Here is a 115,343-nt window from a genome sequence, read left to right as displayed (position 1 = left end):
GTTTTGCTACAGCCTATCGCTTTCCAAAAATCCAGGATGTTTTTGGCGTGGGCCAAAACGGCAGCAGCAGCGGTACAGTACGCACACTGTTTGGCCCCGCTTATGCTCCGGGCACAAAAACCTACAATAACCTGCAGGATATTATGCAAACCGGTCATACCACCATCAACAACCTTGCTTTTGAAGGCGGTAACGAGATCACTACTTACCGGCTTTCGGCCTCTATCCGCAACACTACGGGTGTGTTGCCAGTAGCGTATAATGATAAAATTTCTTTACGTTTTTCCGGCACTTCAAAAATTTCCTCTAAATTAACCAGCAGCGCTTCGTTCAACTATTTTAATATTGATAACCGTAAACTAAACAAAGGCAACTCAGGTACTTATATTAACGCGCTGGCCTGGCCTACTAACGATGATGTACGCAATTACCTGAACCCGGATGGCACCCGCAGACTGATATTACCGGCAAGTGCAGCCAATATAACCTCAGATGCCACGATCGACTTTGACAACCCGCTTTGGGATGCTCATAACAATATAAGCCGTGATAAAACCAACCGCATGATTGGTAACGTCGACCTGTCATTTGATGCTGCTTCCTGGCTTAATTTCAGGGCTTTGGCCGGTGTTGATTATGCCTCAACGGCGGGTAATAACTTTGTAAGTCAGTATAGTTCATCATACCAAAATTCGCCACTGAATAGTTTCGCGGCCACCAACGGTATTGCCACCGGCGGTATCATTGATAATTATAACGATGGCAACCTCCAAATTAATGGGTCATTTTTTGCTACCGCTAAAAAGCAGTTTGGCGATTTTAAAACCACGCTGGCTGTTGGTGCCGAAGCCATCTCTAATACGGATGAAGTCAACGGTTATTATGGCGAAAAATTTATCCAGCCCGATTTTAATAATATCAACAATACCACACCTACCACTCAGCGCTCATCTGACTATATAAAAAAGGTGCGTTACCTTTCAGGTATCGCCAGACTGGGCTTAGTTTATAAGGAAATACTGACTTTGAATGCTACCGCGCGTGAAGAGTATTCATCCAAACTATCAGGCACACAGCAGGATCATTATTTTTATCCATCGGTAGGTCTTGGCTTTATATTTACCGAGCTGCCCGGCTTAAAGGATAACTCCATATTATCATACGGTAAAATACGAGCATCCTATGCCGAGGTTGGTAAAGACCCGGCTGCCCCATACAAAATACGATCTACCCTGTTACAACAAACCACCACCGGTGGCGGTTTTGCCTATGATGTTACCGGCAACAATCCCAACCTAAAACCCGAACGCGACAAAGAGCTTGACCTGGGTGCTGAATTTCAATTTTTCAACGGTCGTTTAGGTGCCGACATCAGCTATTATGAGGTAAAGGCTACCAACCAGATCTTTAACCCCCGTATCAGCTATGCATCTGGTTATATACTGGAATATCTTAATGGTGGCGAAGTAAAGAACCATGGTTTTGAAGTATCACTAACCGGTGTACCTGTTAAATCGAAAAATTTTAGCTGGGATGTGTTATTAAACTTTACCGCAGCACGTGGCAAGGTAGTTAGCCTGGGCGGCTTACCAGAGTATTATAACTCCGATACCTGGATCTACTCCAATGTGCGCTCAAGTCTGTTTCCGGGCAGCAGCACCCTTAATATTGCTGCTTTCGGCTATGCCCGCAATAATGCCGGCAAAGTACTGATAGACCCTACCAGCGGTTTACCCATCAGCAATGTAACTTTTGGCGTAGCGGGCAACAGGCAGCCAAAATTCAGTATAGGTCTGGGTAACCATTTTACATTTAAAGATTTCGACCTGAACTTCCTGTTCGACATACGTAAAGGCGGGGATGTATTTAATGGCAACGAACTTTTCATGACCAAATATGGCTTAAGCACTCGTACTCTGAACCGTATGAACCCTATTGTTGTACCAGGTGTTTTAAAGGATGGTAACGAAAACTCAGCCAATCCTACTGTTAACAACATTCAGGTTACACCCAACACGCAGAATAACTATTATGTGAACGCCATTGATGCTGATTTTATTGAGCACAATATTAACTGGGTTAGGTTAAAGGACATTACGTTAAGCTATAAATTACCGCAATCATTATTAAAACGTCAGAGCGTATTTAAATCGGCCAGTGTGTTTGTAACTGCTACCGATGTATTTATGATCACTAATTATTCAGGCGCAGATCCTGACGTAAGCGGCACCAACTCGTCCACCTTAGGAACAGGTGCTGCCGGCTTTGATTATGGTGCTGTACCTACGCCAAGGGTAATTTCTTTAGGTTTAAGAGTGAAGTTATAAAAAGAAGACGACATGAAAAGTTTTAAATATTCCATATTGACAATGCTTGTGCTGTTTTCGGCAAGCAGTTGTAAAAAATACATTGATGTAAATACCAACCCCAACGCGCCTGTCACGGCTGATGCATCGGCCCTGTTGCCGCCCATACAGGCGGGTATGGCACGTGGTGTTTGGTACGATAGCCGTTATATAGGTCAGTATGCCCAGGTATGGGGATCGGCCACGGCCAACAACGTTTGGGACGAGGAAGGATATTTGCCCGCGTCTGACGCCGCCGGCGAGATGTGGCGCACGGTTTATTTTAGCCTTGGTCAAAACATCACCCTGTTATGGCAGGATGCTATTCCTAAAAAGAAATGGGATTATGTAGCAGTTGGCTATGCGCTGCGGGCCTGGGGATGGCAAACCGGCGGCGACCTGTATGATCATATGATTGTGAAAGAAGCCTTTGACCCTACACGCCTGACCTTTGATTATGATGATGGATCTGTTGTTTATGCCGAAGTAGTGAAGGATTGCCAACTGGCCTTAAATTACATGAACCTGGCTATTAAAACCGATAATCAGGCCATATCACCTACGCTGGCCAAAGGTGATTATATGTATTATGGCGACCGCAGTAAATGGATCAAATTTATTTATGCTATACTGGCCCAAAACGCGCTGCACCAAAGCAATAAAGCCACATTTAATGCCGACAATGTGAAAAAATATGCCGACAGCTCGTTTGTAAGCAACGCAGATAATGCCAGTGTGGAGTGTAGAGGCTCGCAATCCGGTGATTCCAATTTTTGGGGACCAACAAGGAGCAATTTAGGATCCTTCAGACAATCAGACTTTATAGTACGCCTGCTGGATGGCCGTATTTTTACCGGTTCTGCTACCCCTGATTATACCTTAGATCCGCGTATTAAGCAAATCATATCAGCCAGTAAAGATGGCGTTTATCGCGGTGTAATTGGCACTAACGGCGATCCGAACGCGACCGATGGCCCTACATTGGTGCCTTATTTGTTTGGCGATGGCGTAACTGCTTATCCAACATCAGCTCCTAAGTCACAACGATATATTTATAATGATGATTCGCGCGGCGTGTTGATGACCTATGGTGAGGTACAGTTTTTTAAAGCGGAAGCTTTATTTAAAAAAGGTGATCTGAGTGGTGCTTATGCGGCCTACATCAATGGGATTAATGCAAGTTTGGATTTTGTAAGTAATCCGCCGCAGGCAACTTCTCTTACGGGGGCTAAACAAGCTATATCTCCAGCTGCCATAGCTGCTTATATGAGTGGGCCATGCGTTAAGCAAAGCGCTGCCGCCTTAACCATCGCCGATATCATGCAGCAAAAATTTATCTCGTTATATGTATGGGGATCGTTAGAAGCCTGGGCTGATGAGCGCCGGTATAATTACGATACCAACATTTTCCAGGGTTTTAGCAAACCAGGAACACTGTACCCCGATAACGCGGGTAAGCAGGTTTATGTGGTAAGACCGCGTTATAACTCGGAGTATATCTGGAACGTACCAGCCCTGAAGAGCTTTGGTGCCCTTGATCCGGATTATCACACTAAAAAGCCATGGTTTATTTTACCTTAATTATTTCAAAAAAAGACATTATGAAAAGGAACTTTTATATCATTACATGCCTGTTTTTGATCATGATCACGGGTTGTAAAAAAAATATCATTACCCAGCTATCCCAACCGGCAACAGGTGCTCAACTCAAGTTTGCGCAAGCCATTCCCGGCCTGCCCGCTGTTGACGAATATGTGAACGGGACAAAGATAAGCCCACAGCAAAACGTAGGGCTAACTGATAATTTAAAACCAACTTCGGTAATCACGGGTATCGCTTATCCATCGGCTTTTAATACCGCTGTTCAATATGGCGGTCTTTATCCTGGCGGCACATCGGTTAATTACGTATTGGTGGCTTCGGGCAATGCAACTATTAAAATTGCAACTTCAACCCCAGTACCGGCATTAGTTAGCCCGCAAACTGTAGCAACCAACAGTACAGTGGTGAGCTTAACACAATCCCTTGCAGAAAGGGGGACTTATTCACTGTTTACTATCGGTTACCCGGATAAGCCAACCGCTTTGTTTGTGGAAGATAAATTCCCTACAGCCGATATGACCAAGATCTACGTGAGGTTTGGCAATTTTATACCCAACAGTCCACCGCTTGATGTAACGGGTGTTTATACCGCTACAGGCGCACCTGCCGCCACTACATTAACACCGTTTACCGGTATTGCGGCAAATACATTAACCGAATTTTTACCTATTGATGCTAACCCCATAGGTACTACCGGATATACCTTTCAGTTATATTTAGCCGGTACAACCACCAAAGTAGGTGCCATTACTAAAGCCATCAACATGGCGCCGGGAAGGTATTATACCATTATGGCCAATGGTTTGTATACCGATTATGTGGTGGGCTCTACCGGCATCACCTTAAAAGCCACAGCCAGGCCAACCGACCCGAAAGATTCTAACCGCCTGTTACCCGAAATATATTTTAATCCACCTGGTATAAGCTATTTCACTACTAAATAAAGTTATAGACCAATCAAAAGCCCCGGAAATATTTCGGGGCTTTTTTTGTTATTGGGATGACATCGTTCAATTTAGACGATTGCTTAGATAAGGCTTTAACGAACCTTTCAATTCTTTAAATGGTTTATAATGAGGGTTATGCTATAGTTAAGCGGAGAATTATTGGTTCGATGTATCCCGAAAAGTTGTGTTTGATGGAGAAGCTTATTGAACCGCTCGAAGAACGAAGTCGCCAATATAATCTACTTAATTAACAGTAAGTTAGATGAAAAGAATCGGGCAAAACTTGATTTTTTAAGCTTGTTCGATTCGAGAGCAGGACCGAACTGCTGACCTTAGGGTTATGAGCCTGAAATAAGTACAATTTTAACTATCCAATCAAGGAACTCTTATTTATATACTATCATATGGGATGATAGTCATCGTTAATTAAATGTATTAACATTGTATGATCAAAAACAACGGAGGCAGTCACATTTTCATGTAACTGCCTCGTTATCAGTAGCGGGGAGCAGGATCGAACTGCCGACCTTAGGGTTATGAATCCTACGCTCTAACCATCTGAGCTACCCCGCCTTTTTGTGTATCTCGCTCTTTTATAATGGTTTGATAAAAGAGTGGCCCTTAATAAATCAGTGGGCTTCCTTAAAAAGGTTTGCAAATATAGCAGAAATTCGTTTTCTTTAGAAAAAATGTTAACATTTACAGCTTTTAGAGCTCACAAGTATAAACCCAAATGTCCGAAAAAAAGAAATTTACCATTGAATATGAGATAAAATCGTCTCCACGTATACTGTTTTCCTTTCTGAGTGAGCCCAATGGATTAGCGCAATGGTTTGCCGATGATGTGAACATCAAGGACCAGGTTTATACCTTTACCTGGGATGGTGACGCCCAAAAAGCAAAGTTGCTTACCGTAAAAGAAAATAAGCTGGTTAGATTTAAATGGGTAGATGACGATGCGCAATTTTATTTTGAAATGGAAATTCTGCAGGATGAGCTAACCAATGATGTTGCCCTCAGTATTACCGATTTCGCAACAGAAGATGCTATTGCCGAACGTAAATTGATCTGGGATAACCAGATCGAATACCTCATCAGTGTATTGGGTGCTTAAAGAAACTTAATTTTAGCTAATTTTGTATCGTGAAACGCTATTTGTGCGTTAATGAAAATTAACGCACAAGCTGCTGCGTTATATCCTGTTGTACAAATTGCGTTAATGAAAAAGATACATCTTTTACTCCTAAAATCGTTTATAAGACCGTTTGTAAGTACGCTTTTCATCGTAATGTTTGTACTGTTGATGTTGTTTTTGTTTAAATACATTGACGACCTGATAGGTAAAGGTTTTGCCTGGTACACCATTCTTGAACTGATGTTGTATAACTCAGCTACAAACGTGGCTATGGCGCTGCCTTTATCGGTGTTGCTATCAACCATCATGACTTATGGCTCCCTTGGCGAAAATTACGAACTGGTAGCCATTAAGGCTGCCGGTATATCACTGCGCAGGGCCATGTATCCTATGATAGTGGTGGTAACTATCCTGAGTATCTCTGCCTTCTTCTTTTCAGATTATATGCTGCCGGTGGCTAACCTTAAATATTTTTCATTATTATATGATGCCCGTAAGCAAAAATCGGCCGATTTGTTACCTCAAATGGTTTTCAGCAATAGTTTTACCGGTTACACCATCCGTGTAAAAAGTAAAGATCCTGATGGGCAAAGGCTATATGGTATCATGATATACCAAAAAAGCCCCGATAATAATGGCAATAATACGGTTACTATAGCCCGTGAAGGGACCATGTTCCGTACCATGGGTGATAAATACCTGGTACTGAAATTAAAAGACGGCGTGCGATATGAGGAATCGGCACCTGATAATGCTACTTATAATTTCAGACAGCGCCTTTCTCGATTCCGCTTTAAGGAAACCGAACAGAAGTTTAGCCTGGATGGTCTTAAAATGAACCGTACCAATGAAAATGAATTTAGGACGGCATCACAGATGATGAACCTGAAGCAGTTAAGATCTTATGTCGATTCTGTACAACACCAGGTTGATGGCAGTATTGTACAGAATTATAAGCTTATTACGCCCTACCTGAAGTTTTTTAACATGCCGGCAAAACCCGCGGTTAAATATATACAGGCCGATAAAGCCGGGGTGCTGAAAAGTATGAAACTGAGCGACCAGGTAGTGGCCCTTTCAAGCGCTGCCTCAGAGATCCGTTCGGTAAAAGATATATTAAAAAACCGGACCGACCGCTATAACGACGATACACTTAATATACGGCGATATGCATCAGAGGTTCAAAAGAAGTTCACGCTTTCAGCGGCTTGCCTGGCATTATTCCTCATTGGTGCACCGCTGGGGGCCATTATCCGTAAGGGAGGATTGGGTTTGCCGGTGGTGATCTCTGTTATTTTTTTCCTGATATACTATATTATTTCTACCATAGGCGAAAAATCTGCAAGGGCGGGTAGTATATCCGTTGTTTTTGGTATGTGGGTGGCTATTATCATCCTTACTCCAATAGGACTATTCCTGTCATACAAAGCCGCTACAGACTCGGCGATATTTGATGTGGAGCTGTACAAAAGGTTTTTTAACAAATTAATTAAACGCAAGGCAACTAATTAGCCCTCATTCTTCGTAATCATTTATAGTAAGCCTGCTCCCTTGTTACCGAAAGGGATTTTACACAGTACCGACCAGAAACACTTTTATATATCATAAATTTGTTTAACTTTTAAAATGTTTTGTGGCTTATCTTTATTTAAGCCCAGTCAAATACTCATATAATGCTAAATACGATACAAGAAGCAATTGAAGATATAAAAGCCGGAAAAATGATCATTGTTGTTGATGACGAAGATCGGGAAAATGAAGGTGATTTTTTAACCGCGGCACGTAATGCCACACCAGAGGCCATCAATTTTATGGTGCGCCATGGCCGGGGCCTGGTATGCGCGCCTATTACGCAGCAACGTGCCCGCGAGTTGGAGCTGGAACCTATGGTGAGCCATAACACTACCTCGCATGAAACTAACTTTACAGTTTCTGTTGATCTGTTGGGTCACGGTTGTACCACAGGCATATCGGCATCAGACAGGTCAAAAACTTCTATGGCATTAATTGATCCGGCTACCAAACCAGAAGATCTGGGCAGACCCGGGCATATATTTCCGCTGATTGCCAAAGATGGTGGTGTATTGCGCAGAACCGGACATACCGAAGCTGCTATTGACCTGGCCGTTTTGGCTGGGTTTGAACCCGCAGGTGTTATATGCGAAATCATGAAAGAAGATGGCGACATGGCTCGTTTGCCCGATCTGTTGATAATGGCAAAAGAGTTCGATCTGAAGATCGTATCTATAAAAGACCTAATAGCTTACCGCCTAAATGCCGAAACCCTGGTACGAAAAGAAGTATCGGTAAAAATGCCAACCGAATGGGGCGATTTTGAAATGATAGGCTATACCCAATTAGATACAGGCGAAAATCATCTGGCCCTTATTAAAGGCACCTGGGAGCCCGATGAGCCAGTTTTAGTACGTGTGCACAGCTCATGTGTTACCGGCGATATTTTTGGCTCCTGCCGTTGTGATTGCGGTCCGCAGTTGCATAAGGCTATGGAGATGATCAGTAACGAGGGTAAGGGAGTTGTGGTATACATGAACCAGGAGGGACGGGGTATTGGTTTGATCAACAAACTAAAAGCTTATCACCTGCAGGAAAATGGTCTGGATACTGTGGAAGCTAATATTAAGTTAGGCTTTAAAATGGATCAGCGCGATTATGGTATCGGTGCGCAGATATTGCGTAGCCTGGGTATTTCCAAAATGCGTTTGATGACCAATAACCCTAAGAAGCGTGCTGGCCTGATAGGTTACGGTTTGGAGGTTGTTGAAAATGTACCTATCGAGATAGCATCAAACCCACATAACGAATCCTATTTGCGAACTAAAAGAGACAAGATGGATCATGCTATTATGCGTGATCACTGATCGTCGTCGTCGGGTTTGGTTGTTGGTGTGCCACCACCTGTTGTGGCAGGTGGTGCAGGTGTTGGCGTTACCGGAGCCCGGTCGCGCCTGCTGCGCCTGAATATGTTTCTGATGAACTCACCGAAGGTATCAAAATCGCGGGAGTATACTAAACCAAATCCGTTTACATATTGAAAATCAAGGTTGTTTAATGGATTAAGGGTGGTATTGTTTAATAACCTGTAAGAATACCTTGCTGTAAGGTTTCCATCTTTCCTGATCTGGTACAGCGCTTCAAAGTCTTTGGTTAAATTACCGTTAAACAAACTGCTGGTGGTATTGTTGAACAAATCATTTGAGCCGCTATTGTTATACAAGCTCCCGTTAAATGATAGTCTGCTGTTAAAAAATCTTACCGATGCATTGGCCTCACTGAGCGAACGGATGTTCAAATCAAAATCAAAGTTTTTGATGTGCGATTGTGATATCAGGCTGTTGAGCTTGTTAAAGGCAAATTCACTTATCATTTGGCCGGCAGTGCCTGCAATTAAATTGTTGTTATTATTATTTGATGTGAAACTGCGACGTACAATAATGTTAATAGCCTGTTGGCTACGGTTATTATTATCAGCCAGGTACGTAGCCAAATCGTCTTTTACCGAAGGATCGGTAGGGAAACTAAAGTCGAAATCAATGTTGGGCTGTAATAATGACTTGGTTAGTATCAACTCTGCCTGTACCAGTGTTTGCTGCGATGATGTTGGCGTTTGTAAGCCAGCCGCTGCATAAAGCGGAGCTTTGCTGGTACGTACTTCATAAAGCGCTTTCAGGTTTATTTCGGCGTTTGAAGGATTACCCGTCCACCTGATGGTACCACCCTGGTTTACCGTAAAGTTTTTGCTGATGAAGTTTTTAGCGGTAAACTCAAACTTACCTGTGGATATCAGGAAGTCGCCATACATTTCAAAATCGCCCAAACTGTTAATATTCAATTTTAAGTTATGGGCAACACCGCTGCCCTCGAGCAAACCATAATCGGTGGTTATTTTAACTACAGTTTTTTCATCAGCGCTTAAATCAAAATTTAATGTAACACCATTAAACGCACGGGTTTTATCCACCGCTTTAACAATATCCTTATGACCCACAAACCTGATAAAATCATAATCGCTGGCCGTTGATGAAGTGTTAAGCGGGATATTGAAAACCGTACCGGCCTCGGTATTAGCTTTGATATCGATCTTCATGTTATCAACAGGGCCTTTAAAACTAAATGTACCACTGCCATAAGCGATACCATAATAAAGGTGATTATCCTTAAATGTAGTATTTAAGGCCATCAGGTTACGGGCTAAAACAGATACTTCGATATCGGGATTCGACAGATTGTTCAGGTCCACCGTACCGTTAGCTGTGCCTGTACCTCCGCGTATATCCTTCAATACCATATTATTCAAATTGATGACGCTGTTATTCACGCTTAATTTGTTATTAACGGTATAGGCAGTTTTAAGGTAATTAACTGTAACGCCGGTGTTTTCAAGTGTTAGCGTGCCATTCAGCTGCGGATTTGATGGTTTTCCCGAAAGTTTCAGATCGGTTGAAATGTGCCCTTTTACGTTCGAAACCAGGTCTTTAATAAAAGGGGTAAAGATGATGGCCTCGGTTTGGTTCATCTTTATATCAAAGTCCAGGTTATCATCAGTTTCATGGCCAAAATAATAAGTGCCGCCAATGTTCATGGTCTCGAGCCCGCGGTTCAGGATATTCAGCTTCATGTCGGCCTGTTTACGGTCGTTACCCAGGTTCGATACCAGCTTCAGATCACCGATCAAGGTTCTGTTCATGGTTAGCGAATCAATATTCAGATGCGCGTCAATTCCTGGTGATTTGATAATAGATGTAAAATTAACATCACCGTTCAGATAGCCCCTCAGATATATTCCCGATGTTCTGGTCAGCTGATTAAGCGTTCGCATATTAAATTTTTCGAACGAGAGTTTCAGCTCATCAGCGGGGTTATCGGATATAAAGCCATTAATACGCACCTTTTGAGGACCGTTAGATAGCTCAAAGCCTGATACCTGGGTTTTGCCATCCAACAACCTGATACGTACTTGCTCCTGGATGTGCCATTTTTGTTTCTCCAGGATAACATCAGAAGGCAGCAGCTTTAATTTGGCGGTTGTATCGCGCCCAAATTCAACCAAACCGTAAAGGTCGAGCTGATTTACCGCGTTTTTATCCGACAGTTTAACGTTAAAGTTAAGGCTGTCGTTTTTCAGGAAGTTGGTAATGTTAATGTCTTTAATAAACAGGCTGTCAGTCAAGTCAACTTTTCGTAAGGATAAATTGAGGCCCAGCATATCTTCCGATGTGTTTTCATCAATAATGAAATCGTGAAATACAATTTTGCCATATTTAAATGTTTTAATATAGCCGGATAGGATAGCCGTTTTCTTTTCCGAGTCAAACTGACCTATTAAAGTGCCATGATCAGGTATTTTCAGGTCGGGCACAAATATAGCTGTAAGGGGATCCGTATTTTTAAGTGTAAGATTAAACGCAAACTGCTCCGGCTTGGGCGTAACAATAGTTGTTTTTAATGAGGGGATATATTTTTTGGCAATGGTTTTAAAATACGAAGGCAAAGTTGCCAGGTCAAAAGTACCCTTGATACTACCATCGGCAAAGTCAGATCGCAGATCTATTTCCCTGTTGTTTCCTGTCCCGGTTGAGGATAGGTACAAAGAATCAACCACATAATTATTACGCGGGTCAACAATTCTGGCGGGTGAAAGTAAAATATTACCCGAGATGTTAGCCAGGCTATTACCCGAAAATTTGGTCTTTAACTGGGTACTTATACTGATGGTATCTGTACTGAGTTTAAGCTTGTTCAGGTTGGCGTCTTTAATGTTTGCCACCAGATCGTATGAGGGGAGAGCCGGATTTAAATTGACACTACCCTTCAGGTCGAGCTTAACATTTTTATCATTGATGGTGATATGCCCATTGGCCAGCTTTTTAATGAACGAGCCATTTACGGTGAGATTGTTATATGTATAGTTGTTGTAGCTAATGTTAACAATACGGGCGTCAACCTTTTCGCGTAGACTTTTAAGCTCATCACCGCTGCCTTGTATGTCGGCATTAAAGGTGGTACGACCGAGGGATTTTTCATCAAGGAGGGTTCCAAGATCAAAATTGAAAGCATCCAGTTTGCCGCTGTAGCTGGGTATGTTTTTTTTGTCTATTTTAAGATTAATGTCGGTATCAAACCTGCCCAGCCCGGTTTTAAAAATACCATAAGCAACAAAATCATTCTGCAAACCATTAAATCTGCCTGTAAAATTGATATTACCAAATTTACCAATGATGGCCGGCGCCTGCATGGTAGCATTTCCCGAAAAATGGCTAAGCAGGTAGTCCAGGTCTTTTTTATTAGAAGCAACCTGCTCAAACTTCAGATCAAGGAAAGTATTATCCCAATCGGGCAAGCCACGTAAATTAAAATCACCTTTTATAAAGGTAGCCTGCCCTCCGCTAATGGTTACGTTCTTGGCTTTCAGGTTATTTACCAGTCCTTTAACTCTGCCTTCAATACCCAGATCAAATGTGGTTTTACCCATGCCGCTGGTAAAGTAGGCAATGTCTGTTGAGGAGATGCGTGATGATTTAAAGTCGGCATCCATGTTTACCCGGTTCTCGAAATCGTCAAAATCGTCAAATGATTTAAACCTCATCCGGAAATAATCTTTCAGATCCGAGTGCCGGGTTTGTAGGGTAAGGCGCTGCAGTAAAACCTGGTTGGTATCAATGGTAGTATGGGCTGTAAAATTCTTTACATAGAAGCCACTTTTTTCCTGTAATGTAAGATGCTGGATATTGCCCTTAAACAGATGGTTTTTGATATCCATGCCGGTTACCACCGTACTAAAATGACTTACGTCGATATCGTCAAAATTAACTTTGTTCTCTACGGTGTCAATCAGTTGGTTCTTGTACCGGAAATGAAAGTTATTGATGGCTATTTTATCAAAATTAAGCGTCCATGGTTTGCTGGCAGTTTTTTTGGCGGTGTCACCAGAATTAAAATAGTCAAGTATAAATTTCAGGTTGGTAGTGCTGTCTTTTTGCTTTTTGAGATAGAATGAGCCATTATCCAGCTCAATTGACTCAAAATTAATGGTGCGTTGTTTGATACTAAATAAAAGCGAAAAACCTTTAATATCAACAGCCAGCTTTGGAGTATTCAGCAAGGTATCGCGTTTTTTATCGAGAACATACAATCCCTCCAATACTACCGAAGTAAAAGGCCTGATGTACAGACTTTTGATGCTGACCGTGGTATGCAGCTCGTCAGAAAGATAGCCCGCGGCTTTTTTAGCGGCCCAGGTTTGTACAGGTTTATATTGAAGCGCCAGTAAAAGTATGCTTAGTGTCAATAAAATGAACAACACTATCCCTAACGCTATATTGAGTACTTTTTTAATAACTTTGCCTCTTTAATTAATGAATTAATGAATTAGTGAGTTAGTGAATAATTATCATCATTTACAATTCAGTTAAACGATGGTTTGCAATCAGCTAAATTAAATCACTAATTCACAAATTCACTAAATCAATAATTGAATAATAACGTGTCTGTAATTTTAGGAATTGAATCTTCATGTGATGAAACCTCTGCATCTGTTTGTGTTGATGGGGAGATATTGAGCAATGTAATTGCCAATCAAACCATTCACGAAGCATACGGAGGCGTTGTCCCTGAGCTTGCCTCAAGGGTTCATCAGCAAAATATTGTTCCCGCTGTACAACAAGCATTATTGAACGCAAAAGTAAGCAAAAATGATATTGATGCAGTAGCTTTTACGCGCGGACCGGGACTTTTAGGTTCACTTTTAGTAGGTGTATCATTTGCCAAGGCATTTGCACTGGCCAAAAACCTGCCGCTTATTGATATAAATCATATGCAGGCGCATATTCTGGCCCATTTTATTGGTGATCATAAGCCTTCATTTCCGTTCTTGTGTCTTACCGTATCAGGCGGGCATACGCAGATAGTTTTGGTTAGAGATTATTTTGATATGCAGGTAATTGGCCAAACGCTTGATGATGCCGCGGGCGAGGCGATGGATAAAACCAGCAAGATATTAGGTTTGCCTTATCCAGGAGGCCCGCTAATTGATAAATACGCACGCCAGGGTAACCCAGATGCTTACAAATTTCCGGAACCGCAGATCCCCGGTCTGGATTTTAGCTTTAGCGGATTGAAAACATCTATCTTGTATTTCATACGGGATAATGTAGCTAAGAACCCGGATTTCATCAACCAGAACCTGCCTGATATCTGCGCCTCGGTTGAAAAACGTATAGCTACTATACTGCTTAATAAACTGCAGAAAGCAGCACGGGAATATGGTATAAAACAGATCGCTTTAGCTGGTGGCGTATCGGCCAATACTGGCTTGCGTTTAGGCTTACAGGAACTTTGTACTAAAAATGGCTGGGAGAGTTTTATACCCAAAATGGAGTATTGTACCGATAACGCGGCTATGATAGCTATTGCCGGTTACTATAAATATTTAAAAGGTGAATTTGCCGGACAGGAAATTGCTCCACTGGCAAGGATGCCTTTTTAATTAGTGATTTACTGAATTAATGATTTAGTGAATTGAAAAAAATTTATGTTGTATTAATAATTCAATAACTCATTAATTGGCCATAATCACTAATTCATTAAATCACTAATTCAATAATTAAAAAAACATGAATACTCCTTCATTGATTTTCTGGGCGGTTTTTGTGTTGCCGCTGGTTGCTTTTTTAGTATGGCTGATGCGTCAGGACAAGAAGAAAGGTGTTACCGGACTTATTGTATTGACCATTATTGTGGTTGGTGGCATAGTTTATATGTACCTGAAAACGGGTGGGCAGTAAGTAGTTGATTTTTGGATCCCCGGACCTTTAGGATTAAGAGATTGGATTGTGATGAAGCCCGAAAATAACTGGAAGTATATATCGCTTTTCAATCTGGAGAAAACCCGTGTGGATAATCCGGGTGAAGCGCCAACAAGACTGGTTACCCGTTGTACGGAATTGGTAAAAATACCGCTCAATGAATATTCAATTGAAGATTTGAGACTTATGATAGGGCAGGAGCTGGGTTTGTCTTATCTGGTACCTCTTGCCATTGAAAAGCTTACTGATGATTTATTCGCTGAGGGCGATCTGTATGAAGGTGATTTGTTGGCCAACGTGTTAAAGATTAATCGCACTTTTTGGAAACAAAATCCTGATCTGTGGACGCAAGTAGATAACCTCATCGTGAATAGAAAATATGAGATCGATAAGCTAAAGATCTCTGTAGAAAAATTCTATAACTAAATTGAGATTCTAATCAGGATAGAACAAAAAAGCCTTAAGCCCGTCTCATAAGTAATTATGAGACGGGCTCTTTTATATGATTAAGAGCAATTACTTCCCAAGCCGTTCTTTCAAATAATGGCCGGTGTGTGATTTCTTCTCTTTGATCAGATCTTCGGGTATGCCTTCAAACACAACCTTTCCGCCGCGGTCGCCACCTTCGGGTCCAATGTCAATGATCCAGTCGGCGCACTTAATCACATCCATATTGTGCTCTATTACAATAATGGTATTACCATGATCAAGCAGCGCGTCAAATGATTTGAGCAGCTTTTTAATATCGGCAAAATGCAAGCCTGTAGTAGGCTCATCAAAAATAAATAGTGTTTTATTAGTATTGTTACCCTTTACCAGGAACGATGCCAGCTTAATGCGCTGGGCCTCACCTCCGGATAGCGTATTTGACGATTGGCCCAACTGTACATACCCCAAACCTACATCAACCAAAGGTTTTATTTTGGCAATGATCTTTGGCTCTTTGGCAAAAAATACCAGGGCCTCATCAATGGTCATGTGCAGCACTTCGGCTACATTTTTTTCATTGTAGGTTATATCCAGTATATGTTGTTTAAAACGGTTACCTCCGCAGGTTTCGCAGGTCAGAAAAATGTCGGCCATAAACTGCATCTCTATCTTCACTTCACCTTCGCCCTGGCAAACATCGCAGCGGCCACCTTCAACGTTAAAGGAGAATGCCGAGGGTTTTAATCCCGCGGCTTTAGCTGCCGGTTGTGAAGCATAAAGGTTACGGATCTCATCCCATGCTTTTACATAAGTAACCGGATTTGAGCGTGATGAACGACCTATAGGGTTTTGGTCAACCAGTTCTACCTGTTCTATTTTGGCATAGTCGCCATCAATACCATCATATGAGCCGGTTTGCTCACCCGAGTAATTGCCCAATGCTTTTTGCAGTGCTGGTGCCAGGATGCGTTTTACCAGACTGGTTTTACCCGAGCCTGATACACCCGTAACTACAGTAAGAACCCCTAATGGGAATTTAGCTGTAACATGCTGCAGGTTATTCTCACGCGCGCCTTTGATCTCGATGTAATCATTCCACTTACGGCGATGTATTGGTATGGTGATAGATTCACGGCCACTCAGGTATTTACCTGTTAAGCTGTGTTCATCCTTTAATATCTCTTTATAAGTTCCCGTGAAGATCAGTTCACCCCCATGAGTCCCGGCTTCGGGGCCAATGTCAATGATATGGTCTGCGGCTTCCATGATCTCCTCCTCATGCTCTACCACCAATACGGTATTGCCCACATCGCGCAATGATTTTAATACGCTGATGAGACGTTGGGTATCACGAGGGTGCAGCCCGATACTCGGCTCATCCAATACATATACCGAACCTACCAGACTACTGCCTAACGAGGTGGCCAGGTTAATACGCTGTGACTCACCGCCGGATAGGGTATTGGACAAGCGGTTGAGTGTTAAATAGCTCAATCCCACATCATTTAAAAACGACAAGCGATTGGTGATCTCCATCAGCAGGCGTTTACCCACTTTGGCATCGGTTTCGTTTAACTGTAAACTTTTGAAAAATTCAAGGGCTTTATCCAATGGCATTAATACCACATCGGTAATGGAGCGCTCGCTGATCTTTACATATGAGGCATCTTTACGCAGGCGACTGCCCTTACATTCCGGGCAGGTAGTTTTGCCGCGATAGCGCGACAGCATCACCCGGTATTGGATTTTATAGGTCTGCGCCTCCATTTCCTGGAAAAACTCATCAAGGCCACGAAAATATTTATTACCTGTCCATAATAGGCGTTGTTGTTTTTCGGTTAGCTGATTGTACTGACGGTGTATAGGGAAATCAAACTGCAAAGCGTGTTTGATCAGCATATCGTTCCACTCGCGCATCTTTTCGCCGCGCCACGGGGCAATAGCACCCTCATAAATACTTTTACTTTTATCAGGGATCACCAGGTCTTCGTCAATACCAATTACTTTGCCATAGCCCTCACATTTTTTGCAGGCGCCATAAGGATTGTTAAAGCTGAAAAAATTAGGTGTAGGCTCTTCGAATTTAATGCCATCAAGTTCAAAGCGGTCGCAAAAAAAGCGTTCCTGTTCGCCGTCGGCATCAGGTTCCTGGTAGCGTACATAGCAATCACCCTTACCCTCAAAAAAAGCGGTCTGCACCGAATCGCCCAGGCGGCTTATGGTTTCGTCTTCTTCATTTTTTGATATACGGTCAATCACAATTCTAACGCCGGGGTAATGAGTTGGAGTTTCCTCTTCAGTAGTTACTGGTTCATCGCTTTCGGCTTTAGCCTTTTTGCCTTTAGCTTTTTTCTCGCCATGAACTTCAGCCACTAAAGAAGTATTATCAATGGATTCATCCTCCAGTAGAGCTTCAATTTTTGATAGCTTGTTCAGATACTCCACCCGTACAAAGCCTTTTTGCATTAAAACGGCCAGCTCTTCTTTTAGGCTGCGGTTATTATGCGGATATAATGGCGCTAAAACGGTTACCTGGCTCTCGTTGGGTAGGGATAATATAAAGTTTACCACATCAGTAACAGAATCCTTCTTTACGATTTGGCCAGATACCGGGGAAATAGTTTTGCCAATGCGCGAGAACAACAGTTTTAAATAATCGTATATCTCGGTCGATGTACCCACCGTTGAACGCGGATTGGAGGTGATCACCTTTTGTTCAATAGCTATAGCAGGGGCTATACCTTTAATATAGTCAACATCTGGCTTGTTCATGCGTCCCAGGAACTGGCGCGCGTAGGAAGAAAGACTTTCTACATACCTGCGCTGACCTTCGGCATATAAAGTGTCAAAAGCAAGTGATGACTTACCCGAACCTGACATGCCCGTAACTACAACCAGTTTGTTTTTGGGAATAGCGACATCCATATTTTTAAGGTTGTGTACACGCGCTCCTTTAATAATGATATGTTTCTGCGGATCTTTTTCTGCTTCTTTAGTCATTCTTTGAATTAGTTCATTAGCTGGTTCGTGGTTCGGGTAACCTGGTTCGTGATATGCTTTTTATCAAAGAACTCTTTATAAAAACAGGCATGATCCCGGAACCTCGAGCCTCATACCCCGAACCTCTTTCACCGAAATGCAAAAATCCTAAAATATTTAGCAGAATCCAAATGGGTTTTACTTTGTTTCGGGATTTACTCTAAATAAATTTCTGAGTTTACAGTTCGCTGACTTTTAAATATTTAATAGCCTGGAATGGCGACAGTTGACAAACTTTTTAAGATGGGGGATTAAACCATCGCCAGCCATTCCTGTCAAACCCCTGGACAGGTGTCAGAATTATGAATAATGAAGCTGTTCATAAGCCAAATGAACCTGATTAACAGAAGTAAGTAAAAAATATAATTTGTTTTTTAGCTGGGAATTTGTTTTATTTGAAGTAACAATTTCTTAACCCCTAAGGAGCACGCTATAGAATATACTTTACTTTGTAAGTTTTTAACTAAAAATTAAGTTTAAAGTAGTACTTTCTATGGATTTTCAATTGAAAAGTGATCAGGATCTAATCCATCTATACATTGCCGGTGATGAAGCTGGGTTAGTGGAGTTGATCAGACGATATCAGACCAAAATATATACCTCTATTTACCTGCTTGTAAAAGACGAGTATCTGGCCGAGGATATTTTTCAGGATACCTTTATAAAAGTTATCAATACGCTGAAAGCTGGAAAGTATAACGAAGAGGGTAAGTTTTTACCCTGGGTGACCCGAATTGCGCACAATTTGGTTATTGACCACTTCCGTCGCGAAAAGCGCGCGCCTATGATAAGCAATGGCGACGATTTTGATATTTTTGAAGTATTGGGTAATTATGATGAAAGCACCGAGGATCGGATGGTACGCGAGCAAACGCATAAAGACCTTAAAACGCTGATACAGCTTTTACCATCAGAGCAAAAAGAGGTATTGATCATGCGCCACTTTGGCGATATGAGCTTTAAAGAAATTGCCGATATTACCGAAGTAAGTATCAATACCGCTTTAGGCCGGATGCGTTATGCCCTCAATAATCTCCGCAAAATGATGCAAAGCAAAGAGTTAAGTTTAAAAAATTAATCAGAAACCATTGGGTTATTGGGCCGGTGATTTGTTAGTTAAATGACAAAGCTGATCAATAACCCAATGTTTTATGACAAATAGCTTAACTTATTCACTTTGGATGATAAAAATTAACCTTTAAAAAAAATTTCATTTAATTTTCATTTAGTAAAATATTATCTTTAAGTCGCCGTTATAAATCATATAAAATTTACAGCAAAATAAGCTTATGGATGAAACTTTTACAACAACGTTAAATGGAATTGCCAACAGGGCTCTGATGGATGAGAATGCACAAGAAAATCTGGGTGCCGACGAGTTGATATTTTACAACTCAATTCGCGCTGATTTGGACCTTTTAAACAAAAAACCAAAGGTACAAACTATACACCAGATACTTGACTACTCAAAAAGCCTGCGTTAAGTATTCCGAACTTGCTGGTTCATAGATCATAATTGTTGATGGAGGCGGATGTTTGAAAAAACTGAAACCGAAATCCAACATGATTTATGAACCTTTCTATTTTATATGGATTTTGTAACTAATAATATAGTTTAATATATATTATAATATATATTATCTGCGGAAGCATAATCTTTACCCTGAAAACTTTCTTAATTTTAAAAATGCTTAAGGCCGAACGTTACCGCCATTTTGTTGAATATTTTTCAAAGAACCAACCCAATCCCGTTACCGAGCTGCATTACAATAATCCTTTTCAATTATTGGTAGCGGTGATCCTGTCGGCACAATGTACCGATAAGCGCATTAACCAGGTTACACCAAAGCTGTTTGAGCGCTTCCCGACACCAGAGGCTCTGGCAGCATCAACCCCCGAGGAGGTTTTTACTTATATCCGTAGCGTTAGCTATCCTAATAATAAGGCCAAACATTTAGTGGGCATGGCAAAAATGCTGGTAGATGTTTTTAACAGTGAGATACCGGCAGGCATCGAGAACCTGCAAAAAATGCCTGGGGTAGGGCGTAAAACCGCCAATGTTATCGCATCCGTAATTTTTGAAGAACCGGCAATGGCTGTTGATACGCATGTGTTTAGGGTGGCTAACCGTATCGGTCTTACCCATAATGCAACCACGCCACTGGCGGTCGAAAAACAATTGATTAAACATATCCCCAAAGAATATATAGGTGTTGCCCATCACTGGCTCATATTGCATGGCCGGTATATTTGCCTGGCGCGAAGCCCAAAATGCGAAATATGCCCATTAACCTGGTTCTGCAAATACTATGAACAGCATAATACCGAAACAGCCTTGCTAAAAGCGGAAGCAGCCAAAATTAAAAAAGCCAAAGAAGCTAAAAAGAAAAAAGCATTGAATACGATTACTAAAGAGCTTAAGAAGCGAAGTGTGGATAAAGATATTTGATTGTTATTAGCAGGTTGATTAAGTTTATCAATAAGTAACCCAAGCGTCATTGCGAGACACGAAACAATTCCCGATAAGCAGAGCCGCTCTGCAAGTAGAGGGTTGCCACGCTACGCTCGTATTATAGGTCTACGATATATCCAAATTTTATTTAAAAGAGTTGCTTTTAGGCAACTCTTTTATAGTTCTCCACATACATTTCACCTCTTTTCACCAGAGAGAACATCCTAAGAATCAATTTGAATTTCACATTGTTAAGCACCAACGAGTAATCTTTTCTTTTGAGCAAGCGTTCTGCGTATGTATGAATTTCAGGGTCATGAATGATAGCCGTTTTTGCAGCCTGATTAAGCTCCTGCTTAAGCTCTTTATTAGCCATATGGCTCACCCTGTTTTTTCCTTTAATACTGGTTCCTGACCTGTGCTCAAATGGGATCACGCCTACAAACACGGCGTACTGCCTGGCGTTTTCAAAGCTTGTAAAGTTCTCTGTATAAGCCAACGTCATCCAGGCATTTATCGGACCTATACCTTTGATACTCGTTAATATCCGGTAGTTTTGATACATGGATGCATCCGCCTTGATCAGGGCAATGATCTCAGCTTCTATCTCCTGGATATATTGTTCGTTCTGTTTTACCTTCTTAGTGCCTATGCGGATGACTGTATCCTTTTGGCTTACCTGATACATGTACCGCCGCTCTTTAATAGTAGCGATAAATCCGGCTTTCTCCCTGACTAATCTTTTTCTAAACGAAAGTAGTTGCCTGATTTTTAATATATTATTATTCAATGGTTTGGATAATTCCAGACGTTTAATCTTTTCTTCTCCATATTGTCCGATCCTGAATGAATCAACCTTGTCGTTTTTGCCACGGATCATACCCATTGATCTTTTGATCTCCAGACCCGAAATACGACAAAAAGCGATTTGGTGGGCCGTACAAAACTGTAAAAAACGATATTCATAACCTCCGGTATATTCCAGGATAACCAGGCTTTCCCTAACATTGATCTCATGGCTTTTACACCACTTTTTTAATACGCTAAATCCTTTGCTGCTGTTTTCAATTTGAATGTGCTCAAGGCGTTCTGCACAACTGATGTCCAGTGTCCGTTTTGAAACATCTACTCCCAGGATAACATTGTAAGCTTCCATACGTTTATCTTTTAATATTCATTAAAAGATTGCCTTTTGCCAATAACCTTTGATAGCACAAAGTAAGTATTATAGCTGGGCCTTGGGCAATCATAAAAGGTAGGGAACTAATACGAGCGATAGTTCAACATACTAAGCAATGACTATAGTTCACCCTGCCTTTTATAATAACGTTTTCCACAAAGTTTTTAGTTCTTAACACCCCCCTGCACCCCCCATTCCAACAATAGCAATCTTTATTCTTTTTCTTTGATAGACCAAAGGCAATGACGGCGGCATAAAAAATAAATTACTAAAAAAATTAGTATTTTTAAATAAAACATTTATATATTTGTTTTAGAAAATTTTAAGATGAGCAATACAGATAAATTGAAGGCACTACAGCTTACTTTAGATAAGCTGGAAAAATCATACGGAAAAGGTACCATCATGAAATTGGGTGATTCCGTTATTGAACCTACAGAAGTAATATCAACCGGCTCTTTAGGCCTGGATATCGCTTTAGGTGTTGGCGGTTTACCTAAAGGAAGGGTTATAGAAATATACGGACCTGAATCCTCTGGTAAAACCACCCTGGCTATACATGCCATTGCCGAATCGCAGAAAAAAGGTGGTATTGCCGCGTTTATTGACGCGGAGCACGCCTTCGATCGCTTCTATGCTAAAAAATTAGGTGTTGATGTAGAGAACCTGCTGATCTCACAGCCAGACAACGGTGAACAGGCATTGGAAATTGCCGATAACCTGATCCGCTCTGGCGCTATAGATATTTTGGTTATTGACTCTGTTGCCGCGTTGGTACCTAAAGCGGAGATTGAAGGTGAAATGGGCGACTCGAAAATGGGTTTGCACGCGCGTTTAATGTCGCAGGCTTTGCGTAAATTAACAGGTACTATCAGCAAAACCGGGTGCTGCTGTATATTTATTAACCAGTTACGCGATAAGATAGGTGTAATGTTTGGTAACCCTGAAACCACTACCGGTGGTAATGCCCTGAAATTTTACGCTTCGGTGCGTTTGGATGTACGCCGTATATCACAAATTAAAGATACCGAGGAGGTATCAGGTAACCGTGTTAAAGTGAAGATCGTTAAAAATAAAGTTGCTCCTCCCTTCCGCATAGCAGAGTTTGATATTATGTTTGGCGAAGGTATTTCAAAAGTTGGTGAGATCATTGACCTGGGCGTTGAGTACAACATCATTAAAAAAGCGGGTTCATGGTTCAGCTATGGCGAAACCCGTTTAGGTCAAGGTCGTGATGCCGTTAAACAACTGATCCTGGATAACCCGGAACTACAGGAAGAACTGGAAACCAAAATTAAAGAAACCGTTACCGGCGAAAGTTTGGTTGAAGAATAAGTTGATTTCGGATTTCGGAATTTCGATTTCGGATTTGTGATATTGAAAAGCCTTCTCACTTGGGAAGGCTTTTTTATTTGTACTAAAATTCTCTTGTCATGCTGAACGGAGTGAAGCATCTATTATATAACATACAAATTGATGAATAGATCCTTCGCTGCGCTACCCATGACATGTTTAGTAAACCGTGTAAAGACTTACGAAGTTTCAAAAACTTCGTAAGTCTGGCATCAACACCTAATATGTCATTTTCACCTTCAGAATCCAGCGGATTTTATAACTCAGGATGACAAACTTATTAAGTGCCTATTGACAAGAAGGCTAATCATCTTCATCCACAAGTAATAAATCACTAATTCAATAAATCACTAATTCAATAATTAATATATTTAGCTCTGCATGAATAAATGGGGCTTACTATTATTTTCTGTACTGTTCATTCAGTTTGGCGCCTGCAATAATACGGCCCCTGATTCTGGTAAAACTGTTTTCAATATTAACCTGGAAGAGGGCCTTACTTCGCTTGATCCGGCTTTCTGCCGTAATCACTATACTATTTGGATGGATAACCAGGTTTTTAATGGCCTGGTGCAAATTAATGATAGTTTGAAAGTGATTCCCTGTATTGCTAAAAACTGGGATATATCTGCCGATGGTCTTTTATATACCTTTCATCTACGTAATGATGTGTATTTCCATGATGATCCGCATTTTGCAGGCGGTGTAGGTCGCAAGGCTGTAGCATCAGACTTTGTTTATAGTTTCGGGCGATTGATTGATCCAAAAGTAGCCTCGTCCGGTTCCTGGATCTTTAGTGATAAAGTAGAAGACAAAAACTCATTTACCGCACTAAACGACAGTACTTTCAACATCAGGCTTAAACAACCATTCGCGCCTTTTTTAAGTATGCTTACGGCACAGTATTGTTCTGTTGTACCAAAAGAAGTAGTAGAGTTTTATGGGAAAGATTTCAGAAGCCACCCCGTTGGTACCGGCCCGTTTAAGTTTAAATATTGGAAAGAGGGAGAGGTGCTGGTTCTACTCAAAAATGAAAAATACTGGGAGAAGGACAGTAAAGGTAATCGTTTACCTTATCTGGATGCGGTTAAAGCCAGCTTTATTGCCGATAAACAAACCTCGTTCCTGGAGTTCATCAAAAGGAAACTTGATTTTTTAAACGATATCGACGGCAGCTACCGTGATGATATCCTGACCAAATCGGGTAAAGTAACACAAAAGTATAAAGGCAAGTTTGTTTTAAATACCGCGCCATACCTTAATACCATGTACCTGGGTATCCTGGTTGATTCCAACCTGGCTATCGTTAAAAAGTCGCCGCTCAAGATATTGAAAGTACGGCAGGCTATTAATTATGCCATCGATAGGCAGAAGATGATGAAATACCTGCGCAACAGTATGGGTACGCCTGGCTATGCTGGTTTTATTCCCGAAGGTATGCCAGGTTTTAGTAAAAATGTAAAAGGATATACTTATGACCCTGAAAAAGCGCGGCAGCTATTGGCTGAAGCCGGTTTTCCAGACGGTAAAAATTTGCCTGAAATTTCATTGGCTACCACGGTGGGCTATCGTAGCTTGATTGAATACGTACAAGGTCAGTTAGATAGGATAGGTATTAAAACCAACGTAGAGATCACTCAGGGGGCCAGTTTGCGGGAATTGGTATCGAAAAACGGCATCAACTTTTTTTACGGTCAATGGATAGCCGATTACCCGGATGCTGAAAATTATCTGTCGGTATTTTATTCAAAAAACAAGATCCCCTTTGGACCCAATTATACCGGGTTTAATAATAAAAAATTTGACGCGTTGTTTGAGCAAACCTATCATGAAAAAAATGATGCCGCACGTTATACCCTGTATCAGCAAATGGATGGTTTGGTCATGGAGCAATCGCCGGTGGTGGTATTATACTATGATAAGCTGGTGAACTTGTATCAGAATAATATTAGCGGTTATAGCCTGAATGGGCAAAATTTGTTAGTGTTGAAAAGAGTGAAAAAGGCTCCCTGATTTTGAATAATACATCTTTCTACCTATATGAATACACAAAATGCAGCTTACTGGGTTCAACGATTAACGTTGCAACCACATCCCGAAGGTGGGTATTATAAAGAAATGTTCCGGTCGGAACAACAAGTAAACCGGGTCGGCGAAACAGCTATTAAACAGGCTTGTACATCTATCTATTATTTGCTGGAAGGTGAAGATTTTTCGGGTTTTCACAGATTGGTATCAGATGAGCTTTGGTACTTTCATGCGGGCTCGCCGCTCTATATCCATATGATCGATGCTTCCGGAAGCTATTTCCTGCAGGAACTTTCGGCATCAGATACAGGAAGCCTTTCTGTCATCATACCCGGTGGCGCCTGGTTCGCATCCGAAATTCCATCGAAAGAAGGCTTTAGCCTGGTAAGTTGTGCCGTGGCTCCGGGGTTTGATTTCAGTGAATTTGAAATGGCGGTTAAAGAAGATATGATCACTACGTATCCTCAGTTTAGCGAATTATTTAACAGGCTTTGTCGATAAGTATTTTTAACTATTAACATCTACATCCGCACATATATGAGCGAAAAAATAATAGGTATCATGGGTGCCATGCATGAGGAAATTAACAGCATCCTTCATCTGATGACGGGTGTCGAAGAGATTTCCTTCGGCAGAAGAACATACTATACCGGCACCATCCACAATATCAAAACGGTGGTGGTTTTTTCAAGATGGGGCAAAGTTGCTGCAGCCACTACAGTCACCAGTCTGATCACCAGGTTTAACGTTACCGATCTGATATTTATTGGTGTCGCCGGTGCTATCCATACCGAATTGAAAATAGGAGATGTGGTTATTGCCGACCGGCTGATCCAGCATGATATGGATGCCCGCCCGCTAATGCCGCGGCATGAAATTCCGTTGTTAGGGCTAACTTATTTTGAAAGCGATCCTGATTATATCACTATTGCGAAAAGGGCGATAGATGCCATTATAGGCGATAATATTCACTCATTTATTGAAGAGCATGAAATAGAACAATTTTCACTGCAAAATACCCGGGCATTTAAAGGAACCGTAGCCAGCGGTGATAAATTCTTTGCCGATCAGGCCGACAAGGAACAGTTGCATGCTGCTATCCCAGATATACTCTGTGTAGAGATGGAAGGTGCTGCCGTAGCCCAGGTATGCTATGAATATAAGATCCCCTTCGTGGTTTTAAGAATAATCTCAGACGAATGCAATGAGAATTCATCCATTGACTTTCCAGACTTTATCAAAAATGTTTCCAGCAAGTATGCCTATGAGATCATTAGGAATATGTTTACGTTAAGTTCCGGCCTCGCCTTATAAACGTTTAGTCACGTTGCCCTTTCATTCTATATTAATGTGATTATTGGTATATTTAAATTATAATGAGGGCTCGATTAACGAAAATAAAAACCGCTAAAACCAAACCTCAGAACACAGCCGGACTAACCCCAAAGGAAGCGCGTCAGGCTAATCTGATAGTTTGGATGATTTTCATACTCCTTGGTCTATTTGTTATAGTGATGGGCTTGATTTATGGTTTTCCACATTCAAGGCTGGGAAGGTTTACGCAATATGATTAATTGCTGCCAAACGAGCTATAACAGATCGCAAACTATTATTAACAAAAAAGCCTCCCGAAAAGGAGAGGCTTTTTATATTAGCTTTCAGCTTTTACCTTTCGGGCTTCAGCTTAAGAAGCCATTTGCTTGCGGATGATGTTCAGCGCGCCGCCGGCTTTAAACCATTCAATTTGCTGTTCGTTATAAGTATGATTTACCGGGAACGAATCAACAGAGCCATCTTTGTGATGTAATACTACGGTTAACTGTTTGCCAGGGGCAAAAGTAGTTAAACCGTCAATATCGATGGTGTCGTCTTCCTGAATTTTATCATAGTCGTTGGAATCCGCAAAGGTGATACCTAACATGCCTTGTTTTTTAAGGTTGGTTTCGTGAATACGGGCAAATGATTTTACCAATATGGCACGTACACCCAGGTGACGTGGCTCCATAGCCGCATGCTCACGTGATGAACCTTCGCCATAGTTTTCGTCGCCTACTACTACAGTGCCAATGCCATTCGCTTTGTAATCGCGTTGGGTAGCCGGTACCGGACCATATTCGCCGGTCAGCTCATTCTTCACGCTATCGGCAGTATTGTTAAAGTAGTTGATAGCGCCGATCAGCATATTGTTAGATATGTTATCCAGATGACCACGGAATTTTAACCATGGACCAGCCATAGAGATATGGTCGGTAGTACATTTACCTTTGGCTTTGATCAGCAGCTTTAAACCTTTCAGATCGGTACCTTCCCATGCTTTAAATGGCTCCAGCAATTGTAGACGTGATGATTTTGGATCAACAATAACAGATACTTTGCTGCCATCTTCGGCTGGTGCCTGGTAGCCTGCATCTTCAACTGCATAACCTTTTACAGGCATTTCTATACCTTGTGGCTCATCAAATTTTACCTGCTCACCGTTTTCGTTGGTTAGGGTATCGGTTAATGGGTTGAAGGTTAAATCACCGGCGATAGCGAAAGCAGTCACAATTTCTGGCGATGCTACGAAAGCGTGGGTATTAGGGTTACCATCCTGGCGTTTAGCGAAGTTACGGTTAAACGAAGTGATGATAGAGTTTTTGCGGTTAGGATCGTCGGTATGACGGGCCCATTGACCAATACATGGCCCGCAGGCGTTAGCCAATACCACACCACCCATTTGATCAAAAGTATTCAGGTAGCCATCGCGTTCAACGGTGTAACGTACCTGCTCAGATCCTGGTGTAATGGTAAACTCAGCTTTGGTTTTTAAATGTTTATCGATAGCCTGTTTCGCGATAGAAGCAGAACGGGTGATATCTTCGTATGATGAGTTGGTGCAAGAACCAATCAACCCAACTTCTAACTTGGTAGGCCAGTTGTTTTCTTTAACAGCTGTCGCGAATTTAGAGATAGGCCATGCCAGATCCGGAGTGAACGGACCATTTACGTGTGGCTCCAGCTCAGACAGGTTAATTTCGATAACCTGATCAAAATATTGCTCAGGATTAGCGTAAACTTCTTCGTCGCCGGTTAAGTGTGCTGCTATTTTATCAGCAAGGTCGGCAATATCGCCGCGTTTAGTGCCTCTCAGGTAGATAGCCGCTTTTTCGTCATATCCGAAGATAGAAGTAGTAGCGCCAATTTCGGCACCCATATTACAGATGGTACCCTTACCTGTAGCTGAAAGTGAGCGTGCACCTTCGCCAAAATATTCAACAATAGCGCCGGTACCACCTTTTACAGTAAGAATACCAGCTACTTTTAATATAACATCTTTTGCTGAAGTCCAGCCAGAAAGTTTTCCAGTTAATTTAACACCAATCAATTTAGGGAATTTAAGCTCCCAAGGTAAACCTGCCATTACATCACAAGCATCGGCACCACCAACACCAATAGCAATCATACCCAAGCCACCGGCGTTAGGCGTATGTGAGTCGGTACCGATCATCATACCACCCGGGAAAGCATAATTTTCTAAAACAACCTGGTGAATAATACCAGCGCCTGCTTTCCAGAAACCAATACCGTACTTATCAGAAACAGAGGCCAAAAAATCATAAACCTCGCGGTTTACATCAACAGCTGTATTTAAATCGGCAACGGCGCCAACTTTTGCTTGTATCAGGTGATCGCAATGTACGGTAGACGGAACAGCAACCTGCGGACGGCCAGCCTGCATAAACTGCAAAAGAGCCATTTGGGCAGTAGCATCCTGCATAGCTACACGGTCTGGTGCAAAATCAACATAATCCACTCCGCGGCCAAATGCTTTTTGAGCATCGCCTTCAGAAAGGTGGGCATATAAAATTTTCTCGGTTAAGGTTAGATGTTTACCGGTCGCTTTACGGGCAGCATCCACACGGGTGCTGTAGCGATCGTAAACTTTTTTGATCATATCTAAATCAAAAGCCATTTGTATTTGATTTTTAGGTGAAAAGTAAACGAATTGATACCAAACCCAGTACCTGGGCTCAGAGGGGCGAATTTACAAAAATTACAGCTAAAAGCTGTCTGTCAATTGTGTAAATGTTATTTGGAGCTATTCTAAATAGGAACCAGGTAGGGGAGTTTGCAGTTATCGGTTGGCAGTTTGTGAACTAAAGAATGTCTATATCACAAACGGATTGTTTAGTTTTAACGAAGGTATTTTTGAAAGCCAGCTCTATCGTTACTAATAAGTATCAAGTTCATACAGATAGCAGTAGCGGCTATTATAGCATCCGGCAATTTTAAATTAAACGATTTGCGCATTTCAATAGTCTTTACTTTGATGCTATTTTCCAGTTCAATGACAAAGCTATCTGCAACGAAATTCTTTAAAATAACTATGTCATTTTCAGATGCAGTTTTCCAACATAAAAGCTCAATTTCGGTTATCACAGATATAGCGGGTTGATATTCGTTAATGATGTTACTCATTAATTCTTGAGCCCCTTCGGAAAAATCATTCTGAAGATAGTAAATGACGCATTCGTATCCCACAGATATTTTAATCCCATTCGTTACGCAGGCTGTTTAATTGCTTATCTATTTCCTCTTTAGATTGTTTAGACATAACACCGCTATACTTGTCTGCCAGGCTTGAAGATGCTATTATAGCGGATTGGGTATCGTTTTTAATTCGAATGATCTTTAACGCCTCAAGATCCTTCAATAGATTGAAAGCCTCGTCTTTAAGTATATCTAACGTTACTGTTCTCATCTTTAAGCGTATAATAGGTAAAGTTAATAAAATATTTTCAACCCACTCAACCCAATACCCCAAAACTATACCCCGCTTTACTCCAAACTTCCAAAGCCCTGGGCAGTGCATATTTCACCCGGTCATACGCTTTCAGGCTGTCATGAAACACGATGATCGATCCCGCTTCAGTATGTTTCAATACATTTTGCAGGCAAGCTTCGGGACTAAGCTTAATGTCGAAATCGCCGCTTAGTACATCCCACATAATAATTTTGATATCGGGGCGGGCAGCTTGCAGGTCGCGGATCTGTTGTTTTTTGATCCTGCCATATGGAGGGCGAAAAAGAGGAGCATCAAGGGCTTTGTCTGCCAGTAAAAAATTATCCAGGTAAGTTTTGTTATCCGTTTTCCATCCTTTGAGATGATTGTAGGTATGGTTGCCAATGGCATGCCCATCTTCGGTTACCTGTTTGAAAATATCGGGATGTTTTGCTACATTATCCCCGATACAGAAAAAGGTGGCTTTCGCATTATACTGTTTTAAAATATTTAATATATGTGTTGTAACAATTGGTATAGGCCCATCGTCAAAAGTGAGATAAATGCAACGATCAGCTTTGCTTTTATTCCAGATAAGTTGGGGGTACAGCTTTTTGAGCAGCCAGGGTGTTTTAATCAAGTACATATTACAAAACGGGCCTTATATGTTTTATTTTAAAAAATAAACAAAAATGAACATGCAAGGTAAGCATCCGTTGCTTACAATTGCATATAAAAACTTATGAAACCAACATTGTCACTACCCATTAAAACAACTCTTATAGGTGCTATTGTATTTTCGGCACTTGGTTTTCAAGCTAAAGCGCAGGAAGTAATTACTTTACAAAAAGCAATTGACCTTACCCTTGAACGAAATTTAACCATTAAACAATCGCAATTTACTGAGGCCTTGTCTGATGAAGACCTGAAACAATCGAAGTATAACCAACTACCAAGTCTTACAGCGGCACCGCAAGGCGGGTTTAACTTTGGCCGTAATATTGACCAATCGACCTATCAGTTTATTAATCAGCGTATTTTACAGGTATATGGCCAGGCAACTGCCCAGATCACCTTATTTCAAGGCGGGCAATTGCGAAACCAGATCATTCAGAATAAGATATTGCTTGATGCTAATAAAACAGCCACATCTAAAGTTAAAAATGATCTGATATTAAATGTAGTTACTACTTTTTTGCAGGTGTTAACCAACCAGGATCTGGTAAAAGCGTCGAAACAGCAAATAGAAATATCAAAGCTAACGCTGGATAGGGCACAGCAGAACTATAATGTAGGTAACCAAACGCTGGCCGATCTTTCACAAGCTAAAGCACAGCTTTCAACTTCGGAACTTGACTATACCAATGCCCAAAATCAGCTGGAGTCATCAATGCTTACTTTAAAGCAATATATGGAGATGAATCCGGCTACCGAGATCGAGGTGCAAAAACCAGACATAGGTAAACTGAGCGATATCAAAGTAATATATGACCCGCAGGATATATTAAAAACCGCGTTGAATGTAAATCCAGATGTACTGCTTGCCGAAGTTCAGCAGAAATCATATGAACAGGCCATAAAAGTTGCCAAAGGCAATTATTATCCAACCGTTACTTTGGTTGGGCAGGCAGGTTCTAATTATTCAAATGCAAAAAATACGATTGACCAGGTAATAGCCACCGGGACACTTACACCCATAGGTGTTGTACAAGCTACGAATCAAGTTGTTGTGCAGCCTGGCTTTATACAAACGTATAAAAGCAACCCATTTTTTAACCAGATAAGTAACAACTTTAACCAGGCCGTTGCTGTGAGCTTACAGATCCCTATTTTTAACCGGTTCTCTGCACGCACTTCCGTACGCAAAGCAAAAATCCAGGCTCAAAACGCGGAGGTGACTGCTCAACTGGCCCGGAATACCCTAAGCAAGGTTATTTATCAGGCGGTTTGGGACTTGCGCGCCGCCGAGAAAAAATATCTGTCGACAACGCAAACATACAAGGCTAATAAAGATGCCTTTAACATTACTCAGCAACGGTATACAGTTGGTTTAGTAAACTCATTGGATTACAATACCTCTTTAACCAACCTCAATAAATCGCAATTTGATATGATCGAGGCTCAGTACCAGCTCATTTTCAGGAGCAAGGTAATCGATTACTATCTGGGCAACCCTATAACGCTTTAATCTTAAAATACATATAAAATATCCAAACGCACAGTCATGGGAAAAACTACTAAATATATTTTGATAGCTCTGGGGGCAATAATCGTCTTGCTTATTTTATTGAAAGTGACGGGTATTATAGGTAAGCCAGCTTTAACCCAGATAGCCACCGAAAAAGCCGACGTGCGTGAAATTAATGAAACGGTATCTGCCAGCGGAAAAATAAAACCGCATGTTGAAGTAAAGATAACCTCCGAAGTATCGGGTGAAATTGTTGAGCTGCCTGTTAAAGAAGGCGATGTGGTTAAAAAAGGCCAGTTGGTTTGCCGTGTACGCCCCGATATCTTAAAATCAGGATATGACAGGGCCCTGGCAAGCTACAGTACCCAAAAAGCAACTATAGGCAATATGGCGCAACTGCTTAAACAGGCAGAAGCCACTTTTGCTAACCAGGAAGCTACTTTTAAACGGACCCAAACACTTTTTAAAAATAAAGTGCTTACCGTATCGGAATTTGATAATGCGAAAGCCAGCTATGAAGGAGCCAAAGCCAGTTTAGAGGCGGCCAGGCAAAACCTGGTAGGCGCGCAATTTGGCCTGCAACAACAATCGGCATCGGTTAAAGAAGCACAGGATAACCTGGCTAAAACCAGTCTTTATTCACCGGTTGATGGAGTGATCTCCAAGTTGGTGATTCAAAAAGGCGAGCGTGTTTTGGGTACCCAGCAGTTTGCCGGTACCGAGATCATGACCATATCTGATCTGAGCAAGATGGATGTGAATGTTGATGTAAACGAAAATGATATTAACCGGATATCAATAAATGATCCGGCAAATATTGAGATCGATGCCTTTGCCGGTAAGAAGTTTGCGGGTTCGGTAATTGAGATAGGAAGCTCTGCAAACGTAGTAGGCACTACCGCCGATCAGGTAACCAATTTTACAGTTAAAGTACGCATTGACGCGAATTCTTATACTGCACTGCTTAAAAAAACAGTTGATAATCCGTCGCCTTTCCGTCCGGGTTTAACCGCTACGGTTGATATCAATACCAATCATGTGAAATCCCTGTCGGTTCCGATCCAGTCGGTAACTACCCGTGATGAGAAAAAAGATAAGGGTGCCGAGACTGCAGCAAAAGATGACAATAAACCACAGATCAGTGCTCCGGCTAAGGAGTATGTGTTTGTTTACGCGGCTCCGGGTAAATTAAAACAGGTGCAGGTAACCACCGGTATCCAGAATGATACCTATATCCAGATCCTGTCGGGCCTAAAAGGGGGCGAAGAGGTGGTGTCGGCACCATACGCGGCCATATCCAAAACACTGGCCGATGGCATGATGGTTCAAAAGGTTGATAAATCAAAATTATTTAATTCAGATAACAAGTAATCCCGGTCGGGAATCAAATCATAAAAGAGGGCGGCTTCAATTTTTGAAGCCGCCCTCTTTGTTAAATACCAGTGGGGCTTAAACTTTTAAACCCCCGAAAATGCTGAACATCATCACGCTTAGCACCACAAAAGTAATCAGGATATAAAGCTTGTCTTTTTCTAATATAAAACCTATCAATGAAAAAAAGATGCGTAAAATAGGTGTGGCAATCAGAACCAGTACACCCAGTTGTATGATCCCTTTGGCGTTAAACGTGCCAACCCCACTCATGATCTGGCTGATGGTGGTATAACCCGCCCGCTCACCCACAAATGTGTGATAGGCTGGTATACTGCTATGTTGATATTGATGCAGGTAAATAATGCCGCCTGCGAAAACAATAAGACTTGCAGTAATAACCCCGTATCTTAATAAGTAACCGATCAGTTTTTCTATATCCTGATCAGCGGTAAAGCTTTTTGAAAGTATCTTTTTCATGATCTTGTTCTTAGAATTTGTGGTTATAGCCATTAAATATCATTTCGGCAGCAACAAAGGTGATGGCCACGCAGAAGATGTATTTGAGTACTTTTGGATCCATGCGGGTAAGCAGTTTGGAGCCGGTAAACGCGCCGCCTAATACACCTAACATCACCGGGAACGCGATTCCCGGATCCATGTAGCCCCTTTGCAGGTACACCACCGCACTGGCGGCAGCTGTAACCCCGATCATGAAATTACTGGTTGTGGTACTTACCTTAAAGGGTATGTGCATAGCCGAATCCATAGCCAAAACTTTTAAGGCTCCCGAGCCGATACCTAAAAGCCCGGATAAAACGCCGGCCAGAGTCATGATAGAAAAACCCGCACCTATATTTTTTAATTTGTATTCCACCTCGCCATCTTTGGTTGGATAGCTGCTGTTGAGCTTTAGCTTGTAGGATAATGCGCTGCCTTCAGTTAAAGCTTCCATGTTCTTTTTGCGGAGGGTCATAGCTGCCGAAAACAGCAGGATGGCCCCAAAGAGAATGGCAATGGTATTGGTAGGCGTATATACGGCGATAATGGCTCCGCCAACTGCCCCTACTGTAGTGGCTATTTCCAGGAACATCCCTAAGCGGATATTGGTAATGCCCTCTTTGATATAAGCACTTGCCGCACCTGATGAATTAGCGATGGAAGCCAGTAAGGCCGCGCCGATAGCGTAGCGTATATCAACATGAAATACGAGTGTGAGCAATGGGATAACCACTACGCCGCCGCCTAAGCCGGTAAGTGAGCCAACCAAACCGGCCAGGTAAGCGCCTGCCAGCAAGATGAGGGTGAATGTTATGATGGTCATGATGTATGTATTAATAATTATTATTTAAGATCTGCTGTATCAGTTGCTCTGCCTGTTTTACTTTTTGAGCTTTGATGGCCTTAAACAGTTGCTCATGCAAGTGGTGGCTCATGGCAAAATGACTGATGCCTTGTGCTTCGCGTTTGGAAAAGAAATCGCGGATGATGAGAGTGAAGCTTTCGTAAAGATCGGCCAGCACGTTATTGAGCGAGGCATGAGCTATAGCCATGTGAAATGCAATGTCGGCATCAACACAAGCCTGGCGTTGCTCTGATTGGATAGCCTGTTTTCTTTTTTCCAGGGATTGCTCAATTTGAGCTATATGCGCTTCGGTACTGTTTTGTGCTGCCAGTCGCACTATTTCACCTTCCAACAGTACCCGTACCGCATTGATCTGATCAAAGTCGGCATTTTTTAAACGCTGTTCGATGGTTTGCTCACTTACAAAGGAGTTAACGAATGTTCCGGAACCTTGCTGTACTTTGAGTATGCCGGCTGTTGCCAGGGTTTTGATGGCTTCGCGGATGGTGGAGCGACCAACGCCATATAATTGCATTAATTCGGGCTCGGCGGGTATTTTTTCATTGAGCTTGAATTTGCCCTGCGCTATATCATTCCTGATCTGGCTGATCACGCGGCTGCCGAGAGTTTCTTTCTTATCCATATCGCTGGTGATTTGATATGTAAAGGTATGATGATTTTATTAAAACATCAGATGTTTAAAATATTTATGACATTGATGTGATGAGGCGCATGGGAGCCTCACCCAACCCTCTCCAAAGGAGAGGGCTTTAGACTATTCTTTTAAGTCTCCCCACTTTGGGGGAGATTTAGAGGGGGCTTACTCCTGCAAACTCATCACCGCCTGGTCAAGAAAATTGGGGATCAGCGTGCGTTGGGTATGGGTTATTTTGTCGGGATCATCCAGGCGATCGAGCATTTCGCGGTATTTTACTTCGCCATGCTCATTAATCACTTCCTGCTTTTTTTCGTCCCGTAACAGCATGGCCTTCATGCCGCCGGCATCAGCCTCGGGGTGAAACTGGGTGGCGAAAAAGTAATTGTTATAACGGATGGCCATCATGGCGCGGGGCAGATCAATATGCGGACGTTCTTTTTCAATAGCGACCAGCTGCATGCCCAGTTCCTCGAAACGTTTTTCATCGGGATTGATCACCTGCCAGCTGCGCGAGTCGACCGCATAGAAAGGATCGCCCAAGTTCTCAAAAACAGGTTCATGGGCACCGGCAGGGGTTTGGTTAACCGGCAGCACGCCGAATGATGGCGAACGGCGCATATTAATATCGCCCAGTTTATAATGACGGCACATCAACTGGAAAGAGTGGCATACAAATAAAGTGTGTTTCTTATCAGTGGTGTTGGAAAGGTTATGATCTTCCAATTTTTCTATCAGTCGGAAATATTTTTTCTCCCACTCGGTACCTTCAGATATCAGCGGATCGCCTGGGCCTCCGCTTGAAATATAAATGTCGAAATTGACGCCCGGCATTTCACAGCGCCGGCGCACATCAAATATCTGGTAACTTAAATTAAGCTCGTGCTGCGCTTTATATCTGTTCAAAATCTCCTGGAAACCACGCATTCCTTCATTCGCTATCCCATCATACAAGTCAAGTATCGCTACTTTGATTTCCGGTTTTGTTGTCATTTTATTCTTTTAATAATTTGTTAAGTTCTCTCCTCAGAGTAATGGGCCATCAAGTAGCAGGTAACATAAATTGCGGCATCGACTCACCCCGACGTCGCTACGCTCGTCACCCCTCTCTTCGCCTGCGGCGGAAAGAGGGGTTTCTATTTCTTTTTTCTTTACCCTCTTTGCGGCGAAGCCGAAGAGAGGGTGGTCCAGCGTAGCGTAGACTGGGTGAGTCGGCTATGCGCCATGCTATAATAGTTTGATTGATGCTTTTATGGGGTTACAACCCCTTTAAAGTTTGCGAGGTAATGTAATCCACCACGTCTACAAAGCTACTGTTTTGTTGGTAAACGGCTAACTGCCTGTCGGCGCCGGTGCCGTGTTCCAGTATTTTGTGTACGTATTGCAGATCGTCGCGCGAGCCTAACTCGTCCACCACATCATCTACAAAATCCAGCAGCTCCAGTACCAGCGAACGGGTGTTCACTTCCATTTCCTTGCCAAAGTCGATCATTTTACCGTCGATGCCGTAGCGGGCCGCGCGCCATTTATTTTCGTTGATGAGGGCACGCGAATAGGTGATGAACTTCATGTTCTGCTGCCTTAGCTTATACAGTTTGGCACACAGAGCCTGGAACAAAGCTGTAAAAGCAATGGTTTCGTCAACCAGCATGGGGCAATCGCAAATGCGGAATTCGATGGTTTCGAAGAAAGGGTGTACGCGGATGTCCCACCAGATCTTTTTGGCATTATCAATACAATTGGTTTTTACCAGCAGCTTGATGTAGCTATCATACTCCTCAATACTGCTGAAAGAATCAGGGATGCCAGTACGCGGAAACTTATCAAACACTTTAGTACGGAAGGATCTGAACCCGGTATTACGCCCTTCCCAAAATGGAGAGTTGGTTGATAAGGCGAAAACGTGCGGCAGAAAATAACGCACCTGGTTGGCGATATGAATAGCCATATCGCGCGATTGGATACCGACATGCACATGCAAACCAAAAATAAGGTTGGATCGGGCGGCCTCCTGCATTTCGTCCACGATCTCAAAATACCTTGGATGATCTGTGATCAACTGATGCTGCCAGTGCGAAAATGGGTGTGTGCCCGCGGCGCCAATACGCAAACCAATGTCGCCGGCTAATTGGGCTACCGTAGTACGTAGCTTGCTTACCTCCTGACGGGCCTCCTGGGTGTTATGACAAATATGCGTGCCCACTTCTACCACGGCCTGGTGCATTTCGGCCTTTACCTGGTCCTCATGGATCTTTTGGGCACTATCCACAATTTTCTGCTCGTGCGATTTTAATTCCCTGGTTACAGGGTCAATCACCATAAATTCTTCTTCAACACCTAAAGTAAACTCGTTCATAATTGGTTAGGTTATTATTTTAAGCAGTTGTCATTTCGAACGAGGTACGAGGAGAAATCTTTTACGCGGGATATGCCAGGCGTAAAAGATTTCTCACTCCGTTCGAAATGACATATTTTACTATCAATGTCATGCTGAACTTGTTTCAGCACCCCACAAGCAAAGTATACGCCGGCAAGGCAACTAAGCATGTGAAATCCCGAAATAAATTCGGGATGACTTCTTTTTATTTTTTAGCCACAGGCTTTTTAGCTGCTTTATTTACTACTTTTTCCTTCTTTACTTTTGCTTGAGGTTTAGCTTTAACCTTAGCGGGTTGAGCGGCTTCTTTAACCGGAACAGCCGCTTTCACCACTTTTGTTTTCTTTACTTTGCTCTCTATTTCAACAGGAGGAGTCACCTTGCCAATATAAATTTCCTTTTTTGCCGGTTTGGGACTTACCAGCGGTGTTTTGGCTGCCGATGTTTTTACATATTCGCCCCAGGTGAGGTTATCAAGACCCGCTTTTTGTTTTTTGGCACGTTCAATGGCATAATCGGCGGCGGTTTCTACCACCCAGTCAAAGTTTTCCTGCCCTACGCTGGTTACTTCGGCATCGGGAGCCGGGTTGCAAAAATCGATAGCATAGGGGATACCATCGCGCACCGCAAATTCCACCGTATTAAAATCATATCCCAGGTATTGGTTCAGTTTGATGACATAATCTTTAACCGTATCCAGCAATTTTTTGGATGCAGGGGCTTTGCCATGTTCATAGCGTAAATGATGCGGGTTGCGTGGCTCGTACTGCATAATGCGCACATGTTTACCGCCGATGCAGTAGCACCGGAAATAATCGTCAAACACCACCTCTTCCTGCAGCATCATTACGTATTGTTTGGTTTGATCGTACTTGTTGAAAAAATCTTCCCGGTTTTGCAGCTGGTAAACTTCTTTCCAGCCGCCACCGTCAAAAGGTTTCATATAGGCCGGGAAACCTACATAATTAAATATGCCGTCCCAATCCAACGGATAGGCCAGGTTTCGGAATGACCGGTCGGTCGTATCATCAGGCAATTCCTTAGAGGGCAGAATCACCGTTTTAGGTACAGGCACTCCCAGCTTTATAGCCAGGGCATTATTGAAAAACTTTTCGTCGGCACTCCACCAGAACGGGTTGTTGATCACCGCGGTACCGCAAATAGCCGCGTTTTTGAGAGCGGCCCGGTAAAAGGGCACATCCTGAGAAATACGATCGACGATCACCGCGTAATCCAATGGTTCGGCCTGTAAAACCTTATCTATGCGTACAAATTCTGCCGAAATGTTTTTTTCGGCCTTTTGATTGATGCGGTCAACAAATGCCTGTGGAAATGAATTTTCCTGTCCGAATAAGATGCCTATTTTTTTCATGGGGTAGATGATGAGGTTAAACTCTAATTTCTAAACTCTAAATCCTAAAAGAGCTCAATAGCCTTTGTCTTGATTCCTGATTCCTGATTCTTATTTCTTGCTTCTGTTTTTTGCTGGTGAATGCCTTTTTATAATTTATTGCTGTGTCTTGATTCCTGATTCTTGACTCTCTATCGAATGGTTGACAAATAATGGGGGAACATTTCGCGCCAGATGGGCCAGTCGTGTTTGGCAAATGGGCGGATATCCAGCCAATGTTTAATGTTTTTTTGTTTTAAAATGTTTGATAGCTGTAAGTTATATTCTTTACAAATGTCGTACTCCGATGTTCCCAGGATGATGTTCATGTTCCATAGGTCGCCGGCATTGTCACCCGGTAAAAAATCAACGGGATTGTTGTAAAATACATCGTCGTTATAAAAGCCATCGGTAAACATTTTAATATCGAATGCACCGCCCATGGTAAACAGGTTGCTTACCTTTTCGGGATGCTTAAACGCGAAGTTGGCCGCGTGATAACCGCCAAAACTGCAGCCCGCCATGGCTACTTTGCCTGCGCCGGTTTCGTGCATGGCCCAGGGCACCAGTTCTTCCAGCAGCATTTTATCGTACCATGTATAGTTACGGGCACGATCAGCCGGGGGGATGCCTTTGTCGTACCAGCTGCGGTCGTCGATAGTATCGGGGCAATAGATTTTCACCAGACCCTGATCAATAAACCACCTTACACTTTCAATCAATCCAAAATCCTTATTCTGATAATACCGTCCCTTAGTTGTAGGGAACAGGATCACAGGATAACCACGATCGCCAAACACCAGCATTTCCAGGTCGGCACTTAAATTCGGCGAATGCCAGCGGTGATATTTTTCGGTCAAAATAATAGATTTTTGGTTTCAGACGGTAAGTTAACTGGTTTGACTGAAAAAGGCAACAGTCTGATAAATTAAAGGTTAGGGCAAAAAAAACTCACCTAAACGGCGAAGCCCTCATGTAATAATCCTCTCCAAAGGCGAGGACTTAAAACAAAAGTTTTTTTGAACCCTCTCCTTTGGAGAGGGCAGGGTGAGACCTATTACCTCAAAAAATAAAAAGTATGTTTACTTTTGCACCCTTAAAAATTGAATAAAGATGTATTGGGGCTGGGCTGAAACAGAAATGACGATCACCGAAAAAAATATCACTATAAATTCTGCACTACTTAACCGCGAGGTTACCTGCACACTGGTAATGCCCGATGAACAGGAGATCACGGAACCGCTGAACCTGTTGTTATTGAACGACGGTCAGGAGATGGAAAATCTACAGCTACTGGCAACATTGGAGCAGTTATATAATACCAACCGCATAAAGCCGGTATTGATAGTGGCTGTACATGCAGGCGAAGACCGTATACAGGAATACGGTATAGCGGGCAAACCCGATTTTAAAAAGCGTGGATCCAAGGCCGATGTTTATACCGAATTTATAAAAAGCGAATTGCTGCCCCAGATCAAGCAACAAACCGGGATTAACGATTTTGAAAAACGGGCCTTTGCGGGGTTTTCATTAGGCGGACTTTCGGCTTTTGATATTGTCTGGAATAATAGTGATGTGTTTGACAAGGTGGGTGTGTTTTCCGGATCGTTCTGGTGGCGGAGTAAAGATCTGGCTAAAGGCTATACCGATGCCGACCGCATCATGCACTCGGTTATCAGAAATACTACAGGTAAACCCGATCTCCAGTTCTGGCTGCAAACCGGTACCAAAGATGAAACCACCGATCGCAACAAAAATGGTATCATCGATGCCATTGACGACACTATCGATCTGATCAAAGAGCTGGAAACCAAAGGTTATACCCGCCCCGATGATATACAATATGTAGAGTTGGTAGGCGGTACGCATGATACGGCCACCTGGGGTAAAGCGCTACCTAAGTTTTTGATCTGGGCTTTTGGGCGATAAGGATTTTTATGTAAAATTTAGTTAATCAGTAGGTTAAAAGCGTATGCGGTTAGGCTGCTTTGGTAATTTAATTGTATAAATGTTTGCAGATAAACCTACAATCCTTTAAAATGCCATATATTAAGCTTACCTTTGCGCCAAATTTTAGGGAGCATTTTCATGCAAAAAATAAGAAACATCGCGATTATCGCACACGTTGACCACGGTAAAACCACATTGGTTGACAAAATATTGCACAGCTGTTCAATATTCAGGGACAACGAATCAACCGGTGAACTGATACTGGACAATAACGATCTGGAACGTGAACGTGGTATTACCATCGTATCCAAAAACGTTTCGGTAAGATACAAAGACGTTAAGATCAACATTATTGACACCCCGGGTCACGCCGACTTTGGTGGCGAGGTGGAACGTGTATTGAAAATGGCCGATGGTGTATTATTACTTTGTGATGCTTTTGAAGGCGCCATGCCTCAAACCCGCTTTGTAACCCAAAAGGCTTTGGCTTTAGGCTTAAAACCTATTGTGGTTGTAAACAAGGTGGACAAAGAAAACTGTCGCCCGGAAGAAGTTTACGAACAGATATTTGAATTATTCTTCAACCTTGAAGCAACTGAAGAGCAACTGGATTTCCCGGTTATCTACGGTTCATCAAAACAAGGCTGGATGAGCACCGACTATAAAAAACCAACAGAAGATATCTTCCCGTTAATGGATGCCATTTTGGAAAACATTCCACCGGCGCCTATCGCCGAAGGTACTTTGCAAATGCAGATCACTTCTTTGGATTATTCCTCTTTCGTAGGTCGTATCGCTATCGGTCGTGTGGCCCGCGGTACTATCAAAGAAAACCAGCCGGTATCTTTAGTAAAACGCGATGGTACTATCCAAAAATCAAGAATAAAGGAATTGTATACTTTTGAAGGTCTGGGTAAAGTACGTGCTACTGAAGTAGGTTCTGGCGATATCTGTGCCGTTGTAGGCATCGATGGCTTTGATATTGGCGATACCATTGCCGATTTTGAAAAACCAGAACAACTGGAAGTTATCAAAATTGATGAGCCTACCATGAACATGTTGTTCACCATCAATACTTCACCTTTCTTTGGTAAAGAAGGTAAATTTGTTACTTCACGCCACCTGCGCGACCGTCTGTTTAAAGAGATGGAAAAAAACCTGGCGCTGAAGGTTATTGAAACCGAATCGCCTGATTCATACCTGGTGTATGGTCGTGGTATTCTTCACTTGTCGGTATTGATCGAGACCATGCGTCGCGAAGGTTACGAATTACAGGTAGGTCAGCCACAGGTTATCGTTAAAGAAATTGACGGTGTTAAATGCGAGCCTATCGAGTCGCTGATTGTTGATGTACCGGGCGATGTTGCCGGTAAAGTAATTGAATTGGTTACACAGCGTAAAGGCGAACTGTTGATCATGGAGCCGAAAGGCGACTTACAACACTTAGAGTTCGAGATCCCATCACGCGGTATCATCGGTTTACGTAACAACGTATTAACTGCTACTGCAGGTGAAGCCATCATGGCGCACCGCTTTAAGGCTTATGAGCCATGGAAAGGTGTTATCCCTGGCCGTTTAAATGGTGTATTAGTATCAATGGATACAGGTAAAACCACCGCTTTTGCTATTGATAAATTACAGGATCGTGGTCGTTTCTTTATCGATCCGGGTGTTGATATTTATGAAGGACAGGTTTTGGGCGAGCACATTCGTGATAACGATTTGGTGATCAACTTAACCAAAGGCAAGCAGTTAACCAACATGCGTGCATCTGGTAGCGATACCAACGTACGTATTGCGCCTGCTATCAAATTCTCGTTAGAAGAATCGATGGAGTATATCCAGGCTGATGAATACATTGAGGTAACCCCACAAAGCATCCGTTTGCGTAAAATATTCCTCAACGAAAACGAAAGAAGAATTAACGCTAAAAGGTTTGTTAATCAATAATTAACAAAACACTAATTATACAAAAGCCTTCAGGATTCCGGAGGCTTTTTTGTTATATTTGGATCCTAAAGCTTATTACATGAACAGATATATAACCTTATTAATTGTGGCCTTATGCGTAAGTGTCATGATTTCTTCTTTTACTTCCTGCAGCAAAAAAAATAATCCTAAACCAGTAGTGGTTGATAGCCTTAAAGTAGGCTTGGTAGCTTACTACCCTTTTAATAACAATGCTATTGATTCGTCAGGAAAAGGTAATGACGGAACCGTTTACAATATTACTTCGGCACCAAACCGTTTTGGTAAGGCTAATACTGCTTATTATTTTAATGGAACCTCCAGCTATATCAGGGTAAAAGATAACCAGGCATTACGATTAAGCAATACCGATTTTACGATCAATTACTGGGTTAACCTTGATGATTATATAGTTTATTCGGGCAGTGCAGTGCTTGCCAAGGCTAACGGCCCTTATCAAAATGGATGGAACACTTCTATCACCGGGTACGGTTCTGTAGGAGGTGAGGGTGGAGGACCTGGGTTTGCCTTTTATAATGTATCCGGAGGTGGTGATCCTTTTGCGGTTGGTCATGGTATTATTCCCATTGGTCAGTGGACGATGATCACCGTGCAATATAGTAACCAGTTTAAGGCATTAGCCTTTTATATAAATGGTGTTCCGGATGCCGTGATAAGTAATTTACCTACGCCAAATCCAGCCACCGCGGTTGATCTGTTTATCGGCAAAAATAGTTATAACGATCCCAGTGGAAATACCCCTGGATATTTTATAAAAGGTAAGCTTGATGATATCAGGATATATAACCGGGTGATATCTCCAGGTCAGATTAATAACTTGTTTAAATTAACATACTAATATACCCACCATTCTTCGACACTTAATCGCTATCTACCTTTCAACTTCGCGACAGCACCATCAATAATGCTGTTTATATCCTCGGAAAGTTTCAAAAAGTAAACGGCCGGTAAATAAAGCGCGGTAATAAAAGAGGTGCGCAAAATAGTATCAACAACATAATTACCGATGTGCGGCAGTATCCAAACCGATAGGTAATATGTCAGAATACCGGCTGCCAACGCCAGTACGCATTGAATGGTAAAAGGCTGCATGCCAAATTTTATCCAGATAAACATATACCTGAACAGGTTAAAGACAAAATAAGTGATAGCCGAAGCTATGGCAGATCCGGTAATACCATAACGAGGGATCAGCAACAGGTTGGCCACAATAATAAGTACCACCAATAACAGGTTAAACAGCGCCTCGTATCTGAAATATTTTGATGTGGCCATAATCACCCCATTAATACCTGTTGATGCTTCAATCAAAAATCCGAGGCTTACAAAAAATATGGCGTATTTGCCTGTACTGTATGTTGGCGGGGTAAGCCCCAGAATATTATCGATACTTGCCCACATCAGTATAAACAGGAATAAGGAGGCGATAAGCTGTGTTACACAACTTTTTTCATACACGGTACGGATGTTTTTAAGATCATTGCTTTTCCATGATTCAGATACGATGGTATAAGCAATACTGTACAGCGAACGTGTAGGCAGAGAGATAATGAGGCCAAAGTTAAAGGCCAGTATATATATCCCGGTTGCGCTCAGGCCCAGTTTTTTAAAAATGAGATAATTGTCTACATTCTGAATAATAACCGGTGCCATGCCAGTTAGTATGGTAAAAAAGCAAATGCCTATGAGCTTATTAACCATATCGCGGGTTAAAAAGTCCATGTCGGGCTTAAGCGAAAACTGACCATCGCGTATGATCCGGGTTATGATAAAAAAGGTGGGTATAAGGTTGGCTACCAGCCATAGCCACATAAAACTTTCAAAGGTGATAAGGCCAAGATAGATGAGTATAATAGGTACCAGTATAAATACCCTTTTGGTAAACTCGCGTAGTATAAGCCCAGTAGTCATGTTATAAAGCATGCGGGCGTACAGGTCAAACACATTAAAAAACAACGTAAAAACAGTAAGCGGCACCAGGTACCAGTAATATACATTAAACAGGGCCGATGATTTGGCCGAACTGCCATCGGTATTATGGCTCACGATCTGGTCTTTAAACAGCCAGGCTATCGTTACAAATAAAATGGTACCCACTAACGACACCATACAGGCCAGGAAAAGGTAGCCGTGATGTTTTTTTTCTTCACTGCGGAAATAAGGAAAATACCGGGCCGTTCCGTTAAAACCCAGTATGGAGAATTGCGCAAATACCAAAGGAGCTGATGTCAATATGCCTATCAAACCAACTTCGGCCGGGCTTAAGGAATGAGGCATCAGGTAATTGGTAGATAAAAAACCGATAAGCACCCCCAGATAGGAATATATAGTGCCTTTAATGGTTTGTTTTTTTATGATGCCCATTCAGTTAGTTGGCCGTGTTACGGGTTAAAATGATAATTTTGAAATGCAAATGGCAAATATAAAATATAAAGTGTGTGTGTTAACGCTTACCTACGCAAATAGGTGGCAATTTTTGGAGCAGGTACTAAAACGTGTGCTGTCATTTGCCCCAGTAACACAGGTAGTGATAGTGAATAATGCCGCGCTTTATAACGTAGAAGAATACGCAGGCCAATTGAACGATAACCGTATAACAGTGCTAAACAATGCCGAAAACCTGGGTTCGGCTGGTGGCTATAAACAAGCTATTGAATACGCTTATCAGCAAACCGATGCCGATATGGTTTGGCTGTTGGATGATGATAATTTACCCGATGTTAACGCGCTGGATACCCTGCTCAAAAACTGGGAGCAAACCGAAGGTGCCAATGATCAAAAAGCACTCTATTGCCTGCGCGAAGACAGGCCGCCCCATGTAAAAATAGCCCGGGGGCAGGATCCCGGCCGGTATTACCTGGTGCCCAATAATTTTATGGGCTTCAGCATATTCAACATTTTAAAAAACCGTTTATCAAAAGCACGTGATCAATTTTCGGGCACTTCTGCATACCTGGCTAAAGCGGCTATGCCTTATGTGCCATATGGTGGTTTATTGATGCACAGGGCCATGATCGGGCTGATCGGTTTTCCCGACGAAAAGTTTTATTTATACGTAGATGATTCAGAGTATACCTACCGCATAACCAAAAACGGCGGAACGATATGGCTGATACCCGAATGCAAGGTGGTGGATATCGACCGGTCGCAGGGCTTAACCTATCAGCCCAAAGCATTTCATTCGCATTTGTTGGATCAGTGGAGTTTCCGCACTTATTACGCCGTCAGGAACCGGATGTATTTTTACTCTCGCAACGCGATGAATTCGGCTTTGATCTTTGGGATGAATAAAAGCTTATACCTGGCTTATTTGTGGGTAATCAGCATCCTGAGTTCCAAACGGCAGGAGTATCGAAAATTTTTAACGGCTGTGAATGATGGGCTTAAAGGCATCATGGGTAAGGCAGAGCCTGGGAGGTGGTGAATCTCTCCACGCGTCATTGCCTTTACGAAGCAATCTCTATACTATACAGAGTGGCTCTGCTTATTGGGGATTGCTTCGTGCCTCGCAATGACGCGCGGAGGGAAAAATGCCGCTATAGAGGGAGACGAGTCTCCCGTATAACAAGAGACACATGTAATGTGTCTCTACAAGGAAATAAAATGTAGAGACGCATCACATGCGTCTCTCTCATGTAATTAAAAATTTTACCTGCTTAAAAACATAAACATTAAAGTGATAGTTTTACATTCGTAAACTCATGCAGGAATCAATTATTGGCGGAAATTATAAAACCGCGTACGATCAGTTTTATCAAAAGCACGACGAGGCCTGGCGTATGCTCAGCGCTAAATACAAGGCGCAGCATATTATAGAGGTTTGCCGCGGACTTTCTTTTACCAAAGTGCTGGAAGTAGGCGCTGGCGATGGCAGTATCCTCAAGATACTATCAGATAATAACTTCGCCTCCGAGTACCACGCTGTTGAAATATCGGGCAGTGGGGTGGAGTATATCCAGTCGCGCGGTATTAAAGGGCTTGCATCGGCACAGGTATTTGACGGCTATAAACTGCCTTTTGAAGATGATAGCTTTGATCTGGTGATCCTGTCGCATGTGCTGGAACATGTGGAACATGAACGCTTGCTGCTGCGTGAATTACGGCGGGTAGGTAAACAATGTGTTATTGAAGTGCCCCGTGATTATAAAACCGGGGTGGATACCCGTATCAAACATTTTTTGGCTTACGGTCATATCAACGTGTACACGCCAACATCGCTGCGCTATTTGCTGCGTACCGAGGGTTTTGAGATCGAAAGCGACCTAACATCGATGATTGAGCCAGAAGTGACCCGCTTTAATGCTTACGTGAATCAAAAGAAAGCGAAAAGCTTTATAAAGGATCTGAAGATAGCGGCGGAGTTTACCGTGAAACAAAGCCTGGGAAAAATTTTTGGAAAAAAAATAACTGAACAATTTGCCAACGCTTATACCGTTTTGTGTAAGAAAGCCAGTAATCAACCCGAATTATTCTGATAAATAAATAGTATCAAGTAGTTAGTATCAAGTATCAAGACTTTCTAAAACTAAGAGCTTCGTTTTGTGAAGCTGTCTTGATACTTGATACTAGCTACTTGATACCCACTTCAATACTAAATAACTATGCAGCAGCTTGCCCCTATAGCTTTATTTGTATATAATCGGCCCGATCATACGCGCCGTACATTGATCCATTTGCAAAAAAATGTACTGGCAGAGGAATCGAGATTATACATTTTTTGCGATGCAGCCAAAACCGATGCCGACAGCGACAAGGTAGAGCAGGTAAGGCAGATAGCTCGCGAAACTACCGGCTTTAAATCGGTAAAAGTTATTGAGCGCGACCATAACCTGGGTCTGGCCGAATCTATCATCAGCGGGGTAACGCAATTGGTGTATGAGTATGGCAAAGTGATCGTTTTTGAGGATGATCTGCTGTCATCGCCCTATACGCTGGAATATTTTAACGAAGCGCTAACCTATTATGCCAGTCAGGAAAAAGTGATGCATATAGGCGCCTACATGTACAATCTGAAAGATAAGGATCTGCCCGAATCGTTCTTTTACCGGGCGGCCAGCAGCTGGGGCTGGGCAACCTGGGCTCGTGCCTGGAACCATTTTGAACCGGATATTGACAAGCTGATAGCCCAGTTTGATACGCTCAGCATCATCCGTTTTTCGATAGAAGGGAAGATGAACTTTTGGCGGCAGATACAGGAGTTTAAAGCTGGTAAAAACAATTCCTGGGCCATCCGTTGGTATGCCTCCATCTTTTTACGGGGCGGACTTACGCTCAACCCTTCACGCTCGCTCATCAACAATATCGGGCACGATGGCACCGGCGTACACTCCAACCGCGAAAACATGTACGATGTGCACATCTCGCAGCAACCCGTTAAAGAGTTCCCCGATGTAATCGAGGAAAACGAAAAAGCGTACCAGGCCATCAAACATTTTCTGGCCCACCGCAAAGGCAACCTGTTTAAGCGGATGGTGAGGTTTGTGAGGCAGAAGGTGAGCCCCTGAAGGAGGAATGCATAGGTGGGTTTTGATAAAATATCGAACACCGAATGTTTAATGTCGAATAATAAAGGAAAAAAATCGATGTTGGATATTCGGAATTAACAATTGAAGAAAAGGGGCTGTCAGTCTGAGCTTGTCAAAGAGCGTGCAGAGGCTGCCCCGCCATGCCTCGATATCGACTTTTTGATTAGCGTAAATAGTTTGATAATAAATAGAATATTTAATTACATTTATCAACTTTTTAAACCTAATGTCACCAAGAACTTCTAAACCTGCAACCAAACAGAGTAAGGACAAGAAGCCTATAATAAATTATGGCGCTGAACCGTTCTTAATGTTGTGTACCAATATAGTTTCAAAAATTGGCATACCCGGATTTTTAGTAATCTCATTTGTGTCTTATTTATTTGCGTTTACTTCTTCAAATCAGAAGACGGAGATTGTGGATAAATGGATTTTATTTAAAAACAATAACTATAACCAAGAGTTAACTATATTAGTGGTGATTTTTGCAATAGTTCTTTATTCCATAGAGGCTTATGCATTTTACAGAATACGAAAGCTTGACCAGGATGAGATAGCAAGGCTATCAGAGTTTAAAAGGCTTTATCAGGAGCAGCAACTTGGGGTTAAGTTATCCAACAGTTCTAAACCTAAAAACTAATCATATGGCACCTTTAATTATTTTTTCAATATCTCTGTTAGTTTACTACAGTTTGAGACTTTATAAAAGATATAATTTCAGGAAGCATCAGCTGCAATTATATGCATTAAGAGACGAGCTTAGGCAGCTGGCGATAGATAAAAAAGTTAGCACAACAGATTGGGTATTTAATTATTTAGATAGTTCAATATCAAAGAGCGTGCATAATTTTGGAACTATTAATATTTGGTATGCTATGTATTTATCTAAAATACATCATCTGGATAATAGATATGTTGATTTTAAATCAAATCTCGAAATCTCTTTAGGTAGATCGCCGGATTTGAAATTGATAAATAGCAAATACTCTAAGATAATTGCTGAATATATATGGCATCGTCATGCGCTTTCATTTTTTGTGATTCATCTTGGATTAACATCAGTTCTTAATTCTTTTTCTTTTTTTAGTAAGAATATGAAAAAGGTATCAATGAGTATTAAAAACTTAACAACATTGCCAGAAACATCAACAAGTGAAAGCTTTTTGAATAAAGCTAATTTATGTTGATTCGCTTAAATTCCCTCAGGGTCTCCTGAAAGGGACCCAGAGGCTTTTATCCCATCAAAAAATTCATTATATTTGTATATACCACAGCCCGGTTATCCGATCAAAAAGGATAAGCGGGCTGTTTTGTTAAAGGGGAAAAAAGGAACAAAAACCGACCGTTTGGTATGTTGTTATTTGAAAATCAGGAAACTAATACTTTTTAAAGTTTTTAAAACACGTTAAAACCGCGTTAAAATTTGTTAAAAAGTGTTAAAATGAGGGTTTTTGAACGAGTTTTTAACTGTTTTTAGCCCGTTTTTGAGCAGAAAAGTGTTAAAATTTAAGGTTTAAAAAGTTTTGGCGAAGGTGGTTCGGATGGAATTGTTAAAAAGCCCGCCACCCTGAATTTTGCAAAAAAACAAAACGAGTTTTTAGGACCGGCCGGTATTTGGGTTCGGCCGAATAAATGTATTTTTGAGACATGTTAAAAGTAGTGCATCTGAATACCTATGATGGCAATGGCGGTGCAGGCCGGGCCTGTATGCGCCTAAACAGGGCACTGCTCAGCCAAAATGTCGATTCAAAGGTTATTGTTCACTATAAGTTTGGAAAAAATCCGCAGGTAGGTACTTTTAACAAAAATCCGGTGGAAAAAGCCTATACTGCTGCTACAATTGTGTTGGAGCGGATATTGGCCAAAAGGTACCTGAAACCTTTATCACGCACACCCTTTTCATTTACCTGGTTCGGGCGGTCGGTTATCCACCATCCCGAGGTGAAAAATGCCGATATAATACATCTGCACTGGATAAATCACGGTTTCCTGGATCCCAAACACATAGCCGAAATAGTCAGGCTAAACAAACCCGTGGTATGGACCTTCCATGATAGTAATGCCTTTACAGGTGGCTGCCATGTACGCTATGCCTGCGATCATTATATGCGAGCATGCGGTAATTGTCCCTTGCTGATTAACGCCGGAGATAACGATATTTCACACAAAATATGGCTGCAAAAGCGCAAGGCTTATGATGTGCTTGATTTTGCCATAGCCGCCCCAAGTACCTGGATGCAGGCATCGGTAAAAAAGAGCAGCCTGATGCAGGGTAAGGCGGTAAATCATATCCCCAATACGCTGGAGACTGATATTTTTAAGCCTGCTGATAAAAAACAGGCTAAACAGAAAGCGGGACTGCCAACAGATAAGTTTATATTCCTGAGTGGTTTTATGCCCTCCCGGAAAGATCTGCACAAGGGCACTCAATACCTGCTGGATAGTCTGGAACTGCTGAAACAGCGTTTAGGCGCAAATGCCGACAAGGTAGAGCTGGTGATATTTGGCAACCGCGGAACAGAAGGCGTGCCCGATTTTCCATTCAAAACCAGCTTTTTGGGCACTATCAATAACGATGAGCAACTGGCGCAATACTATGCCGCTGCCGATGCCTTCCTGATCCCGTCACTGGAAGACAACCTGCCTTATACCGTAATGGAAAGCCTGGCCTGTGGAACGCCTGTAATAGCGTTTACAACCGGAGGAATACCAGATATGGTACTGCATGAATACAATGGCTATCTGGCCGCTTATAAGTCGGCAGAGAGCTTTACTGATGGAATGGAGTGGATCATTAAACATCCGGAGCAGGAATTGGTACAACAGCAAGCCCGGCAAACGATCATGGATACATTCTCTGAAGAAGTTATCGCTCTAAAGCATATCCAACTTTACGAAAATCTGTTGCAAAAGAAGGAGCCCCATGTTTAAGCCAAAGCTAAGCGTAATCACTATAGTATATAATAATGTACGTGATATTGAGCGTACTATGCTTTCGGTTTTGGGGCAAACCTATACGAATATAGAGTACATTATTGTTGATGGCTTATCCAATGATGGTACGCTGGAGGTGATCAGTAAATATCGCGATCGCATCAGCAAGTTGATCAGCGAAAAGGACAAAGGTATATATGATGCCATGAACAAAGGCTTGGCCATAGCCACAGGCGATTATGTGATCTTTATGAACTCCGGCGATGAGTTTTATGCCCCTGATACCGTGACCGCCGTTTTTACCTCGGCAGAAGATGCAGATATTTATTACGGCGAAACCGAGATGATTGATGATAGCGGACAAAGTTTGGGGCAACGCAGGCACCAGGCACCCGCTACATTTACCTGGCGCGATTTTAAATATGGTATGAGCATCAGCCACCAGGCTATCTACATCAGGCGTAGTTTAACCGAACCATATGATAACCGTTATCACCTCAGCGCCGATATCGACTGGATCATCCGGGTAGCCAAAAAGGCAAAAAAAATAGTGAATGTGAACAGGTATGTAGCTAAATACCTGGTAGGGGGAATGTCGAAAAAAAGGCATCGCCAAAGCCTGCAGGAACGTTTTGATATTATGAAACGGTACTATGGATTGATCCCGACTGTCTTTAATCATTTTGTAATAGCCTTTAACCTGGGCTGGTACTGGCTCAAAAACAAACGTACAAACGATTAACCCTGCTTTTTAACGCATAAAAGAGCGATGGATCTTAAACCCATCGCTCTTCATTAATATAGTTAAGCCTTATGCTTTTTTGGCGATTGGCTTAACTGCAGGTTTCTTTTTGGTTTCGGTATAAATGGCACCACCCAGGGCCAGCACCAGCAGGATGGATCCTGCCAGAGAAATATTTTCACCGGCATAATAAGAGGTTGGGTGAAATATAAACTCAATTTTGTGGTTACCAACAGGTATCTGCGCAGCACGTAAAAGGTAATTGGCACGGAAATATGGTTTTTCAACCCCATCAATCAGCATTTTCCATCCCTTGTCGTAGTATATTTCTGAGAAAACTGCGATTTGTGAAGCAGTTGAACCACTTTGATATATCATATGATCAGGATTGTAACTTACCAGATCAATTTTGCTGGCAGGGTCATTTCCTAATGATTTTTCGTCTATATCGCTTTTATAGCGTTTATCAACTATGGCCTCATTTTTAGGATCAAAGCTACTGATAGCCTGCATTTCCTGGTCGGCGTTATCAGCATATTTGATGCTTTTTACAAACCAGGCGTGTCCGCATGCAGTTTGATTAACCTGCATACCCAGGTTTTGTGTTTTAGGGTCTTGGGAGATAATATACTTGGTGTTCAGCATATCCAGCACTTCATGATTGATGCTTTTGCTTAGCTGCTCATCAACAACTTCATCAAAACGTTTTAATCTCGCTGCTGAATAGCCGCTTATTGATTTGTAGAAGAATGGAGTAATACCATCACCTTTGATAGATTGGGTGAGATCAATAACCCGGAAATCGGGGTCTTTGTCTTTTAAAATAAACTGGTCGACCTCACGTGGTTGAGGGGCATTATTATCTTGTTTGGCGGCAAAGCGATCGTTATTTAAGTAGCGTTTATCGATTGCCCAAAGATCAACCAATATCAGGACCAAAAGGCCTACAGATAATACGGTCAGGTTAATCTTCTTTTTAATAAAGGCCCAGGCAAGAGCAAATGTTAGGGCTATAAAAATAAATGATCGTAAAGCATCGGCTTGTGCAACGGATGCGCGATCCTCAACCAATGCCTGTGCTAATGAGCTTGCTGTAGCGTTATCGATCTTCAGCATTTGTGATAACTGATCGATATAAGCCAGTTGGTTACTGGGTTTTAATGATAATAAAAGAGACGGTACTACGGCTATAATTAAGGAAATACCACCGGTAATGTAAAGCGCGATCTTTAGTTTTTTAAACAGATCGGCCTTGTTCTCATTCACAACTACTTCATTAACTGCCAATAAAGAAAGTATCGGGAAACAAAAGCCCGTCACTGCTAAAATGGAATCAACGGCCCTGAATTTATTATAAAGCGGGAAGTAGTTAAAGAACAGATCCGATATATAAGGCCAGTTTTTACCAAACGAGAGGAGCATGGTAAAAACGACTGCGCCAAGTAACCACCATTTGATGCGGTTTTTGACAATAAATAAACCCCATACAAACAGAAAGCAAATAACAGCACCAAAGTAAACAGGACCTTCGGTAAATGGCTTTTCGCCCCAATAAAGTGGCATGGCATTTTGTGCTATATAAACAGCCTGATCAGCTGGCGCGCCTTTGTCAATCAGGGCTTTAGCAACATGAGAGTCTGCGTCTGACGGGCCTCTGCCGCTACCGCCATAAGCATCAGGTATCAGAAAAGTAATACATTCGCCTACGCCCTGACTCCATTGATATGCATAGTCTCTTGGTAAGCCATTGCTGGGCTCGGTTGTATGCTGTGTTAAGTTTGATTTACCACGTATAGTATCTTTACCATACTCATACGTACTCCATAACATGGAAGCGTTTACCGCAAGCGCTAATACAACAGCTGCGCCAACATAAGCCAGCGATTTTAAAAAAGAGGCTGTTGTTTTACTTTTGATGGCATGGTATAGTTCAATAAATACCAGGATAAGCAACACCAGTAAAAGATAGTAGGTCATCTGTACGTGGTTAGCCCTGATCTCTAAAGCCAACGCTAATGCGGTTATAGCTGCGCCAATAAAATGTTTTCCCCTTAAAATGAGCAGGATACCCGCTAAAATAGGAGCAAAAAAGGCTATCGCAAAAGCCTGGTTAGCATGACCCGCGGCGAGCAATATAATATTGTAGGATGAAAACGTAAAGGCAACAGCACCCGCGGCGGCCAACCATGGATTGAGCTTCAATACACTAAAAAGAAGATATGCGCCCAACAGGAAAATCAATACAGTACCAACAGGGCTCGGGAACGAATAGTTGATTGCGTTTATCACCCATGAAGTTAAATTGGCTTTATAAGGCGCCCATATTTGATAGGCAGGCATACCGCCATGTATCTGGTTGGTCCATAATATGGTGGTGTCTTTTGCCTTGTAGTCATTAATCTCTTTTTGGGTTGATTGTGCTCTTGTAACATCATTTTGCCCGAGGGTTTTCCCTTGAAATGCAGGCGTAAAATAGATAAAGCAGATCACCAGGAAAATAGCAGCTATAATAAAGTGGATGCTATTACGCTTAAACCAGTTGTTCATTTAAGTTTTTTGAAATGGATAATATATATTCCTCAAAAATAGAAATTTGAATGACAATTGAGATATATTTCGGAATTCGGATGTTCGATTTTGGATTTCGGAAAATTTGATGATTTGAAAATCAAAAAAGAAGGTTGTTACCTCCTCAAGTCAAATCCGAAATTGAACATTCGAAATCCGAAATCAAGAATTAGCAGGTAAGCTCGCGGCTGCGCAGCAGGATAAACAGCAATATCATGCCAGCAAGGCTCACCACATAGGCTATTACCTGTGCTTTGCCGTAGTCTTCGCGATTTTTGCGTATACTGAAAAAGTTATAGAGGGCAAGGGCGCCTAAAGTCACCCAAAAAAATGTGCCGATCCTGGCACAGTCAGCAAATAACTGCAAGGCAACGGTGAACACAATGTAATTGGCCACAATAAGTATAACAGACTCGGAGGTGTTGTTATGATTTGGGCGTCTTTTGTATACTTCTTCTGGCAGCATATAATTTATTTCACTTCTTCGTAATCAACAAACTCGCCTTCAGAATCGGGCACAGTACCCCTTTTTCCCTGCGGGATATAATCAACCTTGATAGCACCATCCGGGCGCCTGGTAGATTGACGTTGCTGTTGCTGAGCTTGTTGATGAGCCTTATTGACCACACTTTCGAAAAGAAAAGGTAGCAGGTATCGTACTAAACTGCGTATGATATATAGTATACAAATTGATATGAGTAGAAAACGAATTAAAAGCATCACATTAATTTTTAGCTTACAAATATAAGTTATATAACGTAAAAATTGTTTTAATATGATTACAGATAGATGTGCAAATGTGCGGATTACAGATGTGCAGATGAAAAATCTACTTTTTGATGATACTCATTTGCATATGGATAGATGTGCAGATATGCAGATTACAGATGTGCAGATGAAAAATTACATTTGTTAGATCATATGTAGCTATCATTTGCACATCTGTAATCTGCATATCCGCACATTTAAAATTTTTCTTCCATCATTTTTTCTAAGGCGAACATTTCATCGCGCAGCTTGGCGGCCAGTAAAAAATCCATATCCTTGGCTGCGGCGAGCATATCTTTTTTAGTGTTGTCAATTGATTTTTTCAAGTCTGCCTTGGTCATGTATTGAACTATCGGATCGGCAGCCAGCGAAACGGAATCAGCTTCTACATAGGCTTTTTGTACTCCACCCTGAAAATCTACAACAGAAGTTTGCTCCATGATCTCCTCGCGCGATTTGCCAACTGTTGTTGGTGTTATACCATGCGCTGTATTGTAGGCTATCTGTATATCACGGCGGCGATTGGTCTCGTCCATCGTGATCTGCATGGAATCGGTGATCTTATCGGCATACATGATCACCCGGCCACGGTCATTACGGGCGGCGCGACCAATGGTTTGTATCAATGAACGTTCGGATCGCAGGAAACCTTCCTTATCAGCATCCAGAATGGCTACCAGGGATACTTCCGGCAAATCAAGCCCTTCACGCAACAAATTGATGCCTATCAGCACATCAAATTCGCCCAAGCGTAAACCCCTTAATATCTCTACCCTTTGCAGGGTTTTTACTTCGGAGTGAATGTAGCGGCATTTGATGCCCAGGCGGTCCATATATTTGGCCAGTTCTTCGGCCATGCGCTTGGTGAGGGTAGTTACCAGCACGCGGTCGCCCATTTTTACAGTTTTATCCACTTCGTCCAACAGGTCATCAACCTGGTTGATCACCGGGCGAACGTCAATAACGGGATCAAGCAGACCGGTAGGACGTATCACTTGCTGTACTACCACGCCTTCAGATTTCTCCAGTTCAAAATCGCCGGGAGTAGCGCTCACATAAATAGTTTGTGGGGCCAGTTTTTCAAACTCCTGGAAATTCAGCGGACGGTTATCCAATGCGGCAGGCAGACGGAAACCATAATCTACCAGTGATATTTTGCGTGACCGGTCACCACCATACATAGCCCTGATCTGCGGAACAGTTACGTGACTTTCATCAATCACCATCAGGTAATCATCCGGAAAGTAATCCAACAGGCAGAAGGGGCGTGCACCAGGCTGTCTCCCGTCAAAAAAGCGCGAATAGTTCTCGATACCAGAGCAATAACCCAATTCGCGGATCATTTCCAGGTCGTAGTTCACCCGTTCTTCCAGGCGTTTGGCTTCCAGGAAACGGCCATCATCAATAAACTGCTTTTTGCGGGTTTCCAGTTCTTCCTGTATAGCCCAGATAGATTGGGTAAAACGCTCACGAGGTGCAACGTACAGGTTAGCTGGGTACACGACCATGTGGGTCATTTTTTCAACTGTTTTGCCGGTAGTTACATCAAAAGTGCTTAGTTCCTCAATGTCATCCCCAAAAAAGGAAATGCGGTAAGCATAGTCCAGGTAAGCCGGAAAAATATCAACTGTATCACCTTTTACCCTAAAAGTACCACGCTTAAAATCGGCTGTGGTGCGGGCATACAGTATCTCGACCAGGCGATGCAAGAACGCATTGCGACTAATACGCGTACCTACCGCGAACTTGAAAACAGAGTCGGCAAAGTCGTCCGGGTTACCCATACCATAGATGCAGGATATGGACGATACCACGATCACATCCCTGCGGCCCGACATTAAGGCCGAGGTAGTCCGCAAGCGTAATTTCTCTATCTCTTCGTTTATCTGCAGGTCTTTTTCAATGTAGGTATTGGTAGTAGGTATAAACGCTTCGGGCTGATAATAATCATAGTACGATACAAAATAGTTCACCGCGTTTTCCGGAAAAAACTGTTTGAACTCGCCATATAGCTGTGCGGCCAGTGTTTTATTATGGCTCAATATCAGCGTAGGCTTTTGTGTTTGCTGTATTACGTTAGCAATAGAAAATGTTTTACCCGATCCGGTAACACCCAGCAGGGTTTGAAAAGGATCGCCATTATTTACACCTTCAACCAGTTGCCTGATAGCTTCGGGCTGATCGCCGGTGGGGAAGTATTGGGAGGTTAAATTAAAATCCATGTTGTTATGTAAAAATACAAATATTCCTGCAATAGGTTTTGCAATTCAAAATAAGTGCAGGATAATGACAACCGTATGTCAGCAGATTTTGGGTGTTTCAAAAATCTTCGGGATGTTCCAGATTATTTTTCACCAGGTAAAAACAAAACTTACAAAATTCAAACCGGATGCGCTGCTTATATGACTTTTTAAACCTCTATTTTAACACTTTTCTGCTTAAAATCGGGGTGGAAATCGCCTAAAACTGCTCAGAAACTCATTCAAAACCATCGATTTTAACACTTTTTAACAAATTTTTGATGGGTTTTGAAAACTTTAAAAAGTATTAATTTATTGGTGTTCAAATAACTGCACGTCAAACGGTCGTTTTTAGATTGTTTTATTCCTTTCACCAAACAGCCCTGCTTACAATTTTCAAAGTAAGCAGGGCTGGTCTGTGACGTACTTAAAGATACAAAAAATATATAGGACTTGCAAGGCTGTCGACTCACCCTGTCATCTCCATATTAATTAAAAAGTCGTCATTGCGAAGTACGAAGCAATCTCTAAGCTATACAGAGTGGCTCTGCCTATCGGGGATTGCTTCGTACTTCGCAATGACGCGTGGGGAGGTTTTTTCCTCACCCTCTTTCCGCCGCAGGCGAAGAGAGGGTCGTCCAGCGAAGCGCAGACGGGGTGAGTCACCTGCGGCTTTCAATTAACTCGTTAACCCTATCCGCTTTGCCCGCTCAAACATACTCAGGCGTTTCATTTGTTCTTCCACTTCACTTATGGCCAGTAACAGGTTGTTTTGTGTGGTTGTAAGTTCTGTTAAAGCCGCTATCATCACATCCCAAACGGGTTTCATTTGTTCAATTAATTCCTGGCCTTTGGCAGTGAGTTGGATGAGGCGTTTCCTTTCATCAGCCTTATCTTTTTTGGAGCGGATCAGCTTTACTTTTTCCAATTCCTTCAGCAAACTGATAGTAGAAGGGTGGGTGTAGCCAATTTCGCTGGCAATTTCCACCACGCTCAAAACCGATCGTAAGTGCAGGGTGTATATCACCGGGAACCATTTGGGTTCAAAATCAATACCGTTGGCTTTATATATCAGCACCCCGTCTTTACGTAGCTGATCGCTAAGGCGCTGCAGCCTTGTTGCAATGGCTAAAATGCCCGATTCATCTATCACATTCATGTATAAATCTCGTGCTTAGTTTGTCAAATGTAAGCTATAAAACAAGGTATCGGTATTCATCACCGGAAACGATTTAGGCAATTCGGCTTTAGACAGCCTGGTAAAACCGTTGCGTTCGTAAAACCGGTGAGCTGCTTTCAATGCGTCAACCGTACCTAAATAAATATCGGTGATATTGTTCTGCCGGCAATAGTTAATAAGTGTATCCAGTAACGACTGGGCTATACCTAACTCCTTGCCCCGGTATTCTTTCCGTACAAACATTTTGCGGATGGCGCCGCCATGGTTGTCAAAAGCAATTAAACCGATGGTACCTGCCAGCAGCCCATCGTGTTTGGCGCCCCAGAAATTACCGCCGGTTTGATGATAGTTCGTTTCGATATCCAGCAGGTCGGGCTGTTGCTGAATGGTGATCGGTAATTTAAACTCAATTTGTTGTATCGATAAAATGATATCAATGATCTGATCGCAATAATCATTGTTCAAAGGTTCAATAGTAGTATCTGTATTCATGGAAATAAATTTATATACAAAACTACGTAGTTAACTACATATATCATAATTTAATTGTGAAAAAAACAAAATGCCAACGTTGGGAGTAGTTAATAAATAGTTTAAGTATGGTCCAAATTGGCACGCGGTGTTGACTCACCCTGTCATCGCTGCGCTTGACATCCCTCTCTTCGCCTTCGGCGTAAAGAGGGTGTTTTAAAGAAAGATTTCCCCACCCTCTTTGCCGCAAAGCGGAAGAGAGGGTCGCCCAGCGAAGCGTAGGCGGGGTGAGTCGGCACCGCCTGCTAACGGAATGAGACACGTTAATTTACTTGATACTCGTTTAAAAACATTAATTTTAAGCATGATCTTTATCCTCAATAAAACCAATACCATTGCCAACCAGTTTCTGGCCGAACTGCGTGATGCCGAAATCCAGCAGGATAAAGCGCGCTTTAGGTATAACCAGGAAAAACTTGGGCAGATACTGGCCTATGAGCTGAGTAAAACGCTTAAGTATGAAGTTAAAGAAGTGCAGACCTCATTAGGGACGGCCCCGGTAAGTGTACCGGTTGATCAGCCGATGCTGGGAACTATTCTGCGTGCCGGTTTGCCCTTTCACCAAGGCTTTGTAAATTATTTTGATCAATCGGCATCGGCATTTATTACCGCTTATCGGAAAGTAAAGCGTACCGGCGATTTTGTGATCCAGGTTGATCATATTTCCACCCCAAACCTCGATGATAAAATATTTATCCTCTGCGATACCATGCTGGCCACCGGGCAAAGTATCGTGGTAGTATGTAAGGAACTCATGGCCCAGTACAAAATAAAAGAACTGCATATAGCCGCAGTGATTGCCAGTACCGAGGGCGTGGCGCATGTACGGGCAAACCTGCCTAAAGCAAAATTATGGCTCTGTGCCATTGATGATGAAATGACCAGCAAAGCATACATCGTACCCGGTCTGGGTGATGCCGGTGATTTGGCTTTTGGAGAAAAAGCTTGATTTCGATTTCGGATTTGGGATGTTCAATTTCGGATTTATTTTGATTTCAGATTTAGAAAGGGAATAGTTTAATTTTGCTCCTAATATTAATAAAGCACGCGTCATTGCTGTAAGGTAAGCACCCCCTCTAAATCTCCCCCAAAGGGGGAGACTTCAAGAAAGAGTTTTAAAGCCCTCTCCTTTGTAGAGGGTTGGGTGAGGTCTTGCTTCGTACCTCGCAATGACGGAGTGGCAAAATACTTAGTAAGTACATGAAATCCGAAATCGAACATCCCAATTCCGAAATAAAATACAAACATATCTTCTTTGATCTCGACCATACCATCTGGGATTTTGATAAAAACGCCGAAGAAACGCTGCATGAACTTTTTATACTGCACCGTTTACAGGAGATCGGTTTACCATCGGCCGATCTGTTCATCGAAACCTATACCCGTAATAACCACGAGCTTTGGGCTCAATACCATACGGGCGTTATCACTAAAGAAGAGTTGCGTGATGCCCGCTTCAAAAGAACTTTTATACAACTTGGTCTGCACCCTGATTTGATTCCAGCCGATTTTGAGGACGCGTATGTACGGCTTTGTCCTACTAAAACCAACCTGTTTCCGCACGCGCACGAAACTTTACAGTATCTGCAGGGTAAATACACCTTGCACCTCATTTCGAATGGGTTTAAAGAGTCGCAGCAGTTAAAGATCTCAGGTACAAATCTCGATGGATACTTTCAGCATATCATCGTATCTGAGGATGTAGGCGTTAATAAACCCGATAAGGCCATATTTGAATACGCGGTTAAGCTGGCCGGTACCACCAGGACCGAAAGCGTAATGATAGGCGATAGTTTGGAAGCTGATATTTATGGCGCTTTGAATTATGGCATGGATGCCATCTACTTTAACCCCTTCAGCGTACCCAAACCCGATGATGTGCCCGTACAAATTACTCACTTAAAAGAGCTAACTTTATTGTTATGAGCATTGCCAAGGAGCTTAGGACCATTGAGACCGCGCTGGATAATTACCGCGAACGGCTGGATACCATCCCTGATGAACTGTTTGCCGAAACGCCGGCAGGTGGCGGCTGGTCCTCTGCAGAAGTTTACAGCCATGTAATGCAGTCGGCCCTTCGCTCGGCCATAGCTATTGAACGTTGTGCGCACAGTAATTGTCCGCCCACAAAAAAAGGTTTGAGTTTACAGGGGCATTTTACGCTGCTTTTTGGCTGTTTCCCACCCGTGAAAATCAAAATGCTGGATATCATGAATGTAGAGAAGATCAGTAAAGAGGATGCCCGCAATCTGATCATCAAATGCCGCAAACGGATAGATGATATTGCCCCCATTATAGCAAAGGCCCCGCCCGATGTACGTTACGGGCATCCGCGTTTAGGTATGCTTAATGCCAAACAATGGTTTAAGTTTACCCGGATACATTTACTACACCATTTAAAACAGTTGGAGCGGATAAAAAATAAATTTAATTAGCCGCATAGCCGACTCACCGGTCTGCGCTTCGCTGGACCACCCTCTCTCCGGCTTCGCCGCAAAGAGGGTCAAGAAAAAAAGAATTAAAATCCCCTCTATGCGAGAAGCGGAGAGAGAGGGGACGAGCGCAGCGATGTCGGGGTGAGTCGATTTCAAAAGTAAATTTTCGTCCACTCTGGGTCTCCTGAAAGGGACCCAGAGGCTGCACGTAGGTCGACCAATAACTCAGGGTCCTCTGCGAGAGACCCTGAGTGGACAAAAATTTAATTAGCCGTAGAGTCGACTCACCGGTCTACGCTTCGCTGGACCACCTCTCTTCGCCTGCGGCGGAAAGAAGGTGGGAGAAAAAAGAAAACCCCTCTATGCGCGAAGCGGAGAGAGGGGTGACAAGCGCAGCGATGTCAGGGTGAGTCGATAGATGCTTAATTTTCGCTTTATGCCTTTTCATGGGCTATTACTCTCCAAAGGAGAGGGCCTTAATTTTGTTTTTTTTTTGAACCCTCTCCTTTGGAGAGGGCAGGGTGAGGCTAAAATAAATTTCACGCCGCGTGAAACCTTTTACATTTAACAGAGTCTTAACAGTAAGATAATTTAGTTTACCGACATTTGTTAAAATCATTTCACAATGAATTTTGAGTATGCGTATTTGGTTGTTATAAGTTTGCTGCTTCTGGTTGGAGCCTTCTATATCAGCCCTTATGAACTGAATGTTAATGAAGACGAAGACGAAGAGTAATCGTTTGTTAAGCATTTCAACTATATATATTAACCGGCAGCGCCTGCCGGATGAGCAATTAACCCCTTTATTTTAATGTCAAAACGTGAAGTTGATATCGTAGTAATATCTGACGTGCACCTGGGTACATACGGTTGTCATGCCAAAGAATTACTAAAGTATTTAAAAAGCATCAAGCCCAAAATGCTTATCCTTAATGGCGATATTATTGATATCTGGCAGTTTAGTAAATCGTACTGGCCCGAAGCCCACATGAAGGTGGTGCGCCGCATACTTAAATTTGTAACAGATGGCATACCGGTGCATTACCTCACCGGTAATCACGACGAAATGTTGCGTAAATTCACCGATTTTAATCTGGGATCGTTCCAGTTGCTCAATAAGATCGTACTCAATATTGATGGTAAAAAAGCCTGGATCTTTCATGGCGATATATTTGACGTAACCATGCAGCACTCCAAATGGCTGGCCAAGCTGGGAGCTGTTGGGTATGACAGCCTTATCCTGATCAATAGCTTTGTGAACTGGTTTTTAACGACTTTGGGTCGTCAAAAAATGAGCTTTTCGCAAAAAGTAAAAGCCAGTTTTAAAGAGGCCGTAAAATTTATCAATCAGTTTGAACAAACAGCGGCCGACCTGGCTGTGGACAAAAATTACCAATATGTTATTTGCGGGCATATTCACCATGCCGAGATCAGGACTATCGAGAACACCGAAAAAACGGGTTCTGTGTTATACCTCAATTCGGGCGACTGGGTGGAGAGCCTTACCTCGCTGGAGTATTATAACGGCGATTGGAAAATATTTAAATATAACCCCGACGACTTTAAAACCGAGGTTGAAGATGATGATAAAACCGATGCCGAAGACCTTGACGCTAAACTGGATGTAAAAAGCTTACTCGAACGTTTTAAACAGGAACCGCATTAAGGCATTAGTATCAAGTAATTAGTATCAAGTAATTAGTATCAAGTATCAAGACCTTGCTTTTATACTCATGATCAGCTTTGTTATCAATGCTAAACATACGATCTTGATATTTGACACTAAAATAGCAAAATCTTGATACTTGATACTCACTACTTGATACTAATCACTAAATTACTCGCCGTTATAAAAATATAATGTTTGAAACTGTAACAGAAATGGAGCATTTACCATCTCAGTTAAAGTTAAAACGCGCTTACTACAAATGAAAATACTTTTTGGCATACAAGGAACCGGTAACGGGCATATAAGCCGGGCTCGTGAAATTGTGCCTTTGCTACAACAATATGGTGAGGTTGACTTATTAATCAGCGGTACCGAAGCCGAAGTTTCCTTATCGCAACCCCTTAAATATCGTTTTCACGGTTTTAGCTTTGTGTTTGGAAAAAAAGGTGGTGTTGATAACTGGGCTACCTTTAAGATCATGAATCTGCCCCAGCTTTGGCGCGATATGCACAGCCTGCCACTGAATCAGTACGACCTGATCATTAATGATTTTGAGCCGGTAAGTGCCTGGGCATGCCGCCTGCAAAAAGTACCGTCGGTATCATTAAGTCACCAGTGTTCCTTTGTTTCGCCCAAAACACCACGCCCCAAAAAGTGGAACTATGCCGAGTGGCTGTTCAAATATTATTCGCCAACCACGCATCATGTAGGTTTCCACTTTGAGCGTTACGACGATTTTATACATACACCAGTGATCAGGAGCGAGATCCGTGAAATGGAAACCGCCAACCTGGGGCATTATACCGTTTATCTGCCGGCTTATGACGATAAAACCCTGCTGAGGCATTTGAGCCAGACCGGGGCCCAATGGCAGATATTTTCAAAACGGCAGAAAATACCCTACCGCTCTGGCAATGTGGAGATTTTTCCGGTAAATAACGAGGCATTCAATAAAAGCCTGGCCAATTGCGAAGGTTTGCTTACCGGCGGAGGTTTTGAAGGCCCGGCCGAGGCCTTGTTCCTGAAAAAGAAAGTGCTCATGATCCCGATGAAAGGACAATATGAGCAGCAATGCAACGCCCTGGCTGCATCAAAGCTGGGTGTACCGGTGGTTAATGAGATCAATGATAAGTTTGCCGTCCATCTGAATAACTGGATCCGGGACGATAAAAAAGTGATCGTCGATTTTCCTAACGAAACCGCCCAAATTGTTGACGACCTGGTAAAGCGGTACGCGAGAAAGGGGGCTTGATTTCGGAATTGGGATGTTCGATTTCGGAATTATTATTCTGATAATTCTTTAATTCTATAAATTTTGATCCATAATTTAGAATTTAGCGTTTAGAATTTAGAATTTAGCACAGCGAATTTAGCGCTTTGAATTTCAGCCCTTATGATCAATCTTTTCAGAACTTTTAATCCATTCAACGCTTTATGGCTGGTTATCATATTGTTTTTGACGCGGGTGGGTTATTTGTTTCATGTTCCGGATAAGCTGGAGTTCATTTTTGTAGAGCCCTTCGCCCGCCTACTGGTACCGGTGGCTTATGAATACGCGCTTTCTCCGGTTTTGAATATTTTTTTGGCAGCGGTACTGGTTTTTATACAGGCGCTGTTATTGAATTACCTTATCAACTTTCATAATTTGCTGGGCAAACCTACGTTTTTGCCGGCTTTAATGTACGTTACGCTTTCGGGTTTATTTGCCCCATTCCTGATACTAAGCGCCCCGTTGATCTGCAATTTCCTGTTGATATGGATGCTGTTTAAGCTGTTCAGCTTGTACAAGGGCGAGGACGCCAAATCAACCGTGTATGATCTGGGGATGATCGTGGCCCTGGGTTCGCTCATCTATTTTCCCTTTATTTATCTGTTTTTGTCCATTTGGATAGCGCTGGTGCTTTTTAAACCTTTCAATTGGCGCGAGTGGGTAGCAGGGTTGTTAGGCTATGTTACGGTATTTTTCTTCCTGGCGGTTTTTTATTATCTGAATGATCGTATAAAAAAATTCGGTAATATCTGGCTGCCCTTAGGAACCAGATTTCCAGATCACATCAGCATCAACTCCTATAACTACCTGTTGCTTATCCCGGTGATCCTGATCCTGGTGCTTTGCTTTTTTAAATTACAGCAAAACTTTTTTAAAAGTTACGTGCAAACGCGTAAATCGTTCCAGTTGTTATTTCTTATTTTGCTGATCGCCGCTTTTTCATTTTATGTAAACGCGGCATTCCGTTTAAATCACTTTTTACTCTGTCTGGCATCAGTTGCTGTGTTTTTTGCCTACTATTTTCTGTACGCTACACGCCGGTGGTTTTATGAAGGCCTGTTCTTATTGCTGTTAATCAGCATCATCTGGTTCCAGTTTGACCATCATTTGGGCTCTGTTTAACAAATTTTAACTTTTACATTCGTTCAAATTTCAACGGTTATATTAGTTTTGTAGCATGAAGTTTGGAGTAGTTATATTTCCCGGGTCTAATTGTGATGAAGACATCATATATGTATTAGAAAAAATAATGGGTCAGCAGGTGGTTAGGTTATGGCATAAAGACCATGATCTGCAGGGTGTTGACTTTGTTGTTTTACCAGGCGGTTTTTCTTTTGGTGATTATCTTCGCTCTGGCGCGATATCCCGTTTTTCACCCATCATGCAGGAGGTTATACAATTTGCAGCAAAAGGTGGTTACGTAATGGGTATCTGCAATGGTTTCCAGATATTAACAGAAGCCGGCCTGCTTGATGGCGCTTTATTACATAATGAAAACCGCAAGTTTATTTGCCGTAACATTTATTTAAAACCGCAAACAACCCAATCATTGCTTACTGCCCAGTTGGTACAGGATCAGGCTTATAAAATACCTATTGCGCATGGCGAAGGTAATTATTTTGCCAGTGCCGATGTAGTGAAGGCGCTGAATGATAACGATCAGGTATTGTTCAGGTACTGCGATGAGGCCGGTAACATTGTTGCCGATGCCAATCCTAACGGATCATTGGAAAACATTGCCGGTATCTGCAACGCCAACAGGAACGTATTTGGTTTAATGCCTCACCCGGAGCGTGCTGCCGATAGTTTGCTGGCTAACGAAGATGGACTGGCTATTTTTGAATCTATATTATCATTAATTAAGGCCTGATGACCAATTTGGTTATCGATATTGGTAATACGTATACAAAAATCGCAGTTTTTAAGCTGAATGAACTGTTAGCAGTAATGCAGTTTGAAACGGTTGACCCCGACACACTCGATAATTTTTTGAATAATTATCAGATAGACAGGGCAATAGTATCATCGGTAAAAAAGCATGTAGAACCATGGCAAACCGGTTTAGAGGCAAAAATGCCGGTAACCTATTTCAACGCGTTAATAAACAGCTGTATACAGAACCATTATTTAACCCCTGAAACTCTTGGTACTGATCGTTTAGCGGCTGTTATAGGTGCAAGTCATACCTATCCGGCCCTCAACAGCCTGGTAATTACCGGCGGAACCGCTATAACTTATGATTACGTTGATGCAGCCGGAAATTATTTTGGCGGCAGTATATCACCGGGACTAAATATGCGTTATAAGGCTTTAAATTATTATACCGCCGGCTTGCCATTGATTAGTACAGATGCCGCTTTTAATGCAACTTATGGCGATAGTACCGAAACAGCGATACGCTCTGGCGTGCAAAATGGAATAAAATATGAACTATTGGGGTTTATTGAAAGCTACCAGGCCAACAACCCCCAACTAAATATTGTATTAAGCGGGGGCGACAGTATTTTTTTTGATACTCTATTGAAAAATAGCATCTTTGCCCCCTATATTAAAATTGAACCTTATTTGGTTTTAAAAGGATTAAACGCAGCTATACAAAAGCATAATGATTAAATATACCAGGTTTTTTATAACACTTTTATTAGCTGTTAGTTCATTTGCAGCATTTGCACAATCAACGGCTACCACCAGCTCTCCATACTCCAGGTATGGTATTGGCGATATCGATCCTCAGTTAATGCCGCAGAATGTAGCTATGGGCGGTATTGGTGTGGCTACAAACAAAATTGGTTTTTTTAACAATATCAATATCATAAACCCGGCTTCATACGGCGCTATAAACCTTACTACTATTGATATAGGCATTTACAGCAGCTTTTTAACCATGAGTCAAGCCGGTGCTGCCAGTCAAAAAAATAGTAATTTCAGGCTGAGCCATGTGGCTTTTGCTATACCGGTAACCAAACACTCGGCATTGAGTTTTGGCCTGGTGCCCTATAGCGAGCGTGGTTATAACTATAAAAACACCGTTAAAGGAAACGGCGCAATACCTGCCGATACTAACCTTACCAATTATACGTACAGCGGTGATGGTGGTTTATCAAAAGCTTATTTTGGTTATGGCTTTGGTATAGGCAAGCACCTCCTCATTGGTGCCAATGTATCGTACATTTTTGGTACATTAAAAGATATCAGTACTACAGAAATAAACACTAATATTAACGGGGTTATAGTACCGCTGCCAGGAACAACAAACTCAAAAATTGAATCGAGCAATTCCATAGCCGGTTTAAACTATGATTATGGTTTGCAATATTCTGTTGATTTTTCTGAAACCAAACACCTTACTTTCGGTTATTCGGGCTCGTTAAATTCCAAGCTTAACTCTACCAGCCATTTTATTGTAAGCCAGTATTTTAATGATGCCAGTGGTAATGAAGATATTCCGCTGGATAGCGTGATCAATAAACAGAGCTCCAAAACAAAAATAAAACTTCCGCTAACCAACCGCTTTGGTATATCGTTCCAGAGCGATGGCAAGTTCCTGGTTGGGGCAGATTATACCATGAGCAAATGGTCGCAGCTTTCAATAGGCGGTGTAAATCAGGGATTGCAGGATAGCCGTACGTTTAACATCGGTGGTCAGTATACCCCAAACTATGCTGCCCTACGTAACTACTTTGCCTCTGTTGATTACCGCCTGGGCGCTATATATGATGAAACTTATATGGTAGTTAATAATACCCGGATTAAAAGATATGCCATTACCGCGGGTGTTGGTATGCCTTTAAGGCCTAACAACGGTAGTTTTTACAAGATCAATATCTCTGCCGAAGTAGGTAGAAGGGGCTCACTTGTAAATGGCCTGGTGCGCGAAAACTATGTGAATATCCATTTAGGCTTCACCCTGAATGATAAATGGTTCCAGAAATATAAATTTGATTAATCTTACTTAGTTAATTATCAAGTAATTAGTATCAAGTATCATGACTTTTAAAAAGCGCATTCTCAGCTCACAAAAAATCTTGATACTTGATACCCGATACTTGATACTTATAGGACTTTTCCTCCTGTCATCCTGTGTAAATGACCTGAATAAGGTTAAAGAGATCTCATCAAACGAGGTAGGTGCCATAGTCGAGCCGACTACAGGTGTTGACCTCATCCTGAGCGATTCAGCTAAAGTGACCATACATCTCACCGCTCCATTAATATTACAGTACAATCCCGAGAATCCCAAAAAAGCCTATAAAGTAGCACCTAAAGGGATTAAAGTAATTCATTACGACAAACTAACCCAAAAAGAAGACGGTACCATTATTGCCGATACCGGTATACTGCACGTAGGCGATAAGCTATATGAGTTCCGGAAAAACGTAGTGGCTACCAATGCCCAGGGCGATGTTTACAAATCTGATGAGCTGTTTTGGAATTCGGCCACAAAAAAGGTGTACTCCCACAAAAATGTGGAGGTTTTTATGAAAAGCGGGAATGTGATGAACGGGGACGACTTTGAAAGCGACGATACCTTTTTACGCCCCTCCCTCAAGAATAGTAAAGGCGTATTCCATGTAGACGAAAACGGGGCACAATAGCAGCGCAATTTTAAAAGCTAAAGCAAAAACTCACATGCCAAAAAAACATGTTTAAGATAGATTTTTTGACTTTTGACTTTTGAATTATTTTGTGTTATAGAATTTTACTAAAAATTGTATCTTGCGCCCTCTTTTGAGCAATAGAAACCGTCATGAGATTTCCTTTAAAAGAATGGATTAGTGCATGATAGCTTCGTTTTACTTTAAAGAACAGATTGTTACAGAGAAAATAATTATAAAAAGTATATGGGTATAATGGGTTATTTGCGCGACCGGATGGGGAAAATTGTTGCCATCCTTATTGGTTTAGCGCTGCTTGCTTTTATTGTAAGTGAGGTTGTAAGGTCAGGCGGCTCTTTTTTTAGGGACGACAATAATGAACTGGCTGTAGTAAACGGCGAAAAAGTGCCTTTGGATGAGTTTCAGAAAAGATTGGATCAAAATACTGCTCAGTTTAAACAAGCAGGACAGGCTATCTCTCCGCAGATCACCAGTTATGTACAGGAAAACACCTGGAACCAGGTAATAGGCCAGATGCTCTTAAAAAAAGAAGCAGAAAAAGTTGGGATTGTTGTTGGCGATGATGAAACTACATCTATGGTGAGCGGAAATAATCCCGACCCGCAGATTGCACGTCAGTTTACAAACCCGCAAACAGGGCAATTTGACAGAAGTAAACTGGAGCAGTTTAAAAGTTATTTAAAATCTCCTCAGGTGAGTGCCGAGCAAAAACAAGGCTGGGCCGAATTTTTAGAGCAGTTATTTGAGGCGAAAGTGGTAACAAAATACGTGGCTTTGGTTACCAATGGTTTGTATGTGAACTCGCTGGATGCAAAAGATGATTATGAGGCCAAAAACAAGCTGGTGAACTTTAAATATGCCGCATTGGATTACGCTTCTATTCCTGATGCTAAAGTTACTTTAACAGATGAGGACTATAGCAACTACTATAACGCGCACAAAAATGAATTCAGGAATCAGCAGGATGTACGTTCATTTGAGTACGTAAGCTTTAACGCGGCACCTTCAAAAGAGGATAGCCTTGCTATAAAGGCACAGGTTGATAAACTGGCCGAAGCTTTTAAAACCAGCACCAACGATTCGCTTTTTGTACAGATCAATTCTGAAACAAAAACACCTGTCAGCTTCCAGAAAAAAGGCGGATTAGAGCCAAAACTGGATACGGTAATGTTTAACGCGGCCAAAGGTTTTGTATATGGTCCTTACATATCAAACGGCAGCTACAAACTGGCTAAATTAACTGATGAAAAAATAACTTTCGATTCGGTAAAAACCCGTCACATATTAATCAATCCGGCTACTGAAGGAGGCGTTGAAAAAGCGATCGCTAAAGCTGATTCAATCAAAAAGCTGATCCAGGGTGGTAAATCATTTGCCGATCTGGCCGCAACTTTCTCTGTTGATAAAGGCAGCGGCGCCAAAGGCGGCGAGATACCAGCATTTGATGTAAATGGTGCAATGGGTGGTGGCCAGGGCCAGATCACTCCGGAATATACTAATGCTGCCTTTAAAGCAAGCAAAGGCGATCTGATTGTGGTTACTTCGCAATTTGGTGTGCACCTGATACAGGTAGAAGATCAGAAAGGATCTGTAAAAGTTGTAAAAGTAGCCGTTGTTGATAAACCAATAACCGCGAGCAGCAAAACACAAACGGTAGCATACAGCCGCGCGCAACAGTTTTTGGGTAACCTAACCAAAGATAACTTTGACGCGGAAGTAAAAAAAGAAGGTTTAAAAAAGAGCGTAGCTGAAGACTTTACAGGTGTTGCCGCCAGTTTACCAGGTTTGGATAATGCTCGTGAGTTGGTACGATGGGCGTTTAAAGCTGACAAAGGAGATATCACCGATAAAGTATTTACTGTAGGCGATCAGTATGTGGTTACCCGCTTAACCGAAATTAAGTCTAAAGGTATATTGTCTTTAGATGCCGTTAAGAAACAAATTGAGCCAGCTGTACGCAATGAAGTAAAAGCTAAGCAACTGGCCGAGAAATTCCAGGGAGCTACAAGCATTGACCAGGCTGCTCAAAAAGCAGGTGTTAAAGTGGTGCCTGTTCAAAACGTGGTTTTTGCCAACCCTATTATTCCGGGCGCATCATTGGAATATAAAGTGATTGGTTCTATATTTGGTTCACAACCTAACAAACTTTCTAAACCAATTAATGGTCAGCAGGGTGTTTATGTTTATGTTGTAGACGGTTTCACCAATCCTCCGGCACTTTCCAATAACGTAAGAGAGAAACAACAAATAGCCCAGGCACTGATGCAGCGCGCAGCAGGCCAGCTACTGGATGCCTTGAAAGATAATGCTATTGTAAAAGATAACAGGGCTAAACTGTTATAATAAAATTTTAAAGTAATTTTGTATCCGGGATCAGTCTGAGTGCTGTTCCCGGATTTTTTTTGTTGGTTCATTTGTTCAGTGGTTCATTAGTTCATTGGTACAAGATTGATAACCTTGCAGCCATTTGTTAATTACTGGATATGGAAATCACTAATTCAATAAATCACTAATTCAATAATTGCTTCCAAATGGATATACAGGAAAATATAGTGAATAAAGTAGCACAGAGTGGCCTGGTCACTTTAGACCCTGCTGCCTTTTATCCCGCCGGCGAACGTGTTATTTATGATATTAAAGATAACCTGTTCCACGGTTTAATGCTGCGCGAAAAAGATTTCAGGGAGTTTATAAAAGAACATGACTGGGTACAATATACCGGGAAAAATGTGGGTATCACTTGTACAGCCGATGCTATTGTACCGGCGTGGGCCTATATGTTGTTAGCTAACCGTATGGCTCCTTACGCGCGTGAAATTGTTTTTGGCGATGAGGCTGTTTTAGAAACCGTATTGTTTGAAAAAGAAATAGCCAAAGCCGATTTTGAGCAATATCGCGATCAGCGTATTGTATTGAAAGGTTGTGGTGATACTGAAGTACCGGTTTCGGCTTATGTGGAACTCACTAAAAAGCTTACCCCGATAGTAAAAAGCCTTATGTTCGGTGAGCCCTGCTCAACCGTACCTATCTATAAGCGAAAAGACTAATTTTTTAGTAGGATTTTAGTATCAAGTAATTAGTATCAAGTATCAAGATCTTTTGATTTAATCCCTTTTTTAATGTCATGATACTTGATACTAATTACTTGATACTATTCCCCACACAATAAAAGCGCGATTAAACCATTTATAGTAAAGCTTTGTCATATCTTCGCCACTATTTGTCGGTGGGTGTATGACATAAAAAGCAATTGGCGCTAATGAAAAAATCCCTTTTCTATATCTTGTTATTCCTTTTGTCGGGTAGCAAAGTTTTTTCGCAGGAACTAACAAAAATCAGCGAACCTGTTTTTAAAGTGGGCGAAAAGCTAAGCTATAAAATGAAATATGGTGTATTTACTGCTGCCGAAGCCGATATCAGGGTTGAGGCCAGCGATAAGAAGCTTGATGGGCCGGCATTTCATTTAATAGCGGAGGGCAAAACAGCAGGCTCCTTTGACTTTTTTTACAAGGTGCGTAATAAGTACGAGTCATACGTTGATCAGAATACCTTAATGCCCTATTTTTATACCGAAAACAGGCATGAGGGGAAGTGGAAGCATACCGATAATGTGACCTTTGATCATAAGGATAATAAGGTAACGGCCGATAAGGGTGTATTTACCTTTAAGGGGCAAACATTTGATTTTGTATCGGCCTACTATTTTGCCCGTACCATTGATGTATCCAAAATGAAAGTAGGGGAGAAATTTGAGCTGCAGTATTTCCTGGAAGATGGTTTTCACTCCATGGGTATCACTTATGTAGGTACCGAAGTAGTGAGTTGTTCGATGGGAAAATTCAACTGTCTTAAATTTAATCCAACAATCATTCCGGGCCGTATTTTCAGAAAGGATAGTAAGTTGTACCTTTGGATAACAAATGATGGCAACAGGATACCTGTAAAGGCGCATGTGGAGGTTATCCTGGGGAGTATAACAATGGATCTTCAGGCCGCTACCGGTTTAAAATATCCGTTAAACCCTATAAAAAAATAATTAAAAGAATATGATTGAGGTTGGTAATGTATTGGTGCACGAGGATGTGGTGAAAGAGAACTTTGTTTGTAACCTTAACAAATGCAAAGGCGCCTGTTGTTTGGAGGGTGATTCAGGCGCGCCCTTAAATGCCGATGAGCTTGATATTTTAAAAGAGATATATCCTAAAGTGAAACCTTATCTTACCGAAAAGGGGATTAAAACCATTGAAAAGGTAGGCACTTATGTAAAGGATTTTGAAGGCGATTATACCACGCCTTGCGTTGATGTAAATAAAGAATGCGCTTATGTGATATGGGAAAATGGCATCACTAAATGTGGTATTGAGAAAGCTTATGAAGAAGGTGCCGTCAGCTGGAAAAAACCGATCTCCTGCCATTTATATCCTATTCGTATTACCGCCTACCCCGAGTTTGATGTGCTGAATTATGATCGTTGGAACATTTGCAGCCCCGCATGTTCATTCGGCAATGAGCTTAAAGTACGCGTACATGAATTTTTAAAAGATCCCCTGATACGCAAATATGGGAAGGAGTGGTATCAGGAGCTGGAGAATGAAGTATCGGGCATATAAGAGAGCAAAGATTTTTGGAGCAAAGAGCAAGGATTCTTAGAGCAAAGAATAAAAAATTTTTGGAACAAAGATAATAGATGATTACTGTCTTTGCTCCTTACTCCAAAAATCCTTGCTCCAGGAATCTTAATTCTCATTGTTTTTGGATAATATTGTAACTTATAAGTCATATCCGATAAACGCCTATGAAAACAGCTTTAATAACAGGTATAACAGGTCAGGATGGGGCATACCTGGCTGAGTTCTTGCTGAAAAAAGGATATACTGTTCATGGTGTAAAACGGCGGTCGTCATTATTTAATACAGACCGTATTGATCATCTCTATCATGACCCGCACGAGCCCAATGTAAAGTTTAAGCTGCATTACGGCGACCTGACCGATTCAACCAACCTCATCAGGTTAATACAGGAAGTACAGCCCGACGAAATATATAACCTTGCCGCGCAAAGCCATGTAAAGGTAAGTTTTGATACCCCCGAGTATACCGCCAATGCCGATGGTATTGGTACCCTGCGCATCCTGGAAGCAGTACGTTTGTTGGGCCTCACCCAAAAAACACGGATATACCAGGCCTCTACATCCGAACTTTATGGTTTAGTGCAGGCTGTTCCGCAAAGTGAAACCACGCCTTTTTATCCCCGTTCGCCATACGCGGTGGCAAAACTATATGGCTACTGGATCATTGTAAATTACCGTGAAGCATATCAAATGTACGCCTGTAACGGCATCTTATTCAACCATGAAAGCCCTATCAGGGGCGAAACTTTTGTTACCCGCAAAATTACCCGTGCAGCTGCAAAAATAGCCCTGGGTTTGCAGGATTGCCTGTATGTGGGTAATCTTTCGGCACAGCGCGACTGGGGGCATGCCAAAGACTATATAGAAGCCATGTGGCTTATGCTGCAGCAAGAAAAGGCCGAAGATTTTGTAATAGCAACAGGTGTTACTACTACTGTTCGTGATTTTATAAAAATGGCCTTCAATGAATTAGGCATCGAAGTGGAGTTTAGCGGCAAGGATGAAAATGAGCGTGGCGTGATTATTGATATTGATGAGCAAAAAATAACGGAACTGGGTTTAAATAAGGATGCCCTTAAATTTGGGCAAACTATAGTAAAGGTTGATGCCAAATATTTTAGACCAACGGAGGTTGAACTGTTGATTGGGGATGCCACAAAGGCTTTTGAAAAATTAGGGTGGAAACCTAAATATGACCTTCAGGCCCTGGTTACTGATATGGTGTTACCAGATCTGCACCTGGTTAAAAAGGATGACTATCTGAAGAAAGGCGGTTTTAAAACGCTTAATTACTTTGAATAAAATTTATCAATTCTGCATGAAAAAAATATTTACCGGCGTTATACTATTATTTTTAGTGAGCGGGGTTGTAAAGGCACAATCAGTATATCAACCTTATTCGTACCAGTTTTACCAAAAATTGGATGCCGATGTTTATTCTACCCAAACCCGGGTGCATAGCTCCTTAAAACCATTTTTTGTTGACGATTCGTTGATAAAGCACCATTACGATTCCTTAATGAATTTGAGCGGACTTAAAGGAAAATTTTTTACCCAGCACCAGATTGATGTAAAGGGGAAAGATTATACCTTTTACACCGATCTTTTACCTGATTTTAATTTGAGCCGGGATTTTTCCAATAAAAAGAATACCAACTCGGGTTCGCTTGGTTTGCAGGTGGGTGGTACCGTTGGTAATAAGTTATCCTATAACGTGAGCGCCTATGAAAACAGGGCTGTACTGCCTGATTATCTGGCCACTTATACCAACCAGGTAGGCATAGCCCCCGGGCAGGCTTACGCCGGTATTTATGGCAACGAGTATCGTTGGTCGTACATTACAGCGTTGGTATCATACACACCCAATAAATACCTGAACATAACCGCCGGGCGGGATAAAACTTTTATTGGTGATGGCTACCGCTCAGAACTTTTATCTGATTATGCCTCACCATATCCTTTTATTAAGCTAACTGGTACTCTTGGTAACGTAAGATATATGGCGATGTGGGCCTACTTTAATGATCCGCTATCGGTTAAAGTAGATAATGGCGACCGTAAAAAATATGGCGTGTTCCATTATCTGGACTGGAATGTAAGTAACCGGCTTTCCCTGGGCTTTTTTGATGCGGTTATCTGGCCTGCTAAAGATGACCTTGGGCATGCGCGTGGTTTTGATTTTACTTATATCAATCCAGTTATATTCTTACGCCCTGTTGAGGCAACAAACGGCTCACCCGATAATGCTATGATCGGGTTTACGGGTAAATATAAACTTACAGACGGCGTTACAGCCTATGGTCAGTTCGCACTTGATGAATTTGAGGCCAAGAACTTTTTCTCCAGTAATGGTAGCTCACGAAATAAGTATGGATGGCAACTTGGGTTTAGAGGAGCAAACCTGTTTAATGTAAACGGATTAAATTACCTCCTGGAAACCAATAACGTAAAACCATATACCTACTCAGAACGGAGTTCGATAGTTAACTATGCCGAAAATGGGGAGCCATTAGCGCATCCATGGGGCGCAAACTTTCGGGAAGTAGTTGGTTTGTTGAATTACTCCTATAAAAGATTTGATTTTTCGGGAGAGCTTGACTATGGACATTACGGCTTAGATACAGATGATCTTAATTTTGGGAAAGATATTTTTCAGCAATATGTAGATCCGGCAAGGGCTTTTGGTAACTACACCGGTCAGGGTTTAACCACCAATATGATTTACGTGGAAGGTAAGGTAGCCTATTTGCTAAACCCTAAATATAATCTGCGTTTTGAATTGGGTGGACTTTACCGTTCTGAAAAGAACAGCCAGTTTCATGACAAAACAAGCATGATCACCTTTGGTATACGCAGCTCATTCCGGGCTATTTACAATGATTTAGCAAGTTATAGAACGCATTAGCATTAAAGTTCTAAGCTCTAAAACCTAAATTCTAAAATATAGGAGAAAATATTTTCCCATTTAGATTTTAGGCTTTAGGATTTAAAGGATTTAGAGTTTAAGAAGCTATGGTATGTGTATTATGTTTAGCGCCTAAACTTCTTACCAGTGTTATAATGTGTTGTGCATCATAACCGCATTCGGCCCAAAGTTCGGGTTGTTCGCCGTGCTCAATGATCTTATCTGGTATGCCAAGGCGTTTTACCAGTGTATTTTGATAGCCGTTATCAGCCATAAATTCCAGTACCGCGCTGCCCATTCCTCCTTCAAGGCAACCATCCTCAACTGTAATTACTTTGCTGAATTTCTTAAATACTTCATGAAGTAAAGCTTCGTCAAGCGGCTTTACAAAGCGCAGGTCATAATGCGCAGGATAATAGCCTTCGGTATTCAGTTCGGCAGTAGCTTTTACTACTTCGTTACCGATGGCGCCTATAGATAGGATAGCTACCTCGTCACCATCGCAAACTTTGCGGCCTTTACCAACAGGTATGGCCTTAAACGGGCGTTGCCAGTCGACCATGACACCGTTACCACGAGGGTACCTTATCACAAACGGACCCATATTTTCCTGTTGAGCGGTAAACATGAGGTTACGCAGCTCTTCTTCGTTCATGGGAGCCGATATCGTCATATTGGGTATGCAACGCATAAAAGCCAGGTCATAAGCGCCATGATGGGTTGGCCCGTCGGCACCTACAAGGCCCGCCCTGTCTAAACAGAATATCACATTGAGGTTTTGAATAGCCACATCATGTATCACCTGATCATATGCCCTTTGCATAAAGCTGGAGTATATATTACAAAACGGTACCAAACCCTGCGTAGCCAATCCTGCCGAAAATGTTACTGCGTGTTGTTCGGCTATACCTACGTCAAAAGCGCGGGCTGGCATAGCTTTCATCATGAGGTTAAGTGAGCATCCCGAAGGCATGGCCGGGGTAATACCCATGATTTTAGGGTTTTGCTCTGCCAGCTCAATAATACTGTGCCCAAACACATCCTGGTATTTAGGTGGTTGCGGCTTATCGTATTTGGTTTTCTTGATCTCGCCGGTTATTTTGTCAAATAAACCGGGCGCATGCCACTTGGTCTGGTCTTTTTCGGCCAGCGCATAACCCTTACCTTTGGTGGTAATGCAATGTAGTAACTTAGGACCGGGTATATCACGCAGGTCTTTCAGAACCTTTACCAGGTGGTTTACATCATGACCATCAATAGGGCCAAAATACCTGAACTTAAGGGCTTCAAAAAAGTTGCTGCGTTTTAACAGCGTGCCCTTAATGCTTTTTTCTATCTTCTGCGCTATTTTAAAGGCATCAGGGCCTATGGCTGATAATTTGCCCAGCACATGAGCTATATCGTCTCTGAAGCGATTATATGGCTTGGATGTAGTGATATCTGTAAGGTATTCCTTTAACGCGCCCACATTGGGGTCTATCGACATGTTATTGTCGTTCAGGATCACCAGCAGATTTGAGTTTTCGATACCGGCGTGGTTGAGCGCTTCAAAAGCCATTCCCGCGGTCATGGCGCCATCGCCAATAACGGCTACGTGCTGCCTGTCGGTTTCGCCTTTGTAATGCGAAGCCACAGCCATACCCAGCGCTACAGAAATAGAGGTAGAGGAGTGTCCTACACCAAAAGTATCGTATTCGCTTTCTGAACGTTTTGGAAAACCACTCAGGCCCTTATATACACGGTTGGTATGAAATTCGTCACGGCGGCCGGTCAGTATTTTATGGCCGTAAGCCTGGTGGCCTACATCCCAAACTAATTGATCGTAGGGGGTGTTCAGTACGTATTGAAGGGCTACGGTTAACTCTACAACACCTAAACTGGCAGCAAAATGGCCGCCATTTACCGATACCACATCAATAATATACTGGCGCAGTTCCTGGCAAACCTGTTCAAGCTCGCTTTCGTTAAGTCGCTTTAAATCAGATGGATAATTTATTGTTTTTAATAAATCCCCGGCTGGTACCTGCATTGACATTTGTAAGAATATTTAACTTACAAAGTAAGCTATTTTATTTATAAAAACAGGTTATCTAAATGTATTTATTGTTTGGGGTTAGTATCAAGTATCATGACTTTTTCTTTTCCAATCAGTGAGGATGAAGTATCTTGATACTTGATACTCGCTACTTGATACTAAAAATCTTATTTTTGCAACAGATATATGATCGACGACAGCTTTGCTATAAAATTACCCCAGTTTGAAGGTCCGTTTGATCTGCTGCTTTTTTTTATTGAAAGGGATGAGCTGGATATCCATGATATCCCCATAGCCCGCATAGCCGATGATTTTTTAAACTATATACACCAAATGACCAGCCTTAATATGGAGCTGGCCAGTGAGTTTATTTTTGTGGCTGCCACGCTGATGCGTATCAAGGCAAAAATGTTATTGCCCCGCTATGAGGCCGATGATGCCGGCGACGAAGCCGATACCAAAGAAAATCTGATCAGGAAACTGATAGAATATAAAAAATTCAAGGAACTGTGCGAGGAATTACGCCCTTATGAAGAAGAGCGTTTTAAACAGGAAAAGCGAGGTAATATAAAACACGACCTGGAGCAGGTAGAAAAGGTTACCCATCCGGGTGAAGAGCTATCAGAGCTAAGCCTGTACAAGCTGATGATGGTGCATGAACGGCTGATGCGTAACTACCTTAACCGCAGTGAAGAGGTAAAGCACACCGTGGTTCAATACCCATACACTATCGAAAAGCAGAAGAAAGCGGTTGCCGATTTGCTCAAGATCAATAAAATGCTTGATTTTAAAGCGATTGCGGGGAATTCGGAAAATAAGGTACACTTTGTTTACAACTTTTTGGCTGTATTAGAAATGTTGCAGCAGGAGTTGATAGATATTCAGATTGGTTTAGGATATAATAATTTTTGGATATCAGCGAGGGAGATTTGAGATGTTAGATATGAGATGTGAGACAAGAAATGTATAAAGTTTGTTGTTCATTTTTAATTAATTACAAAAGCTAATTTTTTAATCTCAAATCTCATATCTAACATCTCAAATCTAATTTTTGCTAACTTAGCGCCGTTATAAACACAGTGCCGTTTTAATTATATATAATGAAAAGAGACAAATTAATTTTTAAGTTATTGGATGAAGAGCAGCAACGCCAGGAAGAGGGTATTGAGCTGATAGCATCTGAGAATTTTGTGAGCCGTCAGGTTATGGAAGCTGCGGGTTCTGTTGCTACCAATAAATATGCCGAAGGTTTACCAGGCAAACGTTATTATGGCGGCTGCCAGGTAGTTGACGAAATTGAAACCATTGCTATTGAAAGAGCCAAGCAACTGTTCAATGCCGAGTGGGCAAACGTTCAGCCACATTCAGGCGCTCAGGCCAATGCTGCGGTAATGCTGGCAGTTCTTCAACCGGGCGACAAAATATTAGGATTTGATCTGTCACATGGTGGCCACTTAACCCATGGCTCACCGGTTAACTTTTCGGGTAAATTATATGAGCCGCATTTTTATGGTGTGGTTAAAGAAACCGGCCTTGTTGATTATGTGCAACTGGAAAAAGTTGCCCTTAAAGAGAAACCAAAACTAATCATTTGCGGCGCTTCGGCTTACTCGCGCGATTGGGATTATGAATTTATACGTAAAGTAGCCGATAAAGTGGGTGCTTTGGTACTGGCTGATATATCGCACCCGGCAGGCCTTATTGCCAGGGGATTATTAACAGATCCGCTGCCGCATTGCCACATTGTAACTACCACAACACACAAAACATTACGCGGCCCGCGTGGCGGTCTCATCCTGTTAGGTAAGGATTTTGAAAACCCATTCGGCATAAAAACACCCAAAGGCGAAGTAAGGATGATGTCGTCATTGCTGGATATGGCGGTTTTTCCAGGTACGCAGGGTGGCCCGCTGGAGCATATCATCGCTGCAAAAGCGATAGCATTTGGCGAAGCTTTAAGCGAAGGCTATATGAAATATATTCTGCAGGTTAAAAAGAATGCTGCGGCTATGGCCGAAGCTTTTGTTAAGCGTGGTTATGAGATCATATCAGGCGGTACAGATAACCACTTGATGCTGATTGATCTGCGTAATAAAAACATTACCGGTAAAGCTGCTGAAAACGCCTTGGTAACTGCCGATATCACCGTAAACAAAAATATGGTGCCTTATGATGATAAGTCGCCGTTTGTTACTTCTGGTATACGTGTAGGTACCTCGGCTATAACTACCCGTGGCATGAAAGAGAAGCAAATGGAACACATTGTAGAACTGATAGATGCCGTAATTGTTGACCCGGAAAATGAACCTTCTTTAAAGAAAATACGTAAAAAAGTCCACAAGCTGATGCACGACTATCCGTTGTACAGAGAAAGCAGCGCGGAATAATTAATGACCCAAAGACGGCAGGAAAATTTAATAACTCAAAAGGAACGTTTAGAGGCCCTGCGGTCGTACCATATTTTAGATACGCCTCCTGAAAAGGAGTATGATGCTATTACCCGCCTTACATCTTATGTATGTAACGCCCCTGTTGTTTTCATCACTCTGATTGATGCCGACAGGCAATGGGTTAAGTCTAAATTTAGCGCCGGCACTGATGAAATCGTCAGTGCCGGCGCTTTTTGCAATTGTACCATCCTGACCGATCAGATACTGGAGATAAGTGATACCCTGCTTGATAAAGCCTTTAAGGATAACATTGAGGTTGTGAGTCAGCATGTACGGTTTTATGCTGGCGCACCTTTGATTGACCCAAATGGGCATCATTTAGGTACGCTTTGCGTTGTTGATACTGTGCCTCACATCCTTAGCACCGAACAGCGCGATGCTTTGCGGATATTGGCAGATAAGGTAATGTCGCACTTTCTATTGCGCAAACGAAATAGAGACCTTGAAGAAAGCCTTGCAATCCATAAAGAGTTTCATGATCTTTTTGACAGTTCGCCAGACATTCATTGTATTTTGGATCGGGATTTTAAAATTAAACGGATCAACCTGTCTGTTAAACAGGTTTTAGGTTATACTGTAGAGGAGGTAACCGGAAAGCCGATATGGGATTTCTTCAGGGAGAAGGAAAGGGATCTGTTTCTGGACAAATTACGGGAGGGTTTAAATGGCCAGGATAAATTTGAATTTGAAACACCCATTTTTGCCCCTGATCATGCTGTTAAATGGTTAAGCTGGGCGGCAACATTTAAAGGCGATAAATGGTTTGCCAGTGGCAGGGATGTAAGTTATCAGAAGCAGGTTGTAAAAGAACTCAAGCAATTATCGCTGGTGGCCAGTAAAGTTGTTAATGGCGTGGTGATCAGTAATGCAGCTGATGAAGTAGTGTGGGTGAATGAAGCGTTTGAACATATTACCGGTTATAATCTTGCCGATGTTGAAAATAAATACCTTGGTGCCACTTTAAAAGGTAAGCCGGTTGATAATGCGGCTATTGAAAAATTAGACGCGTCGATAAAAAAGAAAGAATCATACGAAGTAGATCTGCTTATGGATCGAAAAGATGGAACCCCAATATGGATCACGGTTGTCAATTCTGTTATTCATAATCAAAATGGAGAGGTCGATAAATCCATCAGAATTGTTATTGATATTACTGCCCGTAAAAAGATTGAGCAGGAATTAGAGATATTGTCTTTTGCAGCCAGAAAATCGCCCAGCGGTATTTTTATACGCGATGCAGAAGGCAAAATGCTCTGGATGAATGAGGCCCTTGAAAATATTATTGGCTATTCATTCGCCGAACTGGAAGGAAAGATCATGGGTAATACCCTGGTGGGTGAAGATACTGATATGACAGTATTTGAAAGCGCGGTAAAAGCCGTAAAAGAGAACAGACCTTACGAAATCGAGATAAAAATATATAAAAAGGATAATACCCCATGCTGGGTATTTTTATCAAATAGTCCGCTATTTAACGAAGCAGGCAAGGTCGACCGTCAGATTGGTGTCATGGTTGATATAGCCGAGCGTAAAAAGAGTGAGGAGGAGCTTACAAAACTTTCGTTAGTAGCCAGCAATACTACAAGCGGGGTGGTTATAAATAATAACGATGGAAAGGTTGAATGGGTAAATAAAGCATTTGAAAATATTACCGGGTATACGATCAATGAAGTAAACGGAAACCATTTGGGTGATGTACTGAAGGGCGAGCTCACGGATGTATCTATTATCCAAAAAACACGCGAATTATCCCGGAATAAGCAATCATTTGAAGTAGATCTGCTCATTTACCGTAAAGACGGGCAACCTTTGTGGATATCGGTTATCAATTCGGTAATTATTGGAAATGATGGTAACGTTGATAAATATATTGAGGTAATTATTGATATAACTGCCAAAAAGAAGGCCGAGATAGAGTTGATCAGAGCGAAGGAAGAGGCTTTGCAATTAAGCCGTGCTAAAGACATGTTCATATCGGTGATGAGTCATGAAATACGCACACCGCTTAATGCAGTGATTGGTATGTCGCACCTGTTGCTCGAAGATGATCCGATGGAATCGCAAAAGGAAAATTTGAGCATCCTCAAATTTTCGGCCGAGAATTTAATGACCCTGATCAACGATGTACTGGATTTTACCAAAATAGAAACAGGTAATATTGAGCTGGAGAAGGCAAATTTGGATATGAGGGAACTTATTCAGAGTATCAACACCTCCATGCGTTATCGTGCCGAAGAAAAAAATATTTATCTTAGCCAAAGCATTGATGATGCTGTACCCAAGGTTGTAATAGGCGACAGAGCCCGCTTATGCCAGATACTGTTGAACCTGGTGAGCAATGCCCTTAAGTTTACAGACGAAGGCGGAATTAATACAGACCTGAAGGTAATTCAGGAAAGTGATAAGGATGTGCGGATCCGATTCTCTGTTGCAGACACGGGTATAGGTATCGCCCCGGGAAAACTGAATACTATATTTGAACAGTTTAAACAAGCCGAACCGGATATTACACGCAAATACGGAGGTACAGGCCTGGGTTTAGCTATCAGCAAAAGATTAATTGAACTACATGATTCAAGAATAAATGTAGATAGCATACTAAACAAGGGCTCTACTTTTTGGTTTACTATAACGTTTAGGAAAACAAATACCCATTTGAATAATAATAACAACAATTTGGAAACAGGGCTCAAAATAAATGTTTTAGTAGTTGATGACAATCAGATAAACCGGTTATTGATCAATAAGATTCTGAAAAAATGGGGTGCCAATGCTGATTTTGCCGAAAATGGTATTGAAGCTATCCACAAAATAGAAAACAACCGGAATTATAATGTGGTATTAATGGATATCCACATGCCTCAAATGGGTGGTCTTGAGGCCACCCAGATCATACGCGCTATGCCCGATCCGTATTTTCAAAAGTTACCTATTATTGCTTTAACGGCATCGATGCTGAGCAACCAGATGGGTGAAATAGATAATGCCGGGATGAACGATTATGTATTAAAACCATTTGACCCAAAATCTCTTTACGATAAATTAAGCCGGTATCAGCACCAGTAAAAGTCCCTTATGCACGTTGTTTATTCATCATAAATTCCTCGTCCGCAGGGAAATTATTAAAGATCAGTTCATAAGCAATTTTTATCCATATAATGATGCAGGGCCAGGCTTTCATGGCCAGGTTGCTCATCCATTCCCTGGCAGGCCTTGGAAAAGCGTCGCTGGGTCCTAAACCGGTAATAACCAGTAGTAATACCAGCATAATAACATTGAAAGTGGTAAAAGGCTTATCCTGCATCATGATGTAAATTACGGCGCCAGCTGTAGCTATAATGTAGGTTGGATGCTCAGATCCGGTACTAAACAGCACAACCATCAACAGGGCCGAACATAACACCTGCAGCTGGAATTTCAGCGAGCTATATTGTTTAAAGCGGAACAGCGGAATAGCAAAAATAATTGCGCCGGCTATCAGAAAAGGCGTATTCGGTAAGGCCGCGTTTTGGGTTAAACGGCGTGCCACCCCCATAATGCACCAATCAATACTGCCGGTTAAACTTACGTTCATGGAGTTTTTGAGGTTTAATTCATGAAACCAGTCGTGATAGGATTGGATAATATAATGAGGACTGGAAATGACCATAGGCAGGGCAAACAAAACACCGGCCCATACTACGGTACTGGAAATAAACTTTAATTTGTTACGGGAGAAAAGAAAAAACGCCAGGCCAACTACCGGGTAAAACTTAATTAAAGTGCCTGCTACGATGAATAGGGTAGCCCATTCGTCTTTACCTTTTTTTACTAGCATAAAGCTCATAATGATCAAAGCCGCAATGAGGGCATTGATCTGCATGTAATGTGAGGTATTGGAAAACTCAATAACACATAACAAAAGGATGGCTGTTTTTATCCGGTTGTTAAAGGGGAGGAGATGTACGGCCAGCAGAAAGGCAAGCGCGTTGACGAGTTGCCAGAGGAAAAAGCCTACCGCCTCTGACGGGATAGCGAACGGCGCAACCAATATGGTAAATGTAGGGCCATATAAAAACACATCAGCATATTCTGCCGGGTACAATAAATATAAGTTTACACCTGCCCTGGCGTGATAGTAAGCATGACGGAATATGAGGTAGTTATTATCAATATGCCTGAAGTATTTATATTGCCAGCAATAAGCGGCAACTGCTAAATATAATACCCAAACCCATTGATACCCGGTTAAATAAAGGAACCTTTTTGTCATTGCAGGAAACTGTGATAATTGTAATCGACAAAAGTATTGATAAAAAAGATATTGGGTTCATTTTGTTTTATTGCGCATAAGCAATGGTGGCAATACTTAGGGTGAGCCCGGGTATTTTTAACAATTCCATACCGCAGGCTTCCAATGTAGAACCGGTGGTGATAATATCATCAACCAGTAAAACATGTTTGTTGATCAATTTTTCGGGATGTTTGATCATAAACACATCCTGCATATTCTCGAAACGGGCAAAGCGCGACTTATGGGTTTGAGTTGCTGTTGCTATCGTGCGCAGTAAATTATGATCTTCTACCATAGCGTTTAGCTTTTCCGCGAGCCCCTCGGCAAAACGTGCACTTTGATTATACCCTCGCTCCTGGAAGCGTTTTTTGTGCAGAGGCACAGGAATGATCAGATCAACAGTATTAAAAACAGGATTTTGGGCTAATTGGGTACCGGCAATATGGCCAAGTAAGTTGCCGATCTGTTGCATCCCCTTATATTTAAAATGATGCATGAGGTTTTGCACTTTGCCGCCTTTGGTAAAATAATAAAGGGCATAGGCTGCCTCAACTTTTATTTTACCATAAAACTGTTGGGCAACAATGTTATCAGCTTGTAAGTGGAAATTGGTATAGGGCAGGTTGTAACGGCAATCCGAACAAATAATATACTCATTGACTACAAGGCTTGTCTGGCAGGCCGGGCATAGTTCAGGGAAAAGCAGGGAAACAAAATCGGCCAGGTAACCACGCAGCAATTTCATGCCGTTAATTTAAGGCAGAAATTTTAAACTTCGGCAACCTTTCCCTTTTCTTTAATGGCTAATTGCCCGCAAGCGGCGTCAATATCCTTACCCCGGCTGCGGCGCAAGTGAACGTTGATGCCCTGCTTTTGCAGATGAGCAGCAAAAGCTTCTACTTTATCTTCGCCGGCATTAATGTAACTGGCAAAAGCAATTGGGTTATATTCAATGATATTTACCTTGCAGGGCAGGTGCTTGCAAAATTTAGCCAGCTCCATAGCATCCTGTATCCCATCGTTAACCCCATCAAAAATAATGTATTCGTAGGTTACCGGGTTTTTAGTTTTGGCGTAGTAGTATTTTAAAGCCTCGGCCAGGGCCTTTAATGAGTTTTGCTCATTAATTGGCATTATGGTGTTGCGCTTTTCGTCATTAGCGGCGTGTAACGACAGGGCAAGATTAAATTTCACCTGGTCATCGCCCAGCTTTTTGATCATTTTGGCAATACCGGCAGTAGAAACCGTGATTCTTTTGGCTGCCATGTTCAATCCATCTTCGGCAGTAATGCGCTCAACAGATTTCATCATGTTGGCATAATTCAGCAAAGGTTCGCCCATGCCCATATACACAATGTTTGATAAAGGCACACCATAGTTTTCACGAGCCTGCTTGTCTATCAGCACCACCTGATCATAAATTTCATCAGGATTGAGATTCCTTTTTCGCTCCATGTAACCGGTGGCGCAAAACTTACAGGTGAGGCTGCAGCCCACTTGTGACGATACACAGGCCGTCATCCGGCCAGGGGTTGGAATTAAAACCCCCTCAATTAAATGAGTATCGTGTAAAATAAAAGAATTTTTTATAGTTTTATCAGCACTAACCTGTGATGAATTTATTTTAACGTTGTTTATAACAAAGTTTTCGTTGAGTTTAGTGCGCAGTTCTTTTGAAATATTGCTCATCTCGTTGAAAGAGACGCACGATTTTTTCCAAAGCCATTCATAAATTTGTTTAGCCCTGAAACTTTTTTCCCCCATACGGATAAAATGCTCCTGCAAGGCTTCCAGACCGAGGCTGCGGATATCTATTTTATCTTTTGCATTATTCACAGTGCAAAAGTACTTAAATTTAAAAAAATCTGTCTTATTTTAAAGTCATTCTTTTAAATGATAAAAAAACATAACTAAAAGTTAATTATAATTAATTTTGTGAAATGTTTTAAAGGAAAACGTTTTGAGATAGATAATAAGTGATATAATTAATGAAAAGTTTTAGAGCCGATTACGTTTTTCCAATTTTTGCCGACCCTATTAAGAATGGAATTGTTACTGTTAATGACCAGGGCAAGATCATTTCCGTTACCGACCATAATAACCCACCCACTGGCCCTATTGAGCAAGTAAGCGGTATTATTACTCCGGGCTTTGTAAATAGCCACTGCCATGTTGAGCTTTCGCACCTTAAAGGTAAAATAACCCCGGGAGGTGGTCTGATAAATTTTATAAAAGATATACAGGCAACCCGCAAAGCTGATGATAAAGAGATATCAGATGCCATTCAAAAGGCCGATGAAGAGATGTACACGAATGGCATTGTAGCAGTAGGCGATATTTCCAATAGCAACAGCAGTATTCCGGTTAAAGCTGCCAGCAAGTTATACTACCATACCTTTGTTGAAACTTTTGGCTTTTTGCCGCAAAACGCCCAGGCTATTTTTGATAAAGCGTTGGCATTGCTTCAGGAGTTTAAGCCGCAGCACTGTTCCATTACGCCACATGCGCCGTATTCAGTATCCAAAGAGCTTTTTAAACTGATCAGGAAACATAGTGATGCTGAACATAACCTCATTAGCATCCACAACCAGGAATGCGAAGACGAAAATAAGTTTTACCGTTATAAATTAGGTGGTTTCCTGGAGCTTTATGAGCATTTTGGTATTGATATCAGTCACTTTAAACCACAAGCGCGTAACTCGTTGCAATCTATTATTCCTTTGTTAACCAATAAACAGCAGGTTTTGCTGGTACATAATACCTGTACCAATTTAAAAGATATCTACTTTATAAAACGTTTCGACCGTAAAATAAACTGGTGCTTTTGTCCTAATGCCAATTTGTATATCGAAAACCACCTCCCCAAAATACCTCTTTTTATTGATCAGAGTTTTAACATCACCTTGGGTACCGATAGCCTGGCCTCAAACGATAGTTTATGCATCCTGAGCGAAATGCGTACCATCCAGAAAAAGTTCCCGGCTATCAGCACTGCTAAATTGCTGGAATGGGCTACCATAAATGGAGCGTCATTTTTAGGTATTGATGACGAAAAGGGTACGCTTGAGCCAGGCAAAACTCCAGGCCTAAACCTGATAACCGGCCTTGACGGCTTAAAGATCACACCAGAAAGTAAGGTTAGACGTTTAGTTTAATTTGAAAATTTGAAGATAATGAGAATAGTAAAGAGTAAAATTTTCAAATTTGCGAATCCATTAGGAGCTCGTTAAGTGAGCCGGAATTTTCAAATTTTCAAATCACCAAATTTTCAAATTGATCCATGACCAGGCATCTCGATATTACTGTTAAAGGAAAAGTTCAGGGCGTTTTTTACCGTAAATCAACCAAGGCTGTTGCCGATCAGCTTGGGGTAAGGGGCTTTGTAAAAAATGAACCGAACGGCGATGTTTTTATAGCTGCCGAAGCCGACGATACCCTGCTCGAAATGTTTATGGAATGGTGCCATGAAGGGCCCGAAGATGCCGAAGTAACTTCTGTGGAAAGCCATGAGGGCGAATTAAAAAACTATCGTAATTTTGAGGTTGTAAAAAGAGCCCTGTAGTTTGCCGGGTTTTATTTGTTAACTACCATCCCAAACATCAACATTGTCAACCGCTAAAAAATTTGCCGGGCAAACGGCTATATACGGTGTAACTACTATAGTGCAGCGTTTATTAGGCGCTTTGCTTACCCCGCTTTATACAAAAGCATACAATCCTAATGTATACAGTATTTTCAGTACCATGTTTAGCTATGCTTCTGTTTTGCAGGCAGTGCTTTCTTTCGGAATGGAAACTACTTTTTTCAGGTATCTGAACAAGTTTCCTGACAATAAAAGACAGGTTTACAATAATAGTTTCTGGGCTGTATTTATGGTAACGGTAGTATTTTTAATATTAACCGTTCCTTTTACGCATACCATAGCAGGTTTAATTAAAATTGGTAAAGGCACCTCACAGGGGGAATTTGAACTATATATTCGTTATTTTTTAGGTATTTTGGTGCTCGATGCCTGGTGCGCTATCCCATTTGCCAAGCTCCGTGCAGATAGCCGGCCAATAAAATACGGCAGCATTAAACTGATCAATATCGTAGTTACTGTATCGCTCAACCTCATTTTTATTTGGATAATCCCGTATATCATTAAGCACCAAATGCCAGGAGCGTTATGGTGTAAGCAATGGTTTACCATGGGTTGGGTGGGTTACATATTTGTATCAAATCTGGTGGCCAGCTTTATAACCTTATTGTTGCTGCTGCCAGAGTTGTTAAAGCTGCAATTAAGTTTTGACGGTGTTATGTTTAAAAATATGCTTACCTACAGCTGGCCGGTAATGATTGCAGGTTTATCCTACATCGTTAACGAAAATTTTGATAAAATTTTATTAGGAAAATTGCTGCCCGATAGTATCAGTGAGCGTGAGGTGGGCATTTATTCGGGCTGTGCGCGCATATCAGTTTTTCTGAGCCTTTTTAATCAGGCTTTTCGCATGGGGGCCGAGCCTTTCTTTTTTAGTCATGCAAAAAATAAAAACGCGGGGCAAACCTACTCCCGTATCATGGATTATTTTGTAATAACCATGTGCCTGATGTTTGTAGGCGTGGTAGCTAACATCCAAATACTAAAACACTATGTAAATAACCACGACTATTGGGTTGGCTTACCGGTTGTGCCACCTTTACTGTTGGGATATGTAAGCCTGGGTATTTATACCAATTTGTCAATCTGGTACAAATTATCCGACCAAACAAAGTATGGCCTGTACATATCCGGGATAGGGGCTATAGTAACCATTGTACTCAATGTGATTTTTATTCCCAAATACAGTTATATGGCATCAGCGTGGATCTCGCTGATAGCTTATGCCAGTATGATGATCATGTCGTACATATGGGGTCAAAAGCACTATCCCATACCTTACAATCTTAAAAAGAATGTCATATATATCGTATCATCAATAATACTTGTTTATTTGTCGTTCAGCACATTTAAACGTAATATATTTGTAGGTAATTTATTGCTGTTGCTGTTTGCGGGAACGGCATTTTTCGCGGAACGCAAACAATTAAAGATCATATTTAGTAAACGATGACCATCAGAATAATTAATAAGTCGAAGAATAGTTTACCGGCATATGAAACCGCCCATGCTGCTGGTATGGATCTGCGTGCTGATATTCAGGAAACGGTACAGTTAAAACCTATGGAACGAAAACTTATTCCTACCGGTTTATATATCGAACTGCCTGTGGGTTTTGAGGCGCAGATACGGCCACGCAGTGGATTAGCGTTTAAGCATGGTATAGGTATTGTTAATTCACCGGGTACTATTGATGCTGATTATCGTGGGGAGATCAAAGTACTGTTGATTAACTTTTCGACAGAAATATTTGAAATTAATAACGGAGATCGTATTGCTCAAATGGTAGTTGCCCGCCATGAAACCGTAAACTGGGATGAGGTAGAAGTGTTAAACGAAACTACCCGGGGAGAGGGTGGCTTTGGTCATACAGCTGTTAAGTAGATTTTGAGGAGCAAGGATTTTTAGAGCAAAGAGCAAGGATAAAAGATTAAGAGAATGTATAATAAGGAATTGAGATATAGTGATACAGTAAATAAGAGCGGCATTGGCCACTTTGGAGCTGTCTTTGCTCTTTTGTCTTTATTCCTCATTCTAAGCGCCGGGTCTGTGCAGGGACAAAAATCTACCACAACCAAACCACTCACCCAGGCTGATAGTATGATGGTTAAGCAGCTGTTTTTCTCGGCCATTCGCGAAAAAACCATTGAAAACTCCAAACGGGCAGGCGAAATGTTTGAGCGCATATTGCAGGCCGATCCTGGAAATGATGCATCCATGTTTGAGTTGGCCAACCTGAAAAGACAACAGAATGATTATGCCGGGGCGCGGCCTTTATTGGAAAAAGCGGTTGCTATTAGTCCGGATAATGAGTGGTATTGGGTAGCCCTGGCCGATGACTATGAAAAAACAAATGCCATTGACAAGCTCGAGAATGTATTTAATCAGCTCATCAGGATCAATCCGGATAAATCTGATTATTATTTTGATAAGGCCAACGCCTATCTTATTTTAAAAAGATATGATGACGCTCTTAAGGTATATGATCAGTTGGAAAAGCTCGATGGCCCCAGTGACGATATTTTGGCAAGCCGGCAAAAGATCTACCTAAAACAAGGCAAGATAGACCAGGCAGCGGCCGAGCTGGAGCGGGCCATTGCAGATAATCCGGGTCAAATGCGTTACTACCTGTTACTGGCCGAAATTTATAACTCAAACGGGCTTAACGATAAAGCCCTGAAAGTTTTGCTGCAAGCCGAAAAACAAGACAATAATAACGGCATGGTACATTTGGCTTTGGCCGATGTTTACCGCGACAAAAAAAATAATGACGCTTGTTTTAATGAATTGAAACTGGCGTTTGCAAATCCCGATGTTAGTATTGATCAAAAAGTAAGTATCATAAGCGGGTACTTTCCAAAATTCCCCGATCCCAATGCTAAAGCCAGCGCCCTTGAACTAAGCCGACTTATAACCGTAGCGCATCCAGCCGACGCCAAAGCTTATGCTATTTATGGCGATATGCTGTTGCAAAACACAAAATTAAAAGAAGCCAAAGCCGCGTATAAAAAATCAATTCAGCTTAATGAACAGGTATATGTTGTACACGAACAGCTGGTACGGGTGGAATTGAGTGAGAATGATATAGACGCTACTATAAAAGATGGCGAAAACGCGCTTTCATTGTTCCCAAACCAGGGCTGGATGAATTATATGGTGGGAGTAGCCTGGGCACAAAAAAAAGAATACAAAAAAGCCCTTAGTTATGCCACAAATGCAACTTCATTAGAAATTCAGGATAAGGATTTACTTTCGCTGAGCTTTTCGTTATTAGGCGATTGTTATCATAGTCTTAAAGATAATAAAAGCTCCGACGAAGCTTATGATAAGGCGTTAAGCTATAATCCGGATAATGCATACACGTTAAACAATTATGCCTATTATTTATCGTTAAGAAGTGAGCAACTGGATAAAGCCGCACAAATGTCGGCCCGATCTAACGAGCTTCAGCCCAATACGGCGTCGTTTGAAGATACGTATGCCTGGGTGCTTTTTAAGCAAAAAAAATATGCCGATGCGAAGATTTGGATATTGAAAGCATTGGCACATGATAAAACGAATAGCGCTGCCCAATATGAGCATTATGGCGACATTTTGTTTTACCTTGGTAATACAGATGAAGCCATAGAGAACTGGAAAAAAGCTAAAAGTAACGGTGGTCAATCGCCGGTATTAGACCGTAAAATAAATGAGAAAAGATATAGCGAGTAAAGCCTCTTCTAAATCCTCTCCAAAGGCGAGGACTTTAAAACAGAAGTTTTTTAGAACCCTCTCTTTTAGAGAGGGCGGTGTGAGGCTTTTAATAGTGTGCTGCCTGCTGGTTATGGTGAGTTGTAAAGCCCGTAAACAGGTTTTGGTAACACGTAAAGCCGATTCATCTGCAAAGTCTGTTGATAATAAGTTAAGCAGCCGGCTAAATGCTATAAGAGCTAAACAGGTAAATTTTAACACCTTTTCTGGTAAAGCAAAAACCAAGCTCAATATCAATGGTAATAGTAATGATGTTACCCTCAATATTCGTATTGAGCGCGATAAAAGGATCTGGGTTTCCATTACAGCTATTTTGGGAGTTGAGGCCGCCCGTGCCTTGATCACCCCCGATAGTATATTGCTCATTAATCGTTTGCAGGGAGTGTACCTGCGCAAGCCTTTTAGTTATGTATATAAGTATGCCAGCAGCCAGGTTAACTATAAAACGCTGGAGTCATTACTGATTGGTAATGCCGTGCCTGAATTGCTGAATGAAAAAGCTGAGCTGACCAATGCCGATGGCAACACTACCCTGAGCGGTAGCCTGCAGGATTTGTTATATAAGCTGGTTTTAGGTGCCGATTTAAAAGTTACGCAAACCAATTTGTCCAATGAAAGCGCGGGACAATCGCTGCAAGTGGCTAACAATAGCTTTATCCAGGCAACTAACCGGGTTATGCCATCACAAATAGATATCGCATCAGTAGTAAAAGATAAAAAAATACAGGTTAATTTGCATTATACAAAGGCCGACTTTGATGTACAGCAGGAATATCCGTTCAATATTCCCGCTAATTACGAGCCGGCCAAATAATTAATTATGTTTGTTTGATGAAGTTTTTAAAAGTAGTATTTTTTATAATAGCGGTATTTATAGCGGTTGATGTACATGCGCAAAGCAGTCAGGAGTTAAAACGCAGGCGTGATAAATTATCAGAGGAACTGGAGCAACTGAATAAGGATTACCAGGAAACCTCTCAAAATAAAAGAGCTACTTTAAAACAACTGAGTTTGTTGAAAGCGCAGATAAACCTGCGGGAAGAGAAAATAAATATTATCAATTCGGAAGTAAGAAATTTAGATAATCAGATCTCTGAGAGCAATAATACCGTACATAGTTTACAAAACCAGCTTGACCAGCTAAAAAAGGAATATGCGGCCATGATACTTTTTGCATACCGCAATCAGAGTGCTTACAATAAGCTGATGTTCCTTTTTGCTTCAAGGGATTTTAACCAGGCCTATAAACGATTAAAATATTTACAGCAGTTTGGCACCTACCGTGAGCGGCAGGCAGGTTATATACAGGGAACTCAAAAAGAACTGCATGTAAAAATAAACGAGCTGGATAAAAACAAGCAGGAAAAGAGTAACCTGCTGGCCGATCAGCAAAAGGAAAAAGAAACGCTTGGTAAAGAAAAAAATAACCAGGTTAAAGTAGTAAGCGACCTGTCGCAGCACGAAGGGCAGTTGAAACAGCAACAACGGGAAGTTCAGGCAAAAATAGCCAAAACCAACAGGGAAATTGCCTCAACCATCCGCAGGGAAATTGAGGAAGCCCGGCGCAAGGCCGAGGCAGAAGCAAGGGAGGCCGCCAGAATAGCGGCAGCTAAAGCAAAGGCCGAAAACAGACCTGCTCCTGTAGCTCCTTCTAAACCTGTGACACGGAGTGAATCGAGCGTGTTGAACGCCACACCTGAAGCAGCTAAACTATCAAATGACTTTTTGGGTAACCGCGGTCGTTTGCCATGGCCGGTTGCCAATGGAGTAATAACTCAGGGTTTTGGTATGTACACCACGCCTGAGGGGATAAAGAGCGAAAGTACCGGTATTGATATCAGAACCAATCCGGGAAGCTCGGTAAGGGCCGTATTTGATGGTACAGTAGTGAGGGTGGTTGACGTAAGCGGTACTTATTTGGTGATGATAGTTCACGGGGAGTACTTTACAGTGTATGCCAATTTACGGTCGGTTAGTGTGGCCAGGGGGCAAAAAGTTAGCACCAAGCAAACATTAGGAACGGTGGCGACAGATTCGTCGACTGGGGAAACGGAAGTTCACTTTGAAGTGTATAAAGTGAAGGACCCAACCAATCCTAAAACGTGGCTGGCACCTAACTAATTAGTTATGAACTTTATGAAATTTTAATTGTATATATTTGTAACCTTAATTTAAATGCTATGCTAAGTTCAGTTTTTTTATTTTTAAATATTGGTACGAGCGAGATGGTACTGATACTTTTTGCAGCATTAATGCTTTTTGGAGGTGATAAGCTGCCTGAGCTGGCACGCGGTTTAGGCAAAGGTATCCGGGATTTTAAAGATGCATCTGAAGATGTGAAACGTGAAATCAACAATCAAATCAACAATTACGAAGAAAAGAAAACCGAGACAACGGTAAAAGATACCCCGCTTGTTGAAGAAAATACTACAGAGCACACAACTGCAGCTATTACAGAAGATAATGAGGTGAAGCACCCTATACATGGTATAGAAAATACAGTGCCCAATACAATCCCTATCTCTGATACTTACGTAAGTACACATGAAGAGGAGCCGGTTGCGGAAACACACATCGATCTGACCAAGAAAACAACCGCAGATCCTGTTAAAACAGAACACGAGTAACACAAGTCATAATAATATTTACATAACATAAAACTTAAAAATCATGGGTGGATTAGGCGCACCAGAAATCATTCTGATCATCATTGCAATACTTTTATTGTTCGGCGGTAAAAAAATACCTGAACTAATGAGAGGTTTAGGAAAAGGCGTTAAAGAATTTAAAGACGCGCAAAACGGCGAAAACAATACAAGCACTACCGAAGAAAAACCTAAAGTTTAATATTTAGGTATCAAGTAATTAGTATCAAGTATCAAGATTTTTGAAAGCTGTAATGTAGCTATATTGATACTTAATGCTGGTGGCTTGATACTTTTGTTTACTGCATACGAACTTATCTGTTGAATTATTTCGTATTTCAACAGATAAGTTTTTTATTTTAGCCCCATGGCTAAATTTTATTCCTCTTTAAGTGAAATAAGGAGTGGGCTGCAACGTGCGGAAATTACCGTTGAAGGACTGGTAAAAAACTATCTGGATCAAATAAAAAAGAATGCTCATTTGAATGCCTTTAACGAGGTGTTTGAACAGGAAGCACTGGTCAATGCAAAAAACATTGACGACCGTATAAAAAACGGAACCGCCGGCAAACTGGCCGGAATGGTTATCGCTATAAAAGATAACATCTGTTATAAAGGGCACCAGGTAAGTGCCTCCTCAAAAATATTAAAAGATTTCACCTCCATTTATTCATCAACTATTGTTGAGCGCTTATTGGCCGAGGACGTGGTTATTATTGGCCGCTGTAATTGCGATGAGTTTGCCATGGGCGGCGCCAACGAAACTTCCTGGTTCGGCCCGGTAAAAAATATGGCCGACGAAACCAGGGTTTCGGGTGGGTCATCAGGTGGCTCGGCAGTTGCTGTGCAGGCCAATATGTGCCATGCGGCTATTGGTACCGATACCGGGGGGTCCGTAAGGCAGCCCGCTTCATTTTGTGGCGTTATCGGTTTAAAACCTACCTATGGCCGTATCTCCAGACATGGTATTATCGCTTTCGCATCGTCATTTGACCAGGTTGGCCCCATTACCCGATCGGTAGAGGATGCTGCTTTGCTGCTGGAAGTTATGGCCGGCCCCGACGATTATGATAGTACGCTGGCACAGCAAGAAGTCCCGGCGTTTTCTGAACATATCGAAAAAACAGGAAAAAAGAAGATCGCCTACTTACAGGAAGCTATTTCGAGCCCGGGTGTTGATACAGAGGTAAAAGATGTACTGGTAAAATATATTGATAAACTCCGGGCGGAAGGCCATACCGTAACACCTATTGCTTTTGAGCAATTAGATTACCTGGTACCTGCTTATTATATTTTAGCTATGGCCGAAGCCTCGTCAAACCTGGCCCGGTACGATGGAGTGCACTACGGTTATCGCAGTCCATCGGCAGATGACCTACAATCAACCTATAAACGTTCCCGGTCCGAAGGTTTTGGTAAAGAAGTAAAACGCCGTATTATGCTGGGGACATTTGTTTTAAGCGCCGGATATTATGATGCCTATTATGCCAAAGCCCAGAAAGTCCGCCGCCTGATTAGGGAAAAAACCGATCAGATACTCAACGAATACGATTTTATACTGGTACCCACAGCTCCGGAGCCCGCGTTTGCCATAGGCAAAGAAGAAAAAGACCCGGTAGTAACGTATCTTTCGGATATTTTTACCGTACAAGCATCCTTAGCCGGTGTGCCGGCTATTTCATTGCCAGTTGGCAATAATAGCAAAGGTTTGCCGTTAGGTTTACAATTACTTGCTAAGCATTTTAACGAACAGGAACTATTGAATTTTTCAAAATATTTCCTTGAACTTTAAAAAATTTAATAATTTAGTAAATAAGAGAATCAAGATATTAGAACCAAGAGTCAAGAAATAGGAACAATGAGAACAGCATTCGACTTGTGTTTTATATTAATTCCTGACTCTAATCTCTTGATTCTATACATTTAAATCCCTAAAGAATGAAGAAACTACTTACGCTTACTATCTGCTTTATATCACTGCAAATTGTTTACGCAAACGCTTCTTCAAGATCAACATTTCAATGGCCGAATATTGCACAGGATACCGTCCTGAGAAAAGCTGTTGCCCAATCTGCCGGCCCAGCGCCTTTAAGAGGCATCTATGAGCGTCGGTTAGATTCCATCAGCAAAGACATTCCGCTGGAGTATAATGAGTATGTGCAAAGTTATATTGACCTGTACATGCAAAACCGTGATGAGATGGGGCAGGTGATAGGTCTTTCTAAATATTACTTCCCTATTTACGAAAAGGCTTTCCGCGATGCGGGTATACCCGAAGAGATCAAATTCCTTTCGATAGTTGAATCAAAGCTTGATCCTAACGCAGTATCAAGAGTAGGGGCAACAGGTCCATGGCAGTTTATGTTTACTACGGCCAAATTGTATGGTTTAAATATGGATAGCTATGTTGATGAACGCCGCGACCCTATACAGGCCACCTACGCAGCAGCGGCTTATTTAAAAGACGCCTATCAGGAATTTGGCGATTGGCTATTAGCCATAGCATCTTACAATTGTGGTAAAAGTAATGTAGAACGCGCGGTTGAAAAAGCTGGAGCCAATGATTTTTGGAGCGCCCGTCAATACCTGCCTGCCGAAACCCGGGGTTATGTACCTGCTTTTATAGCAGTAAATTACATCATGCATTATTTTAATAAGCATAACATTGTTCCGCAAGGATGTAATTTTTCGATGAAGACTGATACGGTTATGGTGAAAAAATATGTTGCCTTGAGCAGTATATCACAAGCCTTAAAAGTAAATATTAATGAGCTGGCTATATTAAACCCAGCCTACAGGAGATTAATAGTTAACGGCTCACCGGCAAAACCCCGCAGATTGATACTACCACAAGTGGCCAAGGAAAATTATGCCGTTTTATATAATGTATTGAATGGTGGCGATGCGGTTGCACCGGAGCCAAAAGTAACTTATGCTTCCTATACGGAAGATAAACCGGAACGTAAGATGCCATCCCGTCACCGGGTTCGAAAAGGCGAAACCCTGGTTTCTATTGCCGATAAGTATGGGGTTGAAGTGCAGGATTTGAAGGTATGGAACCACTTGAAAAGTAACCGGGCCCCGGTTGGGGTAAGCATCAAAGTAAGTAATGGCGATGACGACTCAACCAGTGCGGCAGTAAGCCAGCACAGCAAAAGAGTTTTATAATTGCAGGGCTTAGGGCCAGAAAGCTTCACCAATAAATGAAATTGACTATAAAAAAACATTAAGCACCTGAATATGAGGAGCCCGGTTTTGATGTATTTCAAAGCCGGGCTTTTTTATTCGGGTTACCATAAAAAGAATTGTAATTTTGAGCGCTTGAATTTTGAGAAAATGAACAAGAACAACCGTAAACAGGACGCCTTAAACTACCACTCACAAGGTCGTCCGGGAAAAATACAGGTAGTACCTACCAAACCAACCAATTCACAACGCGACCTCACCATGGCGTATTCGCCGGGTGTTGCCGAACCATGTCTCCGCATAGCAGAAAATGTGGAGGACGTATATAAATATACTGCCAAGGGTAACCTGGTGGCGGTTATCAGTAACGGTACCGCGGTATTGGGCCTGGGTAATATTGGCCCCGAGGCCAGCAAGCCGGTAATGGAAGGAAAGGGACTGCTGTTCAAGATCTATGCTGATATTGACGTGTTTGACCTGGAAGTAAATGCTAAGAGCGTAGATGAGTTTGTAACTATTGTAAAGGCGCTTGAACCTACGTTTGGCGGCGTTAATCTGGAAGATATATCGGCTCCAACCTGTTTCGAGATCGAACGCAGGCTTAAAGCGGAAATGAATATCCCGGTAATGCACGATGATCAGCATGGTACAGCCATTATATCGGGCGCTGCCTTAATGAACGCTTGTGAGATCCAGGGTAAAAAACTTGATAAGATAAAAATGGTGGTTAACGGTGCCGGTGCTGCTGCCGTATCTTGCACCAAAATGTACCTTTCATTGGGTGTTAAAAAAGAAAACCTGGTGATGTTTGATATCAATGGTTTGTTGACACCAGAGCGTACCGATCTGGACGATATCAGACTGGAATTTGCCACTACCCGTACCGATATTAAAACCCTGGCTGATGCCATGAAAAATGCCGACGTTTTTGTCGGTCTTTCTGCGGCTAATGTAGTTGATGCGGATATGTTGAAGTCGATGGCTAAAAAACCTATCGTGTTTGCCATGGCTAATCCAACTCCGGAGGTTGATTATGATCTGGCGGTACAAACCCGCGATGATATCATTATGGCTACCGGTCGTTCCGATTATCCCAACCAGGTGAACAACGTGTTGGGTTTCCCGTATATTTTCAGGGGAGCGCTTGATGTGAGGGCAACCGCTATTAACGAGGCGATGAAGATAGCTGCCACACAGGCAATTGCCGAAATGGCTAAAAAGCCAGTTCCGGAAGCGGTAAATCTGGCCTACAATACAACCAACCTTAAATTCGGCAGAGATTATATTATCCCAAAACCGATGGATCAAAGGCTCATTGTTGAGGTATCGGCTGCCGTTGCCAAAGCAGCTATTGATTCGGGTGTTGCCCGTAAAGCGATCACAGATTGGGATACTTATTATGAAGAATTACGCTCAAGATTAGGTACCAATGATAAATTGCTGCGTAACCTCACCAATAAAGCCAAGCAGAATCCTAAACGAGTGGTTTTTGCTGAGGCTGATAATTACAAGATATTAAGATCGGCCCAGATCGTAAAAGAGGAAGGTATTGCCACTCCGATATTGTTGGGCAACGAAGATAAGATCAGGCGCATCATGCGTGAGAATGATCTCGACCTCGGTGATGTGCAGATCATTGACCCGCGTGTGAAATGTGAAAACATGGAGGAGTATGCGGAGTTCCTGTATCAGAAACGTCAACGCAGAGGGGTAACGTTGTTTGAAGCCCGCAAAATGCTGAGCGACCGTAACTATTATGGCGCCTGTATGGTACAGTTTGGCAGAGCCGACGCCCTCATATCAGGTTTAACCAAAAACTACGTGCCCACTATTAAACCGGCCCTGCAAATTATAGGTACCGAGGAGGGTGTGAACCGGGTGGCTGGTATGTATATGATGATCACCCAAAAAGGCCCCGTATTTTTTGGCGATACCACTGTGAATGAAAACCCAAGTGTACAGGAGCTGGTGGATATTACCGTGCTGATCGAAAAATCTGTAAAACAGTTTAATATCAGCCCGAGGGTAGCCATATTATCCTATTCTAACTTTGGTTCAAATGATGGCCCTATCCCCGAAAAAACAAGAGAAACGGTAAAACTGCTGCATAAGCATTACCCGGATATGGTGGTTGACGGTGATATGCAGGCCAACTTTGCCCTGAATTCTGATTTGCTGGCCGATAACTTCCCGTTTTCAACCTTAAACGGAAAACCGGCTAATACCTTGATATTCCCTAACCTGGAGTCGGGTAATATAGCTTACAAACTATTACAGGAAATAGGTGGAGCGGAAGCTGTAGGGCCTATATTATTGGGCTTAAAAAAACCGGTGCACGTATTACAACTGGGTAGCTCGGTTCGCGAAATTGTAAATATGATCACCATAGCGGTTGTTGATGCCCAGGAAAAAGCCGAAGCCAGCAAACCAAAAGGTATTTTTGATAAACTTAAAGGAAGTAAATAATAGTATCAAGTAGTTAGTATCAAGTATCAAGACCGTTGCATTTATTTTATAAATAACATTTTCAAAAGTCTTGATACCTGATACTAGCTACTTGATACCTTAACCCCACATTAAATAATAATATTATGTACGATTATATTAGTGGTAAACTGGTATTCAAAAGTCCTTCGCACGTTGTTATAGACGCCGGCGGTATTGGCTATCACATTAATATATCGTTAAATACATATTCAAGGGTCGGAGAAGTAGAAAATTGTAAACTATTTATCTGGCAGTACGTAAAAGAGGATGCGCTTACTTTATATGGTTTTGCCGATGAAGGTGAGCGGCGCTTGTTCTTACACCTGGTATCCATATCCGGCATAGGGCCAAATACGGGGCGAATGATGTTATCATCAATTACCCCTGCCGAAATACAAGCAGCCATTGTTAGCGGCAATGTTGCTTTAATACAACGTATCAAAGGCATAGGTCCAAAATCGGCACAGCGTATTATATTGGAGCTGCAGGATAAGTTGCGTAAAGAAGGACCTGACACTTTAACGGTTGTGCCTGTAAGCAAAACTGTTAAGGACGAAGCCCTTTCCGCACTGATTATGCTTGGCTTTGCACGCAATGCTGCCGAGAAGGTATTGGATCAGGAGATCAATAAAAATAATGGAGATTTAACCGTAGAACAGCTTATAAAGTTTGCGTTAAAAGCTCTATAATTACGTACAAATTCTAACTTGACCTTTGATAAAAATATTTACTTATAATATTATTATAAGTGTGTTGTTTATTTTGGCATTTAGTGGGCTGGGGAGTGTGTATGCACAACAACGCGTTACGAGTGCTAAGAGAGATACGACACTCTCGGGCACTCCTGTTAACCTAACCGAACCTAAAAACCTCAGGCTTCGGGAGGGTATCTTTGATCCGGATCCTCCCAATCTGATCCGGACAGTTGAATACGACCCTGCAACAAACAGATATATATTGTATGAAAAGGTTGGTAATTTATTATATCGTCCGCCGCAGTATTTAACATTTGCCCAATATTTAAAGTTAAAGAGCAAATCCAATCAGCGTATATATTATCAGCAACTGGCCGATAATTATGCCTATGCTTCGCAGCAACCAGGTTTTATACCGTCAATAAAAGTACGCAGCCGTACTTTCGATCAGATTTTTGGTGGCCAAACCATTGATATCAGGCCGCAGGGTTCGGCAGAAATGATCCTGGCCGGGCAGTTAAATCAAAACCAGAACCCACTGTTTAATACAAGGCAGCGAAACCAGTTTAATTTTAATTTCGATCAGAAAATACAGCTGAACGTAACCGGAAATATAGGTGATAAGTTAAAGATAACTACCAATTATAATACCGACGCCCAGTTTCAGTTTGATAACCAGATAAAACTGGATTACACCGGATCACCGGATGAGATCATTCAAAAAATAGAGGCAGGTACGGTTAGTATGCCTTTAAATACTACGCTTATTACGGGTAGCCAGGCGCTGTTCGGTATTAAAACCAAACTAAAGTTTGGCCGCTTGGATGTAACCAGTATTTTGTCGCAACAGCGGTCGCAATCCAAAACCATTACCATAACAAACGGTTCGCAGCAAGGCGAGTTTCGGGTAACACCGGCTGATTATGAGGCTAACAAGCACTTCTTTTTATCACAGTATTTTCGTGATAATTATGATAAGGCATTGTCGCGGATACCTATTATCAGCTCCAATGTCAATATTACCAAAATAGAGGTTTGGACAACCAATCGTACCAACGTAACCACCGATTCAAGGGACATATTAGCCTTCCTGGATCTGGGCGAAAACAACCCATATAATAAAACAAAGATACAGGGTGGCGGAAGCGTTTATCCGGCGGGTTTTAAAGGTCCGGGTTTTGCACAGCAATCAAACTCCTTGCTAAACAATTTACCCGCAGACGTGCGCCAAACCAACTCAAACTCCATAGCCAATTATTTTCAAAGTAGCGGAGCCACAGATAACTATTCCAAACTTACCTATGCCCGTAAGCTTACCGATAAAGAGTATACCCTGCACCCTCAATTGGGGTATATATCGCTTAATTACCCTTTGAATAATGATGAGGTACTGGCGGTAGCTTATCAGTATACGGTTAACGGGCAGCAATACCAGGTGGGTGAATTTAGCAGTGATGTGGCCGTTGATCCGAATACCCCAAAAGTGTTATTTGTAAAATTGCTGAAAGGCGAATTACTGAAAACCAATTTACCTACCTGGAAACTGATGATGAAGAATATTTATTCATTAGGAGCTTTCCAGGTAAGTCCTACTGATTTTAAACTCACCGTAACCCGGCTTGATGATAAATCAGGTATCGAGAAGACGGTGATGGAAGAGGGACAGAATACAAAAGGAAAGCTCTGGCTGCAGATTACGGATCTGGATAACCTCAATCAGCAAAATAATACGCAGCCCGATGGCTATTTTGACTTTTTGGAGGGGATAACCATCGATTCGCAAAATGGCCGCATCATGTTCCCGGTACTGGAGCCTTTCGGTTCCGATCTGAATAAAAAGTTTTTACCCGGTGAGTCAGATCTGGCTAAACGGTATGTATACCAGCCCCTGTATGATTCAACTAAAACCATAGCGCAGCAATATTTCCCCAATTTAAACCGGTATGTGATTAAGGGTACCTATACCTCCACGGGCGGCTCGGAGTATCAGCTTAATGCGGTGAATATTCCGCAGGGATCGGTCAATGTAACTGCCGGTTCTTTAAAACTGCAGGAAGGGAATGACTACACGGTTGATTATAACTCCGGTCGTATCCGGATATTGAACCAGGCGCTGCTATCATCCGGACAACCGATCACGGTTAAACTGGAGAACAATGAACTGTTTGGGGTGCAGCAAAAGTCATTGTACGGGTCGCGGTTTGATTATCACGTTAATGATAAACTGAACCTGGGGGGTACCATTATGCACCTCACAGAACAACCGCTGAATCAGAATGAAGTTGCCGGGCAAGAGTCTATCTCCAATACCATATGGGGTTTTGATGCTAATTATAGTTCGGAGTCACGATTGCTTACGCGATTGGTTGATAAGATCCCGTTTATTCATACCAAGGTTCCATCGTCTATCAATTTCTCGGGTGAGTTTGCACAATTGCTTCCCGGTAGCCCTGGCGCGCTGAATTTTGCCGGCTCAAAAAATGGTACCTCCTATCTGGATGATTTTGAAAACAGCCAATCGGTAATTGACGTAAAAAGCGCCAATACCTGGCAAATATCAGGCACGCCGCAACTCTTTGACGAATCGAAATTATCGAACGATTTAAGCTATGGCTACAACCGGGCCCGGCTTGCATTTTATAACATCGACCCTATATTTTATACTAATACCGGTAGTATCCCGATATCAAAGTCCGAACTTTCAAACCATTATGTAAGGCAGATCATTGAACAAGAGGTGTTTCCTTACAAACAACCCGCTACCGGGCAGCAATTAGCTATTTCCACACTTAACCTTGCTTTTTACCCAACCGTACGCGGGCCTTACAACTACACTACCAACGGTATCAATAATGATGGTACACTGCAAAATCCAAAATCGCGCTGGGGCGGCATGTTCCGGAAAATGGAAACTAATGATTTTGAATCATTAAACGTATCATACATTGAATTTTGGGTAATGGATCCATTCGTCTACAAACCAAACTCGGCCGGTGGCGATCTGTATTTTAACCTGGGCAGCTTATCTGAAGATATATTAAAAGACGGGCGCAAAAGTCTGGAGAATGCCTTGCCGGTAAATGGCGACCTGTCGCAGGTTGACGAAACCAATTGGGGCCGCGTAGCCAAGCTGCAACCAGTAATAAACGCCTTTGATAACAATCCGGATTCGCGCAGGTTACAGGACGTGGGTTTAGATGGTTTGAATGATGCCGATGAGAAAAGAAAATTTGCTCCAGTTGTACAGCAAGCAACCGGTAGATTAAACGCGCAGGCGGCCAACAGTTTTTCTGCCGACCCATCTTCTGATGATTACCAATATTACCAGGGCCGCGATTTGGATCAGGCCAGGGCGGGCATATTAGATCGCTACAGTAAATACAATGGTACCGACGGAAACTCTAAAACAGCCGAGCAATCGCAGGCCGAACTCGGGATACAAAATTCCGCTGCTACCTCACTGCCCGATGGTGAAGATATCAACCGCGATAATAATATGAGTATTGAAGATTCCTACTTCCAGTACAAAGTATCTATACGTCCCGGGGATATGGTAGTTGGCCAAAACTATATCAGCGATAAGCTCACCGCTTCGGTAAAACTGGCCAATGGTAGCACACAAATGGTTAACTGGTACCAGTTCAGGATACCAATAACCAACTATCAGGACAAAATAGGTAACATTCAGGATTTTAAAGCCATCCGTTTTATGCGGATGTTTATGACCAACTTTGCCGATACCGCTATATTACGTTTCGCTACCCTGCAACTTGTTCGTGGCGAATGGCGCTCCTTTAATACCGAAAGAAACCCCCTCAATGTAATTGCCGATCCGGCCATTCCAAATCCGCCGCTTGATAATTCCACACTTGATGTACAGGCGGTAAGTATCGAGCAAAACGGTAACCGCACACCTATTCCTTATGTAGTACCGCCGGGTATTAATCGCCAGCGTAATTATAATAACCTGCAAACAGATACCAAACTTAATGAGCAGTCGCTTTCATTAAATGTTAAAAGCCTGCGTGATGGTTATTCAAGAGCCGCCTTCAAAACCTTTTTTAATGATCTGCGATCGTATAAGCGCCTGCAGATGTTTGTGCATGCCGAAGGTGATCAGTTGAAGGATAATGATCTGAATGCTTTTATTCGTTTAGGTGTAGATTACCAGGACAATTATTATGAATATCAATTGCCCTTAAAGGTTACCATACCCGGTACCCGTGACCCGGACGCCATATGGCCCAGCGTTAACTCCATAGACCTTGAACTCGACCTGCTAACCCGGGCTAAGCTTAAACGTAATCACTCCAACGTGCCTTATAATCAGGTATTTAAATACGTGGAAGGTAATCAAACGGTTTATATCAAAGGTCAGCCCGATCTGAGCCGTTTGCGTACCATTATGCTTGGGGTGCGTAACCCGTACAGAGGTGCGCAGCCGTCAAATATTGATGATGGTTTGGATAAAACCGGCACTGTTTGGTTTGACGAATTACGACTAACCGATTTTGATCAGCGTGGGGGATGGGCAGCAACAGCCCGGTTTGATGCAAAACTCGCCGACTTTGCCGATATTACCGTAGCAGGCACTAAAGCTACCATTGGTTTTGGTACCCTTGATTCCAGGTTGAACGATAGGAGCCGCAGTGACGACCAAACATATGACATATCTGCCAATATGGAGCTCGGAAAGTTCTTTCCGGCTAAAAGCGGTATCCGTATACCAACTTACGTCAATCTGTCAAAGCAAACCAGTATGCCTCAGTATGATCCGGGCGCACCCGACGTGGAACTGAAGGCATCCTTGGCAGCGGCAACCTCCAGCAGGGAACGCGACTCCATACGAAATGCTGCCGTTGATTATACCCTACGACGGAGTATCAACTTTACTAATGTTCACAAGGCAAAAACAGACCCGAATGCACCCAGCCACTTATGGGACGTAGAGAACTTGACGGCCTCATATGCTTATACAGAGTACACGCACCACGATTTTGTGACCCAAAGCGATCTTGAAAAAACATACAATCTTACGCTGGCCTATAATTATACCAATCAACCCAAATACTATAGTCCGTTTGCCAAAATCATTAAAAGTAACCTTCTGGCTCTTTTCCGCGATATCAATTTCAGTATCCTGCCCACGCGGTTAAACCTGAGTATTAATTTTGATCGTTTTTATTCCGAAAATACCTTGCGGGATAATGACCCTAATAATTTTATCCCTGTACCAACAACTACGTTTAATAAATACTTTAATATCACCAGGGTTTATGGTATTGGCTGGAATCTTTCCAAATCATTACAAATGGATATCGATGCAACCAATTTATCGGTGGTTGATGAGCCTGCCGGCCGTATTAATGGATTAAAGCGGGATACCCTATGGGATAACCTGAAAAAGCTGGGACGTACTACTAACTACAACCACACCATTAATTTTAACTATAACGTACCGTTTGCCAAAATACCAGGGATGGACTGGATAACTACCGTAGCTCGTTATAGCGCACATTTCAACTGGCAAACACAGCCCCTGTTTGCTATAAACGATCCTACGTATGATGTAGGTAACAGCATACAAAACTCCAGGGCTATACAGTTAAACCCAACATTAAATATGGTGGCGCTGTATAATAAGTTTCCGTTTATACGCAAGGCCAATAACCCCAATAACACCAAAACCGGCATTGATGGTGTTTTAATAGGACTATTAACCAGTGTTAAAAACCTCAGTGCTACCTATACCCGTACACAAGGCATATTTTTACCGGGCTATCTGCCACAATCGGGCTTTTTTGGGGCAGATGCCGGGGCGCCTGGTTTGGGGTTTTTATTGGGTAGCCAGGCAGATATCAGGCCTAAGGCTTTAGCCAATGGCTGGATTACAAGGGATACCCTGCAAAACCAACTGTATGTAACCACCCTGAATGAGGATATGCACTTCCGCGGTATCATTGAGCCATTTAAGGATCTACGAATTGAGCTTATTGCCTTTAAAACGCAGGATCGTAACTATCAGGCTAACTTTAAATACCTTCCTACAACCAATAGCATTGAATCATTGAGCCCGGTAACTACCGGCAATTACAGCATATCATTTTTAAGCATTGCAACCGCGTTTAAAAAAACAACCGGGATAAATAACTCATCACCCATTTATCAAAAGCTTTTAGATAGCCGCGCTGTTATATCCCAAAAATTGGGAGCAACAAACCCTAACTCCGCGGGTAGTACAGATGGTTACGCCGATGGGTACGGGCCAAACTCACAAAATGTACTGGTGCCGGCTTTCCTGGCGGCTTATACAGGTAAAAATCCGGCTAAAAGTAACCTGTCACAATTCCCCAATATCCCGATACCTAACTGGCAGATCACTTATAATGGGCTGGGTAAAATGCCGTTTTTCCAGGATATTTTTGATTCATTCGATCTGAGCCATGGCTACCGGTCGTCCTATAACGTAAACGGCTTTACATCTCTGTTACAGTACCAGGAAGCTCACGGTGCGGTTACCTCACGGGATCTCAACAACGACTTTTTACCACAATATCAGTTTTCGCAGGTAACAATTTTTGAGCAGTTTGTGCCCTTGCTGGGTGCCAGCATCAGGTTCAAGAACAGTATGACTACCAATGTGGAATACCGCCAAAGCCGCTCGCTAAGCCTGAGTCTGCTTAACAGCCAGCTGGCACAGCAAAACGAGCGCATCATAGTATTTGGCTTTGGTTATCATACTAAAAATTTCCATTTTCCGTTTGGCTGGTTCAGCGGACCGGGTAAAGATAATGATGTTAACTTTAAGCTCGATTTCTCCTTACGTGATAATAAAACGCTCATATACCGGGCCGATGTGGAGGAAGCTGAAATATCATCAGGTGCGCAAAATATTACGGTACGCCCATCCATTGATTACGTGATTAACCAGCGGTTTAATCTGAACCTGTTTTATGATTCGAATATTACCCGGCCCTATACCTCGCAAACATTTAATACCGCGTATACTAATTTTGGTATTAATCTTAAATTGCTGCTGCAATAGGTGGGATTGATTTTACAAAAACTTTTTAAACCTTAAATTTTAACACTTTTAGGCCCAAGAACGGGGTAAAAACAACTCAAAAGCGACCAAAAAATACCCATTTTAACACTTTTTAACAAATTTTAGCACGATTTTGATGTGTTTTGAAAACTTTAAAAAGTATTAAATCGATTGTCAAATAAACATGCTAAACGGTCGGTTTTTGGCCTTTTTTATCCTTAACAAAACAGCCGGTTATCTCTACCTTTTCATGGGGTTTTATCGGCCCCCTATTTATTCAATTCTTTCTGGCGCTTTTTTTCGGCTTTGCGTTTTTTCCGGGCTTCTTTTCTGGCCTTGTGGTCGCGTTTGTTTTTTTGGTGCTCCTCCAGCCGGGCTTTGGTTTCCTGCTGCTTTTTGGCATCAACACCCACGCAAGGTTTTATACCCTCGAGCAGGGTTTTCCACATGGTTTTAAAAAAGGGCGAATCTTTAGGACGCAGGTACACAACATTGGCGGAGCGGGGTGTTTCACCGGCTTTATCAGGGTTGTCATGTTTAATCACAAACAGATTGGCGAACATCGAGAGTACCGAGCGTTTTTTCAACCGGTCATTAGCTGTATCAGCCTGGAATATATTTACTTTCAGATCGTTATACAAAAATCCTACATGGCCTTTAAATACATTGGCATTGGCTTGTATGTCAAAACTTAATTCTTTAAGAGATCCGGCGGTAGCCTTCACCATAGCCAGCGGCATTATCGCAGGGTTTAGTGTTTGCAGATTCATGGGGCCCAGGGTGCCTTTATAAGTAAAGGCCGCGTCTTTATCGGTTAAGTTGAAGGCAAATTGCACATCCAGCTTACCCCGGTTCATGAAATAGGTGGTAAGATTTACCGAAGTGATATCGTTTTTAGCCAGGGTAGCCTTGTTGTTGCTGATATTATAAAAATGACCGCTGGTATTATTAAAGGTAACCGTACCTGTTTTGTTTGATTTATGGTTAAACTCCGAGTACTCCACATTAATGTGATGTACGCGCAGGGTGTCGATATTCATATCGATACCTACCTGGTGTATCATCACATTGGGGAAGGTTTTTATCTTATCAATTGCCGGCTCTTTGGTTTTATTAGGATTATTGAACACCCGGATACTGCCCCGGTTGAGTACCAGGTTTGAGGCCGTTACCTGCCGGTACTTATGGTAACTTAAAAAATCAAAATTATTGAGCTGCAAACTGTCGATATCTATACCGAAACGGTCGCTATGGCTTTTGTTAAAAAACACATCTGTTTTGGCAGGTGAAAGCTGTAGGCCCTCTACATTTAACTGCGATTTAAGGGTAGAAAGTTTCAGGTATTTGATCTTGTAAGTATACAGGCCGCTGCTGGTTTTGCCGGTATAATTATTTAATTCGGTTATTACATCCTTACAATAAAGCAGGCGCGAACGGTCTGTTTGCGTTGTTGAATCAATGAGCAGATCATTAGCAGTAAGGTTCATTTCCTTCAGTTCAGAAATGGCCACTTTATTGCCAGAATAGTCGTGGTATTTAAACTTTACATCATTGAGCAGTATTTGCCCTACATGGATAGATCTTAAACTTTTGGAGATCTTTTGCCAGGCCGTGCGGTGATCTTTTAAAACAGTATCCTTTGTATGATTAAGCTGATAGCTGATATTTACTTCGGGCTCGTTTAAAATTATCCGCCCGATATTAAGTTTATGACTGAAATATAAAGTAAGCGGGTGCACATGCTGCAATATCAAACGCTTTACTCGCAGCTCAACCAGGTTATTGGGGGCCAGGTGCTGTTTCTTTTTTTGATTGTAAACGGCAGTATCTGGGGTTAGGGTGATATTGTAAAGTGTTAATTTTCCTTCCAGTACGTGCAAGCGGGCATCGGTAAAATCAATCCTGTATAAGCTATCGCTGCTGCTTAGTACCACATCGTGAACCTTGTTGGCCAAAATAGGCGACCAATACCGGTTAACAACCAATGCCAGCAGAAAAATGATAATCACCGGTATCAGCACAAACTTGAATACTATTTTTTGCCACCTGTGCTTTAAAAACTTAAACTCCATTTACCGGTTTTCTTTCTCTTAGGGTATATTTATTTTAGTTCAACTGCCTTTTACAGCTTTTGGTTTTACTTCCGCTTTAATCAATAGCTTTTGTACATACTTCAGCCTTAAATTTATTAAACTTATGCGGTAAACCGCACCGCATGAACATCTTATTTTAAATTTTTTATGAAACATAACGAATGGTACTAAACCATTTGGTGTCCTTTTACAAAATGCAGGAGTAATACGTTAAGATAGCGCGGTAGTTAACAGGCTATGGCTTAAAACGGTACCACTGCTGGGTTATTGTTTTGTAGATGAAAATGTGTTATAGAAACCTGGTTATGCTGGCGATTAGCTCACCATGGCATCGCTTCGCAGAATGTTAAAAAAGTAGCGTCATGCGAGGTACGAAGTAATCTCTATGCTATACAGAGGAACCATAAAAGCTCGATCTGCTTGTGCAGAGATTGCTTCGTACCTCGCAATGACGCGTGGAGAAACGCCCAGCCGTATTTCTGTCGGCGAGCGGAGCGAAGCCGGGGTGAGTCTAAACCCGTTGTTTAGTAGAAAAATGCTGCCAATATGTCATTTGGGTATTTAAATTTTATGTATTTTTGCAGACTAATTTTTACAATACATGATGGATTTGGAAATTCCGGATAAAACACATGACGAAAGCAGGCAGGGCGAAGCCTTGGTTTTAGAGCCTGCTGCTGGTAAAAACAATGGTCGTAAGCTTTATATTGAAAGCTATGGCTGTGCCATGAATTTTTCGGACAGTGAGATAGTTGCATCAATTTTAGCCGAGCAGGGTTTTGAAACTACTGCCGATCATAATCTTGCCGATGTTATTTTTATAAATACCTGTTCCATTCGCGAAAATGCGGAACAAAGGGTTCGTAATCGCCTTAAAGAGTTTACGGTAGCCAAAGTACGAAATCCCGGACTGGTGGTAGGTGTGCTGGGTTGTATGGCCGAACGCTTAAAATCGAAATTTTTAGAAGAAGAAAAACTGGTTGACGTAGTGGTTGGTCCGGATGCATACCGCAACCTGCCCGAACTGATTGACCAGGTAGATAGCGGCCAGAAAGCGGTGAACGTATTGTTGTCGCGCGAGGAAACTTATGCCGATATCAGCCCGGTACGTTTAAACAGCAATGGCATCAACGCCTTTGTATCCATTATGCGTGGCTGCGATAACATGTGCTCGTTTTGCGTGGTACCATTTACCCGTGGCCGCGAGCGCAGCCGTGATCCCAAATCAATAGTGGCCGAGTGTACCGACCTGTTTAACAAAGGTTATCGTGAGGTTACTTTGCTTGGGCAGAACGTGGATTCGTATAAATGGAAACAGCCTCACCCTACCCTCTCCAAAGGAGAGGGTTCTGATGAGCCTGAGGCAAAGGAAGTCCTCTCCTTTGGAGAGGATTTAGGTGAGGCCACCACCAACTTTGCTAATCTATTAGAGCTGGTAGCCTTGATCAATCCCGATCTGCGGGTTCGGTTTTCGACCTCTCATCCAAAGGATATTACCGATGATGTATTGTACACCATTAACAGGTACGAAAATATTTGTAACTATATACACTTGCCGGTACAATCGGGCAATAGCCGCATACTGGACATGATGAACCGCACCTATGACAGGGAATGGTACATTAACAGGATCGATGCTATTCGCCGTATTATTCCGGATTGCGCTATATCAACTGATGTGATCACCGGTTTTTGTACAGAAACAGATGAGGAACATCATGATACCGTAACCATGATGGATTACGTGAAGTATGATTTTGCCTACATGTTTAAATACAGCGAGCGTCCCGGCACTTTAGCTGCGAAACGTTATGCTGATGACATCCCGGAAGAGGTAAAACAAAAACGCCTGGCTCAGATTGTAGCCAAGCAACAGGAGTATTCGTTTTATCGGATGCAGGCACGCATAGGCAAAGTGGAGAAAGTACTGATAGAAGGTTATTCCAAAAAATCAGACAAAGATTATTGCGGTCGCAGCGATCAAAACGCCATGGTAATTTTCCCGGTGGGCGACAACTACAAGCCAGGAGAGTACGTGAACGTACTGATTGAGCGCAGTACATCAGCTACGTTGATAGGAGTGGTTGTTGATTAAGTTAGATTAGGTTGATTTGTTGATTATGTTTTAATAGTGGATGACTTGGTTCATCAATTATTATTAATTCAGTAATTCACTAAATCAATAATTCACTAATTAAACAAAATGGAAGTACAAGAAATAAAACAACGCTTTGGTATCATTGGCAATTCGCCATTGCTTAACCGGGCTATAAATATTGCTAACCAGGTATCGCCTACAGATATTTCGGTACTCATCACCGGCGAAAGCGGGAGCGGTAAGGAAGTATTTTCGCACATTATACACCAGATGAGCCCGCGCAAGCACGGGCCGTTTATCGCGGTGAACTGCGGCGCTATACCAGAAGGTACTATTGATTCGGAATTATTCGGACACGAAAAAGGCGCTTATACCGGCGCTGTTGGCGAACGTAAAGGTTATTTTGAAACCGTGAACGGTGGTACCATCTTTTTAGATGAAATTGCCGAAATGCCTTTGGGCACACAAGCCCGTTTGCTGCGCGTACTGGAATCGGGACAATATATTAAGGTAGGTTCATCGAAGGTTGAAAAAACGAATGTGCGCGTTATTGCAGCTACCAATGTGGATGTGTACGAGGCGGTGAGGAATGGCAAATTCAGAGAAGACCTTTATTACCGGTTAAATACCGTTCCGCTGCGCATACCACCACTGCGCGACCGGAAGGAAGATGTGTACCTGCTTTTCAGGAAGTTTACATCGGACTTTACCGACAAATATCGCACGCCACCCATTCAGCTTGATGATGAGGCCCAGCAGGTATTGGTCAATTATTCATGGCCGGGTAACGTAAGGCAGCTTAAAAATATGGCCGAACAACTGGCTGTGCTGGAGCGCGACCGGATCATCACCGCGCAAACATTGCTAACCTATATTCCGCACGAGGGTCCGGGCAACCGCAATTTGCCGATGCGTTTGGATAATCAGCCTAAGGAGGATTTTTCGGAGCGCGATATCCTGTACAAAGTGCTGTTTGATATGAAACGTGATATGGTGGAGCTGAAAAAACTGGTAGCCGATATTATTGAACATGGGGGAGTGGCGGCCAACTACAGCAACCATTCGCAAACTATAAACCAGTTGTACCGTGATATTGAATTACCCGGAAATCCCGAGGCACAATTTACTTTGCAGCAACCCGTTAATACGGTAAATAACAACAGCAATAATAATAATGATGCCTATAATATAACGCATGATGCCGAAGAGGTGGAAGAATCGTTATCGCTGATTGAAAAAGAATCAGACCTGATACGCAAGGCCTTAAAGAAGCATAAAGGCAAGCGTAAGCTGGCTGCTAATGAACTGGGCATATCAGAACGTACCCTGTACCGTAAAATAAAAGAATTAAACTTATAGTGAGAGGTGAGTGTTGAGAGGTGAGAGGTGAGTGTTGAGTGGTGAGAGGTGAGTGTTGAGAGGTGAGTGTTGAGTGGTGAGAGGTGAGTGTTGAGTGTTGAGTGTTGAGTGGTGAGAGGTGAGAGGTGAGTGTTGAGAGGTGAGTGGTGAGTGGTGAGTGGTGAGTGGTGAGTGGTGAGTGGTGAGTGGTGAGTGGTGAGTGGTGAGTGGTGAGT

The 115,343-nt window shown here is 42.1% G+C and carries 89 protein-coding genes and 1 tRNA gene (1 of these 90 running past the window's edge); 63 read left to right on the top strand and 27 right to left on the bottom strand.

The features are described 5' to 3' along the window. The 3 genes in view from AB6735_RS15765 to AB6735_RS15755 are tightly spaced (at most 20 nt apart) and all read left to right on the top strand, a layout consistent with a single transcriptional unit that may run on beyond the window. Nucleotides 1-2,327, top strand: partial view of a SusC/RagA family TonB-linked outer membrane protein gene (locus tag AB6735_RS15765; RefSeq protein ID WP_370996805.1) — the 3' portion only. Its footprint begins 799 nt before the window's first position; 2,327 of the gene's 3,126 nt are visible here — the last part of the coding sequence; its start codon lies beyond the left edge, outside the window; it ends in the stop codon at nucleotides 2,325-2,327. A gap of 12 nt (nucleotides 2,328-2,339) precedes the next feature. Further along, nucleotides 2,340-3,926 carry a SusD/RagB family nutrient-binding outer membrane lipoprotein gene (locus AB6735_RS15760; RefSeq protein WP_370996804.1) on the top strand — a complete coding sequence of 529 codons (1,587 nt, stop codon included), beginning with the start codon at nucleotides 2,340-2,342 and terminating at the stop codon, nucleotides 3,924-3,926. 20 nt (nucleotides 3,927-3,946) lie between these two features. Beyond that, the gene (locus AB6735_RS15755; RefSeq protein WP_370996803.1) at nucleotides 3,947-4,891 is read left to right on the top strand and encodes a DUF4397 domain-containing protein; all 945 of its coding nucleotides are present in this window, start codon (nucleotides 3,947-3,949) and stop codon (nucleotides 4,889-4,891) included. A 502-nt stretch (nucleotides 4,892-5,393) separates the two neighbouring features. Here the strand turns inward: AB6735_RS15755 and AB6735_RS15750 are convergent. Continuing rightward, a tRNA-Met gene (locus AB6735_RS15750) sits at nucleotides 5,394-5,467 on the bottom strand. A 160-nt stretch (nucleotides 5,468-5,627) separates the two neighbouring features. Between AB6735_RS15750 and AB6735_RS15745 the strand changes: the two genes are divergently transcribed. The 3 genes from AB6735_RS15745 (at nucleotide 5,628) to AB6735_RS15735 (ending at nucleotide 8,908) form a co-directional block, all read left to right on the top strand. After that, nucleotides 5,628-6,008: an START-like domain-containing protein gene (locus tag AB6735_RS15745; RefSeq protein ID WP_370996802.1), complete on the top strand. Its 381-nt coding sequence runs from the start codon at nucleotides 5,628-5,630 to the stop codon at nucleotides 6,006-6,008. Between the two features lie 105 nt (nucleotides 6,009-6,113). Beyond that, nucleotides 6,114-7,541: an LptF/LptG family permease gene (locus AB6735_RS15740; protein ID WP_370996801.1), complete on the top strand. Its 1,428-nt coding sequence runs from the start codon at nucleotides 6,114-6,116 to the stop codon at nucleotides 7,539-7,541. A gap of 161 nt (nucleotides 7,542-7,702) precedes the next feature. Continuing rightward, entirely contained in the window at nucleotides 7,703-8,908 is a 1,206-nt protein-coding gene (locus tag AB6735_RS15735; protein WP_370996800.1) for a bifunctional 3,4-dihydroxy-2-butanone-4-phosphate synthase/GTP cyclohydrolase II, read from the top strand. On the opposite strand, the gene AB6735_RS15730 is transcribed toward AB6735_RS15735, so the two are convergent. Then, nucleotides 8,902-13,347 (bottom strand): translocation/assembly module TamB domain-containing protein, encoded by a 4,446-nt coding sequence (locus AB6735_RS15730; protein ID WP_370996799.1) that lies wholly within the window; start codon nucleotides 13,345-13,347, stop codon nucleotides 8,902-8,904. The two genes, AB6735_RS15735 and AB6735_RS15730, sit on opposite strands and share 7 nt — an antisense overlap. A gap of 183 nt (nucleotides 13,348-13,530) precedes the next feature. Here AB6735_RS15730 and tsaD point away from each other — a divergent pair, with 183 nt between their 5' ends. The 3 genes from tsaD (at nucleotide 13,531) to AB6735_RS15715 (ending at nucleotide 15,277) form a co-directional block, all read left to right on the top strand. Further along, nucleotides 13,531-14,532, top strand: coding sequence for a tRNA (adenosine(37)-N6)-threonylcarbamoyltransferase complex transferase subunit TsaD (tsaD, locus tag AB6735_RS15725; RefSeq protein WP_370996798.1), 1,002 nt, complete (start codon nucleotides 13,531-13,533; stop codon nucleotides 14,530-14,532). 127 nt (nucleotides 14,533-14,659) lie between these two features. Further along, nucleotides 14,660-14,830: a hypothetical protein gene (locus AB6735_RS15720; protein ID WP_370996797.1), complete on the top strand. Its 171-nt coding sequence runs from the start codon at nucleotides 14,660-14,662 to the stop codon at nucleotides 14,828-14,830. Between the two features lie 51 nt (nucleotides 14,831-14,881). Then, nucleotides 14,882-15,277: a contact-dependent growth inhibition system immunity protein gene (locus AB6735_RS15715; protein WP_370996796.1), complete on the top strand. Its 396-nt coding sequence runs from the start codon at nucleotides 14,882-14,884 to the stop codon at nucleotides 15,275-15,277. 90 nt (nucleotides 15,278-15,367) lie between these two features. Here AB6735_RS15715 and uvrA read toward each other — a convergent pair whose 3' ends face one another. Beyond that, entirely contained in the window at nucleotides 15,368-18,280 is a 2,913-nt protein-coding gene (gene uvrA / locus AB6735_RS15710) for an excinuclease ABC subunit UvrA (protein ID WP_370996795.1), read from the bottom strand. 532 nt (nucleotides 18,281-18,812) lie between these two features. Here uvrA and AB6735_RS15705 point away from each other — a divergent pair. The 3 genes from AB6735_RS15705 to nth all read left to right on the top strand — a co-directional run bounded on the left by AB6735_RS15705 (nucleotide 18,813) and on the right by nth (nucleotide 20,768). Further along, nucleotides 18,813-19,397, top strand: coding sequence for an RNA polymerase sigma factor (locus AB6735_RS15705; protein ID WP_076375554.1), 585 nt, complete (start codon nucleotides 18,813-18,815; stop codon nucleotides 19,395-19,397). 211 nt (nucleotides 19,398-19,608) lie between these two features. Further along, the gene (locus AB6735_RS15700; RefSeq protein ID WP_370996794.1) at nucleotides 19,609-19,803 is read left to right on the top strand and encodes a hypothetical protein; all 195 of its coding nucleotides are present in this window, start codon (nucleotides 19,609-19,611) and stop codon (nucleotides 19,801-19,803) included. Between the two features lie 203 nt (nucleotides 19,804-20,006). Continuing rightward, nucleotides 20,007-20,768, top strand: a complete 762-nt coding sequence (nth, locus tag AB6735_RS15695; RefSeq protein WP_370996793.1) for an endonuclease III — start codon at nucleotides 20,007-20,009, stop codon at nucleotides 20,766-20,768. Nucleotides 20,769-20,934: 166 nt separating this feature from the next. Here nth and AB6735_RS15690 read toward each other — a convergent pair whose 3' ends face one another. Beyond that, nucleotides 20,935-21,927: an IS110 family transposase gene (locus tag AB6735_RS15690; RefSeq protein ID WP_370996792.1), complete on the bottom strand. Its 993-nt coding sequence runs from the start codon at nucleotides 21,925-21,927 to the stop codon at nucleotides 20,935-20,937. A 351-nt stretch (nucleotides 21,928-22,278) separates the two neighbouring features. On the opposite strand from AB6735_RS15690, the gene recA reads away from it, so the two are divergent. The 4 genes from recA to AB6735_RS15670 all read left to right on the top strand — a co-directional run bounded on the left by recA (nucleotide 22,279) and on the right by AB6735_RS15670 (nucleotide 26,646). Then, nucleotides 22,279-23,286 (top strand): recombinase RecA, encoded by a 1,008-nt coding sequence (gene recA, locus AB6735_RS15685; protein WP_370996791.1) that lies wholly within the window; start codon nucleotides 22,279-22,281, stop codon nucleotides 23,284-23,286. 399 nt (nucleotides 23,287-23,685) lie between these two features. After that, a complete protein-coding gene (locus AB6735_RS15680) occupies nucleotides 23,686-25,317 on the top strand; it encodes an ABC transporter substrate-binding protein (RefSeq protein WP_370996790.1) in 1,632 nt (543 codons plus the stop codon). A 27-nt stretch (nucleotides 25,318-25,344) separates the two neighbouring features. Further along, nucleotides 25,345-25,833: a cupin domain-containing protein gene (locus tag AB6735_RS15675; RefSeq protein ID WP_370996789.1), complete on the top strand. Its 489-nt coding sequence runs from the start codon at nucleotides 25,345-25,347 to the stop codon at nucleotides 25,831-25,833. 36 nt (nucleotides 25,834-25,869) lie between these two features. Continuing rightward, on the top strand, nucleotides 25,870-26,646 hold the full coding sequence (locus tag AB6735_RS15670) for a 5'-methylthioadenosine/adenosylhomocysteine nucleosidase (RefSeq protein ID WP_370996788.1): 777 nt from the start codon (nucleotides 25,870-25,872) through the stop codon (nucleotides 26,644-26,646). Nucleotides 26,647-27,016: 370 nt separating this feature from the next. Here AB6735_RS15670 and AB6735_RS15665 read toward each other — a convergent pair whose 3' ends face one another. The 4 genes from AB6735_RS15665 to AB6735_RS15650 form a co-directional block, all read right to left on the bottom strand. Next, entirely contained in the window at nucleotides 27,017-29,284 is a 2,268-nt protein-coding gene (locus AB6735_RS15665) for an aconitate hydratase (RefSeq protein ID WP_370996787.1), read from the bottom strand. Between the two features lie 221 nt (nucleotides 29,285-29,505). After that, entirely contained in the window at nucleotides 29,506-29,853 is a 348-nt protein-coding gene (locus AB6735_RS15660) for a type II toxin-antitoxin system VapC family toxin (protein ID WP_370996786.1), read from the bottom strand. Between the two features lie 7 nt (nucleotides 29,854-29,860). Continuing rightward, entirely contained in the window at nucleotides 29,861-30,073 is a 213-nt protein-coding gene (locus tag AB6735_RS15655; RefSeq protein ID WP_370996785.1) for a hypothetical protein, read from the bottom strand. 46 nt (nucleotides 30,074-30,119) lie between these two features. Then, nucleotides 30,120-30,740, bottom strand: a complete 621-nt coding sequence (locus AB6735_RS15650; RefSeq protein WP_370996784.1) for a polysaccharide deacetylase family protein — start codon at nucleotides 30,738-30,740, stop codon at nucleotides 30,120-30,122. 96 nt (nucleotides 30,741-30,836) lie between these two features. Here AB6735_RS15650 and AB6735_RS15645 point away from each other — a divergent pair, with 96 nt between their 5' ends. Both AB6735_RS15645 and AB6735_RS15640 read left to right on the top strand, forming a co-directional pair. Beyond that, a complete protein-coding gene (locus tag AB6735_RS15645; RefSeq protein WP_370996783.1) occupies nucleotides 30,837-32,282 on the top strand; it encodes a TolC family protein in 1,446 nt (481 codons plus the stop codon). 36 nt (nucleotides 32,283-32,318) lie between these two features. Further along, nucleotides 32,319-33,653, top strand: a complete 1,335-nt coding sequence (locus tag AB6735_RS15640) for an efflux RND transporter periplasmic adaptor subunit (RefSeq protein ID WP_370996782.1) — start codon at nucleotides 32,319-32,321, stop codon at nucleotides 33,651-33,653. A 78-nt stretch (nucleotides 33,654-33,731) separates the two neighbouring features. On the opposite strand, the gene AB6735_RS15635 is transcribed toward AB6735_RS15640, so the two are convergent. The 7 genes from AB6735_RS15635 to AB6735_RS15605 form a co-directional block, all read right to left on the bottom strand. Beyond that, nucleotides 33,732-34,133, bottom strand: a complete 402-nt coding sequence (locus AB6735_RS15635) for a DUF1634 domain-containing protein (RefSeq protein ID WP_370996781.1) — start codon at nucleotides 34,131-34,133, stop codon at nucleotides 33,732-33,734. 10 nt (nucleotides 34,134-34,143) lie between these two features. Further along, on the bottom strand, nucleotides 34,144-34,977 hold the full coding sequence (locus AB6735_RS15630; RefSeq protein ID WP_370996780.1) for a sulfite exporter TauE/SafE family protein: 834 nt from the start codon (nucleotides 34,975-34,977) through the stop codon (nucleotides 34,144-34,146). 10 nt (nucleotides 34,978-34,987) lie between these two features. Then, nucleotides 34,988-35,641 (bottom strand): FadR/GntR family transcriptional regulator, encoded by a 654-nt coding sequence (locus AB6735_RS15625; protein ID WP_370996779.1) that lies wholly within the window; start codon nucleotides 35,639-35,641, stop codon nucleotides 34,988-34,990. A gap of 177 nt (nucleotides 35,642-35,818) precedes the next feature. Next, nucleotides 35,819-36,646 (bottom strand): type 1 glutamine amidotransferase, encoded by an 828-nt coding sequence (locus AB6735_RS15620; protein WP_370996778.1) that lies wholly within the window; start codon nucleotides 36,644-36,646, stop codon nucleotides 35,819-35,821. 265 nt (nucleotides 36,647-36,911) lie between these two features. Further along, a complete protein-coding gene (locus AB6735_RS15615) occupies nucleotides 36,912-38,009 on the bottom strand; it encodes a carboxylate-amine ligase (protein WP_172337539.1) in 1,098 nt (365 codons plus the stop codon). Between the two features lie 226 nt (nucleotides 38,010-38,235). Next, complete coding sequence (locus AB6735_RS15610; RefSeq protein WP_370996777.1) at nucleotides 38,236-39,402, bottom strand: RimK family alpha-L-glutamate ligase; 1,167 nt, start codon at nucleotides 39,400-39,402, stop codon at nucleotides 38,236-38,238. Nucleotides 39,403-39,572: 170 nt separating this feature from the next. Next, nucleotides 39,573-40,280: an esterase family protein gene (locus tag AB6735_RS15605; protein ID WP_370996776.1), complete on the bottom strand. Its 708-nt coding sequence runs from the start codon at nucleotides 40,278-40,280 to the stop codon at nucleotides 39,573-39,575. A 280-nt stretch (nucleotides 40,281-40,560) separates the two neighbouring features. Between AB6735_RS15605 and AB6735_RS15600 the strand changes: the two genes are divergently transcribed. The 3 genes from AB6735_RS15600 (at nucleotide 40,561) to AB6735_RS15590 (ending at nucleotide 44,197) form a co-directional block, all read left to right on the top strand. Beyond that, nucleotides 40,561-41,349: an alpha/beta hydrolase gene (locus tag AB6735_RS15600; protein ID WP_370996775.1), complete on the top strand. Its 789-nt coding sequence runs from the start codon at nucleotides 40,561-40,563 to the stop codon at nucleotides 41,347-41,349. Between the two features lie 159 nt (nucleotides 41,350-41,508). After that, nucleotides 41,509-43,320, top strand: a complete 1,812-nt coding sequence (gene typA, locus AB6735_RS15595; protein WP_370996774.1) for a translational GTPase TypA — start codon at nucleotides 41,509-41,511, stop codon at nucleotides 43,318-43,320. A 79-nt stretch (nucleotides 43,321-43,399) separates the two neighbouring features. Beyond that, nucleotides 43,400-44,197: a LamG domain-containing protein gene (locus AB6735_RS15590; protein ID WP_370996773.1), complete on the top strand. Its 798-nt coding sequence runs from the start codon at nucleotides 43,400-43,402 to the stop codon at nucleotides 44,195-44,197. Nucleotides 44,198-44,226: 29 nt separating this feature from the next. Here the strand turns inward: AB6735_RS15590 and AB6735_RS15585 are convergent, their stop codons facing one another. Beyond that, nucleotides 44,227-45,723 carry a lipopolysaccharide biosynthesis protein gene (locus AB6735_RS15585; protein ID WP_370996772.1) on the bottom strand — a complete coding sequence of 499 codons (1,497 nt, stop codon included), beginning with the start codon at nucleotides 45,721-45,723 and terminating at the stop codon, nucleotides 44,227-44,229. Between the two features lie 49 nt (nucleotides 45,724-45,772). On the opposite strand from AB6735_RS15585, the gene AB6735_RS15580 reads away from it, so the two are divergent. The 7 genes from AB6735_RS15580 (at nucleotide 45,773) to AB6735_RS15550 (ending at nucleotide 52,560) form a co-directional block, all read left to right on the top strand. After that, on the top strand, nucleotides 45,773-46,783 hold the full coding sequence (locus tag AB6735_RS15580; protein ID WP_370996771.1) for a glycosyltransferase: 1,011 nt from the start codon (nucleotides 45,773-45,775) through the stop codon (nucleotides 46,781-46,783). Nucleotides 46,784-47,060: 277 nt separating this feature from the next. Further along, entirely contained in the window at nucleotides 47,061-47,834 is a 774-nt protein-coding gene (locus AB6735_RS15575) for a class I SAM-dependent methyltransferase (protein ID WP_370996770.1), read from the top strand. A 126-nt stretch (nucleotides 47,835-47,960) separates the two neighbouring features. Beyond that, complete coding sequence (locus tag AB6735_RS15570) at nucleotides 47,961-48,863, top strand: sugar transferase (RefSeq protein ID WP_370996769.1); 903 nt, start codon at nucleotides 47,961-47,963, stop codon at nucleotides 48,861-48,863. A 247-nt stretch (nucleotides 48,864-49,110) separates the two neighbouring features. After that, a complete protein-coding gene (locus tag AB6735_RS15565) occupies nucleotides 49,111-49,524 on the top strand; it encodes a hypothetical protein (protein ID WP_370996768.1) in 414 nt (137 codons plus the stop codon). A gap of 4 nt (nucleotides 49,525-49,528) precedes the next feature. Next, on the top strand, nucleotides 49,529-50,071 hold the full coding sequence (locus tag AB6735_RS15560; protein ID WP_370996767.1) for a hypothetical protein: 543 nt from the start codon (nucleotides 49,529-49,531) through the stop codon (nucleotides 50,069-50,071). Between the two features lie 460 nt (nucleotides 50,072-50,531). Next, a complete protein-coding gene (locus tag AB6735_RS15555; protein ID WP_370996766.1) occupies nucleotides 50,532-51,815 on the top strand; it encodes a glycosyltransferase in 1,284 nt (427 codons plus the stop codon). After that, nucleotides 51,808-52,560, top strand: coding sequence for a glycosyltransferase family 2 protein (locus tag AB6735_RS15550; protein WP_370996765.1), 753 nt, complete (start codon nucleotides 51,808-51,810; stop codon nucleotides 52,558-52,560). Before AB6735_RS15555 ends, AB6735_RS15550 begins: the two co-directional genes overlap by 8 nt. Before the next feature lie 69 nt (nucleotides 52,561-52,629). On the opposite strand, the gene AB6735_RS15545 is transcribed toward AB6735_RS15550, so the two are convergent. From AB6735_RS15545 to AB6735_RS15520, 6 genes are all read right to left on the bottom strand, one after another. Further along, entirely contained in the window at nucleotides 52,630-55,107 is a 2,478-nt protein-coding gene (locus tag AB6735_RS15545; RefSeq protein ID WP_370996764.1) for a hypothetical protein, read from the bottom strand. A 190-nt stretch (nucleotides 55,108-55,297) separates the two neighbouring features. Further along, nucleotides 55,298-55,594 (bottom strand): hypothetical protein, encoded by a 297-nt coding sequence (locus tag AB6735_RS15540; protein WP_370996763.1) that lies wholly within the window; start codon nucleotides 55,592-55,594, stop codon nucleotides 55,298-55,300. Between the two features lie 5 nt (nucleotides 55,595-55,599). Beyond that, entirely contained in the window at nucleotides 55,600-55,848 is a 249-nt protein-coding gene (locus AB6735_RS15535; RefSeq protein ID WP_370996762.1) for a DUF4834 domain-containing protein, read from the bottom strand. 245 nt (nucleotides 55,849-56,093) lie between these two features. After that, nucleotides 56,094-58,118, bottom strand: coding sequence for an excinuclease ABC subunit UvrB (gene uvrB / locus AB6735_RS15530; RefSeq protein ID WP_370996761.1), 2,025 nt, complete (start codon nucleotides 58,116-58,118; stop codon nucleotides 56,094-56,096). Between the two features lie 697 nt (nucleotides 58,119-58,815). After that, nucleotides 58,816-59,295, bottom strand: a complete 480-nt coding sequence (locus tag AB6735_RS15525) for a MarR family winged helix-turn-helix transcriptional regulator (protein WP_370996760.1) — start codon at nucleotides 59,293-59,295, stop codon at nucleotides 58,816-58,818. A 15-nt stretch (nucleotides 59,296-59,310) separates the two neighbouring features. After that, nucleotides 59,311-59,808: a GNAT family N-acetyltransferase gene (locus AB6735_RS15520; RefSeq protein WP_370996759.1), complete on the bottom strand. Its 498-nt coding sequence runs from the start codon at nucleotides 59,806-59,808 to the stop codon at nucleotides 59,311-59,313. Between the two features lie 343 nt (nucleotides 59,809-60,151). On the opposite strand from AB6735_RS15520, the gene upp reads away from it, so the two are divergent. From upp to AB6735_RS15440, 16 genes are all read left to right on the top strand, one after another. Beyond that, nucleotides 60,152-60,796, top strand: coding sequence for a uracil phosphoribosyltransferase (upp, locus tag AB6735_RS15515; RefSeq protein ID WP_370996758.1), 645 nt, complete (start codon nucleotides 60,152-60,154; stop codon nucleotides 60,794-60,796). Between the two features lie 251 nt (nucleotides 60,797-61,047). Next, nucleotides 61,048-61,773 carry a YjjG family noncanonical pyrimidine nucleotidase gene (locus tag AB6735_RS15510; RefSeq protein ID WP_370996757.1) on the top strand — a complete coding sequence of 242 codons (726 nt, stop codon included), beginning with the start codon at nucleotides 61,048-61,050 and terminating at the stop codon, nucleotides 61,771-61,773. Next, nucleotides 61,770-62,282, top strand: coding sequence for a DinB family protein (locus AB6735_RS15505; protein WP_370996756.1), 513 nt, complete (start codon nucleotides 61,770-61,772; stop codon nucleotides 62,280-62,282). The genes AB6735_RS15510 and AB6735_RS15505 overlap by 4 nt, the downstream gene beginning before the upstream one ends. Before the next feature lie 811 nt (nucleotides 62,283-63,093). Continuing rightward, the gene (locus AB6735_RS15500) at nucleotides 63,094-63,948 is read left to right on the top strand and encodes a UDP-2,3-diacylglucosamine diphosphatase (protein WP_370996755.1); all 855 of its coding nucleotides are present in this window, start codon (nucleotides 63,094-63,096) and stop codon (nucleotides 63,946-63,948) included. 262 nt (nucleotides 63,949-64,210) lie between these two features. Next, entirely contained in the window at nucleotides 64,211-65,203 is a 993-nt protein-coding gene (locus AB6735_RS15495) for a glycosyltransferase family protein (protein ID WP_370996754.1), read from the top strand. A 141-nt stretch (nucleotides 65,204-65,344) separates the two neighbouring features. Next, nucleotides 65,345-66,343, top strand: coding sequence for a DUF6427 family protein (locus AB6735_RS15490; RefSeq protein WP_370996753.1), 999 nt, complete (start codon nucleotides 65,345-65,347; stop codon nucleotides 66,341-66,343). Nucleotides 66,344-66,398: 55 nt separating this feature from the next. Then, the gene (purQ, locus tag AB6735_RS15485) at nucleotides 66,399-67,091 is read left to right on the top strand and encodes a phosphoribosylformylglycinamidine synthase subunit PurQ (protein ID WP_090471569.1); all 693 of its coding nucleotides are present in this window, start codon (nucleotides 66,399-66,401) and stop codon (nucleotides 67,089-67,091) included. Then, nucleotides 67,091-67,834, top strand: a complete 744-nt coding sequence (locus AB6735_RS15480) for a type III pantothenate kinase (protein WP_370996752.1) — start codon at nucleotides 67,091-67,093, stop codon at nucleotides 67,832-67,834. The genes purQ and AB6735_RS15480 overlap by 1 nt, the downstream gene beginning before the upstream one ends. Further along, nucleotides 67,827-69,167, top strand: a complete 1,341-nt coding sequence (locus AB6735_RS15475) for a hypothetical protein (protein ID WP_370996751.1) — start codon at nucleotides 67,827-67,829, stop codon at nucleotides 69,165-69,167. Before AB6735_RS15480 ends, AB6735_RS15475 begins: the two co-directional genes overlap by 8 nt. Nucleotides 69,168-69,267: 100 nt before the next feature. Further along, nucleotides 69,268-69,816 (top strand): LPS export ABC transporter periplasmic protein LptC, encoded by a 549-nt coding sequence (locus AB6735_RS15470; RefSeq protein ID WP_370996750.1) that lies wholly within the window; start codon nucleotides 69,268-69,270, stop codon nucleotides 69,814-69,816. A 246-nt stretch (nucleotides 69,817-70,062) separates the two neighbouring features. Then, nucleotides 70,063-72,180 (top strand): peptidylprolyl isomerase, encoded by a 2,118-nt coding sequence (locus AB6735_RS15465; RefSeq protein WP_370996749.1) that lies wholly within the window; start codon nucleotides 70,063-70,065, stop codon nucleotides 72,178-72,180. Nucleotides 72,181-72,368: 188 nt separating this feature from the next. Next, nucleotides 72,369-72,884: a DUF2480 family protein gene (locus AB6735_RS15460; protein ID WP_370996748.1), complete on the top strand. Its 516-nt coding sequence runs from the start codon at nucleotides 72,369-72,371 to the stop codon at nucleotides 72,882-72,884. Between the two features lie 212 nt (nucleotides 72,885-73,096). Further along, nucleotides 73,097-73,873: a DUF3108 domain-containing protein gene (locus AB6735_RS15455; protein ID WP_370996747.1), complete on the top strand. Its 777-nt coding sequence runs from the start codon at nucleotides 73,097-73,099 to the stop codon at nucleotides 73,871-73,873. A 10-nt stretch (nucleotides 73,874-73,883) separates the two neighbouring features. Continuing rightward, nucleotides 73,884-74,447, top strand: coding sequence for a DUF3109 family protein (locus AB6735_RS15450; protein WP_370996746.1), 564 nt, complete (start codon nucleotides 73,884-73,886; stop codon nucleotides 74,445-74,447). Between the two features lie 185 nt (nucleotides 74,448-74,632). Beyond that, nucleotides 74,633-75,769, top strand: coding sequence for a GDP-mannose 4,6-dehydratase (gene gmd, locus AB6735_RS15445; RefSeq protein WP_370996745.1), 1,137 nt, complete (start codon nucleotides 74,633-74,635; stop codon nucleotides 75,767-75,769). 16 nt (nucleotides 75,770-75,785) lie between these two features. Further along, nucleotides 75,786-77,372, top strand: a complete 1,587-nt coding sequence (locus AB6735_RS15440) for a gliding motility protein RemB (RefSeq protein ID WP_370996744.1) — start codon at nucleotides 75,786-75,788, stop codon at nucleotides 77,370-77,372. A 97-nt stretch (nucleotides 77,373-77,469) separates the two neighbouring features. On the opposite strand, the gene dxs is transcribed toward AB6735_RS15440, so the two are convergent. Continuing rightward, nucleotides 77,470-79,401 carry a 1-deoxy-D-xylulose-5-phosphate synthase gene (gene dxs / locus AB6735_RS15435; RefSeq protein WP_370996864.1) on the bottom strand — a complete coding sequence of 644 codons (1,932 nt, stop codon included), beginning with the start codon at nucleotides 79,399-79,401 and terminating at the stop codon, nucleotides 77,470-77,472. Nucleotides 79,402-79,593: 192 nt separating this feature from the next. Here dxs and AB6735_RS15430 point away from each other — a divergent pair, with 192 nt between their 5' ends. The 3 genes from AB6735_RS15430 (at nucleotide 79,594) to AB6735_RS15420 (ending at nucleotide 84,923) form a co-directional block, all read left to right on the top strand. Continuing rightward, nucleotides 79,594-80,340: a ScpA family protein gene (locus AB6735_RS15430; RefSeq protein WP_370996743.1), complete on the top strand. Its 747-nt coding sequence runs from the start codon at nucleotides 79,594-79,596 to the stop codon at nucleotides 80,338-80,340. A 167-nt stretch (nucleotides 80,341-80,507) separates the two neighbouring features. After that, the gene (gene glyA / locus AB6735_RS15425; RefSeq protein WP_370996742.1) at nucleotides 80,508-81,794 is read left to right on the top strand and encodes a serine hydroxymethyltransferase; all 1,287 of its coding nucleotides are present in this window, start codon (nucleotides 80,508-80,510) and stop codon (nucleotides 81,792-81,794) included. Between the two features lie 3 nt (nucleotides 81,795-81,797). After that, a complete protein-coding gene (locus AB6735_RS15420; protein ID WP_370996741.1) occupies nucleotides 81,798-84,923 on the top strand; it encodes a PAS domain S-box protein in 3,126 nt (1,041 codons plus the stop codon). Nucleotides 84,924-84,930: 7 nt separating this feature from the next. Here AB6735_RS15420 and AB6735_RS15415 read toward each other — a convergent pair whose 3' ends face one another. The 3 genes from AB6735_RS15415 to rlmN form a co-directional block, all read right to left on the bottom strand. Next, complete coding sequence (locus AB6735_RS15415; protein ID WP_370996740.1) at nucleotides 84,931-86,109, bottom strand: glycosyltransferase family 87 protein; 1,179 nt, start codon at nucleotides 86,107-86,109, stop codon at nucleotides 84,931-84,933. Nucleotides 86,110-86,176: 67 nt separating this feature from the next. Next, complete coding sequence (locus AB6735_RS15410; protein WP_370996739.1) at nucleotides 86,177-86,875, bottom strand: ComF family protein; 699 nt, start codon at nucleotides 86,873-86,875, stop codon at nucleotides 86,177-86,179. 23 nt (nucleotides 86,876-86,898) lie between these two features. Next, nucleotides 86,899-87,966 carry a 23S rRNA (adenine(2503)-C(2))-methyltransferase RlmN gene (gene rlmN / locus AB6735_RS15405; protein WP_370996738.1) on the bottom strand — a complete coding sequence of 356 codons (1,068 nt, stop codon included), beginning with the start codon at nucleotides 87,964-87,966 and terminating at the stop codon, nucleotides 86,899-86,901. A gap of 152 nt (nucleotides 87,967-88,118) precedes the next feature. Between rlmN and AB6735_RS15400 the strand changes: the two genes are divergently transcribed. The 14 genes from AB6735_RS15400 (at nucleotide 88,119) to sprA (ending at nucleotide 109,578) form a co-directional block, all read left to right on the top strand. Then, nucleotides 88,119-89,285 (top strand): amidohydrolase family protein, encoded by a 1,167-nt coding sequence (locus tag AB6735_RS15400; RefSeq protein ID WP_370996737.1) that lies wholly within the window; start codon nucleotides 88,119-88,121, stop codon nucleotides 89,283-89,285. Between the two features lie 125 nt (nucleotides 89,286-89,410). Beyond that, the gene (locus AB6735_RS15395) at nucleotides 89,411-89,692 is read left to right on the top strand and encodes an acylphosphatase (RefSeq protein ID WP_370996736.1); all 282 of its coding nucleotides are present in this window, start codon (nucleotides 89,411-89,413) and stop codon (nucleotides 89,690-89,692) included. 43 nt (nucleotides 89,693-89,735) lie between these two features. Further along, nucleotides 89,736-91,223, top strand: a complete 1,488-nt coding sequence (locus tag AB6735_RS15390) for an oligosaccharide flippase family protein (protein WP_370996735.1) — start codon at nucleotides 89,736-89,738, stop codon at nucleotides 91,221-91,223. Further along, nucleotides 91,220-91,654: a dUTP diphosphatase gene (gene dut / locus AB6735_RS15385; RefSeq protein WP_370996734.1), complete on the top strand. Its 435-nt coding sequence runs from the start codon at nucleotides 91,220-91,222 to the stop codon at nucleotides 91,652-91,654. The genes AB6735_RS15390 and dut overlap by 4 nt, the downstream gene beginning before the upstream one ends. 54 nt (nucleotides 91,655-91,708) lie before the next feature. Continuing rightward, nucleotides 91,709-93,481 carry a tetratricopeptide repeat protein gene (locus tag AB6735_RS15380; protein WP_370996733.1) on the top strand — a complete coding sequence of 591 codons (1,773 nt, stop codon included), beginning with the start codon at nucleotides 91,709-91,711 and terminating at the stop codon, nucleotides 93,479-93,481. Continuing rightward, nucleotides 93,459-94,334 (top strand): DUF4292 domain-containing protein, encoded by an 876-nt coding sequence (locus AB6735_RS15375; protein ID WP_370996732.1) that lies wholly within the window; start codon nucleotides 93,459-93,461, stop codon nucleotides 94,332-94,334. The genes AB6735_RS15380 and AB6735_RS15375 overlap by 23 nt, the downstream gene beginning before the upstream one ends. 17 nt (nucleotides 94,335-94,351) lie before the next feature. Beyond that, a complete protein-coding gene (locus AB6735_RS15370) occupies nucleotides 94,352-95,641 on the top strand; it encodes a murein hydrolase activator EnvC (protein ID WP_370996731.1) in 1,290 nt (429 codons plus the stop codon). A 59-nt stretch (nucleotides 95,642-95,700) separates the two neighbouring features. Further along, a complete protein-coding gene (locus AB6735_RS15365; RefSeq protein ID WP_370996730.1) occupies nucleotides 95,701-96,147 on the top strand; it encodes a twin-arginine translocase TatA/TatE family subunit in 447 nt (148 codons plus the stop codon). A 43-nt stretch (nucleotides 96,148-96,190) separates the two neighbouring features. Continuing rightward, the gene (locus AB6735_RS15360) at nucleotides 96,191-96,367 is read left to right on the top strand and encodes a twin-arginine translocase TatA/TatE family subunit (RefSeq protein ID WP_370996729.1); all 177 of its coding nucleotides are present in this window, start codon (nucleotides 96,191-96,193) and stop codon (nucleotides 96,365-96,367) included. Nucleotides 96,368-96,532: 165 nt separating this feature from the next. Further along, on the top strand, nucleotides 96,533-97,957 hold the full coding sequence (gene gatA, locus AB6735_RS15355) for an Asp-tRNA(Asn)/Glu-tRNA(Gln) amidotransferase subunit GatA (protein WP_370996728.1): 1,425 nt from the start codon (nucleotides 96,533-96,535) through the stop codon (nucleotides 97,955-97,957). A gap of 146 nt (nucleotides 97,958-98,103) precedes the next feature. Further along, entirely contained in the window at nucleotides 98,104-99,333 is a 1,230-nt protein-coding gene (locus AB6735_RS15350) for a transglycosylase SLT domain-containing protein (protein WP_370996727.1), read from the top strand. A gap of 168 nt (nucleotides 99,334-99,501) precedes the next feature. Then, entirely contained in the window at nucleotides 99,502-101,817 is a 2,316-nt protein-coding gene (locus AB6735_RS15345; protein WP_370996726.1) for an NADP-dependent malic enzyme, read from the top strand. Between the two features lie 125 nt (nucleotides 101,818-101,942). Next, nucleotides 101,943-102,527, top strand: coding sequence for a Holliday junction branch migration protein RuvA (gene ruvA, locus AB6735_RS15340; protein ID WP_370996725.1), 585 nt, complete (start codon nucleotides 101,943-101,945; stop codon nucleotides 102,525-102,527). Nucleotides 102,528-102,552: 25 nt separating this feature from the next. After that, nucleotides 102,553-109,578: a cell surface protein SprA gene (gene sprA / locus AB6735_RS15335; protein ID WP_370996724.1), complete on the top strand. Its 7,026-nt coding sequence runs from the start codon at nucleotides 102,553-102,555 to the stop codon at nucleotides 109,576-109,578. A 269-nt stretch (nucleotides 109,579-109,847) separates the two neighbouring features. Here the strand turns inward: sprA and AB6735_RS15330 are convergent, their stop codons facing one another. Next, a complete protein-coding gene (locus AB6735_RS15330) occupies nucleotides 109,848-111,650 on the bottom strand; it encodes a hypothetical protein (protein WP_370996723.1) in 1,803 nt (600 codons plus the stop codon). Between the two features lie 622 nt (nucleotides 111,651-112,272). Between AB6735_RS15330 and AB6735_RS15325 the strand changes: the two genes are divergently transcribed. Both AB6735_RS15325 and AB6735_RS15320 read left to right on the top strand, forming a co-directional pair. Next, on the top strand, nucleotides 112,273-113,766 hold the full coding sequence (locus AB6735_RS15325; RefSeq protein WP_370996722.1) for a MiaB/RimO family radical SAM methylthiotransferase: 1,494 nt from the start codon (nucleotides 112,273-112,275) through the stop codon (nucleotides 113,764-113,766). Between the two features lie 108 nt (nucleotides 113,767-113,874). Beyond that, a complete protein-coding gene (locus tag AB6735_RS15320; RefSeq protein WP_370996721.1) occupies nucleotides 113,875-115,128 on the top strand; it encodes a sigma-54 interaction domain-containing protein in 1,254 nt (417 codons plus the stop codon). Nucleotides 115,129-115,343 lie beyond the last annotated feature (215 nt).

The organism is Mucilaginibacter sp. RCC_168, assembly GCF_041355315.1.
In the GTDB taxonomy this organism is placed as follows: Bacteria; Bacteroidota; Bacteroidia; order Sphingobacteriales; family Sphingobacteriaceae; genus Mucilaginibacter.
This window is presented reverse-complemented; position numbering and strand designations above follow the sequence as displayed.

Excerpts from the sequence above, each read along its gene's own strand:
- AB6735_RS15760 (WP_370996804.1), top strand. The coding sequence starts at position 2,340 with ATGAAAAGTTTTAAATATTCCATATTGACAATGCTTGTGCTGTTTTCG.
- AB6735_RS15755 (WP_370996803.1), top strand. The coding sequence starts at position 3,947 with ATGAAAAGGAACTTTTATATCATTACATGCCTGTTTTTGATCATGATC.
- AB6735_RS15745 (WP_370996802.1), top strand. The coding sequence starts at position 5,628 with ATGTCCGAAAAAAAGAAATTTACCATTGAATATGAGATAAAATCGTCT.
- AB6735_RS15740 (WP_370996801.1), top strand. The coding sequence starts at position 6,114 with ATGAAAAAGATACATCTTTTACTCCTAAAATCGTTTATAAGACCGTTT.
- AB6735_RS15735 (WP_370996800.1), top strand. The coding sequence starts at position 7,703 with ATGCTAAATACGATACAAGAAGCAATTGAAGATATAAAAGCCGGAAAA.
- AB6735_RS15720 (WP_370996797.1), top strand. The coding sequence starts at position 14,660 with ATGAATACTCCTTCATTGATTTTCTGGGCGGTTTTTGTGTTGCCGCTG.
- AB6735_RS15715 (WP_370996796.1), top strand. The coding sequence starts at position 14,882 with ATGAAGCCCGAAAATAACTGGAAGTATATATCGCTTTTCAATCTGGAG.
- uvrA (WP_370996795.1), bottom strand. The coding sequence starts at position 18,280 with ATGACTAAAGAAGCAGAAAAAGATCCGCAGAAACATATCATTATTAAA.
- AB6735_RS15705 (WP_076375554.1), top strand. The coding sequence starts at position 18,813 with ATGGATTTTCAATTGAAAAGTGATCAGGATCTAATCCATCTATACATT.
- AB6735_RS15700 (WP_370996794.1), top strand. The coding sequence starts at position 19,609 with ATGGATGAAACTTTTACAACAACGTTAAATGGAATTGCCAACAGGGCT.
- nth (WP_370996793.1), top strand. The coding sequence starts at position 20,007 with ATGCTTAAGGCCGAACGTTACCGCCATTTTGTTGAATATTTTTCAAAG.
- AB6735_RS15690 (WP_370996792.1), bottom strand. The coding sequence starts at position 21,927 with ATGGAAGCTTACAATGTTATCCTGGGAGTAGATGTTTCAAAACGGACA.
- recA (WP_370996791.1), top strand. The coding sequence starts at position 22,279 with ATGAGCAATACAGATAAATTGAAGGCACTACAGCTTACTTTAGATAAG.
- AB6735_RS15680 (WP_370996790.1), top strand. The coding sequence starts at position 23,686 with ATGAATAAATGGGGCTTACTATTATTTTCTGTACTGTTCATTCAGTTT.
- AB6735_RS15675 (WP_370996789.1), top strand. The coding sequence starts at position 25,345 with ATGAATACACAAAATGCAGCTTACTGGGTTCAACGATTAACGTTGCAA.
- AB6735_RS15670 (WP_370996788.1), top strand. The coding sequence starts at position 25,870 with ATGAGCGAAAAAATAATAGGTATCATGGGTGCCATGCATGAGGAAATT.
- AB6735_RS15665 (WP_370996787.1), bottom strand. The coding sequence starts at position 29,284 with ATGGCTTTTGATTTAGATATGATCAAAAAAGTTTACGATCGCTACAGC.
- AB6735_RS15655 (WP_370996785.1), bottom strand. The coding sequence starts at position 30,073 with ATGAGAACAGTAACGTTAGATATACTTAAAGACGAGGCTTTCAATCTA.
- AB6735_RS15650 (WP_370996784.1), bottom strand. The coding sequence starts at position 30,740 with ATGTACTTGATTAAAACACCCTGGCTGCTCAAAAAGCTGTACCCCCAA.
- AB6735_RS15645 (WP_370996783.1), top strand. The coding sequence starts at position 30,837 with ATGAAACCAACATTGTCACTACCCATTAAAACAACTCTTATAGGTGCT.
- AB6735_RS15640 (WP_370996782.1), top strand. The coding sequence starts at position 32,319 with ATGGGAAAAACTACTAAATATATTTTGATAGCTCTGGGGGCAATAATC.
- AB6735_RS15635 (WP_370996781.1), bottom strand. The coding sequence starts at position 34,133 with ATGAAAAAGATACTTTCAAAAAGCTTTACCGCTGATCAGGATATAGAA.
- AB6735_RS15630 (WP_370996780.1), bottom strand. The coding sequence starts at position 34,977 with ATGACCATCATAACATTCACCCTCATCTTGCTGGCAGGCGCTTACCTG.
- AB6735_RS15625 (WP_370996779.1), bottom strand. The coding sequence starts at position 35,641 with ATGGATAAGAAAGAAACTCTCGGCAGCCGCGTGATCAGCCAGATCAGG.
- AB6735_RS15620 (WP_370996778.1), bottom strand. The coding sequence starts at position 36,646 with ATGACAACAAAACCGGAAATCAAAGTAGCGATACTTGACTTGTATGAT.
- AB6735_RS15615 (WP_172337539.1), bottom strand. The coding sequence starts at position 38,009 with ATGAACGAGTTTACTTTAGGTGTTGAAGAAGAATTTATGGTGATTGAC.
- AB6735_RS15610 (WP_370996777.1), bottom strand. The coding sequence starts at position 39,402 with ATGAAAAAAATAGGCATCTTATTCGGACAGGAAAATTCATTTCCACAG.
- AB6735_RS15600 (WP_370996775.1), top strand. The coding sequence starts at position 40,561 with ATGACGATCACCGAAAAAAATATCACTATAAATTCTGCACTACTTAAC.
- typA (WP_370996774.1), top strand. The coding sequence starts at position 41,509 with ATGCAAAAAATAAGAAACATCGCGATTATCGCACACGTTGACCACGGT.
- AB6735_RS15590 (WP_370996773.1), top strand. The coding sequence starts at position 43,400 with ATGAACAGATATATAACCTTATTAATTGTGGCCTTATGCGTAAGTGTC.
- AB6735_RS15585 (WP_370996772.1), bottom strand. The coding sequence starts at position 45,723 with ATGGGCATCATAAAAAAACAAACCATTAAAGGCACTATATATTCCTAT.
- AB6735_RS15580 (WP_370996771.1), top strand. The coding sequence starts at position 45,773 with ATGGCAAATATAAAATATAAAGTGTGTGTGTTAACGCTTACCTACGCA.
- AB6735_RS15575 (WP_370996770.1), top strand. The coding sequence starts at position 47,061 with ATGCAGGAATCAATTATTGGCGGAAATTATAAAACCGCGTACGATCAG.
- AB6735_RS15570 (WP_370996769.1), top strand. The coding sequence starts at position 47,961 with ATGCAGCAGCTTGCCCCTATAGCTTTATTTGTATATAATCGGCCCGAT.
- AB6735_RS15565 (WP_370996768.1), top strand. The coding sequence starts at position 49,111 with ATGTCACCAAGAACTTCTAAACCTGCAACCAAACAGAGTAAGGACAAG.
- AB6735_RS15560 (WP_370996767.1), top strand. The coding sequence starts at position 49,529 with ATGGCACCTTTAATTATTTTTTCAATATCTCTGTTAGTTTACTACAGT.
- AB6735_RS15555 (WP_370996766.1), top strand. The coding sequence starts at position 50,532 with ATGTTAAAAGTAGTGCATCTGAATACCTATGATGGCAATGGCGGTGCA.
- AB6735_RS15550 (WP_370996765.1), top strand. The coding sequence starts at position 51,808 with ATGTTTAAGCCAAAGCTAAGCGTAATCACTATAGTATATAATAATGTA.
- AB6735_RS15545 (WP_370996764.1), bottom strand. The coding sequence starts at position 55,107 with ATGAACAACTGGTTTAAGCGTAATAGCATCCACTTTATTATAGCTGCT.
- AB6735_RS15540 (WP_370996763.1), bottom strand. The coding sequence starts at position 55,594 with ATGCTGCCAGAAGAAGTATACAAAAGACGCCCAAATCATAACAACACC.
- AB6735_RS15535 (WP_370996762.1), bottom strand. The coding sequence starts at position 55,848 with ATGCTTTTAATTCGTTTTCTACTCATATCAATTTGTATACTATATATC.
- uvrB (WP_370996761.1), bottom strand. The coding sequence starts at position 58,118 with ATGGATTTTAATTTAACCTCCCAATACTTCCCCACCGGCGATCAGCCC.
- AB6735_RS15525 (WP_370996760.1), bottom strand. The coding sequence starts at position 59,295 with ATGAATGTGATAGATGAATCGGGCATTTTAGCCATTGCAACAAGGCTG.
- AB6735_RS15520 (WP_370996759.1), bottom strand. The coding sequence starts at position 59,808 with ATGAATACAGATACTACTATTGAACCTTTGAACAATGATTATTGCGAT.
- upp (WP_370996758.1), top strand. The coding sequence starts at position 60,152 with ATGATCTTTATCCTCAATAAAACCAATACCATTGCCAACCAGTTTCTG.
- AB6735_RS15510 (WP_370996757.1), top strand. The coding sequence starts at position 61,048 with ATGAAATCCGAAATCGAACATCCCAATTCCGAAATAAAATACAAACAT.
- AB6735_RS15505 (WP_370996756.1), top strand. The coding sequence starts at position 61,770 with ATGAGCATTGCCAAGGAGCTTAGGACCATTGAGACCGCGCTGGATAAT.
- AB6735_RS15500 (WP_370996755.1), top strand. The coding sequence starts at position 63,094 with ATGTCAAAACGTGAAGTTGATATCGTAGTAATATCTGACGTGCACCTG.
- AB6735_RS15495 (WP_370996754.1), top strand. The coding sequence starts at position 64,211 with ATGAAAATACTTTTTGGCATACAAGGAACCGGTAACGGGCATATAAGC.
- AB6735_RS15490 (WP_370996753.1), top strand. The coding sequence starts at position 65,345 with ATGATCAATCTTTTCAGAACTTTTAATCCATTCAACGCTTTATGGCTG.
- purQ (WP_090471569.1), top strand. The coding sequence starts at position 66,399 with ATGAAGTTTGGAGTAGTTATATTTCCCGGGTCTAATTGTGATGAAGAC.
- AB6735_RS15480 (WP_370996752.1), top strand. The coding sequence starts at position 67,091 with ATGACCAATTTGGTTATCGATATTGGTAATACGTATACAAAAATCGCA.
- AB6735_RS15475 (WP_370996751.1), top strand. The coding sequence starts at position 67,827 with ATGATTAAATATACCAGGTTTTTTATAACACTTTTATTAGCTGTTAGT.
- AB6735_RS15465 (WP_370996749.1), top strand. The coding sequence starts at position 70,063 with ATGGGTATAATGGGTTATTTGCGCGACCGGATGGGGAAAATTGTTGCC.
- AB6735_RS15460 (WP_370996748.1), top strand. The coding sequence starts at position 72,369 with ATGGATATACAGGAAAATATAGTGAATAAAGTAGCACAGAGTGGCCTG.
- AB6735_RS15455 (WP_370996747.1), top strand. The coding sequence starts at position 73,097 with ATGAAAAAATCCCTTTTCTATATCTTGTTATTCCTTTTGTCGGGTAGC.
- AB6735_RS15450 (WP_370996746.1), top strand. The coding sequence starts at position 73,884 with ATGATTGAGGTTGGTAATGTATTGGTGCACGAGGATGTGGTGAAAGAG.
- gmd (WP_370996745.1), top strand. The coding sequence starts at position 74,633 with ATGAAAACAGCTTTAATAACAGGTATAACAGGTCAGGATGGGGCATAC.
- AB6735_RS15440 (WP_370996744.1), top strand. The coding sequence starts at position 75,786 with ATGAAAAAAATATTTACCGGCGTTATACTATTATTTTTAGTGAGCGGG.
- dxs (WP_370996864.1), bottom strand. The coding sequence starts at position 79,401 with ATGCAGGTACCAGCCGGGGATTTATTAAAAACAATAAATTATCCATCT.
- AB6735_RS15430 (WP_370996743.1), top strand. The coding sequence starts at position 79,594 with ATGATCGACGACAGCTTTGCTATAAAATTACCCCAGTTTGAAGGTCCG.
- glyA (WP_370996742.1), top strand. The coding sequence starts at position 80,508 with ATGAAAAGAGACAAATTAATTTTTAAGTTATTGGATGAAGAGCAGCAA.
- AB6735_RS15420 (WP_370996741.1), top strand. The coding sequence starts at position 81,798 with ATGACCCAAAGACGGCAGGAAAATTTAATAACTCAAAAGGAACGTTTA.
- AB6735_RS15415 (WP_370996740.1), bottom strand. The coding sequence starts at position 86,109 with ATGACAAAAAGGTTCCTTTATTTAACCGGGTATCAATGGGTTTGGGTA.
- AB6735_RS15410 (WP_370996739.1), bottom strand. The coding sequence starts at position 86,875 with ATGAAATTGCTGCGTGGTTACCTGGCCGATTTTGTTTCCCTGCTTTTC.
- AB6735_RS15400 (WP_370996737.1), top strand. The coding sequence starts at position 88,119 with ATGAAAAGTTTTAGAGCCGATTACGTTTTTCCAATTTTTGCCGACCCT.
- AB6735_RS15395 (WP_370996736.1), top strand. The coding sequence starts at position 89,411 with ATGACCAGGCATCTCGATATTACTGTTAAAGGAAAAGTTCAGGGCGTT.
- dut (WP_370996734.1), top strand. The coding sequence starts at position 91,220 with ATGACCATCAGAATAATTAATAAGTCGAAGAATAGTTTACCGGCATAT.
- AB6735_RS15380 (WP_370996733.1), top strand. The coding sequence starts at position 91,709 with ATGTATAATAAGGAATTGAGATATAGTGATACAGTAAATAAGAGCGGC.
- AB6735_RS15375 (WP_370996732.1), top strand. The coding sequence starts at position 93,459 with ATGAGAAAAGATATAGCGAGTAAAGCCTCTTCTAAATCCTCTCCAAAG.
- AB6735_RS15370 (WP_370996731.1), top strand. The coding sequence starts at position 94,352 with ATGAAGTTTTTAAAAGTAGTATTTTTTATAATAGCGGTATTTATAGCG.
- AB6735_RS15365 (WP_370996730.1), top strand. The coding sequence starts at position 95,701 with ATGCTAAGTTCAGTTTTTTTATTTTTAAATATTGGTACGAGCGAGATG.
- AB6735_RS15360 (WP_370996729.1), top strand. The coding sequence starts at position 96,191 with ATGGGTGGATTAGGCGCACCAGAAATCATTCTGATCATCATTGCAATA.
- gatA (WP_370996728.1), top strand. The coding sequence starts at position 96,533 with ATGGCTAAATTTTATTCCTCTTTAAGTGAAATAAGGAGTGGGCTGCAA.
- AB6735_RS15350 (WP_370996727.1), top strand. The coding sequence starts at position 98,104 with ATGAAGAAACTACTTACGCTTACTATCTGCTTTATATCACTGCAAATT.
- AB6735_RS15345 (WP_370996726.1), top strand. The coding sequence starts at position 99,502 with ATGAACAAGAACAACCGTAAACAGGACGCCTTAAACTACCACTCACAA.
- ruvA (WP_370996725.1), top strand. The coding sequence starts at position 101,943 with ATGTACGATTATATTAGTGGTAAACTGGTATTCAAAAGTCCTTCGCAC.
- AB6735_RS15330 (WP_370996723.1), bottom strand. The coding sequence starts at position 111,650 with ATGGAGTTTAAGTTTTTAAAGCACAGGTGGCAAAAAATAGTATTCAAG.
- AB6735_RS15325 (WP_370996722.1), top strand. The coding sequence starts at position 112,273 with ATGATGGATTTGGAAATTCCGGATAAAACACATGACGAAAGCAGGCAG.
- AB6735_RS15320 (WP_370996721.1), top strand. The coding sequence starts at position 113,875 with ATGGAAGTACAAGAAATAAAACAACGCTTTGGTATCATTGGCAATTCG.